This is a genomic window from [Flexibacter] sp. ATCC 35208 (assembly GCF_001975825.1).
Lineage (GTDB): Bacteria > Bacteroidota > Bacteroidia > Chitinophagales > Chitinophagaceae > Chitinophaga.
Genome location: NZ_MTKN01000033.1, coordinates 1 through 87,126, shown reverse-complemented (window position 1 = coordinate 87,126; position 87,126 = coordinate 1). Strand labels below are relative to the sequence as shown.

The window sequence follows — 87,126 nt, the reverse complement described above, 5'->3', positions numbered from 1 at the left end:
ACATAGAATACACGCTCTTTTCTATTTCGGTAAATATACTGTAAAGGTAGCCCCCTTACCCAGTTCGCCCTCGGCTTGTATCAACCCATGGTGGTTTTCTGCAATTTTCTTACAGAGCGCCAGGCCGATACCCGTACCTGCATATGTCTTTTTATCATTGAGGCGCTGGAAAATGGTGAAGATGCGATTGGAAAATTGTTGTTCGAACCCTATGCCATTGTCCTGGAAGATCAGTTTGATATAAGATTGATCTTTAGATAATTCTTCAGGAAGTTCATCAAAGGATACACCAGCTACGCTGATTTTTATAAACGGATCTTTGTCACAGAATTTCAGGGAATTGCCGATCAGGTTCGTAAATAATTGCTGTATTTGTAAAGGGATTCCACGTACAACTGGTAATGCATCTGATTGTACCAGGGCGCCCTTTTGTTCTATCAATAATTCGAAGTCAGTTAGGGTATTTTTCAAAATAGCCTGGAGGTCGGTATTCACAAAACGGGCTGCCGGATTAGAAAGACGGGAATAGTCCAGCACGTCTTTGATAAGTGCCGTCATTCGGGTAGCAGATGACTGGATCTTTTCGAAGTAATGATTGGCCTGGGTACCACTGTCTTTCATACTCTTTTGCAGCAATTCGGAGAAGGTCCTGATTTTTCGCAGAGGTTCCTGCAGGTCATGACTCGCGATATATGCAAATTGTTCTAGCTCATTATTTTTTCTTAACAATTCGGCAGTTCGCTCATCAACTTTTTGTTCAAGGTCCTGGGCACTTTGCTGCAATATTTCCACAGCGTGGCGGTGCAGCCTCGTGATCCTGATCTGTGCACGTACCCTCGCTAATAATTCTTTCGCTGAAAACGGTTTGACGAGATAATCATCTGCACCAATATCGTAACCTGCTATTTTAGCTTCCTCACCTGCTCTGGCCGAAAGCAGGATAACGGGAATACCAGATGTGTCGGGATCACCTTTCAGGTGATGCAACAATGCCACTCCGTCCATTTCGGGCATCATCACATCGCTGATCACAAGCTCAGGTACCTGTTGACGAATACGTTCAAGCGCAAGTTTCCCATTAGCTGCCGTATCCACTATATAATAATGGTGGAGAAGGCGCTGAAGGTAGTCCCGCATATCACCATTGTCATCAACAACAAGGATAACCGGTTTATCCTCTTCAGCGTCTACATTCGGATCTAACTCCGCCAGACCTAAGCCGGGGTCCAGCTGAGCGGCTTCCTGGGCAAAATTCTCAGGCAACAACGAGAAATAATCATTGTTATCATGCATCGAAACCTGATCTTCTGGCAGGTGCGCCATACCCAATGGAATACTGACGGTGAAAGTAGTACCTATACCCAGTTCACTCTCCACAGTGATATTTCCCTCATGGAGCAGCACCAGTTCTTTCACTAATGACAGGCCAATACCGGTTCCTTCAAAAGAACGGCCACCACTCTGCTTCACTCTATGGAAACGTTCGAACATATGTGGCAGTTCCTCATCTGGTATACCGATACCCGTATCTTTTACTTTCAGAATAGCATGGCCATCATCCTCATATAAGACAACAGAAATAGTGCCCTTCAGGGTGTATTTAAAAGCATTCGAGAGCAGGTTGAGCACGATCTTCTCCCACATCTCTCTATCTATATATGCCGTTTCCTGTAGCACGCGGCAATCCACTTCCAGTTGCATACCGGCATGCTCGATTGCTGAACGGAAACTACCAGCCAGGTCCATTGTTACATTTGCAAGATCGACAGGGCAATACTGCGCCTGTGCTTTTTTAGCTTCAATGCGACTAAAGTCAAGGAGGGTGTTTACCAGTTTCAGGAGCCGATTGGCGTTCCTATGCATTGTCTCCAGGTCGGCTTGCTGTTTCGTCGAAAATACAGAAGTGTTACCAGCCAGCAATTCTTCCAGGGGACCCAGCATAAGGGTAAGCGGCGTTCGGAATTCGTGACTGATGTTATTGAAAAAGGCTGTTTTGGCTCTGTCGATTTCTATGAGTGCTTCGGCTCTTTTGCGGGCTTCTTCGTATGCGTACACATTCGAAAGACCACTTCCAATCTGGTCGGCTATGAGTTGAAAAAAGCTGCTGTACTTTTCATCCAGCTGCCGATGTGGATTCAGACCGACGATCAGCAGTACAGATACGGCTGACTGACCAGCATTCATCGGAATGACCAAAGCATTGTCCGGCGAGCGGCCCCATGCACCTGAAGGTAAATTACCAAAACCATCTATCAGGCTGCTGATAACCAGTGTCTTATTGAAACTAATTGCCTCAGGCAATTTCCAGTAATCTGCGATCTCACTATCCAGCTTAATCTTTGCTGGCAGCACATTTTCATGAGAAGTACCCACCTGTGTGGCCATTCCGGTGTCCGTATTTACCTGGTAAATGCAGGTGAACGGGAAGTCGTGCAGGTTCTGTTTAAGTATATCGATGGTATGGGCAAAGACGGCCGAATCGGATTTAGTATCCATGATTATCTTGCCCAAATCTCTTAAAGTACGTAGTTGTCTTTCACCTGTAATGCGGAAGGTATCGTCTGTATTGGCACAAATTATCCCATTTGTACCACCATAATCACCGGGTATCGGACTATATGAAAAGGTGTAGTAAGTCTCTTCCGGATAGCCATTGCGCTCCATGATCAGCAGGAGTGCTTCGTCGTAAGTGCCGATATTCTTTTCCATGCAGGCTGTGGCCCGTGGTTCTACTGCATCCCAGATTTCCTTCCACACTTCGGCAGCAGGTGCACCTAACACATGGGGATGTTTACCTCCCAGGATCGACCTGTAAGGATCGTTGTAAAGATTGATCAGCTCCGGTCCCCACCAAACAAACATAGGTTGGCTGGATGTGAGGATGATGCGTATACAGGTTTTCAAACTTTGCGGCCAGGTTTCATAACGGCCTAATGGGGTTGAAGCCCAGTCATGGGAGCGAATTAATGCACCCATTTCCCCACCGCCAGTGAGGAATTCTGGGATTACAGTATTTGTCAGTTCCATATTATATGTAGAAATCAGGTATTATACCCTCTCAAAACTTGCTCCAATCTTTTTTCAAGGAGGGCCATACTGGGTGGTTTAACGATATAATCGGCAGCGCCCATATGTTTGGTTTCAACAATGTCGCGTTGTTCGGATGAAGTGGAATAGATAATCACAGGGACATTTTCTAACCTTGGAATCTTTCGGATTTCCTGCAGGCATTCCCTTCCGTTCATGCGCACCATATTCAGGTCGAGAAAGATAAAGTGTGGGGTGAACTTATCTTCTCTGTTCAACTTTGTCAGTGCGTCAATACCATCATTGGCAGTGATACAATGTATATTCTCATCGATGTTGCTCAATGCCAGGGAAAAGATCTCCTGGTCATCATCGTCATCGTCTATTAAGAAGCAAATGATCCTATCCTCCATATTGTGTCTAAGGTTACCCAATATACAGTTTTTAGATGTAGGTACATATCAAAAGTAATACCTAAATAAAAGCCCGGAACCATGGGCTCCGGGCTTATTTATATTAAGTTGTACCAGTGATTATTCTGGTTTATTTTCAGGTGTTGAAGCTGGTGCTGCAGATACCTGGGCAGGAGTGATAGGGCGTGATTCCCTTGGCTCTCTTGGCTGCTGCGGACGATCTTCTCTGGGTTCCCTAGGTTCTCTAGGTTCCCTTGGTGCACGGTCTTCCTTCGGTTCTTTATTACCAGAACCTGGCTTTTTCTTAGCTGATTTAGGCGCGAAGATGGCGATCATACGCTTACCTTCCATGGTAGGCATACCTTCCAGTGCACCTACTTCTGCCAATCTTTCTGCAAATTTCAAAAGTATCAGCTCTCCTCGTTCCTTGAACATGATTGCACGACCTTTGAACTGCACATATGTTTTTACTTTATTACCATCTTTGAGGAATTTCTCCGCATGTTTGGCTTTGAAGTCGAAGTCATGGTCGTCGGTATTAGGCGTAAAGCGAATTTCTTTTACTTCGCTTTTGTGCGCATTCGCCTTCATTTCCTTTTCCTTCTTCTTCTTTTCGTAAAGGAATTTATTATAGTCAATGATGCGGCAGACAGGTGGAGCGGCATTCGGAGATATTTCAACCAGGTCCAGTTGCTGTTCTTCGGCCATACGCAGGGCATCCTCCGTGCGGTATACGCCTACTTCAATGTTCTCTCCCACTAAACGCACTTCCGGAACGCGAATCATTCTGTTTGTGCGGTGTTCTTGTTGCTGTTCTCTACGGAAGTTGGGGGTTCTTCCACCCCTGTTAAAATTTGGTCTGGGTCCTTGCTGCATTAAAAAAAGTAAAATTTCAAATTAATAATTGTCTATAATGTTTAGAATGAGCCGGCACAGCTACTAATTGTTATTGCTTTAAATAATAGATATTAGCTATGAACCGACCTTTTTATGTTAATAGACTCTTACGCAATTAACGTACCCGAAAATACAAAAGTTCAATTAGTTAAAAATATATTTCTATAATTTTCAAAGTATCAACCCTCATTTTTGAGGGTTGATACAAAAACTTTTGTAACAGAGTCGTTTATTCGAAAGATTTTCTGTTTGTGACTTCTTCCTGGACCAGTGCGATGAATTGATCGATATCCATAGCTCCTAAGTCTCCCTTGGCCTGTCTGCGTACAGCTACCTTGTCTTCAGCGGCCTCTTTTTCGCCCAGTACCAGCATATAGGGAACCTTAGCAAGCTCGGTTTCTCTGATCTTTTTACCTATCTTCTCACTCCGGTCATCAATTTCTGCTCTAATTTCTGATTTTTTTAACAATTCTGCCACTTTTTCTGCATATGCCTGACTCTTATCACTAATTGGCAGGATTTTCACCTGCGTAGGTGTCAGCCACAGCGGGAATTTACCACCGCAATGTTCGATCAGTACGGCGATGAATCTTTCCAGTGAACCGAATGGCGCACGGTGGATCATTACAGGGCGGTGGCGTTGGTTATCTGCACCGATATATTCGAGTTCGAAACGCTCAGGCAGGTTGTAATCCACCTGGATGGTACCCAACTGCCATTTACGGCCCAGGGCATCCTTCACCATGAAGTCCAGTTTAGGACCATAGAACGCTGCTTCGTCGTATTCTGTTACTGTTCTCAGGCCTTTTTCTGCTGCTGCTTCAATGATCGCCTGTTCTGCCAGGTTCCAGTTTTCCTCTGTACCGATGTACTTGGTTCTGTCTGTCTGGTGACGCAGGGAGATCTGGGCTGTAAAATCAGTAAAGCTCAGACTATTGAATACATATAATACCAGGTCGATCACTTTCATGAACTCTTCCTTCACCTGGTCAGGACGGCAGAAGAGGTGCGCATCATCCTGAGTAAATCCACGTACACGGGTCAGACCATGGAGTTCACCATGCTGCTCGTAACGGTATACTGTACCAAATTCTGCAAAGCGTACCGGCAGGTCTTTATAGCTCTTAGGACTGGCTTTGTAAATTTCACAGTGGTGTGGACAGTTCATGGGTTTCAGCATGAACTCCTCGCCTTCCTCTGGTGTGTGGATGGTCTGGAAACTGTCTTTACCATATTTTTCATAGTGACCGGAAGTCTTATACAGGTTCACGTTACCGATGTGCGGCGTTACAACCGGTAAATATCCCAGGTCCAGCTGTGCTTTCTGCAGAAAAGCCTGGAGTCTTTCACGGAGCATGGCGCCTTTTGGCAGCCACAGTGGCAAACCTAAACCAACCTTTTCGGAGAAGGTGAACAGTTCCAGTTCCTTACCCAGTTTACGGTGGTCACGTTTCTTTGCTTCTTCCAGCAGGAACAGGTGTTCATCCAGTTCTTTCTGGTTAGGGAAAGTAACACCATAGATGCGGGTCAGCATCTTGTTCTTTTCATTACCTCTCCAATAGGCACCAGCAATATTTGTCAGCTTGATCGCTTTGATAAAACCGGTACTTGGAATGTGTGGGCCACGGCACAGATCAGTGAAATTACCTTGTGTATAGAAGGTAATTTTACCATCCTCCAGCTCGTTGATGGTCTCTATTTTATATTCATCACCTTTTTTGGTGAAGTAATCCAATGCTTCTACTTTGCTGACTTCCCTACGTTCATAAGCGTTGTTGGCTTTTGCCAGTTCAGCCATCTTTGCTTCTACCTTACGCAGATCTTCGTCGGAGATGGTACGGCCACCCAGGTCGATGTCGTAGTAAAAACCGCCTTCAAGTGCAGGGCCATAACCGAACTTTACGCCCGGATAGATTGATTCCAGCGCTTCTGCCATCAGGTGGGCGGAGGAGTGCCACATGGTAGACTTACCTTCCACATCAGACCAGGTCAGCAATTGCAGCGTACTGTCCGTCGTTATAGGGCGGGCGGCGTCTACCACCTGCCCGTTCACTTTAGCGGCTAATACTTTGCGTGCCAATCCCTCACTGATGGATTTGGCAATGTCCATTGCAGTTACTCCTGCTTCATACTGACGAACTGCGCCATCCGGTAATGTAATGTTGATCATACGATTGAGCTGTTAATCTTCAGCTATTAAGTTTTGCGTTTTTATGTTCCCAATGGGGTATATCTGTTTGATACACCGCGTTTGGGCTTGCGAAGTTAAGAAAATTGATGGGTTTTTCTACATCTGTTAAAAGATGGTTGACAGGACCTTCGGATTAACAGGGACGAAGGTAGCAGTGAGCACTGCATTTATACTTCCTGCTTAGTTAAATCTCAGACTATCCGTGACTTCTACACACCCCAGCATATCGTTTCCAAAATAAGGATTCGTCTTCTTACTGGAATTGCTCAGCCAATACCCACCGGCATCCTTCAGTGCCATCGGACAATACTGACGGTAAACGGTTTTCCCTTTCACACCTGTCACTTTAATCAAATCAAACAACAAACCAGACACCATATCAAATGCAGCTCTTTTCTCTTCAATAGCCTTCTCACTTACCAAACCACTTAACTCAGCACTCATGCTGGTCACCTGGTTCCTTACATTTGCCAGCCGGCCGGAATCCATTTGCAGGGAATTGAGCGGCAGACTGTCGAGGTGTTGTTTCAACTCGGCACTATACCGGTCTATATATGTGATGTTTGCCTGGGTCAGTCCTTCTGTCAGGGAATAGTAACTCTCCATGGCTAACTGTAATGAATCGTAAAAGACAGTGGCGTAAGGCGCCTGTAATGCCGTAGTATCCCCTTTTTCTCCGTTCTCCTGCCTGGTGGATGATTGACAGGCTGCTATGCTGATCAGTAATAATGCCGCTACTATGAACCTCATATATTATATGTATCTTTTTGCAAAGATAAGGAAACCATCGCTTTTGCCTGCGCCCGGCACAAAGGATCATTAAAAAGCACTAACTTTGCCCCTTTCAATTAATTTAGGCAATGCTAATAGCACTTCAGGACATTACTTTTGAGTTTGGCGCAAGGGCCATTGTAGAAAACGCCTCGTGGCATATCATTCCCGGCGACCGTGTAGGATTGATCGGGATGAATGGAACCGGGAAATCCACTATTTTACGTGTTATTAACGGGGAGTATTCCGTTTCAAAAGGTAGCGTCAACAAAGCTAAAAACCTCTCTCTTGGTTTCTTTAACCAGGATCTTCTGAGCTTCGAATCTGACGACTCCATCCTCGAAGTGGGTATGACCGCTTTTGAAGAAGCCATTAAATTGGAAAAAGACATCGAGCGCCTTACCCAGGAACTGGAAACTAACCAGTCCGAAGAGCTCCTGATCGAATTCAGTGATAAACTTCACCTCTTCGAAACCCTCGGCGGTTACGAAATGAAACACCGTTCTGCACAAGTACTGGAAGGTCTCGGTTTCAGCACTGCTGACCTGGAAAGACCTTACAACCAGTTTTCCGGAGGTTGGCGCATGCGCGTACTCCTGGCAAAACTGATCCTGCAGCAACCGGATGTACTCATGCTCGATGAGCCGACGAACCACCTTGACCTCCCTTCCATCGAATGGCTGGAAAAATACCTGCAAAGCTATAACGGCGCTGTGATCATCGTATCGCACGATCGTTTCTTCCTCGACAGAATGGTCAACAAGATTGTTGAGTTGTACCAGCAGCAGCTGCACCACTACTCAGGCAATTACGAAGACTACGAACAGGAAAAAGAACTGCGCCGCGAAATGCAGCAGCGTTCTTACGAAAATCAACAGGAATACATCCGCCAGCAGGAACGCTTTATCGAGCGATTCAAAGCCAAAGCTTCCAAGGCCGCACAGGCACAGAGTGCTATGAAACGCCTGGACAGACTGGATAGAGTAGAACAGGTAGATGGTGGTCCTTCCAAGATCAGAATCAACTTCACGATTGATAAAACACCGGGAAAGATTATCTGTACCCTGGAAGAAGTGACCAAGAAATATGGTAACCTTACCATCCTGGATCAGGCCAGCGCAATCATCAACCGTGGTGACAAGATCGCCCTGATTGGGGCAAACGGTAAGGGTAAATCTACCCTGCTCCGCGTAATCGCTGGTACGGAAGAAATGGAAGGCGAACGCATTCCCGGTCACAACGTAGTAGACAGCTTCTACGCACAGCACCAGCTGGAAAGTCTGAACATGGAGAGCGAAATCCTCGACGAACTGAAAAGCTGCGGTAGCGGTCGTACAGAAGTAGAGCTCCGCTCCCTCCTGGGTTGTTTCCTCTTCACCGGCGACGATGTATATAAGAAGATCCGCATCCTCTCCGGGGGTGAAAAAGCACGTGTGGCGCTGGCAAAAACAATCATCAGTCAGGCGAACTTCCTGCTGCTCGATGAGCCGACGAACCACCTGGACATGAACTCCGTACAGATGCTGATCGATGCACTCTCCAAATACGACGGTACCTATGTACTCGTTTCCCACGACCGTTATTTCGTAAGCCAGACGGCTAACAAAATATGGGAAATCGTGGATGGTGAGATCAAGGAATTCAGAGGCACCTATACTGAGTGGGAAGAGCATAAAAAACGCCAGGCAGAAGTAGCAAAACAACAGGCCGCAGCTGCTAAAGAACAGAAAAAAGAAGCGGCAGTACCTGCAGTAAAACAACAGGAACCAAGAGCGCCAATCGATAAGGATAAGAAAAAAGAACTCCAGAAACAGCAAAAGCAATTCCAGCAACTGGAAGAGCAACTGGCTAAGCTGAATTTAAAGAAAACCGACCTGGAAACGGAAATGAATAATCCGGACGTCTATGCCGACAAAGCCCGTTTTCAAAAGGTAGAAGCAGCATATGCTCAACTGGGCAAAGAATTGAAAAGCGCCACCGCAGAATACGAAAAGGCATTTGAAAAACTGATGGAGCTGGAAGGTTAATCCGCTCCATCAGTACACATCATCCTTAAATCAGCTTATGCAGCGAATACTCGTAGTCGAAGATGAAATAAAAGTAGCCAACGCCGTCAAAAAGGGCCTGGAGGAGAATGGCTTTGAGGTAGATGTAGCCTACGACGGCCGTATGGGTAAAAGCCTTGGCGCTTCCAATAATTATGACCTGGTGATCCTGGACCTTAACCTGCCCCATAGTAATGGTTATGAAGTATGCGAAGTGATCCGCCGCCGCAATAACCGTATCCCCATTATCATGCTGACTGCCCTGGGCGGTATGGAAGACAAGATGCAGGCCTTTGAGCTGGGGGCAGACGATTATCTCGTAAAGCCGTTCGATTTCCGGGAACTCCTCGCGCGCATCCGCGTATTCCTGAAAAGAGCTGGTAGCGAAGTACAACAGAACTCTCAATACAAGATCGTCATCGCCGACCTCGAAATAGACAGGGAAAAGAAAGAAGTGACCCGTAGTGGTAAAAAAATCCCCCTCACAGCCAAAGAATACCAATTGCTGGAATTCCTGGCCCTGCACAAAGGGAAGGTGATCTCCAAACTCGTCATTGCCGAAAAGGTATGGGATATTGACTTCGATACAGGTACCAATGTGATCGAAGTATACATGAACTTCCTTCGTAAAAAAATCGATAAGGATTTCGAAAATAAGCTGCTGCATACCAAAACTGGTATGGGATACTACCTTGCAGAAGAATAGTGAAGATCAAATATAAAATAGCACTCTCCTACTCTATTTCAGCCATCATATTGCTGAACACCTTTGCTATTCTCGCTTATTACTTTTCTTCACAATCCAGGCAGGCAGAGTACCTGGACCGCCTGGAATACCGCGCACGCTCTATCGCCAATGTAATCATTGAAGATAATACCGTGAAGGTAGACCTGCTGCGCAAACTGGATAAAACCACCTTCCAGGACCTCTATAAAGAAAGCATTCTTGTATATAACCTTAACTACGATCTGCTGTATTCTAATTTAAAGGATACAGCAATCCGTACTTCCCGTCCTTTACTGGATTATATTAAGAAGTATGGAGAGTATAGTCATGGCCGTGATAACGGTGAACTGGTCGGTGTATATTATACAGAGGGCGATGTATCGGTGATCGTACTGGTGTCTTCCTTTGATAAATATGGTTATCAGAACCTGCAGAACCTGAAGCGGATCCTGATAATTGAAATTGTCGTAGCCGTAATTCTATTAGTCATCATCGGCTATTTCTTTGCCCGTAAAATGGTACAACCCATTGATAAACTGGTAAAGCAGGTAAAGACCATCAATGCCAACAACCTGCAGGGGATCAGTGTAGAAGCCCGTGGCAAGGACGAGATTGCGCAGCTGGGTGCAAACTTCAACACCATGCTGCAACGCCTGAGCGATGCATTTGACCTGCAGAAGAGCTTTGTGAACAATGCCAGCCATGAACTGAGAACTCCCCTGGCATCTATCATCAGCCAGCTACAGGTAGCCCTCTCCAAAGACAGAACAAAAGAAGTATACGCCGATATCTTAGCCTCCGTACTGGAAGATGCAGAGAACCTCTCCGACCTGAGTAATGGTCTGCTACAACTGGCACAAAGTGAGCTCAACCAGCAGAAATTTATCTTCAGTGAAGTACGTATGGATGAGCTGCTGCTGGAAATGGGCAACCTCGTCAAACTAAAACATGTACCGGTAGCGGGTGAACCGCAAAGGGGCCCTAAGGTCGATATCAGCTTCCTGAAAGTACCCGACCAGGATACAGAGCTGGTAGTACAGGGTAATGAGAGCCTGCTGAAGGTATTATTCCTGAATCTGTTGGACAATGCCTTTAAATTTTCTACTGACAACACTGCAAGGGTTACAATCGATTTCTTCACACATAATATACAGATCCAGGTCAGAGATAATGGGATCGGTATAGCCCCGGAGGAACTCAACAAGGTATTTGAACCCTTTTATAGAGGAGCAAATGCCCATCAAACCCGCGGCCATGGCCTAGGACTCTCTATCTGTAAAAAGATCGTGCAACTGCACAAAGGTCATATTTCCGCTTCCTCCACCCCCGGGAAAGGCACGATTTTCACCGTTATCCTGCCCCACACCTGATTATTTTAATGAGTTTTTAATTGTGTTTAAAGCATTCTTTAAGTGAGAATGGGGAATTTTGCTATTATTCTAAAGAACGACATGAAGTGCAATTTTCTTTTCTCCCTTTTACTTTCCTCAGGATTTTTCCTGGGGGGCTGCAAACATCCGCAGCTGGAAGGCGGGGCGACTAAAAAGACCTTTGTACTGAGTGATACGATGTTGAAGACAATTCGGATAGATACTGCCAGTATAGAGCCCGTGCAGATGGAATTACATTTTTCAGGAAAAGTGGCTGGTAAGATCAATAAGCAGAAAGATATAGAGATCCTTGTAGATTATTCTTCCCAGCACCTTGATGATGTAAAAGAAGGCTATAAAGCTGAAATTGTTACTGCAGCGCTACCCGACAAGATCTTCTACGGAATTGTAGATGCCGTCGATTCTTCTTCTAATGCAATTCAGTTAAGTATAAAACTGGATGATATGAACAAACTACTGAAGCCAGAGATGTTCACGAAAGTCATTTTACATTACAGCGAAGGAGATGATATGGTAGCCGTGCCAGAAAATGCCGTGATCGCAGATCATTGCAGGAATTATGTACTGGTGTTTAAGGATAAGTATAATATCCAGCTAAGAGAGGTGGAGACTTATACAACGTCAGGAGAAACAACATATATCAGCAAAGGACTGGATGCAGGAGAGAATGTGATATTAGATCACCAGCAGCTGATCTATGATGCATTAAGCGAGAATTAAGTTTTAGTTCGCATATAGGTTGATAGAATGGACATGCAAACGCAGCTCTTTCAGATGTAAAATTTGTCTGAACTGTTTTCATGCTCAATTACTCCGCCCCGCCGCAGAAGAAACAACGCGGGGCGGTTTTTCTTTTAAGTATTCATATCCTTTAGAAATAGCAATTAGATTAAAAAAACTCGCTTCTCCTTTTGGCAGAAGCGGTTTTTTTTATGCACGCCTGCGGCACTTGAATGCCGGATTGTGTACCTATTCGTTCATCCTCGGACGTAATCGCTGTTTCGCCTTATTAAATACCATCTGCCCCTTATCCGCTCCTTTCCTCATTTCCTGCTGCACTTCTGGTTCCAGGTGATACACTGACTGACATGCTGAGCTACAACATCCATCATACTTTGCCGCACACTCCTCACATTGTATAAACAGCAAATGGCAACCATCATTTTTACAATTCGTATGCGAATCGCATGGCTTTCCACACTGGTGACAACTGCTGATAATTTCATCTGTAATACGCTCCCCTAACCTATCGTCAAATACAAAGTTCTTTCCTTTGAATTTGAGTGGCAATCCCTGCTCCTTTGCCTTGTTCGTATATTCAATGATGCCCCCTTCCAGGTGGAATACATTCTTAAACCCATGATGCAGCATATAAGCCGATGCTTTTTCGCAACGGATACCACCAGTACAATACATCACGATGTTTGCATCTTTATTTTCCTTCAGCATATCAACTGCCATCGGCAATTGCTCTCTAAAGGTATCAGATGGCACCTCGATCGCATTCTGAAAATGCCCCACTTCAAACTCGTAGTGGTTGCGCATATCTACCACAATGGTATTCGGGTCGTCAGTAAGTTCATTGAATTCCCTGGCTTTCAGGTATTTACCTTTATTTTCCATGGAAAAGGATGGGTCGTCGATACCATCTGCCACGATCTTCTCGCGCACTTTGATCTTTAGTACCCAGAAGGATTTGCCATCATCATCTACTGCTACGTTCAAACGTATGCCATTGAGGAAATGATACCCATACAGGCGATTCCTGAATTCCTCAAAGTGATGCTCCGGAATACTGATCTGGGCATTGATGCCCTCTGATGCCACGTAAATCCGTCCAAATACCTTCAGCTCATCGAGCTTGAGGTACAAGTCATCACGAAATGCCTGTGGATCTTCAATCTTTGCGTACTGGTAAAACGAGACGGTGACGCGACGAAATGTCTCTGCTGCCAGCTTTACTTTTAGTTCAGCTGCAGAAATACGGTTGTGTAGTGCCATTTTTTTAGTAGAAATTTTAAGAACACTTGCCTTGTGAGCAAAATTTCTACGATTCCCTTTGTGGGTTTCGTAACCCCTGACCTAATTTCAGGAGCTGCAAAGGTAACAATCTACTTTTAAATTTTCACGCCTCCCAGACTGTAGGTTCTGAGGACCACTCATATAGAAGGGATGACATGTAATAAGCTGCACTACTGATAATCAATACATAACCTGTAAAACCGACCGTTAAATACTCCTGTAAACCTACCCAGTCATAGATTTCTGCAAAGTAGGCGAACGTAGCAAGTACTACACCCAGGATGAATGCGAATAATGCAATTCTCTTCATAAGGGGACATTTTAATTCACACGAACATGTTATAAAAGTCCAGACTATTCTGGCTTGAATTTAGATTACAAATATTATAACATGCTACAAATACAAAAAGTTCAGGTTGCCGCAGACATATCTGAACCCGTATAACTATCTGATTATTATTGTATATAAATTAATTTTAAGACTTGGCACTCTTTTTGACTTAAACGAACAGGACAAGTAATCAGCGTTTAACCCAAAAATGTGAATTTTATGAGTACAATTTTTCTTTACATCTTTTACTTCATCGTAGGATTGTGGATATACCGCCTCCTGGCTTACTTTTATGATCGTGATCCCAAAGAAAGCTATAAAACAAGAAAGGAAAGATATTAGGCAGGCAAGGGAAGGTCAATGGCAGACTTTCCCTTTTTTTATGAAATTATTTTCATTCCCTCTTTGAGGAATGCTTTTATTGAAAGAGCTGGCCTCTATGGCTCCGGCGTATTCTGCTGGCGCACCATCCCACCAAATAATCCTCCAAATCCTACCCTCACTCCTATGCGTGTCGCATCCTTACTTTGGTATCCCGCGATTACATCAATGCGCAACAGCTTAAAAATATTCTCCAACCCGGCAAAAACTTCTACATAATTGTTATTCTGGTTCACATAAAAAGCGTTAGAACCAGCTACCAGGTTCCATTTCAACCTGTTTAGCAAAGGGATTTTATTTGTCAGCAACCCGTTAAAATGATGCTCCACATTGGCGGTCGCATAAAATGGCGCCGTCGTGCTGTACCTGTAGTAAGGTGCCAGCTGGAAACTATTCAGATAGTTGATATTATAGAAGGTCTGGTTCCCGTTGAAGTGCTGATAATCAGGTATATCTACATGCTTATCATTCAGGAATCCACCCAATTTTACCCTATACATAAACTCCCCGAATAGCTTCAGGTTCATATTATCCTTGATCTGGAACTGCCATTTATCAAAATCCGCATCACTACCCGCTATACCATGGATCCCCTTGGTATACGTGACCCCAAAAATGGGATATTTAGAACCAAAGGCGATCTTCCTGTCCGGCAGCTCGATAAATTTCTGCCCTGGCTGGAAAGAGAACCCAAGTTCTGCCACCAAAGCCTGGTTCCGGGTAAATGGAATATCTGCCAGCTCGTAGGGATGGTTGGGAAGGAACTGTTTATTGCTGTTCTTAAAAAATACAAAGTCGGTGGTATTCTCCAATGGCATACGATCCTCATACCGTACCCCCAACCTGAGGAAAGAATTGTTCTCAAACCGTCGGGTAAACTGAAGCGTGGTAAAGTAATTCTCATACAGCTTCATATAATTCTCCTTCAGGAACAAGGTATAGAACTCATTTTCCAGGGGAGAAATAGGATTATCGTGATTGAACTGGCTTACCCTTTTCCCACCACCCAGTATCCAGGTATTCTGGCCAATGCGGTTGTGAATCCGGCTCTCCTGCGTCCATTGCAGATAAGTCCAGGCATTGAGGTGTGTATTGCTGAAACCATAGCGGATATAAGGCATGATCTTCAGCTCCTGTGACCGGGAAAGGTTCAGTTTCAGTTCAGGTTCCACATTTAGTACCAGCCCTTCTACAGTGTTGTACCCGAGTTGTTTAATCAACCCTTTCATAGACAGCTGATGTGAATAAATTCCTGTATCTCTCTGAAAGTAATAGTTATGTTTTGCCCCAGACCAGAAGAAGTCGGTAAATTTGACAGGGTGCTGGTGTTTGCGCAACGTATCGAGCGTACGGGAAGACCTGGCGCTGTCCCTCTCCGCCTGGGCAGTACTGTCTTTTACACGGAAGTCCTTTACTTCTTCCTTTTCTAGTGGCACGGGACGAATGCTATCCCAGTAGGCCAGTAGTTTTTTATCGAAAGCGGTATCGTACCGCATGATAGTATTATCGAAATGCTTCTTTTGGAAGTTAGGATGCAGGTCGTAATTTGAATATACATTCACAAAATTGCCCACCATATCAAACCCAAATTGTTTGATGCTCATGGTAATGACCTGATCTTTGGTACGCCAGACTTCATTGTTCACAGGTACATGGATCTGGCGGATGCGCAGGGTATCCATGATCTCAAGCTGATAATCCTGTGTAAGTAGCAGGTCTGCACTGTGGATCCGCCAGTCGTCGTCCGTGATAAAGATATAACCGGAGAACAGTGGTTCGAATTTCCTGCGGGGCATCACCTTTATTTTATTGACGGTTTTGCCATCATCCTGGAAGGTGCCTTCCAGCTGGTATTTATAATAGAGTAAGGCGTTTTCTGCAATGGGAGAAATGTAACCACGTTTGTTGAATTGAGTAATAACAGCGGTCACGTTGTTATCATAGAGGTCTATAAAAGCCGGAAAACTGAACCCAAATCCACCGCCACTCTGACGTGCAGAGAGTACTTCGACCTTTACATTGTCAGGCTCCTGAAAGTCTACGCGGGTCATAGATTCAGAGAGGAATACCACACCTTGCCCGGAAGAGTCGACACCCATGTCTTTCTTATCTAACTTCTTCCCGAAAAACTTTTCAGGCACATCCCTCAGCTTGAACATACCTTTGATATAATCATTGCAGGTATACTCATTTACCTGGTGACGGTAAAAGTTACGCTTTTTGATCGCTGCCCTGATAATGGCGTAAGCAGGGTCTTCCCCACCTGATTTAACCACCACTTCTTTGATCTGCATGCTTACGGGTTGTAAGGCAAAATCCAGCGTCTGTTCTGTATTGGTAATAATGACTTGTTTTTCCAGTTTACGATAGCCCATATACTGGCATACCAGTGTATAAGTGCCTGCTGGAATGTCCAGCTGATACTGTCCGGCAGCATTGCTGGTTGTACCAGTAGTGGTACCCTTTATGAAAATAGTTGCGTATGGAAGTGGGATTTGTTGTTCATTCGTAATACGTCCCTTGACAATGGTGGCCTGCGCGAGGTTAAACAACATACTAAAGAATACTGTCAATGCAGTGCTGTGCATAATTTCCTTTTATATGAAAAAGGATCGCTTTTGCCATTGACAAAAACGATCCTTCTAAAAATGAGTTTTATAGTGTCCTTTTGTACCGCAGATAACTACCTGATAAACTACCCAGGCCTGCCGTAAGCCCACCGATAAATGCGCTTACTACGCCAATCAATATCGGACTTTTAACCTTCAGAATCAATTCGCTCATCCTGTTTGCCAGGATGTGGTCATTCCGTACATCTGCCAGGAAGGCTAATGCCAGCCAAAGCAGGAACACGGCAATGAAGCCGTTCATAAAACTACGCAATGGCGGCAATGGAATGATTACAGCTACAACAAAAGCCGCAATTGCCACCGTCCACCATGCTAAAAACAAACCACCCAGATAACTGAGTATAACGATTAAGATAAAACGAGGGAAAGACTTCATAACGGGAAGATAACAAAAAGGGCTTATTATAACTGTAAAAAGCCTTCAATTTGTTTTTTCACACGTTGATAAGTATCAACCTGGAATACCTGCGAATTTGGAACGATAAGCTGATTCCAGCTGTAGCTTTCCTTGTAATCCCAGGCACTCTGCCCGTTGGATGCAAATACTTCCAGTTTGAAGCCGCGGGACTTGTCCATATCGTTGGTTAGTTTGAACCAATCCGGGCCTCCCTCTTTCCTGGCTTTATCAGCGCCTTTACCATAGGTTACCTGTACGGCAATTACGTACTTTACTTTCAGGAGAATGCACAACCCTGTTTTGTCCAGGTAGTAAGGCTGATCCGGTTCAATACCGGCATCTGTAAGCAGTTTGTTTGTTCTTCCTGCCGGTTGTAGCGTATCGCCACCGGCATAGAGAGAATTGTAGAGCGCCTCCTGTAAAAAGACACCAATCTTTTTAGTGTAATCTTGCATTTCAGGTGTAACCTCTCCTGCGGGAATACCATAGTTAACGGAGAACGGCAGAATAGCTACACCACGCTGCGCAAAGGCAGTAACTGTTGCCAAAAGGGCAAGGCATAGGAATAATGAACGACGCATAGGATTTAAAAAAAGTAGGTAAAAGGAAATAAAAAAGGACTGAACGAAAGATTATTCTTTGTTCAGTCCTTCAAATATGCAAAATAATTTGCTTATTTCCAACGCCTGATTAATATCAGCGATATAAACATGTATATTTTATCCGTATAGGAGTCCTATAGATTACTTACTCACTTCCAATGCCTGCGTAATATCTTCGATGATATCCTGTGCATTTTCCAATCCAACAGAGATACGGATCATACCAGGCGTAATACCCACTTTCAGTCTTTCCTCGTTAGTCAGTTTCGCATGTGTGGTACTTGCAGGGTGAGACGCAATACTGCGGCTATCGCCCAGGTTCGCCGTCAGGGTCAGCATTTTCAGGGCATCCAGGAAACGGGTGCCTTGTTCCAGTCCACCCTTCAGTTCAAAACATACTATACCACCGCCACCGGTCATTTGTGCCTTCGCTATTTCATGCTGAGGATGACTTTCGAGCATAGGGTATTTTACCCATTGCAGCAGTGAATTTCCTTCCAGTGCCTTAGCCAGTGCCAGCGCACTTTCGCAATGCCTTGCCATACGGATGTGCAGGGTTTCGAGGCTCTTGCTCAGTACCCATGCATTGAATGGAGACATTGCCGGACCTGTACTGCGGCAGAATGTATGGATCTCCTTAATCAGGTCTTTACGACCTACTACTACCCCACCTAATACGCGGCCCTGGCCATCCATCCACTTGGTAGCGGAGTGAGTTACAATGTGTGCGCCGAGTGCGATCGGCTTTTGCAATACAGGAGAAGCGAAGCAATTATCTACATTTAATATAACGCCATGCTTGTCGCAGATCTTTGCCAGCAGGCTGATATCAACTACTTCCAGACCTGGGTTGGAAGGAGTTTCTACAAACATCATCTTCGTATTCGGCCTGATCAGCGCTTCTACAGTTTCTGGTTTGTTGATATCAAAGTAAGTGTACTCAATGCCCCATTTAGGAAGGAACTTAATGATTACAGTATGGGTAGAGCCAAATATAGAGCTGGCAGAGAGCAGGTGATCACCTGTTTTCATAAGGGCCATGAAGCTCGCAAATATGGCGCTCATACCGGAGGCGGTAGCATAACCATCTTCAGCCAGTTCCAGGCTACATACTTTACGTACAAATTCGTCTACGTTCGGGTTGCTGAAACGGCTGTATATATTATTATCTGTTTCATCTGCAAAGGTAGCGCGCATTTCTTCTGCACTGTCGTAGGTAAAACTGGATGTAAGGAAGAGAGGTGTAGAGTGTTCCATCTGCCACGTCTTCTCTGTTTGTATTCTGACTGCGTTCGTTTCCGGCCGGTATTGATCTTTCTCCATTACTTATTTAAGTTATTTATGTACAATTTGACTTTGTCAAGTATTTATTTGCCTCAATCAACCATTTACCCTGGTTTCCCATGTCAGGTTGCCTCCTGCGCGACGAAGGGTCTCTGCAACGGAGCAATATTTAGTCATAGAAAGTTCTACTGCTCTTGCGGCCTTGTCAGGGTCCAGGCTGGTGCCGGAAAGGTGGAATATAATATGAACGTTCTCCCAGATGGAAGGCTCCTTACCTTTTTCGCGCTCTCCGTCTATTTCGATTTTAAAGTCCGTCAGTTCCTGGCGTTGTTTTTTCAGGATCATGGCTACATCAATAGCGGAGCAGCCACCGAGTCCCATCAGCAACATCTGCATTGGTCTTACGCCGTTATTCTTACCACCATTCTCAAGGGAAGAGTCCATTAAAACTTTATGCCCCTGCTCATCTACAGCTTCCATGTTGAATGCGTCGTCGATTCTCTGTAATGAAATCTTCATATTCGGTGTTATTTATCCTACAAATATAAGCAATGCGGCAGGATTTTTAGAAGTCATAAATTATTCAAAACCGGACAGGCTCAGATTATTTTGCCACCGAATAAATAAAATGGAGATGCATTTTCCATGCTTCTTCAGGCGTTAATAAATTTGATGATTTCCAAATTTCTCTTCATTTTCTTGACTTATACGGCTCATATGTTATATTTGCGCAAATTTTTCCGGGGTTTTGACGGTACAGATCTATCATAATACGCACACATTTACACTGGAGTCCGGGGTCGTGTTACCGGAGTTGCAAATCGCCTATCACACATACGGTACGCTGAATCATAGCAAAAGTAATGTGATATGGATCTGCCATGCCCTCACCGCCAATTCGGATGTAGCCGACTGGTGGAAAGGCCTCATTGGTCCGGGCAAGGCTATTGACCCTGCCCGTCACTTCATTGTATGTGCAAACATATTGGGCTCCTGCTATGGCAGTTCAGGCCCGCTTTCCATCAATCCTGCAACCGGGAAGCCTTATTTTTCCACCTTCCCGCAAATAACCGTGCGGGATATGGTGCAGGCACATACCCTGCTGCGCCAACACCTGGGCATTGACGAAATTCTATTGCTCATGGGCGGCTCCATGGGGGGCTACCAAAGCCTGGAATGGGCACTGCTGGAACCAACCCGTATCCGTCAGCTCTGCCTGCTCAGCACCGGCGCTTCAGAAAGCGCCTGGGGAATCGCCATACATACCGCTCAGCGTCTCGCTATTGAGGCCGACAGCACCTGGCGGGAACATCGTCCGGATGCCGGCGCAAACGGCTTAAAAGCCGCCAGAGCCATTGGTATGCTCACCTATCGTAACTACCAGACCTTCGTTCGTACCCAGTCCGACCCGGACAATGATAAGACCGACGACTTCAAGGCTGCATCTTATATCAACTACCAGGGCGACAAACTCGTAAAACGCTTCAATGCCCAGGCCTACTGGCGCCTCACCAAAGCGATGGATAGTCACAACATCGCCCGCGGCCGTGTCACCGATCTGGCAGGTACCCTTGCCCTCATTCAACAACCTACACTCATTGTAGGTATCACCAGCGATGTGCTCTGCCCACCTGAAGAACAACACTTCCTCGCCAAACATATTCCGGACGCTACCTATCACGAAATCGATTCTTCGTATGGCCATGATGGTTTCCTCATCGAAGTAGATATGATAGGTACACTGTTAAATAACTGGTTATTATAATTTGATCAATGCGTTAAAATCTGATTAAAAAGGTCTTAAAATTCCTTAAGACCCTTTAAACTGTTATAGCCTCCATCTATCTTTGTATCAGATTTAGCATGACAAAGGCATTTTCATACATATTACTCTTCCTACATATTGCGACTACTATGTTTATCCCGGTCGCGGATGAGAAGGATATTTATGATACCCGAGGCCGACAGATCAATGATGTCAACACACTCTTCGATTTTGTCAATCATGTAGTGCTGGGCAATACAGAGGTCAACCAGCAGGACGAAGACGATGATCAGCCACACTATTTCACCGGAAGCAATAGCGTGTCTTATTATATCTCAAGTCAACAGGAAATCGCCTGTAGCAGACAGGAACCCTCTACCAGCGACTTAGCTGTGGCGTACCCGCTATTGGCAGTACAAAAGCCGCTGGCTATCGCCTACGAAATTCTTACACCACCCCCGGAAGTCTAACTTTTACTTTATAAGTCATGAACTTTTATCAGCTTTTCAGGTTGATAAAGGAGCTTCGTGTACATACAGACCTAACACATTAAAATAGTATTAAATTCAAATCAGATGTATAGTCGGGATTCTAAAACAAAGCGCCCTCCCCGGATTGTAGCCAGTTGTATCATTATGTTGTTATTCGCATTCAAGGCATCTGCACAGGACACCGTGCACATTAGCCTGCAGGATGCGGAGAAACAATTCCTGGATAAAAACCTGGACCTGCTGGCAGAGAAATACAATATCTCTATCGCCCGCGCGCAGATCATCCAGTCTAAATTGTACAACAATCCCACCCTTCAGGTAAGCGGGAATCTGTACAATCCTGACAGGAAACAATTTTTTGATGTCAGCAATCAACATGGTCAATATGAGATCGGCATTACCCAGCTCATCTCATTGGCAGGCAAAAGAAACAAACAGGTAAAGCTCGCGCAAACGACTGCGGCCATGTCTGAAAATGCCTTCTTCGACCTGCTGAGAACCCTGCGTTACTCTCTCCGTAGTAACTTCTACCAGGCTTACTACCTGCAGAATTCTATGAGGGCTTATGCAGACCAGATCATCGCTCTTGAAAAGATGGATGCTACCTACAAGGATTTACAGTCCAAAGGTCTCGTAACCCTGAAAGACGCCGTGCGTCTCCGCTCCCTGCTTTATAGCCTCAAAGCGGACCGCACTGCTATGGAAAACCAGGTGCTTGATATCGAATCTGAACTGCAGATCCTACTTGCAAACAATCATGCATATTATGTAATTGATATGCCTGAAAATGCAGCGGCAAACCTGCCTGCTATCCGCAATACCAGTCTGGCCAGCCTGGTAGACACCGCATATGCCAACCGTCAGGATCTGCTAATGGCCCAAAACAATCTGCTCTATAACCAGCAAAACCTGAAACTGCAAAAAGCCATGGCTGTACCTGACCTGAACCTCGGTGCAGACTTTGATAAGCGCGGCAGCTTCGTGGACAATGCCTCTTTCCTTACTGTCGGTATTGATCTCCCCTTCTTCAACAGGAACCAGGGTAATATCAAATCTGCCAGCTACAGCATCGATCAGAATAAGCTACTGGTAACTCAGCAAACACAAAAGGTGGAAAATGAAGTGCAAACCGCTTATGTGAAAGCATTGAACACAGACAAAATGCTGGAATCAGTAGATCCGGAGTTCCGTGGGCAGTTCGAACAACTGCTGAAATCAGTGACTGACAACTTCCTGAAAAAGAACCTCAGCCTGCTGGAGCTCACTGACTTCTACGACTCTTATAAAGAAAATATGCTGCAACTAAACCAATTGCAAAATGATAGGATGCAAGCTATAGAGACGCTCAATTTCGCAGTTGGTAAAACTTTGTTCAATAATTAATCACAACCTTAGTATAGTCATGAAACCTTTTGTTATATATCTCTTTCCTGTTGCACTCGGATGCATGCTTACAGCATGTGGTGGTCACACGCCTGAAGTAGTCAAAGATGAAAACGCACTGTCAGATAGCCTGGTAAAGAATGTGCAAACCGCACCAGCTACATTTGAAAATCCTTCGGAAACTATCAAACTGAATGGTAAGATCGTTCCGGACGAAACCAAAGAAGCTAAAGTATATGCGCTGGTGAGTGGTAAGATCAGATCAGTGAATGTAGAACTGGGCGATTTTGTAAAACAGGGTCAGCTCCTCGCCTTACTGCAAAGTACCGAAGTAGCAGGCATCAGCAACGATGTATCTGTGGCCGAGTCCAATGTAGCCCTGGCGAAGAAAAATGTTGAAACCCAGAAGTCTCTCTTCGAAGGTAACCTAGCTACCCAACAGGATTACCTGGGTGCACAGATCGAAGAAAAGAAAGCTGAATCTGAACTGAACCGCGCCCGCTCCGTAGCCAGCATCACCGGTGGCAGCAGCTCAGCATATACTTTGAAAGCACCGATCAGCGGTTATATAATTGAGAAAAATATTAGCAACAACTCCGAAGTTCGCCAGGACAACAGCGCGAACCTCTTCACTGTTGCCGACCTGAATACCGTTTGGATCATCGCAAATGTTTACGAAGCAGATATTCCTGCTATCAAACTGGGCGACGAAGTACGTGTCACTACCCTCGCAAATCCTGAAAAGGATTACATCGGTAAAATCGACAAAGTATACAATGTACTGGATCCTGCCAACCGTACCATGCAGGTGCGTATCAGCATGCAGAATGCAAGTGGGGAACTGAAACCAGAGATGTTTGCCACTGTAAAAGTAAATACCAAACCAGCCGCTACCAGCATGCTGAGCATCCCTGCCAATGCTGTGGTGATGGACAACAGCAAGCAGTATGTAGTAGTAAAAACAGCCAAAGGTCTTGAAATCCGTGAGATCAAAGTGATTCGACGTATCGACAACAGGGCGTTCATCTCTGGTCTGCAGGTAAATGACCAGGTAGTGACCAGCTCACAGGTATTTATTTATGATGCCCTTAATACAAAATAATCCATGCAGAAAGTCATAAAAAAGATAATTGCTTTTTCGTTAAAGAATAAGCTTTTCATAGGTTTTGCGACCATCGTCCTCGTCGTATGGGGTGTGATCGCATTCAAAAATATTCCCATTGAGGCTTTTCCGGATGTAACAAATACTCAGATCACTATTATTACCCAATGGCCAGGCAGAAGTGCCGAAGAGGTAGAAAAGTTTGTGACTGTGCCCGTGGAAATAGCCATGAACCCTGTACAGAAAAAAGAATCTGTTCGTTCTACGACTGTATTCGGTCTGTCAGTGGTGAAAGTGATCTTTGAAGATGGTGTGGACGATGCGTTTGCCCGTCAGCAGGTAAACAACCTGCTCCGTGATGTGGAACTGCCTGATGGTGCAGACCCTGATGTACAGCCCCCTACCGGCCCTACCGGTGAGATCTTCCGCTATACGCTGGAGAGCAAAACCAAGACGGTGAGAGAGCTGAAAACACTGCAGGACTGGGTGATTGAACGTCGCCTGTTGAACGTACCTGGTGTAGGCGATGTGGTGAGCTTTGGGGGGGAAGTAAAAACGTATGAAATTGCCGTAAACCCACAGAAACTCGCTTCTTATAATATCACCCCACTGGATGTATCAAACGCGATTTCCAAAAGTAATATCAACGTAGGTGGTGATGTGATCGTAGATAACTCACAGGCTTATGTAGTACGTGGTATTGGTTTGCTGAACAATGCGGAAGAAATTGGTAACATCATCGTTGACAACATCAATGGTACACCTATTTTAGTAAAAGATATCGGTACTGTGGCTATCTCTGCCCTGCCCCGCTTAGGTCAGGTAGGTCGTGATAAACAGAACGATGTGGTGGAAGGTATCATCGTCATGCGTAAAGGTGAAAACCCAAGTGAGGTGATCAAACGTGTGCAGGATAGGATTACCTACCTGAACGACAAAGTGCTGCCTCCCGATGTAAAGATCAATACATTCTATAACCGTAGTGACCTGATCGAATTCGCGACACACACCGTATTGCACAACATGCTGGAAGGTATCATCTTCGTAACGGTGATCGTATTCCTCTTTATGGCTGACTGGCGTACGACTGTGATCGTGGCGATTGTAATTCCACTGGCACTGCTGTTTGCATTTATCTGCCTCACACTAAAAGGCATGTCTGCGAACCTGCTGTCGATGGGGGCGATTGACTTCGGTATCATCATTGACGGTGCCGTCGTGATGGTGGAAGGGATCTTTGTGTTGTTAGATCAGCGGGCACACCAGATGGGTATGGAGCGGTTCAACAAACTTTCCAAACTGGGTATCATCAAGAATACCGGTGGTGAACTGGGTAAAGCGATCTTCTTCTCCAAACTGATCATCATCGCAGGTCTGTTGCCTATCTTCTCTTTCCAGAAAGTAGAAGGTAAGATGTTCTCTCCGTTGGCATGGACACTGGGCTTTGCGCTCTTAGGTGCATTGATCCTCACCCTGACCCTGATTCCATTGCTCAGTAGTATTTTACTGCGTAAGAATGTAAGAGAGAAACACAATATTTTTGTGGAGTTCATTACCAATGGTGTAATGAAAATGTTCGCCTGGACATATAGAAATAAACGGCTCTCTTTGCTGGTTGCGGTTGGTTTAGTGGTAGTAGGTCTGTTCAACTTCAAATTCCTGGGTAGTGAGTTCCTGCCTGAGCTGGATGAAGGTGCGATCTATATCCGTGCTACCTGTCCGCTCAGCGTATCGCTTGAAGAATCCAAATCTATCGCCAACAAAATGCGGCGTATTATCCTGTCTTATCCGGAGGTAAAACAGGTGATGTCGCAAACCGGTCGTCCAAATGATGGTACGGATGCAACAGGTTTCTACAACATCGAATTCCATGTGGATATCTATCCAAAAAAACAATGGAAGAGCGGTATTACGAAAGAAGAATTGATTGACCGTATGCAGCAGAAACTGGCTGTGTATCCGGGTATCAACCTGAACTTCTCCCAGCCGATCATGGACAACGTGGAAGAAGCGGTATCCGGTGTGAAAGGTTCCCTGTGTGTGAAGATCTATGGAGATAGTCTGGTGTATACTGAAGGCAAAGCCAATCAGGTATATGATATCATGAAGAACATTCCGGGTGTGACAGACTTAGGTGTCATCAAGAACATTGGTCAGCCTGAAATGGATATTGAACTGGATGAAAATAAAATGGCCCTGTATGGTGTAACGACTGCCGATGCCAATGCGATTATCGAAATGGCGATTGGTGGTAAAGCCGTTACACAGATCTATGAAGGTGAGCGTAAGTTCCAGCTGCGTCTGCGTTACGAAGAGCAATACCGTAACAATGCAGAAGCGATCAGTGACCTGATGGTACCTACCCTGCGTGGTGCAAAAGTACCTATCAAAAACATTGCGAACATCAAGACCCTGACAGGTCCGAGCATCATCTTCAGAGATGATAACAGGCGCTATACTGCTGTAAAATTCTCTGTACGTGGTCGTGATATGGGTAGTGTGATTGCGGAAGCACAGGCCAAAGTGAATAAGGATGTGAAGCTGGATAAAGGCTATGAAATGCAGTGGGCGGGAGACTTTGAAAACCAGCAACGTGCCACTCAGCGCCTTACTCAGGTAGTACCAATCAGTTTGATGCTGATCTTCCTGATCCTGTTTGTGATGTTTGGAAATGTGAAGGATGCAGGCCTTGTATTGATCAACGTACCATTTGCGATCATCGGGGGTATCGCTGCCCTGCTCATAAGTAACACAAACTTCAGTATCTCTGCAGGTATCGGTTTCATTGCACTCTTTGGTATCTGTATACAGAACGGGGTGATCCTCATATCGGTGTTTAAGAATAACATGGGCAAGGTGAAAAAGCACGACTTCAACCACCATACACTTGAAATATCCATAAGGGATGGTGTGCGCGAAAGGGTACGTCCGGTGGTAATGACAGCACTGATGGCGGCAATCGGGTTGTTACCGGCGGCATTGTCCAAAGGAATAGGTTCCGAGACTTCCAAACCACTGGCAATTGTAGTGATTGGGGGGCTGATTACGGCAACAATTCTGACGCTGTTAGTATTCCCGCTGTTCTTCTATCTTGGATATAGAAAAGTTGGTCAAAAAATGGATTAATTCAATTTAATAAAGCCGGCCGCAAGCCAGCGCCAAAAAGGAAGACTTCCACGTACAGCGGAAGCCTTCCTTTTTGTTTTTATTAACATAATTTACCTATATTCAATTAAAATTATACACCCCGTCAATCAAAATCGAAAAATCGCCACTATATGAAGAACTGCTTTGTAAAAGCCAGTCTGTGCTGTATGCTGTTATTACAGCTTTTCACGTTAGCATACGCCCAGCAAAAGACCATTACCGGTACCGTAACTAATAAGACTACCGGCGAACCCCTACCTGGTGTAACCGTTAGTTTAAAAGGTACCCTGTCGGGGACTATCACCGATGGCAGCGGCCACTATAAATTCAACACGACCCGATCGTTGCCGCTGACACTTATTTTCTCATCCGTAGGTTTTAAAAGCGAACAGGTACAGGTCTCGAATGAAGAAAGTAACAATATTCAGCTGAGCTCCACCGAAATCCTGGGTGAAGAAGTAGTAGTCGCCGCCAGCCGTGTATCAGAATCTATCCTTGCCTCCCCGGTGTCTATCGAAAAACTCAATGCTACCGCCATCAGGGAAACACCTACCCCCAATTTCTACGATGCACTCCCCTCTCTGAAAGGCGTAGAAACCAGTATGCAAAGCCTCACCTTCCGTACCGTAACGACCCGTGGTTTCAATACGAATGGAAACACCCGTTTTAATCAGCTGGTAGATGGCATGGATAACCAGGCCCCCGGTCTCAACTTCTCTGTAGGAAACATATTAGGCCTCTCCGAACTGGATGTCGCTTCTGTTGAATTACTGCCCGGTGCATCTTCCGCCCTGTACGGTGCAGGTGGTATGAACGGTACCCTGCTTATGACCAGCAAAAGCCCTTTTGAATACCAGGGACTGAGCCTTCGGTTGCAGAGTGGTGTAAACCATGTAGGTAAGCAACAACAACCTTATGTAGGTTTTATCCCGGACATTGCTGCCCGCTATGCAAAAGCTTTTGGTCGCTTTGCATTTAAGCTGAACCTCTGCTACCTGCAGGCAGATGACTGGCAGGCTTTGGATTCTACTAATTATGACCGTTTAAATGGCAAGACAAAAGCGGGTTTCTCACATGCCTCAGATCCCAATTATGATGGGGTGAATGTGTATGGTGATGAAATCACAACTACCTATGGCACCAGCGCAGGTTACCTGAATGGGGTGGCGGTGTCACGTACCGGTTACAGGGAAAAAGACCTGGTGGATTATGGTACTAAAAGTCTAAAATTAAGCGGTGCTTTACATTATAAATTCACCGATAACCTGGAAGGTATTATTCAGGGTAACTGGGGTAAAGGTACCACGGTGTATACCGGCTCCGACCGCTACTCTCTCCGCAATTTCGACATGGGACAGTATAAGGTGGAACTGAGAGGCAAACGCTTCTATTTAAGAGCATATACCACACAGGAACGTTCCGGCGAAGCCTACAACGCGACTGCGCTTGGTACCCTGCTCAATGAAACTTACAGCCCAAGTGCTACCTACGATGCTAATGGCGCTGTAACAGGTGGCTGGTTTGCAGAATATGCCACTGTTTACAATCAGGCAAGACTGGGTGTATTTCAGGGTGCACCGGGTGTAAAGACGGATCTGGAAGCACATGCCATTGCCCGTGGATATGCAGACAGAAACCGTTTAGTACCAGGTTCTGAAAACTTTAACACAGCGAAAAAGACAATTACGGAACGCTACATCGGGTTTGGTACTGATCGTAATGGTGCTAAATTCAATGATAAAACAAACCTGTACCACTATGAAGGATTCTATGATTTCACGGATCATGTAAAAGTACTGGAATTGCAGGCAGGAGCTAGTTTCCGCCATTACGCACTTAACTCAGACGGTACCATCTTCGACGATGCAAACGGACGTATTGGAATCAATGAATACGGTGGCTTTGTACAGGTGGGGAAGAAACTGATAAATGACAGGATTAAACTGACAGGTTCTGTGCGCTATGATAAGAACGAAAACTTTGATGGCAGGTTTACACCCCGTATCTCTGGTGTATTCACAGTAGCACCACAACACAATATCCGGCTCTCCTTCCAGACAGCTTATCGTAATCCTACCAACCAGGACCAGTACATAGATTTACCTATCCGCTCCAATACAAGACTGATTGGTGGCTTGCCTGCATTGATCTCAAAGTATGACCTGTATAATACAAAAGGCTATACACAGGCAAGCGTTCAGCAATATGCTGCAACCGGTGATCCTACCAAACTGGAAACGTATACCTTTGGTAAGTTCAGACCTGAGAGCGTGAGTTCTTATGAAGTAGGTTATAAGGGGCTGATCAATAACCGCCTGTTGATAGATGCTTACTACTATTACAGCAAGTATAAAAACTTCCTTTCTTACCTGGTACTGATCCAACCTACACAGCCGCTGGCTTCCGATCCATCATTTAGCAGAGCAAATATCTTTGCGACTTATGTAAACAATCCTACTGATGTGGTCACACAAGGGGGAGCGTTGGGACTGGAATATTTGATTGGTAAATGGACCATTACTGGCAATGTATCTTACAATGATATCACGAAGGATTCAAAGACATTATCTAATTCATTTAACACGCCTAAATATCGTTTCAATCTAGGTTTGTCAAATAGGAATGTATATAAGAATCTTGGATTTAATGTGATGTACAGATGGCAGGATGCGTTTACGTGGAATAGTAGTTTTGTGCAGGGTGAAGTAGCGGCGTATGCTACGCTGGATGCACAGGTGAACTATAGAATTCCAAAAGTGAATGCGACAATTAAAGTTGGTGGTTCGAATATAACTAACCACTATTATCAAACATCATTTGGTAATCCAAAGGCAGGAGGTATTTATTATATCTCTTTGCTTTTCGAAGACCTTCTGAAATAAATAAAAAACAACCTCTAAATTGAAACGCTTTTGCCATCGGCAAAAGCGTTTCAATTTAGTACTCAAAAATATTTAAATCGGGAAAGTATATTCCTCCCCTCTCTCCGAAACTGTCGCATTATACCGACTCTCCCACAAAGGAGAATGCACCTGCGTATCCTCATACTTCTTCAACTCCTCCTTCAATTGTTTCAACTCCTTCGGATGTGACGCTGACAGATCATTTTTCTCTTCCCTATCCTTAGACAGATCAAACAACCATTCTTTTTTATCATGCTCATTCACCACTAACTTCCAGTTCCCACTCCTAAACGCTTTTGAAAACCCACTTCTCCAAACAAATTGCTCATGGGGATGCTTATTCAACGTTCCCTTTTGTAAAAAAGGTACAAGGTTCACTCCATCATAAGTCCTGTCAGCAGGTAGTGTCGCACCGGACAATGCCGCAGCAGTAGCAAAAATATCCAGCGAAGATATCTCCTGTGCTGATGTCACGCCGCTGGCTATATGCCCCGTATAGCGTACATAAAATGGTACAGACAAACCACCTTCAAAGTGCGTACACTTGCCACCCCGCAAAGGATAATTATCTGTCGCACGGGTATAACTTGCACCACCATTATCACTGGTAAAGAAAATGATCGTATTATCTTCCTGACCAGATGCTTTCACCTGCGCCAATACCTGACCCACAGCATCATCCAGTGCTTCAATCATACCATAGTATATACGTTTAAGAGAATCCTTCTCTGTAGTTATCCTGTTGTAATAAGCCTTTGGCACCTGGAATGGATCATGCGGCGCATTAAAGGTCAGGTATAAAAAGTAAGGCTTGTCTTTATGCTGCTGTATAAACTGCGAAGCTTTATTAGCCAAAGAAAAAGTAAGGTAACCCGTATCCTGCACGACCTCTCTGCCTTCTCGAATAGCAGTCGCACCCTTACGTGGTGTCCATGCAATCTTATCCGTCAATGCCCATGGTGCACGAATGCCCACATATTTAGTGGTATCCAGTTCCCCTTCTGTATAAGGAGATAACCCTGCCTGAAAATAATAGCTGTAATCAAATCCTTTCTGATCAGGATAGAAGCCATCACCAGTACCCAGGTGCCATTTGCCTACGATGCCAGTAGCATACCCCTGCGCATGCAGCAACTGCGCCAGCGTGAGCTCAGAAGCTGGCAACCCATTCTGTGCAGCCCCACTACCATCTGGCATAAATTCATATCCAAATCGTACCTGGCTACGCCCCGTGATCAACCCCGCACGGGAAGGAGAACAAATTGGCGCTGCTGCATATGCAGTGGTGAACCGTATCCCACTTTTCCCTAATCCATCTATATTTGGCGTCCGTACTTTCGTATTTCCATACGCCTGCAGATCACTATATCCTAAGTCATCTGCCAATATTACAATGACATTCGGCGGACGGTTAGGCGCCGGCTTTTTGCCTGTAAAGCTGCACAATACAGCTGTGCCCAATGCGACAGGTAACAAAAATCTTCTTTTCATTTATTAGTGCTTTTTACTGAATAATTCATCAAAAGTGAAGCTCGCATAATACAAGCCGCCAATAGAAGGCCCACTCATATACTGCGTATAATATTTGTTCAGGATATTGCTTCCACCGATCCTGATCGTACTCTTCGCTGCGGGAATATGATAGGAAACCTGCGCATCCAGTGAACCCCATGCCGGTACATATCCATTCGCAATACTGGACACCCAGTTAATACCACCTGACCAGCGATAAGCCACATTAAATCCAAAGTTTTTATACACATGCGTATTCCCCAAACTAAAGCTTCCACTAAAACTGGGCGTATTAAACCCTCCTGAACTCAGGTAAGCATCCTTCGTCCCTGCCTGATCAAACCCATTATAAGTCGCATTCGCAGAGAAATGATAATCTTTTGGTAATACATAATCTACACCCAGAGATACTCCATAGTTATATACTTTAGAAGGTGTATTCGTATACACAGAATAACTGGAATAATTACCTCCGGCTACTGCGATTGCTGCCAGACTATCGTTGGATATCCCAGATGAGAGATTTACTTTACCCACGCCAATACCCTGTATAAATCCATCAAACTGTACCCAGAAAGCAGATACATCCACAAACAATTTATCATTCAACAATGAGCCCTTATAGCCCAGTTCAAATGTTAAGTTCTTCTCTGGTTTGATGTAATTGATAGGCGCAGCTACCAGCAGGGATTTATTCGCCTGAATAGCTTCATCCCTGTCTGTACCTGCGTTCACAGCTTTGTTGACAGCCGTATTAAACGCTGTTATACTGGAAGTGAAGTAAGAGTTCCCTATGATATCATAGGATTGCAGGTTCTGTTTGATACCACCCAATACCTGCGTAGTACCTAAGCGCAGATTTGCCCACGCATCCTGGAATACAGGCATTCGGTAACCATTCTGAAAAGATAAACGAAAATTATGCTGAGGTGTAGGAGAATACACCAACCCAAGCCGTGAAGTGAATTGTCCATCTATATATTGTGCCTTATCATAGCGCACGGAACCTGTCGCTTTTAATTTGCCGGGAATAATCTCCCTGCTTAACTGCACAAAAGCACCGCCTTTCCATGTGGTAATAGGACTTCCCGTAGTATCAGGATAAAAGGTACCATCAGAGCGCAAAGAACTAAATCTGTAATCTGCACCAATCTGCACATCCAAAATTTTAGAGGTCCATTTAGACAGATCCGCCTGCAATTCATTATGAATAAAATACCCTCTGGAAATAAACTTCGCACCTGAAGTCCAGCTGCCAATGCGTTTTAAACTATCGGCTATATGATTAAAAGAGGTAGTACCTGCTTCAATACGACCGTTATCAGCAGCGGTTCTTGCGGCCTGCAGGGCAGTATTCATATTCCCTTCAGAAGAATAGTTACTATTAAATGCGGTAGTAAAATCACTATACCACTGGCTATCGCTCTTCCACGTACGATTAATATTATCAGCCAGGAAACGGATATTATAAGAATCCCCTGAGTTCTCCGTATTCACATATCCCTTATAAGAGATCACAGGAGATTTAAATGTGATCCCATGCTGTTGTACTGTGTAGTTTTTAAACTTCAGCTTATTTGCACGGGTAAAAATATTATCAACGATACCACCTTTGTAAGAATAAGACAACCGGGTATCATTATTGAATTTATACACTAAGGTTGCATCTGCTTTCAGCAATTTAGATGCATAATCAGTCAGCTCGGCTTCTTTATAACCTGTGCGGCTTACTACCACACTCTGGCTATTCAGAGTCAATGTCCGATAACTTTCATCGCCATACACATTCACACCATTGTACCCGGGATCCTGACGTGTGCCTATTGAACCATACCCAATTCCTGCATTCAAATTTGTCTGCCTGGCAGTATCACCGGAAGCCCAATCACTCCCACGGGTATATGCAAAGTTCACTTTAAATGCCAACCGGTCAGAAATCGCTTTCGCATACCGCAATGAAATACTGGTATATGCTGAGGGTGACACATAGTTATAAGGATTATGAAGATTATTTACCCCTCCTTTATAATTAAAACTCAGCCCCTGATGCAACCATGGATCCTTCGTGATTGTATTTACCAACCCATTCGTTGCACTCAACCCGTACAGCGCCGAAGACGCCCCCGGTATCAACTCCACACTCTCCACATCCAGATCCCCTGCGCCAATCGTATTCGCTATTGGGAAGTTCAATACCGGCGACTGATTATCCATCCCATCTACCAGCTGTACAAACCGCAAATTCGTAGGATTCTGGAACCCACGTGTATTATACACTGTAAACAGCAAACTCGTATTCAACGTATTCACCCCCTTTAGTGAAGAAATCGCCTCATAGGCACTCACGGCCGGGCTTTCTGCCAGCTGCCTGCTGCTTAACTTCTCGATGGTAACCGGTGAACGCAGGATGGATTCCGAATGACGTGACGCTGTCACTACCACGTCATTCAAGTGTGTAATTTGTTTTTCAGATAACGTAATTGTAACAAAGCTGGCATTCTTTAGCACCACTTCCTTATTACCATAACCAACGTAAGTCACCACCAGCTTCACGGGAAATGCCCCCGAAAAAGGTAAATGGAATACCCCCGCCGTATCGGTCAGCGCCCCTGTCGTGGTAGACTTAATCAATACACTCGCTCCCGGAACAGGGGTGCCTGTATCCGGATCTACTACTTTCCCCGTTAATTGTGCATGTGCTGTTATAGTCATCAACATGCCTATCAGTGCTAATATTGCTCTCATTTTTTTGCGACGATATTTTTAATTTGAGAGACAATGGCCATTAGTCTACTAAATAAGTAGACAAATATAATAAAGGAAAGATTAATGGAGAGGAAAAAATATTTACGGGAAAGGATTAATTACCAGTTTAAAAAACGGGGCTATCAGAGAATCAGATCGTGTGTAAGCAGGAATTAAAGCCCCCTGAAATAGGCGACGCCCTGGGACCAGATGGCCCAGGGCGTCTTTTGTTGTAACCCTCATCGGCCCTAAAAGCCGTGAAGCATCTTTTATACATTAAAACGGAAGTGCATAACATCACCATCCGCTACGATATACTCTTTACCTTCAATTCTAAAGCGGCCGTTATCTCTGGCAGCTGCTTCTGAACCATATTTAACATAATCATCATAAGCAATTACTTCCGCTTTGATGAAACCTTTTTCGAAATCCGTGTGGATCACGCTCGCTGCCTGTGGAGCTTTCCAGCCTTTATGGATGGTCCACGCCCTTACTTCCTGCACACCCGCTGTGAAGTAGGTGATCAGTTCCAGCAGGTTGTAAGCAGAACGGATCAGGCGGTTCAGACCTGGCTCAGTCAGGCTGTATTCAGAAAGGAACAGTTCCTTGTCTGCCGGATCTTCCATTTCAGAGATCTGTGCTTCGATGGTATTGTTCATCACGATCACCTGTGCGCCTTCGGCTTTAACACCTTCCTGCAGCGCCTGGGAATATTTATTGCCAGTGTGCATGCTGCCTTCGTCTACGTTAGCTACATACAGCACTGGTTTTGCTGTCAGCAGGAACAGGTCTGCAATAGCAACACTGTCTTCCTTGCTCAGACCCAGTTCACGGATATTTTTACCTTTTTCCAGGTGTTCCTGGCATTGTTTCAGGATTTCGTATTCTTTCTTTGCTTTCGGATCACCACCGGTCTTCGCCATCTTTTCAGTACGGGCGATTTTCTTTTCCACACTTTCCAGGTCTTTCAGCTGAAGCTCGGTATCGATGATTTCCTTGTCGCCGATCGGGTTGATCGCACCTTCCTCACGGAGGATGTTGTCATCTTCGAAACAACGGATCACGTGCACGATGGCGTCTACCTCACGGATATTGGCGAGGAACTTGTTTCCCAGACCTTCACCTTTACTGGCACCTTTTACCAGACCGGCGATGTCTACAAATTCAATGGTAGTAGGTACAATTCTGTTTGGGTTTACCAGTTCTGCCAGTTTACTCAGTCTGGTATCCGGTACATCCACCAGTCCTACGTTAGGTTCAATAGTACAAAAACGGTAGTTGCTAGCCTGCGCTTTTGCGCTGTTGCTTACCGCATTAAATAATGTCGATTTTCCCACATTCGGTAATCCAACAATTCCTGCTTGTAACGCCATTTTTTTAAAAAATTTGCGCGAAGATAGTATTTTTTTAACTTAATTAAGAAGTTTTGCCATCCGGCCTCTTCTGCGCTAAAGAAGCCATCTTGCAGCCGGGTAAAAAATTTATTACATTTACCGGATTACTTATATAACCAATCTAAATTCATGGCTTTAAACTACGTCTGGCTGGCTTTTTTCCTGGTTTCTTTTGTGGTGGCACTCTTTAAACTGATCGTTTTGGGAGATACCGCTGTGTTCTCTACCGTTATGACAAGCATGTTCGACAGTGCCAAAACCGGGGCCGAAATCTCACTGGGTCTGGCCGGAATCATGACCTTCTGGCTGGGAATGATGAAAGTGGGTGAAAAAGCTGGCATGATTGAAGTGTTTGCCAAAGCCGTAACACCCTTCTTCTCGAAACTGTTTCCATCTATTCCAAAGGGCAATCCTGCCATGGGATCCATGCTCATGAACTTTAGTGCCAACGCACTGGGACTGGACAATGCCGCTACTCCCCTTGGCCTGAAAGCCATGAAGCAGCTACAGGAGATCAATAAAGAAGAAGATACTGCCAGCGATGCCCAGATCATGTTCCTGGTGCTCAACACCGCTGGGATCACGCTTATTCCTACATCAGTGATCGCTATCCGGCTGGCACAACATGCTGCCAACCCTGCGGATATCTTCATTCCTACCCTGATTGGTACACTCATCTCCTTCATATCGGGTATGATTGCCGTAGCCATCTACCAGCGTCTCAATCTCTTCAAATTGCCCGTATTGATATTTCTGGGCATCTTCGGCGGCTTACTGGCTATCTTATATTATGCCATGCATAACCTGCCCGCCGAGCAAATAGCGACTTATACAAGCTTAATTGGCGGACTGGTGATCTTTTCGATCATTGTATCCTTCCTGACCCTGGGATTGATCAAAAAAGTAAATGTCTACGATGTATTTATTGAAGGGGCGAAAGAAGGTTTTCAGACTTCCGTAATGATCATTCCTTACCTCGTGGCCATGCTGGTAGGTATCAGCGCCTTCCGCGCTACCGGGTGCCTGGATTATGTAACAAATGGCATTGGAGCTGTAGTTGCCTGGATGGGTCTGAATACTGATTTCGTACCTGTACTGCCTGTCGGCATCATGAAGACTTTCAGTGGTGGCGCAGCGCGGGGCCTGATGGTTGATACGATTGTACACTATGGTGTAGATTCCTTCCAGGGCAAACTGGCCAGTGTAATTCAGGGTTCTACAGAAACTACCTTTTATATATTAGCCGTATACTTCGGATCCGTAAATATCAAAAAGACCAGATACGCCCTTACCTGTGGACTGATTGCAGATGTAGTTGGCCTCATAGGCGCCATTATTATCGGCTACATTTTCTTCTGGCATAAATAAACCTTATTTACTATCTTACCGGCACCACCACGAACGAAAAAACCTTATGCATGCTTACTAAGAAAATCCACGAAGACTGGATCGCTGTCATCATAGCGTTCCTCTCAATTGCCGTTATTACCTTTGGTCTCAAGCCTTTTTTCGGAACCGTGATCCTGACCAAAACCGCATCGGGTTTTATATGGGTAGCCGCCAGCCTGTTCATAGCGAAAGTACTTATCCGCAGTACGGCGGACTTTATAAAATTACTTCCCGCATTATTAGTGATTGTATTAATTACGCTTGTGGCACAGATCGTGGCGAACACCGCATTCATGAAGTCTTACGGCATAGAAGTGGTACTCTTCAGCCTTATTCTCGGGTTAATCATCAGCAATACGATCGGTGTACCTGGCTGGTTAAAACCTGCTATTCAAACGGAACTTTATATCAAAATAGGATTGGTATTATTAGGTTGTACCGTCCTGTTCCAGGATATCGTCAAAGCCGGCGCTTTGGGTATTATTCAATCCGTAGCCGTCGTATTTACTGTCTGGTATTTCAGCTTTTGGGTATGTAAGAAATTAGGGCTGGATGATGAATTCAGGATGATGATATCCAGTGCAGTGTCTATCTGTGGGGTATCTGCAGCCATTGCCACTGCTGGAGCGATTGAGGGAGATAACAAGAAACTATCCCATGTCATTTCACTGGTATTGATTGTCGCCATTCCGATGATGCTTTTTATGCCTTACATCGCCAAGTGGGCAGGCATGTCTCCAGCTGTAGCGGGTGCGTGGCTGGGAGGTACCATCGATACTTCCGGTGCAGTTGTAGCTGCGGGTACCATGCTGGGTGAAGAAGCCCTGAAATATGCCACCCTGGTAAAGTTCTCGCAGAATGTATTATTAGGATTAGCAGCGTTTTTTATCTCTTTATACTGGTCTTATTCCAAAAAAGATGCGAACTACGAAAAGCCAACATTGAGAACCATCTGGGAGCGCTTCCCTAAATTCGTGTTAGGTTTTATCCTCGCTTCCCTCCTTTTCTCCTTTGCCCTCAGCCCTATGCTGGTGACAACCATCAAGGGTAGCATCAAGGAATTACAAACTTACTGGTTTGCCTTAGCCTTCACCTGCATAGGGCTGGAAACAAAGTTCACTGACATTTTCAGTATGGAAAGAGGACGCCCGGCTATGGCTTTCATCATTGCACAGGTGTTCAATATCTTCTTTACACTGGGTATTGCTTACCTCGTGTTTGGTTAATCATATTTTTCCATCTTGTCGTCGATGTATACATCTGCGTCTTTTTTGATCTGCATTTTGATGTAGCACAATAGCTGTGATGCACCGGCAGTGAAGCATACTTCCTGTGCCTGACGTACCACCGCCATTACTTCATCATACTTCCCTTCTATCACAGTTTCAAACGGACATACCCGGTACTTGAGGCCAGAGTTGTGAATGACAGCAATGGCCTCATCTACTGTTGCATAAACCTTGTCTGACGGTACTGTAGGCAGGATCTGTAAAGCTACGTTAATCGTGTGTTCCATTATTTTTTCCATTTTACTTCGTAAAGATCTTTTCGTATATCCTTTTTGGTCTGCACGCTTCCAAAGGCATGCAATTCCTTTAATAATACCAGGTCGACATCTGCAATCACCACCATTTCTGTATTAGTGGTCGCATCTGCTTTAACCCCTGTTACAGGAAATGCAAAGTCAGAAGGGGTTAATACTGCACTCTGTGCATATTGCAGATCCATGTTATTCACCTTGGGCAGATTACCTACACAACCCGCTATGGCTACATAACATTCATTCTCGATGGCACGTGCCTGTGCACAGAATCGTACCCTGTTGAAAGCATGCTGAGTATCTGTGAGAAAAGGTACGAACAGGATCTGCATCCCCTCTTCTGCCAGTATACGGGATGGTTCAGGGAATTCTACATCGTAACAGATCTGTATCCCAATTTTTCCACAATCTGTATCAAAAGTTTTCAGTTCATTCCCCCCTTTGATTCCCCATGCATACACCTCGCTCGGTGTAGGATGAATTTTGATATAATGATCAAAGGTACCATCCCTGCGACAGAGGTAAGAAATATTATACAGTGCATCCTCAATCAGGATCGGCATACTACCTGTAATAATATTTACATTGTATGCCACTGCCTTACCTACAAACCAGTTCCTGATCTCCTCTGTGTATTTCGCCACACCCCTGATGGCCTGTGCAGAATCCATCTGGCTAAATTCTGCCATCAATGGGGCGTTGAACAATTCAGGGAAAACCACAAAGTCAGACCCATAATCGCTCACGGCATCAATGAAATATTCTACCTGTTGCAGGAAACCATCCAGGCTGCCATAGTCCCTCATCTGCCATTGCACCAACCCGATACGCACAGTAGATTTATTATAACGAACGGTATCATTATCCTTTTCATAGTAGATATTATACCATTGTAATAGCGTAGCGAATCCTCTGCTGGCTTCATCATTCGGCAGGTAATTCTTTAATATTTTCTTTACTAAAAAGTCGTTGGAGAATTGAAAGGTCAGGGTAGGATCATATATTTCTTTATCCTTAACTTTCTCGATATACTCACGGGGAGTGAGCTGATCCGCATATTTCTCATAATTCGGAATACGGCCACCGGCTACTATACCTCTCAGGTTCAGCCGCTCACAAAGGTTCTTGCGGGCGTCATACAAACGTCTGGCCAGTCGCTTGCCCCTGTAATCAGGATGTACAAACACTTCGATACCATATAAGATATCCCCTTTGGGAGTGTGGGTACTGAAAGTATAATACCCTGTGATCTGCTCATAGGTGTGCTCATCCCCAAATTTGCCATAATCCACGATAATGGATAAGGCACAGCCCACTATCTTCTCATTCACAGTGATGGCAATCTGCCCCTCCGGAAATATCTCAATGAGCCTGCGGAGCGTGGGTTCCCGCCAGTAACTGCCTGCCATATCTGGGTAGGCCCTCAACATAGACTCCTTCAAATCGATATAATCCTCTGCGGTCAATTGCCTGATTTCTACAGTTTCTGACATGGTCTCTTCGTTTTACAGGCAATTTAAAGTAAAAAGGGCATATCATGACGATACACCCTTTTTGCGGATTTTTCGCATATTCCCCCGCCGCTTTGCGGGGTTTTCCTCAAGTATGAGAGGAAAGCTATTGATTCAGTAGATCCTGAATATAGATAACCTTATTATTTTGAGTTTGTAAAAAGGCTTTATTTGCTCTGCCAATGTGCAGGAATGCTTTCACCTGTCTGATAAAAAATACTGGCAGGTAAAACAGCGCGGCTACGGTTTTCCTGTCTGTACTCATCACCGCTACGATGATCAGGAAAGACAAAGGGAACAGCACCATCGCCACTAGCCAGCCCAGCATCCACACCGGTGAGATCCAATAGTTCACTACTGCAAAAAAGGCCGCTCCCACCACCTGCAGAAACAATGGCGGACGCAGTAAATTAAAACCAAAGAATACGAGGTTAAAACTGCCACGTTTCAATCCCGTCAGCAACACATCCCAACCGTATTTTAAATATTTAAAGTAGGCATTGATCCACCTGGTACGCTGTGTTTCCAGTGCATCGCCGCTATCAATCTTCTCATCGTATACCTTCGCTTCTTCTGCATAGGCCAGCTGTGGAATCAGTTTCACAATATCGGCCTGGATCTTCTTATCAAATCCACCCAGGAAGTTGCGATAGATTACCTGCTTGTACAGGGCTGTTTCGATAGCAATACCCAGTCCCCATATATTGGCAGACAATCCCATTTCCATGCGCATACGCCTGTCAATGAAGTTGCTGAAATAGTTACCTGCAGCATCCAGTTGTGCATATACGCTATCGTTGTTCTTCGCCAGCATATTGGTTTGTACCGCACGGTAACCTTTATTGAAATACCTGTTCAATACGTCGAGGTAATCAGGATGCAACAGGTTGTCTGCATCCAGTATGATCATTACATCGTGTGTAGCATCAAAATGATTGATCGCATAGTCGATGGAACGGATTTTTGCATTTAAGGGTACTTCCGGCAGTAACACTTTTACCTGTGGATCGTCGTTGTATCCAATGTTCGCATGTTCACAGCCATCCGCTACAACATATACTTTGAAGTGGCGGTAGGTTTGCCTGAGTACAGAATCTACAAGGGGTGGAACCAGTTGTAGATTCTTATGGGCCGTGATGATGACTGCAAAAGAATAATCTTGTGCCGGTGCTTCAGTATTCACCTTCCTGCTTGCAAAGAGGGAGCCAAAAAATTTCTTTATGCCATAAACAAGCAAAAGAATAGTTGGCTGTAGCAGGTACGCTGCCAGCAAAAGCTGTATCGCTGCAAAGCAGTAAAAAAGGATGGTCCACATATTAATTTGCTTTTTCCCAAACAGAAAAGAACCCACCTGTAAAGCGGTAGGGCAATGCATCGGCGATCTTACAATCCAGCCACTGTAATGCACGTACTTTTTTAGCTACAAAAGAGAACGGGAATACATCCTCAATAAAATTCGCTTTGCCAAAACGTACGATGCGGAAGTGGTTTTGTGTAGACAAATTTTCCAGATCCGTTTTGTTGAAAAATTGCACATGATCCAGATTATCCGCTGCCGACTGCACAGTAGTTCCTGTGTAGCCCAGCGCTTTCTTGACACCGACCACCATTCTCCATGGCCAGCTGTTTTTTTCACGCATTGCTAATACGGGGCGGGTCACAAACAATTCGCGGGGGCCGCTGCCATTTGGCACAGTCACGATGAGCACACCGTCCTGTTTCAACGACTGGTACAAAACTTTCAATAAAGAAGAAGGATCCTGCAGGTGTTCCAGTACCTCGCTACAGATGATCGCATCAAATGTATCGCCCTGTGCCACGAGCTTCTCTGCACTGATTACATCAAACCACACATTGGGCAATGTATTCAGAGCACGTGCACGGGCAATAGTTTGCTCGCTCACATCAATCCCCAGTACATTGAAACCCAGTTTACCCAGGTGACGGCTGATCACACCGTTGCCACAGCCTACATCCAGCACCCTGGCATCCGCCTTTACCTTCCCTTTCAATGAGTCACTGATAAAGTCAAGCCGCTTCCTGTCAGCGATTCTATCATATTCATATGTAATAGTAGTAGTCATGATTCGTATCCGGTTAATTTTGATGATCAAGCACATCCCTGTACAGGTCTTCTACCTGACGGGTCATGCCTTTTGCACAATAATGCTGATTCACAGTAACAGCTGCTGCGTGCTGTACAGATGTACGTAAGGGTACATCTGTATGTAAGGTGCTGATGGCCGTAGCCAGCGCCGCAGGATCACGGACGGGAACAACCAGCCCGTTTTGCCTGTCGGCTACAATTTCTTTGGAGCCATCTACTGCTGTCACGATCACGGCCTTACGCATGGCCATGGCTTCCAGCAGCCCGATTGGCAGCCCTTCCCAGAGGGAGGGTAAACAATAAATATCAATTGCCTGTAACAATGCCGGCACGTCGCCGCGGAATGGCTGATATACAATATGGCTGGCAATGCCTTGTGCGGCTGCCAGTGAAACCATTTCTTCTTTCATATCCCCTTCCCCTACCACCAGCAGGGTAATGTCGCGATGTTGCTCCAATACCTTTTTAAAGGCGTAAACAAGTGTTAAAGGATCTTTTTGAATTGTAATGCGTGCAATGTACCCAATCACCGTATTTTGGGCTGGAATACCTAATTCCTGGCGAATGTTGTTTTGTGATGCGGAAGGATTGAATCTGGTCAGATCGATCCCATTATTGATCACCGTAGACCTGAAGCCTGAAAAATGCTTCACACCTGTATCCCTGTTAGACGCAGAGACAGAGATGTTCGCCTTTGCTCCACTGGTCAGCAACCTTTCTGACCATACCCTCATCTGCTTTTGCAGAAAAGGCTGATCATCGTGAAATGACCAGCCATGGATCGTATACAATAAAGGTCGGCCACTCATGCGGGTGGGAATATACAGATTGCTGGCAGCACGTGAACCGTGTGCATGAACGATGTCAATCTGTTCTTCCTGTATAAGCGTTTTGACCCGTTTCCAGCAGGAAGGGTCAAATGCTTTCAGGGAAGGAATTACATAATGGCGTATACCCATTTCCTGCAAACGCGTGATCATAGGTCCGTCTGTAAAAGACAGCACCACCGGCTCAAAGCGTTCTTTGTCCATGGCATCCACCAGGCTGAGTACGTGGGATTCCCCACCACCTATCAGTCCCTGGCGGATGGCCTGCAATACCTTTATTTTAGGTGTGTTGTTCATTATGCCGGAACGCCTTCGGCCTGGGGTTGTTTCCTTTCCCAGCCCTGTGGCAGTTTTTCGTAAATCTCAATGTTTTCGAATTCCTTGCTCTTACGCGCACCTACTTCTTTGGCCCATGCTGCCATTCTTTCAATGCCTTCCTGTAAGGAAACACCACTGCCTTCGCCAAATACGCTGTGTGCTTTGGTGTGGTCAGAGTAAGCGTGCATAACCTCGTTACGTGCTGCCAGGTATTTGATATCCGGGGTTACACCGAAACAGGCGCCTACTACCTTCGCCAGTTCATTCACCGTATAAGGTTTGTCTGCACCAATATTGAAAACCTGATTGTAAGCAGCAGGAATGTTTACGCTGTTCGCAATCGGAATAGCCACATCGTCAATAAAGCTGAAAGCCCTGGTCTGTTCACCATCACCGAAGATGGTGAGTTGCTGGCCCTGCATGATCTGGTTCATGAAGATGCCGATTACGTTACGGTATTTATCGCCAATGTTCTGGTTTTCACCATATACATTGTGCGGACGGAATACCACGTAGTTCAGACCAAACATTTCGTGGGCTGCTTTCAGATCCAGTTCTACTGCGAACTTAGATACGCCATATGGATCTTCCGGCATTGGCACCATTTCCTCACGCATAGGCAGCTGACCTGCACCATATACAGCGATGGAAGAGGTAAATACGAAACATTTTACTTTATGCTTGATAGACTCATTGATCAGGTTAATGCTACCAATGAGGTTATTGTTATAATTGAAACGGCGGATAAAGTGGCTCAGCCCTTCAGCTGCATATGCCGCCAGGTGGTATACATATTGAAAACGGTATTCTTCAAACAGACTGGTCACCAGCTGATCGTCGGAAACAGAACCCTGAACGAATATTGCACCTGCAGGGATATGATCTTCGAAGCCTCCGCTGAGGTCATCCAGTACAACTACTTCATGTCCCATTGCCAGGCAATGTTTTACGACATGTGAACCGATAAAGCCGGCACCGCCGGTAACAAGTGATGTTATTTTAGACATAATTGAGTTTTTTTATACAGGTGAATAACTTGATGTAGTGAGGTTCCAGAACGTGCCTTTTACAAATGACCGTAAATGCTTAAACTGTCCTTTCATTGTGTAAGTGACCACTGCCTTGGGGAACGTAAGGAAACTAAAGAAACAGAGGAACGCTGCCAGCTGCATCTTGTTCGTATTCCTGCGCATGTAGAGAATGCGGTTACGTGTATGGTAATACGCTTTAATCGCGCTTTCCTTACCCATGGTGATGGACTCCTTATGAAAGATCAGCCCGTTAGCATTATAATAGATCTTGTACCCGGCGCGCAGAATTCTGGCAGACCAGTCACTTTCTTCATAGTAGATAAAGAATTTGTCAGCAAAGCGGCCTACATTGTCAATCACTTCACGCTTTACCATCATGGCAGCGCCATGTGCACACCAGGTAGGGCCTGATACATCGTGCTGACCTTTATCTTCCTCCTTGCTGCCTACAGCCCATGTACGACCTGTTAGGAGGTTCATCTTGTTAAAGCCGGCGTATTGGATCACATTGGGGTGAGAGTAAAAACGAATTTTAGGACATACCACGCCAATGGTTCCGTCTACATAAAATGGCTGCAACAGGTGCTCCAGCAGATCGGGAGTGACTTCTGTATCATTATTTACAATGAATAAAAAATCACCTTTCGCCTGCTCAATACCGAGGTTGTTGCCACCGGTGAAACCCAGGTTTACAGGGCTTAGAATGAGGCGGAGATTCGGATAGTTGCCTGCTTCAATTTGTGCAGTAGGATCAACACTGGACCCATTATCTACGATGATCGTCTCAAAATTGCGGTAGGTTAGCTTTTTTGTAGACTCCAGAAATTCGCAGGTAACAGTTGTCTGGTTGAAATTAAGGGCAATAATGGACACCAGTGGTGTTTGTTCTTGCAAACTCATAATCGTATTCGGTAATTATTAATTTTATACATTATCCTTCTGCCTCAGGGCATTCGGAGTATTAGCGAGAATCCACATATCGTACAGCACAGAATGTTTTTCAGCATAACTTTTATCCAGGTTGATGCGCTCGCTCACGCTCATATCTTTATTCCCTCTCTTCTTAATCTGCCACAGACCAGTGATGCCGGCAGGTGCCAGAAAGCGGCCGGCGTAGTCGTCTGTCGTGAGGGTAGCAGCTTCGTACAATGGAAGGGGCCGATTGCCTACGAGTGACATATGTCCCAGCAATACATTCAGAAGCTGGGGAATTTCATCTAAACTGGTGTTGCGAAGGAAGGTACCCAGACGGGTTACACGGGGGTCATTACTAATTTTGAAAAACACAGGACCGGTACCGTTTGTATCGTACTGGTTCAGGTGCTTCATCTGGGCAACCTGCTTGTCAGCATCCGCTACCATGGTGCGGAACTTGTAAAATTTGAAGATCTGGTAGCGTTTGCCAGCGCGGTGAGACACATAGAAAACAGGCCCTTTGGACCCCAGTTTGATTAGAATAGCCAGGACAAGAAATACCGGGGATAACAATAAAAGCAGTGTGCCGGCAAATAAGATATCCAGGCCACGCTTGATGGAATAGTTAAGGTAATAGCCAGGCTTTATTGAAACAGATCTGTCATCTTTTTCAATAGTCTGTGCCATGTGACGGATCTGCTGCGCAGTACGCAGCTTTTCTTCAAATATCGCAGGGGTAACGGCGGGGGTAAGGATATCATCAATACCTCCTATGGTGCGGAGTTCTTGTTTCAGCGAGGCTGATAATGCTTCAGTATAAATAAACACAGGTACCTTGGCAAGCCGGGATTCAGTGCGAATAAAATCCCTGAGCTTACGCAAATTGAAATGGGGATTGTTATGTACGTTACATATAATAAATGTAGGCACTATGTTGTAATGCAGTTGTTCCTTTAGTACATTCACTGACAAAGACAACTCTTTTGCAGTAAAAACATACTCCTCGGTTTTGCCTGTGACCCCATCGAAGAATTCATCATTCCCGATGCAGAGTGTGTACCTGTTCACGTGGCTCGAGGCCATGGTGAGTACTTTGGTACCTGTCTTTATCCTGGCATCAGGATAGCTCAATGGTAGATTAGATATCATGTGCGTTCGGTTTACTTAAAAAATCTTGTGTAACAATGGTCACTGGGGTGCAACAAAAAAGATCATCCCGCTATACTCACTGACTGTCTTGTGCTTAACTGGTTATCTACAATCTCGAGCAACTTAATTGGATCAAATGGTTTGTTAATCACTCTAGCTACATTGGGATATAGGGGGATACTGTCCTTCAGGTCCATACCTGTAAGAACGATAACTGGTATATCGCTATATAGAGCATTGCCTGCAAGGTTCTTGGCGAGCTGCCAGCCGTCTATATTAGGCATTTGCACATCCGTGATGATCAGATCCGGAATATTGCCGCTGGATAACCACATTGTTGCAGTCAGTCCGTCTGTCGCAGCATATACTTTGTACTTGTTGCCTAACATCGCTTCTAACAAAAATCGCATTGGGGCACTGTCATCTACTATTAAAATCTTCTTTTTCATTTTAACTCCGGTTTAGAACATAAAAGATTGCTCTGTAAACCAAATGCGTTCACGCTACAACGTTTGCTGTTGCAGAATGGGCAAATGGAATCTCTTTGATCTTCCAGGAGGATAAGGTAGAATTATCACTAAATTAACACCACTTGCAGTTTAATACATATGCGATATAGAAAGGCATACGCGCAAAGACTGCGGTGGTAGTTCATTTCAGGACAAATTGGTTAAAGTGAATTTCAGAGGAGATGGCTATGGTTACATTTAGCAGATTGCTATAATCAGGGTAAAAATATTTATTATTCCTGAATAGTGCAAATAAAATCTTGAACAATATTTTTTTCGCACTTGAAAGTCAACAATCTGATGGTTTTTATCGAAATCTGGCCCAAAAGTATAGTAATAATTATTTTTTAATATTTTGAAATTGGTAAATGATAAAGAATTCCTCGTGAATGATGCGAAAGTGAAAGTAAACGATGCTAAAATTGCGGTTGATGTATCATTATATTGACACACAATAATTTTTCTTCTTTAATTTGGCACCATTATAACGAAAGCATTACCCCGATAAAGCCAATGTTTACAATGATGATTTTATTCTACACCAGCTTATTCATTCTGTTCTATAATTATATCGGGTATGGTTTCCTGGTGGGGATACTCGTGGCCTGCAAACGCCTCCTGTCAAGGGCTTCCAGAGAAGTCACTACATTTGAGCCCGCAGTCACCCTCATCGTTGCTGCATATAATGAAGCGGCATTCATAGCAGAAAAAATAAAGAACACCCTGGAACTGGATTACCCTGCTGATAAATTAGAAATTATATTTATCACTGACGGTTCCAATGATGGTTCTGAAATAATAGTGCAGCAATACGCAGGTATCAGGAGTATGCACGAACCTGAAAGAAAAGGAAAAACTGCCGCCATCAACAGGGCCATGCAGACCGTGCAGACACCGGTTGTGATCTTCTGCGATGCAAATACGTTGCTGAACATTGATGCTGTTAAAAATATTGTGCGCCACTACCAGGATCCAAAAACCGGTGGTGTGGCTGGTGAGAAAAAAGTAATGCCCGCTGGCAACAGCGGTGCAGCGGGCACTGAAGGCATCTACTGGAAATACGAATCATTGTTAAAGCGACTGGATGCTGCCCTGTATACAGTGGTAGGCGCTGCCGGTGAGTTGTTCTCTGTAAGAACTGTACTCTTTACACCAGTGGCACCTGAAGTGATCCTGGATGATTTTATAATTTCACTCAGAGTGAACCAAATGGGCTACAGGATTGCGTATGCACCGGATGCCTTCGCAATGGAAACGCCATCAGCAGGTATTACAGAAGAACATAAGCGCAAGATCCGCATCAGTGCAGGTGGTTTCCAATCCATCGTCATGCTGCGTGCATTGCTCAATGTATTCCGGTATCCACTCCTCTCCTTCCAGTACATTTCGCACCGCGTACTGCGCTGGACACTGAGTCCACTCAGTCTGCCAATACTGCTCATTTCCGCAGCTGTACTGACATTGCAGGGTGCTGGTGGTTGGTGTCAGCTCATTTTTGCAGCACAGGTAATATTTTATTTACTCGCAGTCGCCGGATTTTTCCTCGCTAAGAGAGATATTAAATTCAAGCCCTGCTATATACCATTCTATTTTCTCTTCATGAATGTGGCGATATACGAAGGGTTTTTCCGATATATCAGGAAACAGCAATCCGCAGTATGGGAAAAGGCAAGAAGAGAAACAGCCGTTATGAATGCATAAAAATCGCAACAACCAGAAGATGTCGACTACAACCAATACACAGCGTATTAATAGCATGGATGCACTCCGGGCGCTGGCCATGTTCCTTGGCGTGGTGCTACATGCAGTGATGGCGTATACCATAACCCCATTCGAAAACTTTTATCATGACCCGCACTATAGCAGCGGCGCTTATGATGTGATCTTTTTTGTAATACACACTTTCCGGATGCAGTTATTTTATCTGATAGCCGGGTTTTTCTTTCGTTTATTATATTTCAGGATTGGCGAAGCTGCGTTCATCAAGCATCGCACGCAGCGCATCCTGATCCCTTTCGTAGTGGGTCTGTTCCTGATCCTTCCCTTTACCAATCTGCCGCTCACAGCGTATACGGTCACCGGTGGGGGCCAGCACCTCACCGGTCCGGACGTTTCCCTGATCCTGCACAACATCATGATCTGGAGAGGCCCGGTACACCTGTGGTTCCTGTATTACCTGACGCTGTTCTACATCATCGGGATTGTATTACTGAGACTAAAGTTGCCCAAACTGCCCGTTACCATTGTGCCTGCGCTGTTACTGGTGGGCTCTTTTGTATCACTGTTGCTGTTTGATACATACTATATCAAATACACACCTGGATTGGTTCCGAAGCCAAACTACATCCTGTACTATGGCATTTTCGTATACGCCGGATGGGTACTGCATGAGCACAAAGAAAAATATTTCCCCCTGCTCAAACGCTATGGGCTGACGTTTACAGCCATTGGAATGGCCGCTGCACTGTTGATATATAATAATAGTACCACGGCCGATATTTTGTTGAAAGCCGGTATGACTATTGCCACCGCATCGCTGGTGCTTGGTTTCCTGGGTGTATTCCTTCGCTGGGTCAATGCTGAATCATATACCATGCGTTACCTTTCAGACGCCTCCTACTGGGTATACCTGGTGCATGTAGGGCTGGTATACATGATGCAGGCATGGCTGGGCGATACCCAATTACCGGGAATTCTGAAGCCCGTATTATGTTTTATCGTACCCGTAGCAATATCACTGCTTACCTACCAGTGGTTTGTTCGGTACACTATTATAGGGTTTTATTTACATGGGAAAAGAGAAAAATCGAATACTGAAGAACACAAAAGAGTATACAAAGTGTCTACATCTAAATCCTGAAAAACGTTGCAATCCTTTACTACTAAACATTACGTGGATTTAGAAAACGATTTGTTAATGTAATTAAAAAGATTTGCTTCTTTTAAATTTTATGCTACCTTAGCATTCTAATTTTATCCTTCCAACCAGTCCTCATTTAAAACCTCACGATAATACTTTTAGCCGTTTTCCTATTAAAAGCCGCTCAGCATTGAGTTGGCGCCGAATACGTTGTTAAGAAACATGTGAGCAGTTTTGCCAAAACTTGCTGGGTAAGTTAATTAATCGGTTTACAACTGAAACACTTATCCATATGAGGAAATTTTACGCAATTTGTCTGTTTTTAATCATGTGCTTTGGTCATATGGCCATGGCGCAGATATTCAATTCAGGCGACGCCGTTGTGAATTACGACCCCAATAACCCTCCTACCGCACCATCGTGGGGTACGATTGGTAAATGGGTCCGTACTAATCGGAGCGACGTCAATTTTACTAACAAAGACTCTTACAAGTGTTACTACCTGAATGGGATGCCTTTTCGCCTCAAGTTTCCCAAGAGCTATGAGCAAGGTGTAACAGATGGTAAGAAGTACCCCATCTTTATTTTCTTCCACGGTAAAGGCGAAGGTGGTGGCATTTATGACAACGAATATTCTCTGTATCATGGCGGTAGCAAATTCTGTGCTGCTGTAGACAATGGAACTTTCGATGGCTTTGTGCTGGTACCCCAAAACACCACAGGCTATTTCGGTGCATCTCACTACACATTTGTAAAGCAGATCATCGACACACTCATCGCCAGCAACAAGCTGGACATCAATCGCATCTTTGTTGACGGTCTTTCCGCAGGTGGCTCTTCCACCTGGGAATTTATGTTTGCTTACCCTACACTGGTAGCAGGTTTCCTGCCTATCAGCGGTTGCTCTATAGCATATAAAGACCAGGTCAACACCTTCAAGTACATTCCTCTTTGGATCTTCCAGGGTGGTCTGGACAATAGTCCTCACCCTAACACCACATCACAGGTTATGACCGCCGATTCTCTCGCAGGCGGTAACTGGAAAGAAACTGTATACCCTAATGGGGGTCATGGTATTTGGGACAACGCATGGAACGAAACTGATTTCTGGCCCTGGATTAACAGGCAGAATAAAACCAACCCCTGGCCTACAGCCGGGCACAATGAATTTTGCCCTGGAGAAACAGTAAATGTTACTTTAGGATTAACTGCTGGTTTTGATGGTTACGAATGGCGCAAGGATGGTGTTACTATCCCTGGCGCTACTACAAACGAATTGGTAGTGACCGCTTATGGTACCTACGATGCGAGAATAAAGAGAGGTACAGTATGGTCTGATTATTCTTCAACACCTGTTGTTGTAAAACAAAAAGCAGCCACACAAACCCCTCCTATCACTATTTCCGGCCTGATGAGTAAGGTGATCCCTGCTCCGGACGGGAATACTTATGTGACACTGACCCTGCCTGACGGTTATACTTCTTACCGCTGGGCAAAAGCAACGGACACTACTACACTGGCTACTACCCAGACTTACAATGCAGGCACAGCTGGTTCTTACCGCGCTAAAGTGACTGAGCTGTATGGCTGTTCCAGCGAATGGTCTTCTTCATTCTATGTAGTGCCTGCGACTGGTACTAATGCACCAGCACCTGCTTCCGGTCTCACGGCTATGGCTATTTCAAAAACAGCCATTACCCTTGACTGGACAGACAATCCAAATGCAACTTACAATGAAACAGGTTATGAGATATACCGCGGATCTACTTCCGGCGGCCCATATACCCTCATAAATTTAACTGCGGCTAACGCGGTTACTTATACTGACAGCCTGCTGAACCCCAACACTAAATACTACTACATTATACGTGCTGTAAACGACAGCAGCTCTGCTGCAAACAGCAACGAGGCTGTGACCCAGACACAGGTGGACAATACACCACCTACTGCACCGGGCAACCTCACCATAACCGGTAGCACTTCCAGCCAGGCTTCCCTGTCATGGACGATCTCTACTGATGATGTAGGTGTATATAAATACGATATCTATATTAATGGTATCAAATCTTACACTGTAGGAAACGATCAGACAACCTTCACCGCTTATGGCCTGAAGAGCGATTCCCTGTACAACTTTGTGGTAAAAGCAAGAGACGTAGCAGGCAACTCTTCTGCACGCAGTAACCAGGTTACCGCCTATGCTGTGGCTAATGGCCTCGCATGGCGCTACTACACCGGTAACTGGAGTACACTGCCTGACTTTAATACATTGACGCCTGATGCAACTGGTTACTCTGCTATCCCTGATATCAGCGTAGCGACAGATGCGGATTACTTCGGCTTTGTATGGGAAGGTGAAATCCGTATCCCTGTATCCGGCAACTATACTTTCATCATTAACTCTGATGATGGTAGTAAACTCTGGATAGACAGTAAGTACGATGCTTCTGTAACCCCACTCGTGAACAACGATGGTTCACATGGTACACAGGACAGAGAAGGTACCATCTACCTCACTGCTGGTATGCACAAAATTGCTGCTGCCTACAATGAAATCGCAGGTGGTCAGTCATTCACCCTCTCCTGGAAGAATACTGCAAATGGTATCACTACTGCCACCCAGATCACTGCTGACTACTTCAAGAAAACAGTGACTACCGGTGCAGTACCTAAATACCCTGGTAACCTGCTGGCGACTGCTACTGCTTACAACAAGATTAAACTGACATGGGCAGACAGCAGCAGCAACGAAACCGGTTTTGAAGTATACCGTGCTACTACACAAGGTGGTCCTTACACCACAGTAGCCACCACCGCTGCTAATGCAACGAGCTATACCGATAGTAACCTTGTAGCGTCTACTACATATTACTACCGCGTTAAAGCAATTAATAAATATGGTGACTCAGGCTTTAATCCTGCTGAAAGCGGTGGCCTGTTCTGGGGTGAATATCCAGGCTCCTACAGTACTTTGCCTGCTTTCAGCTCACTCACACCATCTATATCCGGTACCACCAATAATATTACCCTGAATGTAAGAGACCGTGAAGATTACTTCGCACTCAAATTCGATGGGTATATTAATATTCCGACTACCGGCACTTATACGTTCTATACTGCTTCAGACGATGGCAGTAAATTATATATCGGAGGCTTTAGCGAGAGCAATCTGGTGGTGAACAATAACTACCTGCAAGGGACTACCGAACGTTCCGGTACCAAGACCCTAACTGCTGGCAGATATCCTATCACTGTTACTTATTTTGAAGCAACGGGTAGCCAGACATTATCTGCCAGCTATGCAGGTCCGGGTCTCAGCAAGCGCCTCATTCCAGACAGCGCTTTCATCTACAAAAACATGAAAGCAACTACCCTGGCTACACCAGCGGTACCAACAGCTCCGACTAACCTGACATTGACAGCTGTAAGTCCAAACAAGATTCAGTTAAGCTGGAAAGATAACTCCACTACTGAAACCGGCTTTGAAATTTACCGTTCTGTAAATGACAGCACAACGTTTAAACTTTTCACCACTGTTGCTGCAAACAGTACGACCACAGCCGTGTACAACGACTCTGCACTGTTTGCCAACGTGAAGTACTTCTATAAGGTGCGTGCAAAGAATGAAGGTGGTTACTCTGTCTTCACTAACAGCACCGGAATTTACACACTCAACACTCCTCCTGTGATCTCACAGTTGGTCAACCGATCAGTGAGGTATGGCACTCAGCTCGTGCTGAACATCACCGCTACTGATGCAGATGGCGAGACCCTGACGCTCACGGCCGCGAATGTACCTTCCTTCGGAACATTTGCCAACACAGGGAACGGTACGGCTACATTGACTTTCAATCCTGCCACTGCCAATCAGGGTACCTATGCCAACATTACTGTGACTGCTGCTGACCAGCATAGCGGTACTGCCAGCACTACATTCACCCTGACCGTGAATGACAACTACACACCAGTAATTAGTACTGTAAGTAGTGTGACACTGGCAGAAGCTACAACCTCTTCTATCAGCCTGACCGCTACTGATGGCAACGCAACTGACACCATCACCTGGACCGCCAGCGGCCTGCCTTCTTTCGCTACACTGACTAATAGTGGTAACAATGCGACGATCGCCCTCGCTCCTACTTACATCGACGCAGGTACTTACAATGTTACTGTTAATGCTAACGATGGTAAAGGTGGTATCGATACCAAAACCTTCGCTATCACAGTGACGGATGTGGATCCAAGCCGTACACTCTATGTGAATTTCTCTGATGGATCTTATCCTCCATCTTCTCCATGGAACAGTACAAACAAGGCACCGGTACAAAACGACCTGTTCCCTAATCTGAAAGATCAGAACAGCGTAGCCACTACAGTAGGTATCAAAATTGTAAGTAACTGGGGCGCACTGGGTAACGGTTCTAACTACTATGGTACCAATACCGGCAACAACTCCGGTGTTTATCCAGACAACGTGATGAGAACTGCTTACTGGACCAACACGACCAAGCAAACACTGAAACTGTATGGTCTGAGCAGCACCAGCAAGTATAGCTTCACTTTCTTTGGTGCACGTGCGGATGTAACTGACAATCGTCTGACCAATTATACCATCGGTACGACAACCGTTTCTTTACAGGCTTCTTCCAATACAAAGAATACAGTTGCGATCAACAATGTCGCTCCTGATGCAAACAATGAAATCAGCATCGATCTGCAAAATGGTACCGGCTCTGTTTATGGCTACCTGAATGCAATGGTGGTGAAAGTATCTTATGATGATGGTAACGCACCTGCCAAACCAACCAACCTGGCTGTAGCCAGCGGTACAACTGGTGTGAACCTCACCTGGAAAGACGTTGCCTTCAACGAAACCGCTTACGAGATCTGGCGCGCTGCCACCAGAACAGGTGCTTACAGCCTGCTCACACCAACAGCCGCTGCAAATGCCGTAAGCTACACAGATACTTCTGCTAAGGCAAACAAGACTTACTTCTACGCTATCAGGGCAATCAATGGAAATGGTAATTCTGCATTCTCTGATACCGTTACAATTACTACCGGCAACAATGCACCTAAACTCGACAGCATCGCAGGTGTAACTATCAAGAATAACGAAACCGCTAACGTTACCCTTCGCGCGATTGACGATGCAGGCGACATCCTGACACTGAAAGCAACCAACCTGCCATCATTCGCTAAACTGACTGACAATGGCGATGGTACAGGTGCTATCAGCATCACTCCTGCTGCCGGAAACGTAGGTAAGTATACTGTGCCCATCACAGCTACTGACAACAATGGTGGAAGTGCTACAAGAACATTCGTGATCTATATCAGGGATAAGAACCTGACATCACTGTACTTCAACTTCAACCAGACGTTGCCTGCAGACGCACCATGGAACAACTTCAATACTTATCCGTACAATACAGCTGTTATCAATAACGCCATCGACGAAACCGGCGCTGCTACCGCCATCAAGATCGCTGTGCTGGATGCCTTCTCCGGTACCAACGCAAGCGGTGCTTCCACAGGCAACAACAGCGGCGTATATCCTGACAACGTTATTGCGACCACTTACTACACCAGTGAGTCTACAGCAAGAAGGATCAAGTTCACCGGTCTGTCTTCCACTTACCGCTACAACCTGATCTTCTTTGGCAGCCGTACAGGGAACGATAACAAGAACACGGACTTTACAGTAGGCAGCAACACCGTCACGCTGAACGCTGCGAATAACAGCACCAATACTGTTCAGATCAACGGTATCTCTGCAGACAGCACCGGCGCTATCCAGTTCACTGTGAAACAGTCTACCGGCGCTACTTACGGTTATATCAACTCAGTAGTATTACAATACTACATCGACAACGGTTCTCCGCTCAATCCTACCAACGCTACTGCGATTGCTACCGGCAAGACCAGTATCAATCTGAAATGGCAGGATAACTCAACGAACGAGACCGGATTCCAGGTATACCGTTCTACTGACAACAGTACCTTCTCCCTGCTGACTACAGTAGGTAATAACGTGAACTCTTATACAGATGCAGGTCTGGGAACAGATACCCGCTACTACTATAAGATCCGCGCCATTAAGGATACTGCCAGTTCTGACTTTACCAATGTAGCGAGTGCTTCTACTTTCATCAACGCTGTGTACATCAACTGTAACGTATACACTCCTGCAGGTACGCCATGGAACAATACCAACTCCGGACCTGCCCTGGGTTCTACGTTCCCGAACCTGAAAGATGAAAGTGGCAACAATACCGGTCTGACCATGACCATCACACAGGCCTTCACGGGTGATAACCCTTATGGTATGAACACTGGTAACAATTCAGGCATCTATCCTGACAACGTCATCAGCAGTACCTACTGGGTGGATATCAATGTGAATGGTCAGCTGAAGATCTCCGGTCTGAACCTGGCTAAGCGCTACAACTTCGTATTCTTCGCAAGCCGCGATGGCGACGGAGACAGAACGACCAACTACACCGTTGGTACCACCACTGTATCGCTGAATGCTTCTTATAACACCAGCAATACCGTTCAGATCAACGATATCGTTCCTGATGCAAACGGTGAAGCGCTCATCAATGTAAAAGCAGGTGGTAACTCCATCTACGGCTACATCGGCGCCCTGGTGATTCAACAGTATACGCCGAGCAGCAGTGACCTGGATCAATCCCTGATCATGGCTAAGAAGAACAACTACCTGACAGGTGAACTGACTAATTCCGATGCAGCAGACAAAGTGACGCTGACCAATGTTTATCCGAATCCGTTCGTTTCCAGCGTAACCCTGGATATGGCAAATACTGGTAAAACCAGCAGCAATGTGAGCATCGTAGTCTCAGATATTTCAGGTAAGATCCTTTACGCAAGATCACTTGGGAAACTGGATGCCGGCAGTCAGCGGATCAATGTCGATCTCAGTACATCTCAGATTCCAGCTGGTCCTTGCATCCTGCGTGTGTTAGATGGAGAAAATGTAGTGAAGACAGTGAAGTTGATTAAGAATTAATAATTGATAATTACCATTCTTTGATTGATTACTTATTTGTTACCGAAAAAGTCCGGTGTAAGCCGGATTTTTTCGGTCATTTTAGATTAGATTTTTTTACACTTTAAAGAATACGCCGATATGGATTTGATTTATTTATTCAAATCACTACTGAGGAGAAAATGGTTAATCATCATCAGCACTTTTATAGCGGTGCTGGCGGCTTTTTTGTTAACCCTCAACCAGGAAAAACTGTACAAGTCTGTTTCCCAAATTGCTACCGGGTACACCATGAGTGACCAGGTAAAACTTAAAGATGAAAGCTTCAACGTGTATGAAATTGATGTAAAATTCAACAACGCTGTCGAGGCCATCAAGTCACCCCGTGTATTAGGCATGACCGGTTATAGCCTCATGCTGCATGACCTGGAAAACCCTGACAAACCCTACAGGGTACCCTCTGTAGAGGATCGTAAAAACCCTGTCTATCGTAAACTGAATAGACAGAAGGCAATAGAAATCCTCAACAAAAAATACAACGAAGAGAAATTGCTCAGTTCTTTCGATCCCCAGGAAAGGGACATCCAGGAACTGATGATGATATATAAATACGATCTCGAAACAATGCGCAATGTATTGTACGTAGGTCGGGTACAAAGAACGGACTATATCGATATTCAGTATCGCTCTATCAATCCGGAGCTGAGTGCTTATATCGTGAACCAGGTCGTAACTGAATTCATGCGCAACTATGAATCCAGCCGTAACCAGCAAACTGTTCAGAACATCGAAACGCTGAAGAAACTGGTAGACCAGAAGCGTGAGGAACTGGATGGCAAGATTGGTAACATCAAAACAATGGGTACCCTCGATGCCACTGTGGAAAGTTCCAACACACTGGAACAGATCTCCAACTTCGAAAGCAGACTCGCTGATGAAAAGGCAATCCTGAACAGTGCACAACTGGCCAGCCAGCAGGTGACCCAGCGCCTGTCTGAAATGGAAAGCACCAGCACACAAAATGCAGCATCTACCAATAGCTCTAATTCAGAGCTGGCCACCCTGCGTGAAAAAATGAATGATGCCTCTAATGAATACCAGAGCAAAGGCGGGAGCGATCCGGAACTGTATAACAAATACAAAAAGGCGAGAAACGATTATTCTTCCAAACTGATGGCTATTGCTTCTGCAGCTCCCAGTGCCGCCAGCCCGGGTACCACCAGGGCAGACCTGCAACAGAAGAAAAGCGACCTGGACCTGCAGGTAAGATCTACCCAACAAAACATTGCTTTTTACGAACAAAAGATCAGACAGCTGAATGGCACTATGGGCGCTGCTGCGTCAAGAGGTGCAAACAACCTTGCGCTGCAGAAAGAAGTAGAACTGGCACAACAGGAATATGAAAGCATCAAATCCCGTTACGATGCAGCGGTGAACAACAAGATCGCACCGATGGATAACTTCCACCAGATCCTGTATGGTCAGCCTGCGGTTGAACCTGAGCCTTCCAAACGTATCATTATTGTCGCAATGGCTGGTATGGCCGTAGCGGTGTTCTGCTGTATCCTCATCATCTTCCTGGAATATATTGATGTGAGCATCAAGACTCCGACCCAGTTCCTGCGTATTCTTGAACTGAAACTACTGGGTGTAGTAAACAGGATCAACCTGAAGAAAACACCACTGGAAGAGATCTTTACCGATCCAACCCTTAAACAACATGATACGGCTGCTTTCCGGGAACTCCTGCGTAAACTGCGTTTTGAAATGGAGCACAGTGGTAAGAAGATCTTCCTGCTTACCAGTGGGAAACCGGGCGAAGGTAAATCTACTATTCTGAAAGCACTGGCATATAGCTTAAGTCTGAGTCATAAGAGAGTATTGATTATTGATACACAGTTTCCACATAATTCACTGACACAGGAATTTGAAGCGAAGCCCGTGTTGGAGAGTTTTAATTCTAATGAATTTAATTCCGGACAGATCGCAGACCTTATCTCTCCTACCACCATGCCCAATGTATTTATCATTGGTTGTGAAGGTGGCGAATATACGCCTGCTGAAATACTGAAACCGGGCAACCTGCTGGAATACCTGGGTGCACTTACCAGGGAATATGATTACATCCTGCTGGAAGGTGCTGCGTTGAATGAGCGTGCAGATAGTAAAGAACTGATGCAGTATGCCGATACCATCATTACCGTCGTATCTGCAAGATCAGGTGTGAACCAGACAGATAGGGAGACTATTTCTTTCCTGCAAAGTCTGAATGGTAAGTTCAGTGGTGCAATATTGAACTTTGTTGAACCCGAAAATATAGATCTATAATGAGCACAGTGAAACCCGGCAACAGGCTGGCGTGGATAGATTACGCGCGGGGCATTGCCATCATACTGGTACTGTACCGTCATATCTTTGAGGGCATTAGCCGCTCAGGTGTGGAGGCTTCACAGTTTAAGTGGCTGGAAAATGCAAACATCATTTTCTACAGTTTCCGTATGCCCCTGTTCTTCATCCTGTCTGGTGTGTTCATTGGTAAAAGTCTGGCAAAGAGAGGGATGAAGAGCCTGATCGTTAATAAATTCAACATCCTGCTGTATCCATATCTCTTATGGTCCGCATTGCAGATCACCATTCAAATCTGTCTGAGTGGACTGGTGAATGCAGACAGGGGTTGGGCGGATTACGGGTATATTTTTATATACCCCCGCCGCATCGATCAGTTCTGGTACCTCTATGCATTATTCAATGTAACAGTGTTGTATATACTCACGAAAGAAAAACTGCGGCTGAAGATCTGGCACCAGCTGGTGATCGGTTTGGCTGCTTATATGTACAGCAGTTATGTCTCCGTACATCATATTGATCTCGGCTTTATTTACGACATCTGTCACTTCTATATCTTCTTCGCCATCGGCGAACTCGTTGCGGATCAGATATTGGATAGCACTAAGTATCCCCTGTATGGCAGCTGGGGATTGTTTGCCGCCCTCCTGCCCTTCTTTGCCGCAGGCCAGTATTACTTCCTGATGACGAATTCAGAGATGAAGTACAATCTTTTTGTAGAAGAACATCAACCTTTATTATTTGCGCTCATCGCGCTCGTGGGTTGTGCATTTATGATCAATATATCATTCCTTTTACAGCGCTATGGCAGTGTAAAGCTGCTGCGGGTAGCAGGATTCCATTCACTTTACATTTACGTTTCTCATGTGTTGGTCGCATCTGCAGTGCGTATGTGCCTGGTAAAAGTGTTTCACATCACCTACCTGCCAGTGTTGTTAGTGATCTGTTTATGCTTTGCCGTTGTGATCCCCATCCTGCTATACAAGGCAGCTATGCGCGCAGGTGCATGGTGGCTGTATAGCCTGGAAAAGCCCATGGAACTTAAATTAAGCTAAAAAATGAGCAACCCAAAATACACCTACTGGCTGAAATCCGGCATCTACAGCGGATTACAGAAAATCGCCGTACTCCTGTTCGGGATCGGCAGTGTGCTGGTATTAACCCGCTCACTGACCAAGTCTGACATGGGCGTATGGAACCTCTTTCTCGTATATACCGGTATTATCGAGATCATAAGACAAAGTCTGATTAAAAACGCTGTGATCAAATACATCAATGGTCACGCTACGGAAGAACACCCCCATATACAGTCTGCTGCTCTGTACCTCAATATTGTGATCACAGTCCTGATCGGTATCCTGATCGCGGCCTTTATCATTCCCGTGAGCAAGCTATTGCAGGCCCCCCCATTGGCGATGGTGATGTACCTGTTCCTGCCCGGTTTATTGTTGTTAGTTCCCTTCTCTCATTTTGAATGGGTACAGAATGCCAATGCTGACTTCAGGGGCATTTTCTGGGGATATTTAAGTCGTCAGGGTACAAGTTTTATTTTGATCGTCGCGCATTTACTGATAGATCATAATATTACCCTTACCCACCTCATCCTCTACTTCGATGCAGGTTTGGTATGTGGCACCATCGTATCCGGCTACTTTGCCCGGAACTTTGTGACCCGTCAGATTAAGTATCATAAGGAATGGTTCACCAGGCTTTGGACCTTTGGTAGATGGGTGTTTGGTACGAACGTGAGTTCTTCTTTGTTCCGTAATACGGATACATTTATTATATCTTCTTTTTTAGGAACCCCATCAGTTGCCTTGTACAATGTATGTTTGCGTATATCCAATCTGGTAGATGTGCCTTCGCAGGTCTTAGGTGATATTTTATTTCCTAAGACGGCGAAGATGATGGAAGACGGTAACATCGAAATGGTGAAGTACTATTATGAAAGAGCTGTAGGTACAATTCTCGCAATCGCAGTACCCGCCAGCCTTGCTATTGTATTGTTACCCAGGCTGGTGATCGGCATCATCGCAGGTCAGGGATATATGGAAGCGGTACCTATTTTGCAGATAACTATATTTTATGGCCTGTTTCTGCCCTTCATCAAGCAGTTTGGCACTATTATGGATTCAATTGGCCTGCCCAAACTGAATTTTTATGTAATCACTGTAACGGCTATCTGTAATATATTCATCTGCATGTTCTATACCCGGCAGATGGGACTGATGGGCGCTGCTTATGGTACCATGACCTCATATGGTATCTGCTTCATTATCACGCAGACCATACTGTACCGTAAGCTCAATACCAGCTTGCTCAATGTGGGGAAATATATGCTGCAATTCTACCCGGAAGCGATCTCCGTGGTACAGCAACGTTATTTACTAAAATGGAAAGCCAGATGATCAGGAACAGGGATATAATCGTAGTAGGCTTACAGCCCTGGGATATTAAGATCGGGAGTAACTGTAAGAACATGGCGCAGGAACTGTCACAATACAACCGTGTATTGTACGTAAACAGGGCACTGGACAGGATCTCTGCCATCCGATCCAGCGACGACGAAATGGTGCTGACCAGAAAAGCAAGCCTCCGTGGCGACACCAACGATCTGAAGCCTGTCTCTGCTTCGCTCTGGACCCTGGATCCACGTACCGTATTGGAATCTATCAACTGGATTCCCGTGCCATCGATCTTTGACAGGATCAACTTAGTCAACAATAAAAGACTCGCCCGCGAAATCAACCAGGCAGCTAAGCGACTTGGATTTAACGATGCGTTGTTGTTTATCGATAATGATTTTTTCCGTGCACAGTACCTGCCTGAATTGCTGGAAGGTGTAAAGGAAACGATCTACTATATCAGGGATAACCTGACCAGTCAGCCATATTTCAAAAAGCATGGCGTAAGACTGGAACCATTGCTCATGCAGAAAGCTACGATGGTCGCTGCCAATTCAGCTTACCTCGCAGCGTATGGTGCAAAGTATAACAAAGCATCTTTTGATATCGGACAGGGTTGTGACTTCGGTTGGACGAAAGAAGAATATCCGCCGTTCAAAGATTTCAAAAGCCCTGTGATCGGGTATGTAGGTGCATTGATCAAATCCCGGCTCAACATCTCATTGCTGGAACAGATTGCTACACAACGTCCTGAATGGACACTGATACTGGTTGGTCCTGAAGACGAGGCATTCCGTAACAGTTCACTGCATCAGTTGAAGAACGTACACTTCATGGGTGCCCGTCATGGAGGGGAACTTCCATCATGGCTCAGCACTTTTGATGTATGTATCAATCCACAGGAGCTCAATGAGATGACCATTGGTAACTATCCCCGTAAGATAGACGAGTACCTGGCACTGGGCAAACCGGTGGTAGCAACAGATACGGTAGCGATGCAAATCTTTGCACCTTATGTATATCTCTGCAAGACAGCAGATGACTACATCATAAACATCGACACCGCCCTGCAGGAGGGTGATAACACCGAACTGCAGGAAGCAAGAAAAGCCTTTGCATTTTCACATACCTGGGAACAGTGTATTGCATTAATGGGGGCATACCTTGAACAAACTCAAAACGTAGAAGCATGAAAGATAACAGGTTTTCAGACGATCGGTTATTAGAGATCACCGTGACACTATTCATTGGCTTCACGTTGTTATTTCTGGCATTAAAAGTTTTATTCTTCTAAGATATGCGACCATCACTCATCACAGGAGCAGCACCTCTGCGAGGGTCCGGTTTACTGCACAAGCCCCTGGCCTTTGCCGCTGTGTTAGTAGTAGCCATCGGCATCAGCCTGCTGGTGGGCTACGTAGATTACCGCATAGGTATGATCATCGCAGCAGGCTTAATAGGAGGCATGGTCACACTGATCTGTCTGTTCAATACCCATCTGGGGTTTCTGATTACTACGGTAGTGGGTTTCTTTATGTTTTACATTAAGCGCATGTCTGACGATACCCTCCCCATGGGTGTGGCTGTCGATGTACTGACAGCGGTGACCTTCATCGGCGCTTATTATAAAAAGACGATTCATAAGCAGCGCATCTGGCAGTATATGAAGAATCCTGTTTCTTACATGTACATCATGTACCTGGGATTTCTGCTCATCGAATTGTTCAACCCCTCTATGTATTCAGTATCGGGGTGGATATTTACCGTGCGCAAGTTTGTCAACTTCGTGATGATCTATTTTATCGGCCTGTTCACTTTCAACAGTGTCAAAGATGTAAAAGATTATCTCAAACTCTGGTTATTCCTGTCCGTACTGAGTGGTGCCTATGGCTGTTTCCAGGAATGGTTTGGGTTACTGGGCTTTGAAGAGCACTGGGTAGTAAGTGATCCGGTGCGTTACAGACTGTACTTCCAGGGTGGTGAGATCAGGAAGTTCTCCTTCCTCTCCGACCCTACTGCTTATGGTATATTGATGGCGTGCAGCGTGGTATTTGCCATTGTACTGGCCATGACCACACAAAAGCCAAAGCAACGTAACTGGCTCATAGTGGGCATTATCATTATGTGCCTGGGCATGGCCTTTTCCGGTACGCGTACGGCTTACTTTATGATACCCGGTGGTCTGGCTATCTATTTTCTGATGACCATCACAAACCGTAGAACATTGCTGTTCATGGCAGGGTTCTTTATGTTTATCGTGGTGCTCATGTTCGGACCATTTTCCGGCAATAATACAGTGAACCGTATACGTACGTCCTTTCACCTCAAAGATGATGAATCGATGAACGTGAGGGATGAAAACAGGCATCACATACAACCTTATATACTGCGGCATCCTATCGGGGGGGGGGTAGCCACTTCCGGGGTATTAGGTATACAGTACAATCCAGGCCATCCGCTGGCAGGTTTTCCACCGGACAGCGGTTACCTCCGAACAGCACTCGAAACGGGCTGGATCGGGCTAATAATCACAATGACGCTATTCTTTGTCACCCTCCTCGTAGGCGTAAAAGGATATTATCAGGCCAGGACCCGGGAGGTCAGGGCGCTCTATGTAGCCATTGTGACAGGGTTATATGCCTACATCATCGCGCACTATGCACAGGTGGCCATCGGGCAGATACCCGGCGCATTCTTCTTTTATAGCGCCATGGCCATCATCGTAAAAATGAAAGATTTCGAAACACTTTCTCATAAAAATTCAGACCAAGCAAAAACTATAATAACATGAAACAGCACATCAGCGTCCTTTTAATTTTCCTCTCTACAGCTCTCACAGTGAGCGCACAAAACAAGACATTGCCTTCTACCCCTTCCAAAGATGTATCAGCAGAAGACATCCAGGAAAAACTGGTACAACTCGCGTACGAGAATCCAGATCTAAAAGTTAGAGTATACGAAAAACAAAGAGCAGAATATGAGCTCAACAAAGCAAAGGGTAACTGGCTGAATTATGTAACCCTCAGTGCAAACTTCAATGATGTAACACTGGGGCGCTTCAAAAACTCCGGCGACTATCGTGCACAGGTGTACTATCCGCTCTGGAACGTGGGTGTGAATGTACCATTGGGTTCACTGGTTGGTAAAGGCGCTGATGTAAAAGTAGCCAGGTCGAATGTAAACATTGCTTCTGCGCAGGAAGAATCAGCCAAAAGACAGATCAAAGCAATGGTATTGTCCAAATACCACGACTACCTGATGAACAAACAATTGCTGGCAATGCAGAACGAAATCACTGAAGATGATTTTGCAGCATTCACACAGGCAGAAAGCAAACTGGCTGCAGGTAGCATTTCTTACGAATCATATACCTCCGCATCACAGCAGTATAACAATGACAGAACCAAGAAGCTGAATCTGGAAAGAGACCTGGCTAATGTAAAGCTGGAAATCGAAGAGCTGATCGGTGTGAAGCTGGAGACTGTTATTGCCCAGTAACCCGGGCTCATTCATTTAAAATAATTTTTTGTCATGGTAAAAAGTACCACTACAATTGTTGCACTTTTGTTCGTAATGTGCATACAAACAGTGAACACATATGCGCAGCACCGAATGGACAGTATACTTATTCCGGTAAATCCCTGGAATAAAATAGGGGCATTGCTGCAGCTCCCGGACGATTATAATAAGTCCAAAAAAGAATACCCGCTGATCGTTTTTCTGCATGGAAAAAGCAAATCAGGACATGACCTGTCTAAGTTATATCTTGAAGGCATTCCTTACTGGATCAATAATGGGGAGAAAATAGAAGCTGTAAATCCCGTTGATGGTAAACTGTATAAATTCATTGTTGTTGCGCCACAAGCGCCTAGTTGGGGACTGAAACCAGCAGAAATCAAACGCCTGCTGGACGATATAGAGAAACATTACAGAGTAGATCGTTCCAGGATATACCTCACTGGTTACAGTGCAGGTGGCTGGGCGACGGTGATGGCAATGACGGATAATGCGAAGCTGTCTAATCGTATTGCAGCAGCAGTACCCATGTCGGTAGCGACGATTGATGTAGCGAATATGAAACGTTTTAAGCTGGTTGCAGATGCGAATATCGCCACCTGGTACATGGCAGGGACAGATGAACCGCATTTTCTGGAGGAGTGTGAACGGTATAAGGATAGTACGAACTCTCATAAGCCAAATCTGGCTAAGCTAACAATATTGGATGGATTTGCACATCATACATGGAAAGCACTGTATGATCCTAAGAATAAACAGTATGGTATGAGTATTTATGAGTGGATGTTGCAATACAAAAAGTGATAAAAAAGGCCTGCGGTACACCGCAGGCCTTTTCTCATTCAATTAACTTTTATAAACTTACTGGTTAGTTTCATCGAATTACCATCCGTTATTTCAAGAATATACAGCCCGTTTGCTAAACCACTTACATCAAAGGTTTTCATCACGGTATTCGTGGTACCCATATAATAAGTACCCTTAATATACCCGTTGCTGTTAAATATTCTTACAATAAGATTGGCCGCCTCTTTCACCACCAGCTTCAGGTTGAGAGAGGTACTGGCAGGATTAGGATATACCTGTATCGTGACTTCGCTGTCATCCACAGCCGCAGTCTTGCCATTCACATACACCGATACTTCGTCGGTGGAGGTAGCGCCATATGTGTCTGTCACGGTAAGACGAAAAACATAAGTGCCTGCCTGTGAGAATGTAATTACCGGTGTTTCAGAAGCAGGATTCAGAATGGTCGCCGAACCAGCAGTTCCACTCACCAATTCCCATTTATAAGAAGAGATATAATTTGTAGTAGTAGATCCGGCACCCGTCAGTGTCACGGTATTCACCGTTGGCAGGGTGATGGTCTGATCTGCGCCCGCATTGGCCACAAGGCTATTGTTGCTGGCAGCTTTCACAATTACATTGATATCATCGGTAGCAGTTGCCCCATCATCATCAGTCACTGTGAGTCTGAATACATAAGTACCCACATAAGAGAGCTGATTGATATCTGTCTTCGCAGCAGTAGAAGACGGTACAGATGCCGTAGCCGGTCCTGATACCTGTGTCCATTTGTAAGATACGATTGTGCCATCACTGTCAGTAGAACCCGAACCATCTACGGTGGTGTTGTTCCTAGGCATGGTGATGGTGATATCGCTACCCGCATTCGCTACAGGTGCTTTATTAGCAGCAGGTGTAGAAACAGTCGCTGCCTTTACCGTAATGGTTACATTGTCAGTAGCAGTGGCGCCATCATCATCAGTAACCGTCAATGTGAACACATAGCTACCTGCTGTAGTCAGTTTTGTTACCACCGGAGAAGCAATAGTAGCGCTGCTCAGTGTCGCCGTCACAGGGCCGGAAGCCTGTACCCATTTGTATGCATTGATTGTACCATCGCTGTCAGTAGAACCTGTACCATTCAATGTTACAGTAGCAGTAGGCAGAGTAATGGTCTGGTCAGCACCGGCATTGGCTGTAGGCGCTTTATTCACGGCAGCGGCAGTTACAGTAATGGTTACCTGGTCAGTAGCAGTCGCGCCGCCATTATCTGTCACCGTTAGTGTGAATACATAGGTGCCTGCAGTAGACAGGTTAGTAATCACAGGAGAAGCAATGGTTGCACTGCTGATAGTGGCCGTAGCCGGACCAGATGTCTGTACCCATTTATAAGTACTGATCGTACCATCGCTATCTTTAGAGCCAGTACCATTCAGCGTTACAGTTGCAATAGGCAATTGAATGGTCTGATCAGCACCTGCATTGGCAGTGGGTGCAACATTCGCAGCCTTTACCGTAATGGTTACATTGTCAGTAGCTGTCGCACCATCATCATCAGTAACAGTCAGGGTGAATACATAAGTACCCGCAGTTTTCAGGTTAGTGATCACCGGCGACGCAATAGCTGTATTGCTGATTGTAGCAGTGACAGGTCCTGAGGGCTGTACCCATTTGTAAGTTTTGATAGAACCATCAGTGTCTTTGGAACCTGTACCATTCAGGGTAACAGTGGTCGTAGGCAGGGTGATGGTCTGATCTGTACCGGCGTTGGCAGTAGGTGCTACATTCGCAGCATTCACTGTAATGGTGACAGCATCCGAAGCGGTAGCGCCATCATCATCCGTCACAGTCAGTGTAAATACATAGGTACCTGCAGCAGTGAGTTTTGTCAATACAGGCGAGGCAATGGCCGCACTGCTGAAAGTGGCAGTTACCGGACCGGAAGTCTGAACCCATTTGTAAGTTTTAATGGTACCGTCACTATCAGTAGATCCGGTACCATTAAGTGTAACAGTTGTAACGGGCAAAGTAATGGCCTGGTCAGCACCTGCACTGGCAGTAGGCGCTACGTTTGCTGCAGTACCGGATGCATATTCATCGGCACCTACATCGTATGCGCTGCCTTGTGGGCGGGCGTTGCCATCTATATCAATTTTGAAATAAGCGCTTAGATCCTTCCCCTGATCGATGGCAGGAGAACCCGCTGCCAGGTGGAAATTCTTATTAGCCGCATCTACAAACTTCACAGTCGCAGCATCCGGATAGTTCAGTCCATTTGCAGATGTGTATGATATACCGGATTGAATAGTCAGGTATGCGCGTGCTCCTCTCGAAGCCAGAGAACCAGGTTTTACCGCAAGGTTGTTGACAAACAGGTTGCCGGTACCATCGGTACCATTTGTATTCTGCATACGGATCGCATCTCTGCCTGAGTTGACGATGGTGTTGTTCATCACATACACCTGCAGTGGTGTGTAGTTCTGTTTGGTAGGGCGGTCGTCGATGAAGATCGCATCCTGACCTGTGCTGGTACCATCTATACCACAATCGCTGAGAATGTTGTTGTAAACGTAGCTCAGACCCGTACCGAATATTTCAATACCGTTACCGGTACCTTTGATCACCGTGTTGTTGTACACCTTACCGTTGGACTCACCACCAAGGATGATACCCGCCTGCTGGCTACCTTTATTTTCAACACCGTAGTTAGATACCTTATTATTATAGATCTCTACATTCTCAGGTGCGGAAGCTACCTGGATACCATCCCAACCGGTATTGGCGGTGATGACGTTGTAAATTTTCAGGTTATAAATGCGTGGAGGTAATAAGGTGGTAGATACACCGTTGCAGGTGGACGTTTCTCCATTGGGCGCAGTGTTACCAATATACATACCTTCACCGGTTACATCGTGTATATAAAAATCATGCAGTTTTACATTTCTGATAGAGAAAGTTGGATACTGGTTGTTGACATCGCAATCTGGGTTTACTTTTGCCATCACCCCTACTTCAGAGCCGGTGATTTCAAAGTGATCCGCTTCATAATCGGTACATCCCTTGCTGATACCAAGACCTACGTTCAGTTTCTTGCTCACACCGTCTACACTAAAACCGTAGGTGTCAGAACTACCTGTACCCGTTACTTTGAAATACTTGGCATTGTTGAATACAAAACCATAGCTACCACCATTCCCTATTTTTACCTGGCCACCGCAGTTGATGAATACAATTGGTTTGGCAGTGGTACCGGTGATGTTGAAGAACTGGATGTAGTCGTAACTACCTGACTGGATACATACAGTATCACCTGGTTGAACACCCAGGTTGTTACCATTAATATATGCACCGCCATCCGTACCTGGTGTAATGAGGAACTTGCAACTGGCGCAGGCGGTCTTGCCACCGGTAGCGGCATTTACGGTTACGGTGACTGTTTTGCTGCTGCTACCTGTAGTGTTCTTCACGGTCAGTGTAAACACATAGGTGCCAGCTATCAGGTTGCTGGCAGTGATCTTCGCAGTGCTGGTGCTGCTCAGTGTAGCAGTAGAAGGACCTGAAGTTTGTGCCCATGTATAACTGGTGATGGTACCGGTAGAAGAAGAACCGTCTAAAGCAGTGCTGTTGGTAGGTAATGTAATGCTCAGGGAAGCAGAAGCCACTGCTGCCACCGGAGCGGCAGTGGTAGCGGCATTCACTACTACCGTCACTGTTTTGCTGCTACTACCTGTAGTGTTCTTTACGGTCAGTGTAAACACATAGGTGCCAGCTATCAGGTTGCTGGCAGTGATCTTTGCAGTGCTGGTACTGCTCAGTGTAGCAGTAGAAGGACCCGAAGTTTGTGCCCATGTATAACTGGTGATGGTACCGGTAGAAGAAGAACCGTCTAAAGTAGTAGAATTCGTAGGCAGTGTCAGCGTAATGCTGGATGCTGCTACAGCTGCTACGGGAGTGGCTGGATTCACCACTACTGTTACAGTTTGTGAACTACTTCCTGCAGAATTTGATACAGTTAGTTTAAACACATAAGTGCCGGCAACGAGGTTGCTGGCAGTAATCTTTGCAGTGCTGGTGCTGCTCAGTGTCGCTGTAGAGGGACCTGAGGTTTGCGTCCATGCATATGTAGTGATGGTACCGGTAGAAGTGGAACCATCTAAAGTAGTACTATTGGTTGGTAAGGTTATGGTCAGGCTGGAAGATGCTAAGGCGGCTACAGGAGGGGATATGGTAGAAGATGCGGTGTTGCGGCTGTACTGCAACATCCATTCGTAAATGTTAGGATTCTGGTAAGTGTGGTTGGGATCATATGCTTTGTCCCAAACATTATCGCTGTGTGTACCACCGCTGTATTCGGTAGCAATAGGAGTGATAGATGGACTACACGCCTTCATATCAGCGATGTAATCACGTTGGTTGCCAATAAAGCTGTCGCTGGTGCCACATAGCATCCATACAGCAAGTTTGCTGCTGGCGACATTACATAGTCCTGCAAATTTATTTGCATCAATTGCTGCTGAAGACACGGGTACGATAGCAGCCAGGTTATCTGAATAGGTTGTTCCAGACGCGATGTAATTTAATACACCATAACCACCGGCACTTAACCCGGTCAGGTAAATACGGGATGCATCTACTCTGTACTTTGATTTAATATCATTCAGTACACTTTGCACCATGGTCTCACTTGCCCATCCATTGGTGATTTGCGGAGATACCACGATAAATTTAAACAACTTTCCATTGACTGTATACTGCATCTTTGCACCGTTTGCAATCATCTTTGGTACACCATGCGCTAATACAGCGTTGACATCAGTTCCCCCCTCTCCTACGCCATGCAGGAAAATTATAAGAGGATAACTGGTCGATGTACTGTTGTAATCATCCGGTAAATGCAGCCAGGCACCTGTAGTTTGGCTAGTGCCTAGTTTTACAGTGATCGCAGTCTGGTCTCCCTGGGCTTTGGATACATAGGGATACACAGATGCAGTTAATAACAGACAGGCACATATCAGTAGCCTGACAATAGGTAGGTTCTTCACGTTTGGTTAAAATTTAGTAGCGTTTTACAATAGCCGACGTTTTTCTTAATAATACATTGTTTCGATTTTATGTGTCTCAATCGTCCCGGGCAAAAATAGGATACAAATTTGTTTTTCAACAAAAAAAACAAATATAAAGTATTAAATAATTTATATTTATTAAATATACGTAACTCTTTGAAGAAAAACAAGATGTACTTTAATCTTCCCCTCTATTTTTTTTGATATAATTCCATGCTAAAAATGTTATCCATTTTAGCTGAGACACAGGGATCATTTTAACTGTTTCGACTTAGGATATGTGTGTAGTAATTCTTTATTTGAAGTTATAAATTCCCCTTTTATGGAAAACACCATTGTTGTATAATTTGTTTTCTTTTTCTTTAATTAGTGTCACATTACGAATTTATATAGAGATAAAATTTAGCTATGTATTATACATCATTATTTATATGGTGTACTTCTTTCCTTATTTATTGTATTGCTCTTACCTGTATTATACTTACTATTACCGGCTGATCTGGTCCTTATTTGTCATCTGCTGAATTTTGTTCAATAGTAAGATCCCTTTTACAGCAGCATTGATACTTACGGTTGGCCTTTCACAATTAAAACGATGTAAGATCTTCGGATTGAAATCTTTCTTTTGATTGCCTGTACCAAAGATCACATCTATCGGATCAGGACCTTCTAATAATGTATTGAAAAATATCTTACTCACTCCCGCATCTGTATGTGGAAATGCAAATGCTCTATAAGGTAGGTTAAAATGCTGTACAAGGAAGTCTACAGATTGTCGTGTCTGAAAGAGTTGTTCATCCAGTGTAAGCTGGCTATAATAAGGATGATCAATACTATGCCCACCAATTGCAAAACCCTGTTGTACCAGTGCGCCCACTTCATCCAGCGTAAGGAACGGCATTTCTTTCTCCAGATATTGTGCAAAGGAAATCTCTAATATCTTTCCTATTTCATCTGCCTGTCCCTTTGTGTTGTAAGTGATCTTTTTAATAGCTGGAATGAGTGATGCTTCATCTGTTTGCAGATAAGCATACAATTGATCAAGCGTTGCCTTTGAATGATGTGTTGTTTGTAAACTTTCGATAATCAGGCTAAGCTTGAATTTATAAAACAGACTTTTATTGTTAAGAAATGCACTATTCAGGAAAAATGCTGCTGGTACGCCTTTGCGAAGCAACATAGGAGCGATGATATCTTTTACTTCACGTAGCCCATCGTCGAATGTGAGCAGGAAAGAACCGGAAGGCAATGCCTGTCCTGTTTTTAAAGCATGAATGATATCCTGTAAAGTAACCGGGGTAAATCGTCTGAGCAGGTAATCGAGATCTTTTTCAAATGCTTTGGTTCCTTTCCAGGGATAGAGGTGCTTGATATGTGGAACAGGTGCGTCGCTCACCAGGTGATGATAGGGAAGCAATAAACTATCCGGACGTCGTTGTTTCAATACGGCAAGGGGTAACAGTTGCGCAGCACTGTAAAATACATTTTTTACCAGGCTCATATATTGTGTTAAATGTTCTTAAAGGTATGAATAATTTTTACTTGCGATAGAACCGGGGGCGTCCCGAAGCCATGTTTCCATTTTCAAACATAAGAACTCAAAACTTCGGGATGGTTCCTTTTTATTTGGGTACCTGATGGTCAGAATTCTCGTAACTGCAATTCTCATGGAGATCCTGTTACTTATGATACATTCCCGCTTCTTTTCGGACTGGCATGGCTTGCGGCCAGCTTTCCAAAAGTCACTATTTTATTGCATAGACATCACCTTCACCCTATGCTGCGTTCCCCACTCTGCCAATACCTGTATCACCGGCTTCAGCGAATCACTATACGCCGTCATCTCATACTTCCCCTCTTCCTCTTTCCGGATCAGCCCATTCATTTCCAGCTCATGCAACTCTCTCGACAACATTTTTGGCCCTATGCCCGCCAGCTCCCGCTGCAAATCCATAAAGCGCTTTCCTCCCATCGCCAGGCACCCCAGGATCGTCACTTTCCACTTACCACCAATGATATCCAAGGTATCCTGAATAGCCAGCAATTGTCGCTTACAATCATAAATCTTTTCACCGGGACAAACCATATAGGAATTATTTTTTATTATTTTCATTCCCTCCATGGAAGCACTTCCATAAAGGGTAGCTTTCACCATTGTAAAGTTAACCTATTTACTTTTGTACAAAATCATCAATATGGAATTTGAAGTTATCATCATCGGAGGAAGCTATGCAGGATTACAAGCCGGAATGACACTAGGCCGCGCACTTAGAAAGGTATTGATCATTGATAGCGGCAAACCCTGTAATGCTCAAACGCCACATTCACATAATTTCTTAACGAGAGATGGAGAACCCCCAGCCGCCATTACAAAAGCAGCACTGGAACAACTCAAAGCATATACCACCGTTCAGGTGCTCCATGGCAAAGCCACACTGGGAGAGAAAACCAACAACGGATTTTCTATTACCACGGAAGCAGGAGAAAAATTCACCTCAAAAAAACTCATTATTACCACGGGTGTCAAAGACATCATGCCCGAAATTCCGGGTATAGCAGCATGCTGGGGAATTTCTGTCATTCATTGCCCCTATTGCCATGGTTATGAAGTAGCTAATCAGCCAACCGGTATTTTAGGCAATGGCGAAGGTGGTTTTGAAACAACAAAACTGATACAACACTGGACAAAAGACTTAACTTTGTTCACGAACGGACCTATCACTATGACAGCTGAAATGGTGGCACAGATAAAGAAAAAGAACATCAATATCATTGAGACACCTGTAAAAGCCATTATTCATGACAAGGGACAATTAAGTGCAGTGGAACTGGCCGATGGTATCAAAGTATCGTTAAAAGCAGTCTATGCCCGTTTACCGTTTATACAGCACAGTGATATACCTGCGCAACTGGGATGTGAATTGACAGAAACAGGGCATATCAAAGTAGCTGATTTTGTAAAGACGACTGTTGAAGGCGTGTATGCCGCCGGGGATAATTGCAGTATGATGCGTGGTGTGGCTAATGCAGTAGCAGTGGGATTGGCGGCGGCCGCGTTTGTAAACAGGGAAATGATCTGGGAAGAATTTGAAAATGCCTGATACTGTTACAAACATCCGGGATGAACTCAGCCATTACATCCCCCCTCACCTGCCTTTAGTTTAATGACATTTGTCATTTATATATTATATTTCGCGGGGTAGATTTGATTCACAAATATTACCCCGCATGAACCATACCGATATCATCAAACGCGTACACTGGAAAGACCTGCGCCATCTTTCCATCCCTGAAATGCTCATTGAAAATAACCTGACGATCCCCTGGGCCCTTGCCTCGTGGGTATTAGCTTATTTTGGGTATTATATATGGGCTTTACCTTTTTCTGCTTTCTTTTTTCTCACTGCTTTAAGGCAGGTACACAATGGCTTCCACAACTCCTTAGGAACCAATAAATTCCTCACAGAATTCACCTTATTCTCCAACAGTGTATTGATGTGTGCGTCCATGCATGCCGTCAAATTTAATCATATCCGTCACCACAAGTATTGTCTATCTGAAGAAGATTACGAAGGGAAATCAGCGGGCATGAGCTGGTATGGCGCCATCCTTTATGGCCCCCTGCATATGTTCCTTATTCACAAAATCACCTGGCAAAAAGGGAACCGGACCTACAGGAACCACCTGGTTGCCGAATTATTGGCCGTTATCGCCTTCGTAAGCGCGGTATTTTACTTCCAGGTACCCTTCTTAGTGTATCATGTAATTGTGATGGTAATTGGGGAGCTTTTGATGGCTTTCTTCGCGGTATGGACTGTGCACCATGATACCGAAGCGCATCCTGAAATAGCGAGAACGCAGAGAGGGAGCTGGAAGAATAAAATTACATTTAGTATGTTCTATCATCTGGAACATCACCTGTTTCCGGCAGTGCCAACAATAAAACTGCCTGAGCTCGCAAAAAGGATCGATCAGGTTTTACCTGAATTAGAGAAAAAACAAACTTTTTAGAAGCCGGCCACTAATATACTGGTACCTGCCAGCTGGCCGCAAAAGAACTGGCACACTCTGCCTGCCATAAATGAACCGGCACCTTCCAGCCGGCCGCAGGGCTACCCGCATAAAAAAACCGCTTTCACCATAGGTGAAAGCGGTTTTTTATCTATTTAAATCAATTACAGGCTAAATGCTGCCTTCACCTTATCCACATAATCCAGCTTCTCCCATGTAAACAACTCCACTTCTACACTCTTCTCATGCTTCTTACCCTTATTGAATACCTTGGTCACCACCTTGCTCTCCCGACCCATATGACCATAAGCAGCAGTATCGCTATAAATAGGATTACGCAGTTTTAAACGCTGCTCGATCGCATAAGGACGCAGGTCAAAGATCTCTTCCACCTTACGTGCAATCTCACCATCAGTCATCTCCACCTTGGCAGTACCACGCGTATCGATGAACAAACCACAAGGTTTAGCCACACCAATCGCATAAGACACCTGTACCAGCACCTCATCTGCCAGACCTGCAGCAACCAGGTTCTTAGCAATGTGACGGGTAGCATAAGCAGCAGAACGGTCTACTTTGGAAGGATCTTTACCAGAAAACGCACCACCACCGTGTGCGCCTTTACCACCATAAGTATCCACGATGATCTTACGGCCTGTCAGACCAGTATCACCATGAGGACCACCGATTACGAATTTACCGGTTGGGTTGATGTGGTAAGTAATTTTATCATTGAACAGCGCTGCCAGTTCTGGCTTCAGCTGTGCTTTTACACGGGGAATAACGATATTGATCATGTCTTCCTTGATCTTAGCCAGCATCTTTGCTTCGGCATCGAAATCATCGTGCTGTGTAGAGATCACGATTGTATCGATACGTACAGGCTTGTTATCGTCAGAATACTCGATCGTCACCTGTGACTTTGCATCCGGACGCAGGTAAGTGATCTCTTTGTTTTCGCGACGGATCGCAGCCAGTTCGATCAGCAGTTTGTGCGCCAGATCCAGTGCCAGTGGCATATAGTTATCGGTCTCCTTGGTAGCGTAACCGAACATCATACCCTGGTCGCCAGCACCCTGCTCTTCCGGGCTCTTGCGCTCTACACCCTGGTTGATATCTGGAGACTGCTCATGGATGGCAGAGAAGATACCGCAGGAGTTAGCCTCGAACATGTATTCACTTTTGGTATACCCTATCTTGCGAATTACCTCACGCGCAATTTCCTGCACATCCAGGTAAGCTTCGGATTTAACTTCTCCAGCCAGTACCACCTGACCGGTAGTCACCAATGTCTCACAAGCAACTTTGGAAGTCGCATCATAGGCTAAGAAATTATCTATCAATGCATCTGATATCTGATCGGCAACTTTATCCGGATGTCCTTCGGATACTGATTCTGAGGTAAATAAATAAGGCATAAAATAATTGAATTTCGGCTTTAAGATTAGTAAATCTAGTACAATTTACCATATTTTAGTCATTTGGTGGTATGCCTAATGGTAAACTGGGGCAAAAATAAGTCATTTGACTATATTCCAGTATTTTGATAGGGAAAATATTCGTTAAAGGGGCGGGAAATTGATAAACCCCCAAAAAGCGTAGTCTCAAAAATAAAATTAAGGTTGGAGATTCGGGGGCAACAACAGTTCGTCTCTGGCAGGGTCAGCATGAAAAGGGGGTGTATCAAAAGTATGATACCCCCCCTTTTTCAAATTCGATTAAATGCTTTATTTACCAAGCAACTGTGAGTACAGCTGCAGATAATCTGCTAAATCTTCATTTTCTTTCTTGTATGGCAGGATAATCTTACCCTTTTCGGCCTTCAGTTCATCCACCACTTTCTTATCGATCTTTTCGCCAGCCATTATTACCGCATCTGCATATTTTGCAGCGCCTCTGTTCAGGGCTGTATTTGTACCTTCTTTGTACAGTTCAATGTCTTTTTCCTTGATCTGATTGCTGATGGTCGCCTTTTTAACAAAGCCCGCACCCAGGTTATCTTCAAAAGAATTGGGTTCTAAAGAGTAAACCACCTTGGAATGTGCGAATACAGGCTCCTTCTTATAGGCAGTCTTCAGGTACAGAGGGATCAGTGATGTCATCCAACCGCTACAGTGGATGATGTCAGGAGGCCAACCGAACTTTTTCACCGTTTCCAATGCTCCTTTACAGAAAAATACAGCACGCGCAGCGTTGTCATCATAGAACTGATCATTCTCGTCCGTAAATAACGCTTTTCGCTTAAAGTAATCCTCATTGTCAAGGAAATACACCTGCAAACGGGCATTTGGCAACGAAGCCACCTTGATAATCAGTGGATAATCATCTCCTTCAATCACGATGTTAATGCCAGACAATCGTACCACCTCATGCAGTCGGTGCCTTCTCTCGTTGATAATGCCAAAACGGGGCATGATCACCCGCACTTCCAGCCCTGACTCGTTGGACTTAATTGCCATCTTATTGACCATAGCCGCATAATCTGTGAGTTCCAGATAAGGCGACATCTCCTGAGCAATAAAAAGAATTCGTTTCTTTGTGGACATCTAATGCTGATATTAATGCAGTAAATTTAAATTTGGTTTGCAAAATTACGGATTTTTACCGGAAGAAAAGACAATTTGGCACTTTTAACATCCTTTTAAGCAATAAATTATGTATTTATTCAAACGGAAAGACGAACTGGAAAGGCATTTAACGACAGCCCGGCATGCAGGAAAACACATTGGTTTTGTGCCAACTATGGGCGCTTTGCACCGGGGACACATCTCCCTGATCAATGCTGCAAAAGAAAATTCTGACCTGGTGGTTTGTAGCATCTTTGTAAATCCCACACAGTTCAATGATCCAAAAGATTTCGAAAAATACCCTGTCACCATCGACCAGGATGTACAGCTACTGACAGAAGCAGGGTGTGATGTATTGTTCCTGCCATCTGTGCAGGAAATGTACCCGGAGGGGCTGACTGCCAAAATGCATTACGACTTTGGTACGCTGGAAACGGTGCTGGAAGGCGCAGCAAGGCCCGGGCACTTTCAGGGAGTAGGGCAGATAGTACATCAGTTGCTGAACCTGGTGCAGCCGGACAAATTATTTATGGGACAGAAAGATCTGCAGCAGTGTCTGATTATAAACCGATTGCTAAAGATTATTGATTCGCATGTGGAATTGGTGATCTGTCCTACACAAAGGGAAAATGATGGGTTGGCAATGAGTAGCCGGAACATGCGGTTAAATACGACTGAAAGGGTCAATGCCCTCCATTTATACCAGGGGTTGTCTTATATCAAGCATCACTATAAGAAGGAAGGCTTTAAAGAGATGAAGGAAAAAGCTGTCAATGAACTGAAAACCAGTGGGTTTGAAGTGGATTATGTGGAACTGATCAGTATACTGGAAGACGGGTCCGTGATATTTCCGGAAACGGCGGCAACGACCCCTTTGTATGCAGTAGTGGCTGCGAAGGAAGTGAGTAGCGGGGTAAGGTTGATAGATAATATCATGTTATAAATGGAAGGGGGATGTATCATAAGCAACTGGAAGGGCCATGAGAATTGTATGTACGAAAAATCACTCCACCATGTACCCAAATAAAAAGGGGCTGTCCCGAAGTTTTGAGTTCTTATGTTTGAAAAAGGAAACAAGGCTTCGATACGCCCCCCCCTTTCATCAGTTCCCTACATGAGACTGATCACCTTTTGTCACATTCATTTATTTTACCTTAACTTTGCAGCCGCACGCAGAATTACGTTATGCAGATTGAAGTATTAAAGTGTAAAATACACCGCGCAGTTATCACGGAAGCCAACTTACAATACGTAGGTAGCATCACCATCGATGAAGATCTGATGGATGCGGCCGGCCTGATCGAATATGAAAAGGTTCAGGTAGTCAACGTGAATAATGGCGAACGCCTGGAAACCTACGTTATCAAAGGAAAACGTGGTTCAGGGCTGATATGTATGAATGGCCCGGCAGCTCGTCTCTGTGCTGTAGGTGATGTAGTTATCATCATCTCTTATTGTACAATGGACTTCGAAGAAGCCAAAAAACATACACCGATCGCTGTTTTTCCAAAAGAAAATAATAAATTGTAAGTGTAACCCCTAAATCTGACTTTCTATGCCTAAATCGCTCAGAACTATTATCAATTTTGCAATATTTTTAGCGATAGGTTTAGGTTTGATCTGGTTGGTTACGCACAATCTAACTGCACAGGAAAAGGAAGATATCATCCGTAGCTTCCGAAAAGCCAATTACTGGCTTATAATACCCGTTATTTTTGTTGGTATAGCAAGTCACTGGTTCCGCGCCGTACGCTGGAAATTACTCATGGAACCGCTGGGTTATCATCCCAGTACCCTGAATACTTTCTTTGCCGTCATGGTCGGCTACCTGACTAACCTTGCCATTCCCCGCCTGGGAGAAGTAACCCGTTGTGGCATCGTGGCCAAATATGAAAACATCCCTGCAGAGAAACTGGTAGGTACCATGATCGCCGAAAGAGCGGTCGATATGCTGGTGCTCATGCTACTCATGCTCGTAACGGTGTTATTACAGCTGGATACAGTCGGTGTTTTCTTCACCCAACATATATGGGTACCTTTACAGACCAAACTGGGTAATGCCGGTGGTAGCCGCACCTGGATACTGGCAGGCATTGTCATCGTACTGGTTGTACTGGGTATTATCGCCTTCCGGATCATCGCCCGTTCCAAAGTGGGCAATAAGGTCAAAAAGATCTTCAGAGGCGTATGGGAAGGCGTTCTTTCCATTGGCCAAATGCAGAAAAAAGGCTGGTTCATATTTCACTCCCTCTTTATATGGGTATTGTACTTTATCATGATGTACCTGGGCTTCCTTTGTATGGACGAAACCAGGGCACTGGGTGTAGGCGCCGCCCTTTCTGTGCTGTGCTTTGGTAGTATCGGTATGATCGCCACCCAGGGCGGTATTGGTGCTTACCAGATCTTAGTACAGCAAACCCTCCTCTTATATGGCATCCATGCCACTACCGGCTATGCTTTTGGCTGGATCGTATGGCTGGCACAGACCCTGATGGTAATTGTAATCGGCTTCGCCAGCATGATTGCCCTCCCGATCTATAACAAAGGAAACCGCACACCTGTAGCTGAGTAATCATCCATAATTCCTTATCTTTAAGTATTATATCATAAATTTAACATTGGATTTTCCCCAAAATCTGGTATTGTTGTGATTATGGTTATATCATCATATAACCCACACCGTTAATTTGTAATTTGCCCTTTAAGATGCGATTGTCCAAAAGTGAGCCTTTAGATACTTTTACTCAAGATCAGGAGATGGAAAAAAAGACGAACAGCAAGAAAAATGCGCCAGAAAAAAAGAAAATGATCCCCCGGGACGTTAGCTGGCTCGCCTTTAATGCCAGAGTATTACAGGAAGCAGCTGACACCAGTGTTCCATTACATGAACGTATCCGTTTCCTCGGTATTCATTCCAATAACCAGGATGAATTCTTCCGCGTACGCGTAGCCACCCTTCGAAGAATGCTCTCTGTAGGCAAATCTGCCCGTATGCACCTGGAAGAAAACCCGGAGCAGATCCTCAACGATATCCACGATCTTGTTATAGATCAGACCCGTGAATTCGACCGCATCTGGGACGAAATTGAAGATCAGCTGAAAGAACAGAAGATCTATATCCGTACAGAAAAACACCTGAGCAAGGAGCAACAGAAATTCGTGCTCACCTACTTTAATGAGCAAGTGCGTACCAACATCATCCCACTGATGATAGAAAGTATCCCACATTTCCCATTACTGCGCGATAAATCTATTTATCTGGCCATCGTACTGGCGAGACAGGATAACTCTGTCAGACAAAAATTTGCCCTGATAGAAATTCCTACCATTGTCCTCCCCCGCTTTATCATTCTGCCATCAAAAGAAGGCGAAAAAGACATTATCCTCCTTGAGGACGTGATCCGTTTCTGCCTGCCTCATATTTTTACTTACTTCGGCTACGACAAGTTCAACGCCCACATCATCAAAGTGACCCGCGATGCGGAGCTGGATATTGATAATGATATCTCTACCAGCCTCATTCACCAGATCGAAAAAGGCCTGAAAGACCGTCGTAAAGGGAAACCGGTCCGCTTTGTCTATGACAAGGATATCGATCCCCTGTTGCTCGAATACCTCATGCGCCGTATGGGCCTCTCCCCCGGCGATAACCTGATTCCGGGTGCACGTATCCATAACTTCAAAGACTTTATGGATTTCCCGAACGCCGTATTCGCTGAGAAAACCAGCTCATCACGCAAAAGCTTTTTGCATCCATTATTTGCCGAAGCCACGAGCGTGATGCACGTAATTCAGGGCCAGGATGTGATGCTCCACACCCCTTACCACTCTTTCGATACCATCATTGATCTGCTGCGCGAAGCGGCTATCGATCCGAACGTGGTGAGTATTAAGATCACTGCTTACCGGCTGGCTCGCAATTCCAGGATCGTAAATGCGCTGATCAATGCCGTTCGTAATGGTAAACAGGTGACGGTATCCCTCGAGCTCCGTGCCCGTTTTAACGAAGCTGATAACCTGGAATGGAAAACCAGACTGGAAGATGAAGGGGTGAAAGTATTGATCGGTATTCCGGGTCTGAAAGTACATGCCAAGATGTGCGTGATCAAAAAGAAGATCGGTACCAAAACCATTCAGTGTGGTTTTGTCGCCACCGGTAACCTGAATGAAAAAACCGCCCGCGTATATGGCGACCACTGGCTGCTCACTGCTAACAGGGCCATCATTGCCGATATCAACCGTGTGTTCGCTTATCTTGAAAGTCCCAAGCACGATCCAAAGATCCTCGCAGGCTGTAAAACACTGGCCATAAGCCCGATCAGCATGCGTCCTTTCTTTGTGAAAATGATTGAGCGAGAAATCAAACTCGCGAAAAACAAAAATGGTGGTGAGATGATCCTCAAGATGAACTCACTCTCCGATCCGCAAATGATCAACCTCCTGTACGAAGCCGCACGCGTAGGTGTAGATGTAAAGATGATCATCAGAGGTATCTGTTGCGCCTATACGGAAAATAAGAAATGGAAAAAAGATATCACGGCTATCAGTATCGTGGATGAATACCTGGAACATGCCAGGGCGTTCGTTTTCAGAAGTGGCGTATACATCTCCTCCTGCGATTGGATGGTACGTAACCTTGACCACCGCGTGGAAGTAGCCGTACCTATCTTTGACCTATCTATCCAACAGGAGATCAAAGACATACTGGCGATACAACTCAGTGGCAATGTAAAAGCGAGAATACTCGACAATAAACAGGAAAACGAGTACAAGAGAGACAGTGGTAAGAAAGTGAGGTCGCAGATTGAAATCTTTAAGTACCTGCATGAAAAGCAATACAAATAATAATAGATTTTTTATAAAGAGAAACCCGCTCCGGCATTCAGGCAAGAGCGGTTTTTTCGCGAAAAGGGATTTGTGGCCTGCGGCCGATAGGCAGTAAAAAAATAATAAAACAATTATCTTTGCCCATTATGAAGCTTGCTGCTATTGACATAGGCTCCAATGCCGCCAGGTTACTTATTTCAGAAGCATCGCCCAACAGTCAGGGACGTATGGATTTTACGAAAGTAAACCTGGTGCGTGTGCCATTAAGACTGGGTATCGACGTTTTCAGCACCGGCATCATTTCTCCAAAAAGGGCCGAACACCTGATCAGCACGATCAAAGCATACAAACTCTTACTCGAAGTATACGAAGTTAAATACCTGAAAGCCTGTGCTACCAGCGCGATGCGTGATGCGGGTAACTCCGCCGCCATCCTGGACGATGTGAAGCGCGAAACAGGTATTGACATCAAAATTATATCGGGACAGGAAGAAGCATCGTTCCTCTACGAAAGCCACATTGCCGAGAACCTCGACAAGTCACGCGCCTATATGTATATAGATGTGGGCGGCGGTAGCACAGAGGTAACGATCTTCAGCAGGAACACCCTCGTACACAAAACCTCTTTTAATATCGGTACCATCCGCCTGCTGCAGCAACAGGTCACTGATGCGCAGTGGCAAACTATGAAAGAGACTATCAAGCAGCAGATCAAAAGCATTGGTCCTGTGACAGCCATTGGCTCCGGTGGTAACATCAACAAGATCTTTTCCCTTTCCAAACGCAAGGAAGGGAAGCCACTCACCCTCGATGTGCTGAAAGATTACTACAAAGAGTTCAGCAGTTTCTCTGTCGAAGAAAGAATTCACCTCTATAATTTAAGGGAAGACAGGGCCGATGTGATCGTGCCTGCCCTGCAGATCTACGTTAACATCATGCGTTGGGCGAATGCAGAAGAGATTTTCGTACCTAAGATAGGGCTTGCAGACGGCCTGATCCAATCATTGTACGGGGAAATCAACTCAATTTGATTTTTTTTCCTACCTTAACACCCTTTTTTAACAATAAGATAAGAAATGTCTACGCATAAAGAAGTTAAGCGGATCACAACGCATATCCTTCAGCGGATGAAGGATGAAGGGGAAAAGATTTCAATGATCACAGCCTACGATTTTTCCATGGCCCGCATCTTTGACGATTCGGGGATGGATGTATTGCTGGTGGGCGATTCCGCTGCAAACGTAATGGCTGGTTATGAGACCACCCTACCTATTACACTGGACCATATGATTTATCATGCGGCGTCGGTAGTAAGGGCGATTAAACGGGCTTTTGTAGTGGTAGATCTGCCTTTTGGTACTTACCAGGGTAATTCTAAGGAAGCCCTGATGTCTACCGTGCGCATTATGAAGGAAACCAGCGCGCATGGTGTAAAGATCGAAGGTGGTGAAGAAATATTAGAATCGGTAAAACGTATTATATCAGCAGGTGTGCCTGTGATGGGGCACCTGGGACTGACACCTCAGTCTATTAATAAGTTCGGTACTTATTCTGTACGTGCTACAGAAGAAGTGGAAGCTGAAAAACTGGTGCGCGACGCCAAACTGCTGGAAGAAGCGGGTTGTTTTGCCATTGTGCTGGAAAAGATCCCGGCCCTGCTGGCAAAGAAAGTGGCAGAAAGCGTTCGCATTCCTATCATTGGTATTGGCGCCGGTAAATATGTAGACGGCCAGGTACTGGTGATGCACGATATGCTGGGCATCAACAAAGACTTTAAACCGAGATTCCTGCGCAGGTACCTGAACCTGTATGAGGAGATCCTGAAAGCATCGAAGCAATATATCAGTGATGTGAAAGCGAAGGACTTCCCCAATGATAATGAACAATATTAAGATAAACGAACGCTTCTGCTCCCGGCAGGAGCGTTTTGCTAAAATAACCTACCTTTACCCCACTTCCACAAACTAAATCTTTGTTATGTTAGACTATGTACTGAACGGCCTGATGCAACGGTATCAGGAGCGTGTTCCTGATGTCGCTGCTATTATTGCGGCCATGATCAATGAAGATGTTATTCAGATCGCAGATGATATTGAAAATGACCATATTGCTTTCAGAACGATAGGCGTGCCACAATTAGGCATTCAATCGCTGGAAAAGATCTTCCTGCATTATGGTTACACGAAGAAAGAACCTTATCATTTCAGGGAAAAAAAACTGGATGCTTATTGGTATGCGCCGCCGGCGCCGAAGTATCCGCGCATCTTTATCAGTGAGCTGCGGGTGCAGGATCTGAGTGCGGAGGCACAACGGATCATCACCAGTTATACGGATGAAGTAAAGGTAGATCCGGTATCAAAATTAGACCTGGATAATGGGCCGGATGTAGATGTGTTTTTGCATAGTGCGCTTTGGAGAACCCCTACCCTGGCGGATTACCAAACGCTGGCAGCAGAGAGCGAATATGCGGCATGGGTGATTTATAACAGATATTATCTGAATCATTTCACAGTCAGTTTGCAGAACCTGCCTGTAGGATATAATACAGTGGCGGATTTCAATAATTTCCTGGAGAAGAATGGGTTTAAATTGAATGACGCAGGTGGGAAGATAAAAGAAAGCCCGGATCATTTGTTATTGCAGAGCAGTACGGTGGCGAAGATGATTGCTGCTACATTTGGAGATCATAAAACGCAGGAGATATCGGGTTCTTATGTGGAGTTTGCGGAAAGAAGGGTGTTGCCGGAATTTGCGCACCTGGATCCTAAGGATATTAAGCGGGAGCATAGAAGAGAAGGGTTTGAGGCGGGGAATGCAGACAGGATCTTTGAAAGTACTTATAGCTCCCAAACGCAACGATAAGGGAATATTACAGCCCGTTAAAAATATTTATAACCAGGCTTTCGAAAGTTTGCATAGCTCGTTAAAAACATTTATAAATAACCACAGACGACGAGATGTCGAAAGTTCACATAGCTCGTTAGGAACATTTATAAATAACCTCAGGCGAGATGTTGAAAGTTCGTACAGCTCGTTAAGAACATTTATAACCACAGACGACGAGATGTCGAAAGTCCATACAGCTGGTTAAAGACCTATTTTAAGCAAGTGCGCAAAGCTTGTTAAAAACATATATTTGCACCATGATACAAGATATTCTGAACCAATTCCATATCACGCCCCAAAACAGCGGTGTCAGTACAGGTACCCAGTGGTTGAAAGCCGATGGCGCTATAATCGACGCCAATTCTCCGGTAGATGGTAAACACATTGCACAAGTGACTGCTGCCAGTCGTGCGAATTATGATAAAGTAGTAGAGACAGCTGCGGCTGCTTTCAAAGAATGGCGGTTGTGGCCAGCGCCTCGCCGTGGTGAAGTAGTAAGACAGGTGGGTGAAGCACTGCGTAAAAATAAAGAAGCACTGGGCAAACTGGTGTCTTACGAAATGGGTAAAAGCCTGCAGGAAGGCTATGGCGAAGTACAGGAAATGATCGACATCTGTGACTTTGCAGTAGGTCTCTCCCGTCAGTTGCACGGGTTGACCATGCACTCTGAGCGTCCGGGTCACCGTATGTATGAGCAGTGGCATCCGTTAGGCATTACAGGTATTATCTCCGCATTCAATTTCCCTGTAGCAGTATGGAGTTGGAACGCTATGCTGGCATGGGTATGCGGCGATGTATGTATCTGGAAACCATCAGAAAAAACACCGTTGTCTGCGATTGCGTGTCAACAGATTATCCAGGATGTACTGAAGGCGAACAAGGTGCCTGAAGGGGTATGTTGTTTGTTGGTTGGTAACCGCGACGCTGGTGAATGGCTGGCGGAAGATACCCGTGTTCCATTGGTATCAGCGACAGGCTCTACCCGTATGGGTAAAGCGGTATCGGCAGTGGTAGGTGCGCGTTTAGGTCGTTCATTATTAGAATTAGGTGGTAACAATGCCATTATTATTTCAAAAGATGCAGACCTGGATATGTCATTGATCGGTTGTGTGTTTGGCGCGGTGGGTACAGCTGGACAACGTTGTACATCTACACGCAGACTGATTATTCATGAGAGTGTATATGATGCATTTACGGCTAAGCTGGTGAAAGCATATGGACAGTTAAAGATTGGTAATCCGCTGGATGAAAATAACCATGTAGGCCCATTGATTGATAAAGATGCGGTGAAGATGTATGAGCAGGCGATTGTAGAAGTGCAGAAAGAAGGGGGTAAAATTCTGGTAGAAGGCGGTGTATTGAGCGGTGGCGATTATGCTTCCGGTTGTTATGTAAAGCCTTGTATTGCGGAAGTAGAGAACCATTACAAGATCGTGCAGCATGAAACGTTTGCTCCTATTCTGTATGTGATGAAGTACAAGACGCTGGATGAGGCGATCGCATTACAGAATGGCGTGCCACAGGGCTTGTCTTCTTCAATCATGACATTGAACCTGCGTGAGGCAGAAGCTTTCCTCTCTCAGGCCGGATCTGATTGCGGCATTGCGAATGTCAATATCGGTACCTCTGGTGCGGAAATTGGTGGAGCATTTGGTGGTGAGAAAGAAACCGGTGGTGGTAGAGAAAGTGGTTCAGAGGCATGGAAAGCATATATGCGGAGACAGACGAATACAATTAACTATTCTACGCAATTGCCACTGGCACAGGGGATTAAGTTCGACCTGTAAGTCTAAAATAAGTGATTGTATAAAGCGCATTTGCCTTCGGGTGAATGCGCTATTTTTTCTTTGAAAATAGTTCGTCCAGGCCATAATTTGATATGACTCTATAGGATTAAAATTTTCTTTTCGTGCTTATAGCAACAATCGTTTGTACTTAGAGTCTTAAATCAGTTTTTTCTACAGGCTGAAAAAGCACCAATAAAAGGTCGATTTTTGCTT

62 protein-coding genes are annotated in these 87,126 nt (G+C 45.0%); 33 read left to right on the top strand and 29 right to left on the bottom strand.

Annotated features, from left to right (window positions below; genetic code table 11):
• Window positions 1-21: 21 nt before the first annotated feature.
• From BW716_RS20550 to BW716_RS20530, 5 genes are all read right to left on the bottom strand, one after another.
• Window positions 22-3,027 carry an ATP-binding protein gene (locus BW716_RS20550; RefSeq protein ID WP_083725453.1) on the bottom strand — a complete coding sequence of 1,002 codons (3,006 nt, stop codon included), beginning with the start codon at window positions 3,025-3,027 and terminating at the stop codon, window positions 22-24.
• A 14-nt stretch (window positions 3,028-3,041) separates the two neighbouring features.
• Window positions 3,042-3,440 carry a response regulator gene (locus tag BW716_RS20545; protein WP_083725451.1) on the bottom strand — a complete coding sequence of 133 codons (399 nt, stop codon included), beginning with the start codon at window positions 3,438-3,440 and terminating at the stop codon, window positions 3,042-3,044.
• A 120-nt stretch (window positions 3,441-3,560) separates the two neighbouring features.
• Window positions 3,561-4,316 (bottom strand): translation initiation factor IF-3, encoded by a 756-nt coding sequence (gene infC, locus BW716_RS20540; RefSeq protein ID WP_235643916.1) that lies wholly within the window; start codon window positions 4,314-4,316, stop codon window positions 3,561-3,563.
• A 250-nt stretch (window positions 4,317-4,566) separates the two neighbouring features.
• The gene (gene thrS, locus BW716_RS20535) at window positions 4,567-6,507 is read right to left on the bottom strand and encodes a threonine--tRNA ligase (RefSeq protein WP_083725449.1); all 1,941 of its coding nucleotides are present in this window, start codon (window positions 6,505-6,507) and stop codon (window positions 4,567-4,569) included.
• Window positions 6,508-6,708: 201 nt separating this feature from the next.
• On the bottom strand, window positions 6,709-7,278 hold the full coding sequence (locus BW716_RS20530) for a DUF3347 domain-containing protein (protein ID WP_083725447.1): 570 nt from the start codon (window positions 7,276-7,278) through the stop codon (window positions 6,709-6,711).
• A gap of 110 nt (window positions 7,279-7,388) precedes the next feature.
• On the opposite strand from BW716_RS20530, the gene BW716_RS20525 reads away from it, so the two are divergent.
• The 4 genes from BW716_RS20525 (at window position 7,389) to BW716_RS20510 (ending at window position 12,182) form a co-directional block, all read left to right on the top strand.
• Window positions 7,389-9,326, top strand: coding sequence for an ABC-F family ATP-binding cassette domain-containing protein (locus BW716_RS20525; RefSeq protein ID WP_083725445.1), 1,938 nt, complete (start codon window positions 7,389-7,391; stop codon window positions 9,324-9,326).
• A 37-nt stretch (window positions 9,327-9,363) separates the two neighbouring features.
• Entirely contained in the window at window positions 9,364-10,050 is a 687-nt protein-coding gene (locus tag BW716_RS20520) for a response regulator transcription factor (protein ID WP_083725443.1), read from the top strand.
• Window positions 10,050-11,441 carry an ATP-binding protein gene (locus BW716_RS20515; protein ID WP_083725441.1) on the top strand — a complete coding sequence of 464 codons (1,392 nt, stop codon included), beginning with the start codon at window positions 10,050-10,052 and terminating at the stop codon, window positions 11,439-11,441. The genes BW716_RS20520 and BW716_RS20515 overlap by 1 nt, the downstream gene beginning before the upstream one ends.
• An 81-nt stretch (window positions 11,442-11,522) precedes the next feature.
• Entirely contained in the window at window positions 11,523-12,182 is a 660-nt protein-coding gene (locus BW716_RS20510) for an efflux RND transporter periplasmic adaptor subunit (protein ID WP_083725439.1), read from the top strand.
• 249 nt (window positions 12,183-12,431) lie between these two features.
• Here the strand turns inward: BW716_RS20510 and BW716_RS20505 are convergent, their stop codons facing one another.
• Together BW716_RS20505 and BW716_RS20500 are read right to left on the bottom strand one after the other, a co-directional pair.
• Window positions 12,432-13,463, bottom strand: a complete 1,032-nt coding sequence (locus BW716_RS20505) for a rhodanese-related sulfurtransferase (RefSeq protein ID WP_083725437.1) — start codon at window positions 13,461-13,463, stop codon at window positions 12,432-12,434.
• A 124-nt stretch (window positions 13,464-13,587) separates the two neighbouring features.
• Complete coding sequence (locus tag BW716_RS20500) at window positions 13,588-13,794, bottom strand: hypothetical protein (protein ID WP_083725435.1); 207 nt, start codon at window positions 13,792-13,794, stop codon at window positions 13,588-13,590.
• A gap of 240 nt (window positions 13,795-14,034) precedes the next feature.
• Here BW716_RS20500 and BW716_RS38465 point away from each other — a divergent pair, with 240 nt between their 5' ends.
• Window positions 14,035-14,157 carry a hypothetical protein gene (locus tag BW716_RS38465; protein WP_255373884.1) on the top strand — a complete coding sequence of 41 codons (123 nt, stop codon included), beginning with the start codon at window positions 14,035-14,037 and terminating at the stop codon, window positions 14,155-14,157.
• Window positions 14,158-14,252: 95 nt separating this feature from the next.
• On the opposite strand, the gene BW716_RS20495 is transcribed toward BW716_RS38465, so the two are convergent.
• The 5 genes from BW716_RS20495 to BW716_RS20475 all read right to left on the bottom strand — a co-directional run bounded on the left by BW716_RS20495 (window position 14,253) and on the right by BW716_RS20475 (window position 19,628).
• On the bottom strand, window positions 14,253-16,784 hold the full coding sequence (locus BW716_RS20495) for a DUF5686 and carboxypeptidase regulatory-like domain-containing protein (RefSeq protein ID WP_083725433.1): 2,532 nt from the start codon (window positions 16,782-16,784) through the stop codon (window positions 14,253-14,255).
• Window positions 16,785-16,851: 67 nt separating this feature from the next.
• A complete protein-coding gene (locus BW716_RS20490; RefSeq protein ID WP_083725431.1) occupies window positions 16,852-17,202 on the bottom strand; it encodes a hypothetical protein in 351 nt (116 codons plus the stop codon).
• A gap of 26 nt (window positions 17,203-17,228) precedes the next feature.
• Entirely contained in the window at window positions 17,229-17,804 is a 576-nt protein-coding gene (locus BW716_RS20485) for a hypothetical protein (protein ID WP_143708937.1), read from the bottom strand.
• Window positions 17,805-17,966: 162 nt separating this feature from the next.
• On the bottom strand, window positions 17,967-19,148 hold the full coding sequence (locus BW716_RS20480) for a PLP-dependent aspartate aminotransferase family protein (protein ID WP_083725427.1): 1,182 nt from the start codon (window positions 19,146-19,148) through the stop codon (window positions 17,967-17,969).
• Window positions 19,149-19,205: 57 nt separating this feature from the next.
• A complete protein-coding gene (locus BW716_RS20475; RefSeq protein WP_083725425.1) occupies window positions 19,206-19,628 on the bottom strand; it encodes an OsmC family protein in 423 nt (140 codons plus the stop codon).
• A 229-nt stretch (window positions 19,629-19,857) separates the two neighbouring features.
• Here BW716_RS20475 and metX point away from each other — a divergent pair, with 229 nt between their 5' ends.
• The 6 genes from metX to BW716_RS20445 all read left to right on the top strand — a co-directional run bounded on the left by metX (window position 19,858) and on the right by BW716_RS20445 (window position 29,879).
• Window positions 19,858-20,874 carry a homoserine O-acetyltransferase gene (gene metX / locus BW716_RS20470; RefSeq protein WP_083725423.1) on the top strand — a complete coding sequence of 339 codons (1,017 nt, stop codon included), beginning with the start codon at window positions 19,858-19,860 and terminating at the stop codon, window positions 20,872-20,874.
• A gap of 98 nt (window positions 20,875-20,972) precedes the next feature.
• Window positions 20,973-21,344, top strand: coding sequence for a hypothetical protein (locus BW716_RS20465; protein ID WP_083725421.1), 372 nt, complete (start codon window positions 20,973-20,975; stop codon window positions 21,342-21,344).
• 105 nt (window positions 21,345-21,449) lie between these two features.
• On the top strand, window positions 21,450-22,748 hold the full coding sequence (locus BW716_RS20460; protein WP_083725419.1) for a TolC family protein: 1,299 nt from the start codon (window positions 21,450-21,452) through the stop codon (window positions 22,746-22,748).
• Window positions 22,749-22,767: 19 nt separating this feature from the next.
• On the top strand, window positions 22,768-23,850 hold the full coding sequence (locus BW716_RS20455) for an efflux RND transporter periplasmic adaptor subunit (RefSeq protein ID WP_083725417.1): 1,083 nt from the start codon (window positions 22,768-22,770) through the stop codon (window positions 23,848-23,850).
• A gap of 3 nt (window positions 23,851-23,853) precedes the next feature.
• A complete protein-coding gene (locus BW716_RS20450) occupies window positions 23,854-26,976 on the top strand; it encodes an efflux RND transporter permease subunit (protein WP_083725415.1) in 3,123 nt (1,040 codons plus the stop codon).
• Window positions 26,977-27,128: 152 nt separating this feature from the next.
• Window positions 27,129-29,879, top strand: a complete 2,751-nt coding sequence (locus tag BW716_RS20445; protein ID WP_083725413.1) for a TonB-dependent receptor — start codon at window positions 27,129-27,131, stop codon at window positions 29,877-29,879.
• Between the two features lie 72 nt (window positions 29,880-29,951).
• On the opposite strand, the gene BW716_RS20440 is transcribed toward BW716_RS20445, so the two are convergent.
• The 3 genes from BW716_RS20440 to ychF form a co-directional block, all read right to left on the bottom strand.
• Window positions 29,952-31,391 carry a sulfatase-like hydrolase/transferase gene (locus tag BW716_RS20440; protein WP_083725411.1) on the bottom strand — a complete coding sequence of 480 codons (1,440 nt, stop codon included), beginning with the start codon at window positions 31,389-31,391 and terminating at the stop codon, window positions 29,952-29,954.
• A 3-nt stretch (window positions 31,392-31,394) separates the two neighbouring features.
• Window positions 31,395-34,157 (bottom strand): TonB-dependent receptor, encoded by a 2,763-nt coding sequence (locus BW716_RS20435; protein WP_083725409.1) that lies wholly within the window; start codon window positions 34,155-34,157, stop codon window positions 31,395-31,397.
• Between the two features lie 269 nt (window positions 34,158-34,426).
• The gene (ychF, locus tag BW716_RS20430) at window positions 34,427-35,530 is read right to left on the bottom strand and encodes a redox-regulated ATPase YchF (protein WP_083725407.1); all 1,104 of its coding nucleotides are present in this window, start codon (window positions 35,528-35,530) and stop codon (window positions 34,427-34,429) included.
• Between the two features lie 150 nt (window positions 35,531-35,680).
• Between ychF and BW716_RS20425 the strand changes: the two genes are divergently transcribed.
• On the top strand, window positions 35,681-36,919 hold the full coding sequence (locus BW716_RS20425; RefSeq protein ID WP_083725405.1) for a nucleoside recognition domain-containing protein: 1,239 nt from the start codon (window positions 35,681-35,683) through the stop codon (window positions 36,917-36,919).
• A gap of 50 nt (window positions 36,920-36,969) precedes the next feature.
• Window positions 36,970-38,166, top strand: a complete 1,197-nt coding sequence (locus tag BW716_RS20420) for a YeiH family protein (RefSeq protein ID WP_083725403.1) — start codon at window positions 36,970-36,972, stop codon at window positions 38,164-38,166.
• Here BW716_RS20420 and BW716_RS20415 read toward each other — a convergent pair.
• The 9 genes from BW716_RS20415 to BW716_RS20375 all read right to left on the bottom strand — a co-directional run bounded on the left by BW716_RS20415 (window position 38,163) and on the right by BW716_RS20375 (window position 46,787).
• Window positions 38,163-38,456 carry a thiamine-binding protein gene (locus BW716_RS20415; RefSeq protein WP_083725465.1) on the bottom strand — a complete coding sequence of 98 codons (294 nt, stop codon included), beginning with the start codon at window positions 38,454-38,456 and terminating at the stop codon, window positions 38,163-38,165. The two genes, BW716_RS20420 and BW716_RS20415, sit on opposite strands and share 4 nt — an antisense overlap.
• Window positions 38,456-39,973, bottom strand: a complete 1,518-nt coding sequence (locus tag BW716_RS20410; RefSeq protein ID WP_083725401.1) for a bifunctional GNAT family N-acetyltransferase/carbon-nitrogen hydrolase family protein — start codon at window positions 39,971-39,973, stop codon at window positions 38,456-38,458. Before BW716_RS20410 ends, BW716_RS20415 begins: the two co-directional genes overlap by 1 nt.
• Before the next feature lie 124 nt (window positions 39,974-40,097).
• Window positions 40,098-41,306, bottom strand: a complete 1,209-nt coding sequence (locus BW716_RS20405; RefSeq protein WP_179091201.1) for a glycosyltransferase family 2 protein — start codon at window positions 41,304-41,306, stop codon at window positions 40,098-40,100.
• A gap of 1 nt (window position 41,307) precedes the next feature.
• Window positions 41,308-42,075, bottom strand: coding sequence for a bifunctional 2-polyprenyl-6-hydroxyphenol methylase/3-demethylubiquinol 3-O-methyltransferase UbiG (locus BW716_RS20400; RefSeq protein ID WP_179091200.1), 768 nt, complete (start codon window positions 42,073-42,075; stop codon window positions 41,308-41,310).
• A 13-nt stretch (window positions 42,076-42,088) separates the two neighbouring features.
• Complete coding sequence (locus tag BW716_RS20395; RefSeq protein ID WP_083725395.1) at window positions 42,089-43,222, bottom strand: glycosyltransferase; 1,134 nt, start codon at window positions 43,220-43,222, stop codon at window positions 42,089-42,091.
• Window positions 43,222-44,250 carry an NAD(P)-dependent oxidoreductase gene (locus BW716_RS20390; protein ID WP_083725393.1) on the bottom strand — a complete coding sequence of 343 codons (1,029 nt, stop codon included), beginning with the start codon at window positions 44,248-44,250 and terminating at the stop codon, window positions 43,222-43,224. Before BW716_RS20390 ends, BW716_RS20395 begins: the two co-directional genes overlap by 1 nt.
• Before the next feature lie 12 nt (window positions 44,251-44,262).
• Window positions 44,263-45,174, bottom strand: coding sequence for a glycosyltransferase family 2 protein (locus tag BW716_RS20385; protein WP_083725391.1), 912 nt, complete (start codon window positions 45,172-45,174; stop codon window positions 44,263-44,265).
• Between the two features lie 24 nt (window positions 45,175-45,198).
• Window positions 45,199-46,338 carry a sugar transferase gene (locus BW716_RS20380; RefSeq protein ID WP_220388800.1) on the bottom strand — a complete coding sequence of 380 codons (1,140 nt, stop codon included), beginning with the start codon at window positions 46,336-46,338 and terminating at the stop codon, window positions 45,199-45,201.
• A gap of 62 nt (window positions 46,339-46,400) precedes the next feature.
• Window positions 46,401-46,787 (bottom strand): response regulator, encoded by a 387-nt coding sequence (locus BW716_RS20375; protein WP_083725389.1) that lies wholly within the window; start codon window positions 46,785-46,787, stop codon window positions 46,401-46,403.
• Between the two features lie 582 nt (window positions 46,788-47,369).
• Here BW716_RS20375 and BW716_RS20370 point away from each other — a divergent pair.
• The 10 genes from BW716_RS20370 to BW716_RS20325 all read left to right on the top strand — a co-directional run bounded on the left by BW716_RS20370 (window position 47,370) and on the right by BW716_RS20325 (window position 65,790).
• Complete coding sequence (locus BW716_RS20370; RefSeq protein ID WP_083725461.1) at window positions 47,370-48,548, top strand: glycosyltransferase family 2 protein; 1,179 nt, start codon at window positions 47,370-47,372, stop codon at window positions 48,546-48,548.
• The gene (locus tag BW716_RS20365) at window positions 48,541-49,707 is read left to right on the top strand and encodes an acyltransferase family protein (protein WP_083725387.1); all 1,167 of its coding nucleotides are present in this window, start codon (window positions 48,541-48,543) and stop codon (window positions 49,705-49,707) included. Before BW716_RS20370 ends, BW716_RS20365 begins: the two co-directional genes overlap by 8 nt.
• Window positions 49,708-49,999: 292 nt before the next feature.
• Window positions 50,000-56,740, top strand: coding sequence for a fibronectin type III domain-containing protein (locus tag BW716_RS20360; RefSeq protein ID WP_083725385.1), 6,741 nt, complete (start codon window positions 50,000-50,002; stop codon window positions 56,738-56,740).
• A gap of 120 nt (window positions 56,741-56,860) precedes the next feature.
• Complete coding sequence (locus BW716_RS20355) at window positions 56,861-59,047, top strand: Wzz/FepE/Etk N-terminal domain-containing protein (RefSeq protein WP_083725383.1); 2,187 nt, start codon at window positions 56,861-56,863, stop codon at window positions 59,045-59,047.
• Window positions 59,047-60,120, top strand: a complete 1,074-nt coding sequence (locus BW716_RS20350) for an acyltransferase (protein WP_083725381.1) — start codon at window positions 59,047-59,049, stop codon at window positions 60,118-60,120. Before BW716_RS20355 ends, BW716_RS20350 begins: the two co-directional genes overlap by 1 nt.
• Before the next feature lie 3 nt (window positions 60,121-60,123).
• Window positions 60,124-61,473, top strand: a complete 1,350-nt coding sequence (locus BW716_RS20345) for a flippase (RefSeq protein ID WP_083725379.1) — start codon at window positions 60,124-60,126, stop codon at window positions 61,471-61,473.
• Window positions 61,470-62,663 (top strand): glycosyltransferase, encoded by a 1,194-nt coding sequence (locus tag BW716_RS20340; RefSeq protein WP_083725459.1) that lies wholly within the window; start codon window positions 61,470-61,472, stop codon window positions 62,661-62,663. The genes BW716_RS20345 and BW716_RS20340 overlap by 4 nt, the downstream gene beginning before the upstream one ends.
• Window positions 62,664-62,767: 104 nt before the next feature.
• Window positions 62,768-64,261, top strand: a complete 1,494-nt coding sequence (locus tag BW716_RS20335) for an O-antigen ligase (RefSeq protein ID WP_083725377.1) — start codon at window positions 62,768-62,770, stop codon at window positions 64,259-64,261.
• Complete coding sequence (locus BW716_RS20330) at window positions 64,258-64,968, top strand: TolC family protein (protein ID WP_083725375.1); 711 nt, start codon at window positions 64,258-64,260, stop codon at window positions 64,966-64,968. The genes BW716_RS20335 and BW716_RS20330 overlap by 4 nt, the downstream gene beginning before the upstream one ends.
• Before the next feature lie 114 nt (window positions 64,969-65,082).
• Window positions 65,083-65,790 carry a prolyl oligopeptidase family serine peptidase gene (locus tag BW716_RS20325; protein WP_179091199.1) on the top strand — a complete coding sequence of 236 codons (708 nt, stop codon included), beginning with the start codon at window positions 65,083-65,085 and terminating at the stop codon, window positions 65,788-65,790.
• A gap of 38 nt (window positions 65,791-65,828) precedes the next feature.
• Here the strand turns inward: BW716_RS20325 and BW716_RS20320 are convergent, their stop codons facing one another.
• The 3 genes from BW716_RS20320 to BW716_RS20310 all read right to left on the bottom strand — a co-directional run bounded on the left by BW716_RS20320 (window position 65,829) and on the right by BW716_RS20310 (window position 72,921).
• Entirely contained in the window at window positions 65,829-70,814 is a 4,986-nt protein-coding gene (locus tag BW716_RS20320; RefSeq protein WP_083725371.1) for a PKD domain-containing protein, read from the bottom strand.
• 508 nt (window positions 70,815-71,322) lie between these two features.
• Complete coding sequence (locus tag BW716_RS20315; RefSeq protein ID WP_083725370.1) at window positions 71,323-72,336, bottom strand: polysaccharide deacetylase family protein; 1,014 nt, start codon at window positions 72,334-72,336, stop codon at window positions 71,323-71,325.
• Between the two features lie 249 nt (window positions 72,337-72,585).
• Window positions 72,586-72,921, bottom strand: a complete 336-nt coding sequence (locus tag BW716_RS20310) for a helix-turn-helix domain-containing protein (RefSeq protein WP_220388798.1) — start codon at window positions 72,919-72,921, stop codon at window positions 72,586-72,588.
• A gap of 109 nt (window positions 72,922-73,030) precedes the next feature.
• On the opposite strand from BW716_RS20310, the gene BW716_RS20305 reads away from it, so the two are divergent.
• On the top strand, window positions 73,031-73,936 hold the full coding sequence (locus BW716_RS20305) for an NAD(P)/FAD-dependent oxidoreductase (RefSeq protein WP_083725455.1): 906 nt from the start codon (window positions 73,031-73,033) through the stop codon (window positions 73,934-73,936).
• A 127-nt stretch (window positions 73,937-74,063) separates the two neighbouring features.
• Window positions 74,064-74,846, top strand: coding sequence for a fatty acid desaturase (locus BW716_RS20300; RefSeq protein WP_083725368.1), 783 nt, complete (start codon window positions 74,064-74,066; stop codon window positions 74,844-74,846).
• A 164-nt stretch (window positions 74,847-75,010) separates the two neighbouring features.
• On the opposite strand, the gene metK is transcribed toward BW716_RS20300, so the two are convergent.
• Together metK and BW716_RS20290 are read right to left on the bottom strand one after the other, a co-directional pair.
• Complete coding sequence (metK, locus tag BW716_RS20295; protein ID WP_083725366.1) at window positions 75,011-76,264, bottom strand: methionine adenosyltransferase; 1,254 nt, start codon at window positions 76,262-76,264, stop codon at window positions 75,011-75,013.
• A gap of 309 nt (window positions 76,265-76,573) precedes the next feature.
• The gene (locus tag BW716_RS20290) at window positions 76,574-77,392 is read right to left on the bottom strand and encodes a glycogen/starch synthase (protein ID WP_083725364.1); all 819 of its coding nucleotides are present in this window, start codon (window positions 77,390-77,392) and stop codon (window positions 76,574-76,576) included.
• 109 nt (window positions 77,393-77,501) lie between these two features.
• Here BW716_RS20290 and panC point away from each other — a divergent pair, with 109 nt between their 5' ends.
• The 8 genes from panC (at window position 77,502) to BW716_RS20250 (ending at window position 86,913) form a co-directional block, all read left to right on the top strand.
• Window positions 77,502-78,356 carry a pantoate--beta-alanine ligase gene (gene panC / locus BW716_RS20285; RefSeq protein WP_083725362.1) on the top strand — a complete coding sequence of 285 codons (855 nt, stop codon included), beginning with the start codon at window positions 77,502-77,504 and terminating at the stop codon, window positions 78,354-78,356.
• A gap of 242 nt (window positions 78,357-78,598) precedes the next feature.
• Window positions 78,599-78,943 (top strand): aspartate 1-decarboxylase, encoded by a 345-nt coding sequence (gene panD / locus BW716_RS20280; RefSeq protein WP_083725360.1) that lies wholly within the window; start codon window positions 78,599-78,601, stop codon window positions 78,941-78,943.
• A gap of 25 nt (window positions 78,944-78,968) precedes the next feature.
• Entirely contained in the window at window positions 78,969-79,985 is a 1,017-nt protein-coding gene (locus BW716_RS20275) for a lysylphosphatidylglycerol synthase transmembrane domain-containing protein (protein ID WP_083725358.1), read from the top strand.
• A gap of 134 nt (window positions 79,986-80,119) precedes the next feature.
• Window positions 80,120-82,258 (top strand): polyphosphate kinase 1, encoded by a 2,139-nt coding sequence (gene ppk1, locus BW716_RS20270; RefSeq protein WP_083725356.1) that lies wholly within the window; start codon window positions 80,120-80,122, stop codon window positions 82,256-82,258.
• Between the two features lie 128 nt (window positions 82,259-82,386).
• The gene (locus BW716_RS20265; RefSeq protein WP_083725354.1) at window positions 82,387-83,271 is read left to right on the top strand and encodes a Ppx/GppA phosphatase family protein; all 885 of its coding nucleotides are present in this window, start codon (window positions 82,387-82,389) and stop codon (window positions 83,269-83,271) included.
• Between the two features lie 45 nt (window positions 83,272-83,316).
• Entirely contained in the window at window positions 83,317-84,132 is an 816-nt protein-coding gene (gene panB / locus BW716_RS20260) for a 3-methyl-2-oxobutanoate hydroxymethyltransferase (protein WP_083725352.1), read from the top strand.
• Window positions 84,133-84,217: 85 nt separating this feature from the next.
• Window positions 84,218-85,102: a DUF1338 domain-containing protein gene (locus BW716_RS20255; protein WP_083725350.1), complete on the top strand. Its 885-nt coding sequence runs from the start codon at window positions 84,218-84,220 to the stop codon at window positions 85,100-85,102.
• A 281-nt stretch (window positions 85,103-85,383) separates the two neighbouring features.
• Window positions 85,384-86,913 carry an aldehyde dehydrogenase family protein gene (locus BW716_RS20250; protein ID WP_083725348.1) on the top strand — a complete coding sequence of 510 codons (1,530 nt, stop codon included), beginning with the start codon at window positions 85,384-85,386 and terminating at the stop codon, window positions 86,911-86,913.
• The last annotated feature ends 213 nt before the right edge of the window (window positions 86,914-87,126 follow it).

What these genes read in the sequence shown, in the direction of transcription:
- BW716_RS20545 (WP_083725451.1), bottom strand. Translation starts at nt 3,440, where the DNA reads ATGGAGGATAGGATCATTTGCTTCTTAATAGACGATGACGATGATGAC.
- BW716_RS20465 (WP_083725421.1), top strand. Translation starts at nt 20,973, where the DNA reads ATGACAAAGGCATTTTCATACATATTACTCTTCCTACATATTGCGACT.
- BW716_RS20265 (WP_083725354.1), top strand. Translation starts at nt 82,387, where the DNA reads ATGAAGCTTGCTGCTATTGACATAGGCTCCAATGCCGCCAGGTTACTT.
- BW716_RS20505 (WP_083725437.1), bottom strand. Translation starts at nt 13,463, where the DNA reads ATGGCACTACACAACCGTATTTCTGCAGCTGAACTAAAAGTAAAGCTG.
- BW716_RS20370 (WP_083725461.1), top strand. Translation starts at nt 47,370, where the DNA reads ATGATGATTTTATTCTACACCAGCTTATTCATTCTGTTCTATAATTAT.
- BW716_RS20385 (WP_083725391.1), bottom strand. Translation starts at nt 45,174, where the DNA reads ATGAGTTTGCAAGAACAAACACCACTGGTGTCCATTATTGCCCTTAAT.
- BW716_RS20420 (WP_083725403.1), top strand. Translation starts at nt 36,970, where the DNA reads ATGCTTACTAAGAAAATCCACGAAGACTGGATCGCTGTCATCATAGCG.
- BW716_RS20395 (WP_083725395.1), bottom strand. Translation starts at nt 43,222, where the DNA reads ATGAACAACACACCTAAAATAAAGGTATTGCAGGCCATCCGCCAGGGA.
- BW716_RS20425 (WP_083725405.1), top strand. Translation starts at nt 35,681, where the DNA reads ATGGCTTTAAACTACGTCTGGCTGGCTTTTTTCCTGGTTTCTTTTGTG.
- BW716_RS20355 (WP_083725383.1), top strand. Translation starts at nt 56,861, where the DNA reads ATGGATTTGATTTATTTATTCAAATCACTACTGAGGAGAAAATGGTTA.
- BW716_RS20325 (WP_179091199.1), top strand. Translation starts at nt 65,083, where the DNA reads ATGGACAGTATACTTATTCCGGTAAATCCCTGGAATAAAATAGGGGCA.
- BW716_RS20415 (WP_083725465.1), bottom strand. Translation starts at nt 38,456, where the DNA reads ATGGAACACACGATTAACGTAGCTTTACAGATCCTGCCTACAGTACCG.
- BW716_RS20310 (WP_220388798.1), bottom strand. Translation starts at nt 72,921, where the DNA reads ATGGTTTGTCCCGGTGAAAAGATTTATGATTGTAAGCGACAATTGCTG.
- BW716_RS20330 (WP_083725375.1), top strand. Translation starts at nt 64,258, where the DNA reads ATGAAACAGCACATCAGCGTCCTTTTAATTTTCCTCTCTACAGCTCTC.
- BW716_RS20450 (WP_083725415.1), top strand. Translation starts at nt 23,854, where the DNA reads ATGCAGAAAGTCATAAAAAAGATAATTGCTTTTTCGTTAAAGAATAAG.
- BW716_RS20300 (WP_083725368.1), top strand. Translation starts at nt 74,064, where the DNA reads ATGAACCATACCGATATCATCAAACGCGTACACTGGAAAGACCTGCGC.
- BW716_RS20480 (WP_083725427.1), bottom strand. Translation starts at nt 19,148, where the DNA reads ATGGAGAAAGATCAATACCGGCCGGAAACGAACGCAGTCAGAATACAA.
- thrS (WP_083725449.1), bottom strand. Translation starts at nt 6,507, where the DNA reads ATGATCAACATTACATTACCGGATGGCGCAGTTCGTCAGTATGAAGCA.
- BW716_RS20405 (WP_179091201.1), bottom strand. Translation starts at nt 41,306, where the DNA reads ATGTGGACCATCCTTTTTTACTGCTTTGCAGCGATACAGCTTTTGCTG.
- BW716_RS20455 (WP_083725417.1), top strand. Translation starts at nt 22,768, where the DNA reads ATGAAACCTTTTGTTATATATCTCTTTCCTGTTGCACTCGGATGCATG.
- BW716_RS20305 (WP_083725455.1), top strand. Translation starts at nt 73,031, where the DNA reads ATGGAATTTGAAGTTATCATCATCGGAGGAAGCTATGCAGGATTACAA.
- ppk1 (WP_083725356.1), top strand. Translation starts at nt 80,120, where the DNA reads ATGCGATTGTCCAAAAGTGAGCCTTTAGATACTTTTACTCAAGATCAG.
- BW716_RS20360 (WP_083725385.1), top strand. Translation starts at nt 50,000, where the DNA reads ATGAGGAAATTTTACGCAATTTGTCTGTTTTTAATCATGTGCTTTGGT.
- BW716_RS20350 (WP_083725381.1), top strand. Translation starts at nt 59,047, where the DNA reads ATGAGCACAGTGAAACCCGGCAACAGGCTGGCGTGGATAGATTACGCG.
- panD (WP_083725360.1), top strand. Translation starts at nt 78,599, where the DNA reads ATGCAGATTGAAGTATTAAAGTGTAAAATACACCGCGCAGTTATCACG.
- BW716_RS20275 (WP_083725358.1), top strand. Translation starts at nt 78,969, where the DNA reads ATGCCTAAATCGCTCAGAACTATTATCAATTTTGCAATATTTTTAGCG.
- BW716_RS20365 (WP_083725387.1), top strand. Translation starts at nt 48,541, where the DNA reads ATGCATAAAAATCGCAACAACCAGAAGATGTCGACTACAACCAATACA.
- BW716_RS20340 (WP_083725459.1), top strand. Translation starts at nt 61,470, where the DNA reads ATGATCAGGAACAGGGATATAATCGTAGTAGGCTTACAGCCCTGGGAT.
- BW716_RS20345 (WP_083725379.1), top strand. Translation starts at nt 60,124, where the DNA reads ATGAGCAACCCAAAATACACCTACTGGCTGAAATCCGGCATCTACAGC.
- panB (WP_083725352.1), top strand. Translation starts at nt 83,317, where the DNA reads ATGTCTACGCATAAAGAAGTTAAGCGGATCACAACGCATATCCTTCAG.
- BW716_RS20375 (WP_083725389.1), bottom strand. Translation starts at nt 46,787, where the DNA reads ATGAAAAAGAAGATTTTAATAGTAGATGACAGTGCCCCAATGCGATTT.
- infC (WP_235643916.1), bottom strand. Translation starts at nt 4,316, where the DNA reads ATGCAGCAAGGACCCAGACCAAATTTTAACAGGGGTGGAAGAACCCCC.
- BW716_RS20250 (WP_083725348.1), top strand. Translation starts at nt 85,384, where the DNA reads ATGATACAAGATATTCTGAACCAATTCCATATCACGCCCCAAAACAGC.
- BW716_RS20460 (WP_083725419.1), top strand. Translation starts at nt 21,450, where the DNA reads ATGTATAGTCGGGATTCTAAAACAAAGCGCCCTCCCCGGATTGTAGCC.
- metK (WP_083725366.1), bottom strand. Translation starts at nt 76,264, where the DNA reads ATGCCTTATTTATTTACCTCAGAATCAGTATCCGAAGGACATCCGGAT.
- ychF (WP_083725407.1), bottom strand. Translation starts at nt 35,530, where the DNA reads ATGGCGTTACAAGCAGGAATTGTTGGATTACCGAATGTGGGAAAATCG.
- BW716_RS20520 (WP_083725443.1), top strand. Translation starts at nt 9,364, where the DNA reads ATGCAGCGAATACTCGTAGTCGAAGATGAAATAAAAGTAGCCAACGCC.
- BW716_RS20400 (WP_179091200.1), bottom strand. Translation starts at nt 42,075, where the DNA reads ATGACTACTACTATTACATATGAATATGATAGAATCGCTGACAGGAAG.
- BW716_RS20485 (WP_143708937.1), bottom strand. Translation starts at nt 17,804, where the DNA reads ATGCGTCGTTCATTATTCCTATGCCTTGCCCTTTTGGCAACAGTTACT.
- BW716_RS38465 (WP_255373884.1), top strand. Translation starts at nt 14,035, where the DNA reads ATGAGTACAATTTTTCTTTACATCTTTTACTTCATCGTAGGATTGTGG.
- BW716_RS20440 (WP_083725411.1), bottom strand. Translation starts at nt 31,391, where the DNA reads ATGAAAAGAAGATTTTTGTTACCTGTCGCATTGGGCACAGCTGTATTG.
- BW716_RS20255 (WP_083725350.1), top strand. Translation starts at nt 84,218, where the DNA reads ATGTTAGACTATGTACTGAACGGCCTGATGCAACGGTATCAGGAGCGT.
- BW716_RS20525 (WP_083725445.1), top strand. Translation starts at nt 7,389, where the DNA reads ATGCTAATAGCACTTCAGGACATTACTTTTGAGTTTGGCGCAAGGGCC.
- BW716_RS20495 (WP_083725433.1), bottom strand. Translation starts at nt 16,784, where the DNA reads ATGCACAGCACTGCATTGACAGTATTCTTTAGTATGTTGTTTAACCTC.
- BW716_RS20290 (WP_083725364.1), bottom strand. Translation starts at nt 77,392, where the DNA reads ATGTCCACAAAGAAACGAATTCTTTTTATTGCTCAGGAGATGTCGCCT.
- BW716_RS20315 (WP_083725370.1), bottom strand. Translation starts at nt 72,336, where the DNA reads ATGAGCCTGGTAAAAAATGTATTTTACAGTGCTGCGCAACTGTTACCC.
- BW716_RS20435 (WP_083725409.1), bottom strand. Translation starts at nt 34,157, where the DNA reads ATGAGAGCAATATTAGCACTGATAGGCATGTTGATGACTATAACAGCA.
- BW716_RS20550 (WP_083725453.1), bottom strand. Translation starts at nt 3,027, where the DNA reads ATGGAACTGACAAATACTGTAATCCCAGAATTCCTCACTGGCGGTGGG.
- BW716_RS20445 (WP_083725413.1), top strand. Translation starts at nt 27,129, where the DNA reads ATGAAGAACTGCTTTGTAAAAGCCAGTCTGTGCTGTATGCTGTTATTA.
- BW716_RS20530 (WP_083725447.1), bottom strand. Translation starts at nt 7,278, where the DNA reads ATGAGGTTCATAGTAGCGGCATTATTACTGATCAGCATAGCAGCCTGT.
- panC (WP_083725362.1), top strand. Translation starts at nt 77,502, where the DNA reads ATGTATTTATTCAAACGGAAAGACGAACTGGAAAGGCATTTAACGACA.
- BW716_RS20490 (WP_083725431.1), bottom strand. Translation starts at nt 17,202, where the DNA reads ATGAAGTCTTTCCCTCGTTTTATCTTAATCGTTATACTCAGTTATCTG.
- BW716_RS20380 (WP_220388800.1), bottom strand. Translation starts at nt 46,338, where the DNA reads ATGATATCTAATCTACCATTGAGCTATCCTGATGCCAGGATAAAGACA.
- BW716_RS20390 (WP_083725393.1), bottom strand. Translation starts at nt 44,250, where the DNA reads ATGTCTAAAATAACATCACTTGTTACCGGCGGTGCCGGCTTTATCGGT.
- BW716_RS20410 (WP_083725401.1), bottom strand. Translation starts at nt 39,973, where the DNA reads ATGTCAGAAACTGTAGAAATCAGGCAATTGACCGCAGAGGATTATATC.
- BW716_RS20510 (WP_083725439.1), top strand. Translation starts at nt 11,523, where the DNA reads ATGAAGTGCAATTTTCTTTTCTCCCTTTTACTTTCCTCAGGATTTTTC.
- BW716_RS20475 (WP_083725425.1), bottom strand. Translation starts at nt 19,628, where the DNA reads ATGAAGATTTCATTACAGAGAATCGACGACGCATTCAACATGGAAGCT.
- BW716_RS20335 (WP_083725377.1), top strand. Translation starts at nt 62,768, where the DNA reads ATGCGACCATCACTCATCACAGGAGCAGCACCTCTGCGAGGGTCCGGT.
- BW716_RS20500 (WP_083725435.1), bottom strand. Translation starts at nt 13,794, where the DNA reads ATGAAGAGAATTGCATTATTCGCATTCATCCTGGGTGTAGTACTTGCT.